The sequence below is a fragment of the Pseudomonas sp. S07E 245 genome, from assembly GCF_019599025.1.
GTDB classification, from domain to species: domain Bacteria; phylum Pseudomonadota; class Gammaproteobacteria; order Pseudomonadales; family Pseudomonadaceae; genus Aquipseudomonas; species Aquipseudomonas shirazensis.
The window spans coordinates 4,966,051-5,077,849 of record NZ_CP080625.1; the positions used below are offsets into that span (position 1 = coordinate 4,966,051).

General features: G+C 61.0%; 104 protein-coding genes, 8 tRNA genes, 3 rRNA genes and 2 pseudogenes (2 of these 117 running past the window's edge). 56 read left to right on the plus strand and 61 right to left on the minus strand.

The annotated features are described in order from the left end of the window. The 7 genes in view from K3F44_RS22760 to K3F44_RS22790 are tightly spaced (at most 49 nt apart) and all read left to right on the plus strand, a layout consistent with a single transcriptional unit that may run on beyond the window. A protein-coding gene (locus K3F44_RS22760; protein WP_101316114.1) for a type II and III secretion system protein family protein crosses the window boundary here: on the plus strand, positions 1 to 1,070 show its 3' portion. The gene continues 163 nt to the left of window position 1, outside the view; only the last 1,070 of its 1,233 coding nucleotides appear in the window; its start codon lies off the left edge, out of view; its stop codon occupies positions 1,068 to 1,070. After that, positions 1,067 to 2,257, plus strand: a complete 1,191-nt coding sequence (locus tag K3F44_RS22765; protein WP_101316116.1) for a pilus assembly protein — start codon at positions 1,067 to 1,069, stop codon at positions 2,255 to 2,257. The genes K3F44_RS22760 and K3F44_RS22765 overlap by 4 nt, the downstream gene beginning before the upstream one ends. Then, entirely contained in the window at positions 2,254 to 3,510 is a 1,257-nt protein-coding gene (locus tag K3F44_RS22770) for a CpaF family protein (protein ID WP_150571458.1), read from the plus strand. The genes K3F44_RS22765 and K3F44_RS22770 overlap by 4 nt, the downstream gene beginning before the upstream one ends. Continuing rightward, entirely contained in the window at positions 3,507 to 4,388 is an 882-nt protein-coding gene (locus tag K3F44_RS22775; protein WP_101316120.1) for a type II secretion system F family protein, read from the plus strand. Before K3F44_RS22770 ends, K3F44_RS22775 begins: the two co-directional genes overlap by 4 nt. Next, positions 4,385 to 5,278 carry a type II secretion system F family protein gene (locus K3F44_RS22780; RefSeq protein ID WP_188035266.1) on the plus strand — a complete coding sequence of 298 codons (894 nt, stop codon included), beginning with the start codon at positions 4,385 to 4,387 and terminating at the stop codon, positions 5,276 to 5,278. The genes K3F44_RS22775 and K3F44_RS22780 overlap by 4 nt, the downstream gene beginning before the upstream one ends. Positions 5,279 to 5,289: 11 nt before the next feature. Then, a complete protein-coding gene (locus tag K3F44_RS22785) occupies positions 5,290 to 5,961 on the plus strand; it encodes a tetratricopeptide repeat protein (RefSeq protein ID WP_220633016.1) in 672 nt (223 codons plus the stop codon). A gap of 49 nt (positions 5,962 to 6,010) precedes the next feature. Next, entirely contained in the window at positions 6,011 to 6,271 is a 261-nt protein-coding gene (locus tag K3F44_RS22790; protein ID WP_101316124.1) for a DUF3613 domain-containing protein, read from the plus strand. On the opposite strand, the gene K3F44_RS22795 is transcribed toward K3F44_RS22790, so the two are convergent. Together K3F44_RS22795 and K3F44_RS22800 are read right to left on the minus strand one after the other, a co-directional pair. Continuing rightward, entirely contained in the window at positions 6,268 to 7,065 is a 798-nt protein-coding gene (locus tag K3F44_RS22795) for a response regulator transcription factor (protein ID WP_101316126.1), read from the minus strand. The genes K3F44_RS22790 and K3F44_RS22795 overlap by 4 nt on opposite strands. A gap of 97 nt (positions 7,066 to 7,162) precedes the next feature. Continuing rightward, positions 7,163 to 7,633 carry a prepilin peptidase gene (locus K3F44_RS22800; RefSeq protein WP_150571460.1) on the minus strand — a complete coding sequence of 157 codons (471 nt, stop codon included), beginning with the start codon at positions 7,631 to 7,633 and terminating at the stop codon, positions 7,163 to 7,165. A gap of 75 nt (positions 7,634 to 7,708) precedes the next feature. On the opposite strand from K3F44_RS22800, the gene K3F44_RS22805 reads away from it, so the two are divergent. Both K3F44_RS22805 and K3F44_RS22810 read left to right on the plus strand, forming a co-directional pair. Next, positions 7,709 to 8,152: a TadE/TadG family type IV pilus assembly protein gene (locus tag K3F44_RS22805; RefSeq protein ID WP_101316130.1), complete on the plus strand. Its 444-nt coding sequence runs from the start codon at positions 7,709 to 7,711 to the stop codon at positions 8,150 to 8,152. Further along, positions 8,149 to 10,785 carry a PAS domain-containing sensor histidine kinase gene (locus tag K3F44_RS22810; RefSeq protein WP_220633017.1) on the plus strand — a complete coding sequence of 879 codons (2,637 nt, stop codon included), beginning with the start codon at positions 8,149 to 8,151 and terminating at the stop codon, positions 10,783 to 10,785. Before K3F44_RS22805 ends, K3F44_RS22810 begins: the two co-directional genes overlap by 4 nt. Here K3F44_RS22810 and K3F44_RS22815 read toward each other — a convergent pair. The 7 genes from K3F44_RS22815 to K3F44_RS22845 all read right to left on the minus strand — a co-directional run bounded on the left by K3F44_RS22815 (position 10,770) and on the right by K3F44_RS22845 (position 17,421). Next, positions 10,770 to 12,719, minus strand: coding sequence for a pilus assembly protein TadG-related protein (locus tag K3F44_RS22815; RefSeq protein WP_259407010.1), 1,950 nt, complete (start codon positions 12,717 to 12,719; stop codon positions 10,770 to 10,772). The genes K3F44_RS22810 and K3F44_RS22815 overlap by 16 nt on opposite strands. 126 nt (positions 12,720 to 12,845) lie before the next feature. After that, a complete protein-coding gene (locus K3F44_RS22820; RefSeq protein ID WP_220633018.1) occupies positions 12,846 to 13,415 on the minus strand; it encodes a DUF4136 domain-containing protein in 570 nt (189 codons plus the stop codon). 20 nt (positions 13,416 to 13,435) lie between these two features. After that, positions 13,436 to 14,068 (minus strand): DUF4136 domain-containing protein, encoded by a 633-nt coding sequence (locus K3F44_RS22825; protein ID WP_101316136.1) that lies wholly within the window; start codon positions 14,066 to 14,068, stop codon positions 13,436 to 13,438. A 22-nt stretch (positions 14,069 to 14,090) separates the two neighbouring features. After that, positions 14,091 to 14,840, minus strand: a complete 750-nt coding sequence (locus K3F44_RS22830) for a methyltransferase domain-containing protein (RefSeq protein WP_150571465.1) — start codon at positions 14,838 to 14,840, stop codon at positions 14,091 to 14,093. Then, a complete protein-coding gene (locus tag K3F44_RS22835) occupies positions 14,837 to 15,142 on the minus strand; it encodes a MazG-like family protein (RefSeq protein WP_101316140.1) in 306 nt (101 codons plus the stop codon). Before K3F44_RS22835 ends, K3F44_RS22830 begins: the two co-directional genes overlap by 4 nt. 60 nt (positions 15,143 to 15,202) lie before the next feature. Then, complete coding sequence (locus tag K3F44_RS22840) at positions 15,203 to 16,066, minus strand: MaoC/PaaZ C-terminal domain-containing protein (RefSeq protein WP_220633019.1); 864 nt, start codon at positions 16,064 to 16,066, stop codon at positions 15,203 to 15,205. Positions 16,067 to 16,068: 2 nt separating this feature from the next. After that, a complete protein-coding gene (locus tag K3F44_RS22845; protein WP_220633020.1) occupies positions 16,069 to 17,421 on the minus strand; it encodes a 3-oxoacyl-ACP reductase in 1,353 nt (450 codons plus the stop codon). A 117-nt stretch (positions 17,422 to 17,538) separates the two neighbouring features. Here K3F44_RS22845 and K3F44_RS22850 point away from each other — a divergent pair, with 117 nt between their 5' ends. Next, complete coding sequence (locus tag K3F44_RS22850; protein ID WP_220633021.1) at positions 17,539 to 18,816, plus strand: acetyl-CoA C-acetyltransferase; 1,278 nt, start codon at positions 17,539 to 17,541, stop codon at positions 18,814 to 18,816. A gap of 64 nt (positions 18,817 to 18,880) precedes the next feature. Next, complete coding sequence (locus tag K3F44_RS22855; protein ID WP_101316146.1) at positions 18,881 to 19,672, plus strand: helix-turn-helix transcriptional regulator; 792 nt, start codon at positions 18,881 to 18,883, stop codon at positions 19,670 to 19,672. 35 nt (positions 19,673 to 19,707) lie between these two features. Here K3F44_RS22855 and K3F44_RS25215 read toward each other — a convergent pair whose 3' ends face one another. The 5 genes and pseudogenes from K3F44_RS25215 to K3F44_RS22875 all read right to left on the minus strand — a co-directional run bounded on the left by K3F44_RS25215 (position 19,708) and on the right by K3F44_RS22875 (position 24,868). Then, on the minus strand, positions 19,708 to 20,475 hold the full coding sequence (locus K3F44_RS25215) for a methyl-accepting chemotaxis protein (RefSeq protein WP_371411600.1): 768 nt from the start codon (positions 20,473 to 20,475) through the stop codon (positions 19,708 to 19,710). 90 nt (positions 20,476 to 20,565) lie between these two features. Further along, a pseudogene (locus K3F44_RS25220) lies at positions 20,566 to 21,891 on the minus strand (cache domain-containing protein); the annotation flags it as partial. Continuing rightward, positions 21,830 to 22,234, minus strand: a complete 405-nt coding sequence (gene cueR / locus K3F44_RS22865; RefSeq protein ID WP_101316150.1) for a Cu(I)-responsive transcriptional regulator — start codon at positions 22,232 to 22,234, stop codon at positions 21,830 to 21,832. The pseudogene K3F44_RS25220 and the gene cueR, both read right to left, overlap by 62 nt. Next, positions 22,231 to 24,429 carry a cation-translocating P-type ATPase gene (locus K3F44_RS22870; RefSeq protein ID WP_150571470.1) on the minus strand — a complete coding sequence of 733 codons (2,199 nt, stop codon included), beginning with the start codon at positions 24,427 to 24,429 and terminating at the stop codon, positions 22,231 to 22,233. Before K3F44_RS22870 ends, cueR begins: the two co-directional genes overlap by 4 nt. 52 nt (positions 24,430 to 24,481) lie before the next feature. Further along, positions 24,482 to 24,868, minus strand: coding sequence for a hypothetical protein (locus K3F44_RS22875; protein WP_101316154.1), 387 nt, complete (start codon positions 24,866 to 24,868; stop codon positions 24,482 to 24,484). Positions 24,869 to 25,013: 145 nt separating this feature from the next. Between K3F44_RS22875 and K3F44_RS22880 the strand changes: the two genes are divergently transcribed. Beyond that, positions 25,014 to 25,211 carry a heavy-metal-associated domain-containing protein gene (locus K3F44_RS22880; protein WP_150573641.1) on the plus strand — a complete coding sequence of 66 codons (198 nt, stop codon included), beginning with the start codon at positions 25,014 to 25,016 and terminating at the stop codon, positions 25,209 to 25,211. A gap of 151 nt (positions 25,212 to 25,362) precedes the next feature. Next, positions 25,363 to 26,544 carry a multidrug effflux MFS transporter gene (locus K3F44_RS22885; RefSeq protein ID WP_220633023.1) on the plus strand — a complete coding sequence of 394 codons (1,182 nt, stop codon included), beginning with the start codon at positions 25,363 to 25,365 and terminating at the stop codon, positions 26,542 to 26,544. Here K3F44_RS22885 and K3F44_RS24910 read toward each other — a convergent pair. After that, complete coding sequence (locus tag K3F44_RS24910) at positions 26,495 to 26,692, minus strand: hypothetical protein (protein WP_101316160.1); 198 nt, start codon at positions 26,690 to 26,692, stop codon at positions 26,495 to 26,497. The genes K3F44_RS22885 and K3F44_RS24910 overlap by 50 nt on opposite strands. A 521-nt stretch (positions 26,693 to 27,213) precedes the next feature. Here K3F44_RS24910 and K3F44_RS22890 point away from each other — a divergent pair. After that, entirely contained in the window at positions 27,214 to 27,930 is a 717-nt protein-coding gene (locus K3F44_RS22890; RefSeq protein ID WP_101316162.1) for a helix-turn-helix transcriptional regulator, read from the plus strand. Between the two features lie 21 nt (positions 27,931 to 27,951). Here the strand turns inward: K3F44_RS22890 and K3F44_RS22895 are convergent, their stop codons facing one another. The 6 genes from K3F44_RS22895 to K3F44_RS22920 all read right to left on the minus strand — a co-directional run bounded on the left by K3F44_RS22895 (position 27,952) and on the right by K3F44_RS22920 (position 33,810). Continuing rightward, positions 27,952 to 28,899, minus strand: a complete 948-nt coding sequence (locus tag K3F44_RS22895; protein ID WP_103435940.1) for an adenosine deaminase — start codon at positions 28,897 to 28,899, stop codon at positions 27,952 to 27,954. Between the two features lie 80 nt (positions 28,900 to 28,979). Beyond that, positions 28,980 to 30,335 (minus strand): 8-oxoguanine deaminase, encoded by a 1,356-nt coding sequence (locus tag K3F44_RS22900; protein ID WP_101316166.1) that lies wholly within the window; start codon positions 30,333 to 30,335, stop codon positions 28,980 to 28,982. Positions 30,336 to 30,455: 120 nt separating this feature from the next. After that, entirely contained in the window at positions 30,456 to 31,142 is a 687-nt protein-coding gene (locus K3F44_RS22905) for an SDR family oxidoreductase (protein WP_220633024.1), read from the minus strand. A gap of 424 nt (positions 31,143 to 31,566) precedes the next feature. Beyond that, a complete protein-coding gene (locus K3F44_RS22910) occupies positions 31,567 to 32,148 on the minus strand; it encodes a YigZ family protein (protein ID WP_101316170.1) in 582 nt (193 codons plus the stop codon). 9 nt (positions 32,149 to 32,157) lie between these two features. After that, the gene (locus tag K3F44_RS22915; RefSeq protein ID WP_101316172.1) at positions 32,158 to 32,820 is read right to left on the minus strand and encodes a TetR/AcrR family transcriptional regulator; all 663 of its coding nucleotides are present in this window, start codon (positions 32,818 to 32,820) and stop codon (positions 32,158 to 32,160) included. 72 nt (positions 32,821 to 32,892) lie between these two features. Next, positions 32,893 to 33,810 (minus strand): LysR family transcriptional regulator, encoded by a 918-nt coding sequence (locus tag K3F44_RS22920; protein ID WP_101316174.1) that lies wholly within the window; start codon positions 33,808 to 33,810, stop codon positions 32,893 to 32,895. A gap of 119 nt (positions 33,811 to 33,929) precedes the next feature. On the opposite strand from K3F44_RS22920, the gene K3F44_RS22925 reads away from it, so the two are divergent. Together K3F44_RS22925 and K3F44_RS22930 are read left to right on the plus strand one after the other, a co-directional pair. Beyond that, positions 33,930 to 35,276 carry an aspartate aminotransferase family protein gene (locus K3F44_RS22925; RefSeq protein WP_103435945.1) on the plus strand — a complete coding sequence of 449 codons (1,347 nt, stop codon included), beginning with the start codon at positions 33,930 to 33,932 and terminating at the stop codon, positions 35,274 to 35,276. A 69-nt stretch (positions 35,277 to 35,345) separates the two neighbouring features. Further along, positions 35,346 to 36,839, plus strand: a complete 1,494-nt coding sequence (locus tag K3F44_RS22930) for a CoA-acylating methylmalonate-semialdehyde dehydrogenase (protein ID WP_101316178.1) — start codon at positions 35,346 to 35,348, stop codon at positions 36,837 to 36,839. Positions 36,840 to 37,019: 180 nt separating this feature from the next. On the opposite strand, the gene K3F44_RS22935 is transcribed toward K3F44_RS22930, so the two are convergent. Then, positions 37,020 to 37,376, minus strand: a complete 357-nt coding sequence (locus tag K3F44_RS22935; protein WP_220633025.1) for a hypothetical protein — start codon at positions 37,374 to 37,376, stop codon at positions 37,020 to 37,022. Between the two features lie 50 nt (positions 37,377 to 37,426). Between K3F44_RS22935 and K3F44_RS22940 the strand changes: the two genes are divergently transcribed. The 8 genes from K3F44_RS22940 to K3F44_RS22975 all read left to right on the plus strand — a co-directional run bounded on the left by K3F44_RS22940 (position 37,427) and on the right by K3F44_RS22975 (position 46,400). After that, positions 37,427 to 38,963, plus strand: a 16S ribosomal RNA gene (locus K3F44_RS22940). An 87-nt stretch (positions 38,964 to 39,050) separates the two neighbouring features. Beyond that, positions 39,051 to 39,127 (plus strand) — tRNA-Ile (locus K3F44_RS22945). Positions 39,128 to 39,139: 12 nt separating this feature from the next. Further along, positions 39,140 to 39,215: transfer RNA gene (locus K3F44_RS22950), tRNA-Ala, on the plus strand. Positions 39,216 to 39,455: 240 nt separating this feature from the next. Further along, positions 39,456 to 42,348 (plus strand): 23S ribosomal RNA (locus K3F44_RS22955). Positions 42,349 to 42,474: 126 nt separating this feature from the next. Then, positions 42,475 to 42,590, plus strand: a 5S ribosomal RNA gene (gene rrf, locus K3F44_RS22960). The 16S, 23S and 5S rRNA genes sit together here with 2 tRNA genes alongside, the layout of an rRNA operon. Positions 42,591 to 42,837: 247 nt before the next feature. Beyond that, on the plus strand, positions 42,838 to 43,497 hold the full coding sequence (locus K3F44_RS22965; RefSeq protein ID WP_103435947.1) for a paraquat-inducible protein A: 660 nt from the start codon (positions 42,838 to 42,840) through the stop codon (positions 43,495 to 43,497). Then, positions 43,484 to 44,107 carry a paraquat-inducible protein A gene (locus K3F44_RS22970; protein WP_220633026.1) on the plus strand — a complete coding sequence of 208 codons (624 nt, stop codon included), beginning with the start codon at positions 43,484 to 43,486 and terminating at the stop codon, positions 44,105 to 44,107. The genes K3F44_RS22965 and K3F44_RS22970 overlap by 14 nt, the downstream gene beginning before the upstream one ends. Continuing rightward, positions 44,100 to 46,400: a PqiB family protein gene (locus tag K3F44_RS22975; RefSeq protein WP_101316186.1), complete on the plus strand. Its 2,301-nt coding sequence runs from the start codon at positions 44,100 to 44,102 to the stop codon at positions 46,398 to 46,400. The genes K3F44_RS22970 and K3F44_RS22975 overlap by 8 nt, the downstream gene beginning before the upstream one ends. 217 nt (positions 46,401 to 46,617) lie before the next feature. Here the strand turns inward: K3F44_RS22975 and rpsT are convergent, their stop codons facing one another. Then, positions 46,618 to 46,896 carry a 30S ribosomal protein S20 gene (gene rpsT / locus K3F44_RS22980; protein ID WP_101316189.1) on the minus strand — a complete coding sequence of 93 codons (279 nt, stop codon included), beginning with the start codon at positions 46,894 to 46,896 and terminating at the stop codon, positions 46,618 to 46,620. Between the two features lie 249 nt (positions 46,897 to 47,145). Here rpsT and murJ point away from each other — a divergent pair, with 249 nt between their 5' ends. The 6 genes from murJ (at position 47,146) to ispH (ending at position 54,480) form a co-directional block, all read left to right on the plus strand. Beyond that, on the plus strand, positions 47,146 to 48,684 hold the full coding sequence (gene murJ, locus K3F44_RS22985) for a murein biosynthesis integral membrane protein MurJ (protein WP_101316193.1): 1,539 nt from the start codon (positions 47,146 to 47,148) through the stop codon (positions 48,682 to 48,684). A 117-nt stretch (positions 48,685 to 48,801) separates the two neighbouring features. Next, positions 48,802 to 49,752, plus strand: coding sequence for a bifunctional riboflavin kinase/FAD synthetase (gene ribF, locus K3F44_RS22990; RefSeq protein WP_220633027.1), 951 nt, complete (start codon positions 48,802 to 48,804; stop codon positions 49,750 to 49,752). After that, positions 49,749 to 52,580 carry an isoleucine--tRNA ligase gene (gene ileS / locus K3F44_RS22995; RefSeq protein WP_220633028.1) on the plus strand — a complete coding sequence of 944 codons (2,832 nt, stop codon included), beginning with the start codon at positions 49,749 to 49,751 and terminating at the stop codon, positions 52,578 to 52,580. Before ribF ends, ileS begins: the two co-directional genes overlap by 4 nt. Continuing rightward, complete coding sequence (gene lspA, locus K3F44_RS23000) at positions 52,573 to 53,088, plus strand: signal peptidase II (RefSeq protein WP_220633029.1); 516 nt, start codon at positions 52,573 to 52,575, stop codon at positions 53,086 to 53,088. The genes ileS and lspA overlap by 8 nt, the downstream gene beginning before the upstream one ends. Then, on the plus strand, positions 53,081 to 53,518 hold the full coding sequence (gene fkpB / locus K3F44_RS23005) for an FKBP-type peptidyl-prolyl cis-trans isomerase (RefSeq protein WP_101316202.1): 438 nt from the start codon (positions 53,081 to 53,083) through the stop codon (positions 53,516 to 53,518). Before lspA ends, fkpB begins: the two co-directional genes overlap by 8 nt. 14 nt (positions 53,519 to 53,532) lie before the next feature. After that, positions 53,533 to 54,480 carry a 4-hydroxy-3-methylbut-2-enyl diphosphate reductase gene (ispH, locus tag K3F44_RS23010; RefSeq protein ID WP_101316204.1) on the plus strand — a complete coding sequence of 316 codons (948 nt, stop codon included), beginning with the start codon at positions 53,533 to 53,535 and terminating at the stop codon, positions 54,478 to 54,480. A gap of 8 nt (positions 54,481 to 54,488) precedes the next feature. Here ispH and K3F44_RS23015 read toward each other — a convergent pair whose 3' ends face one another. After that, positions 54,489 to 54,947 carry a GspH/FimT family protein gene (locus K3F44_RS23015; RefSeq protein ID WP_259407011.1) on the minus strand — a complete coding sequence of 153 codons (459 nt, stop codon included), beginning with the start codon at positions 54,945 to 54,947 and terminating at the stop codon, positions 54,489 to 54,491. A 143-nt stretch (positions 54,948 to 55,090) separates the two neighbouring features. Here K3F44_RS23015 and K3F44_RS24915 point away from each other — a divergent pair, with 143 nt between their 5' ends. From K3F44_RS24915 to thiO, 5 genes are read left to right on the plus strand one after another with little or no spacing between them, the layout of a single operon-like run. After that, positions 55,091 to 55,441 carry a prepilin-type N-terminal cleavage/methylation domain-containing protein gene (locus K3F44_RS24915; RefSeq protein WP_259407012.1) on the plus strand — a complete coding sequence of 117 codons (351 nt, stop codon included), beginning with the start codon at positions 55,091 to 55,093 and terminating at the stop codon, positions 55,439 to 55,441. Further along, entirely contained in the window at positions 55,438 to 56,091 is a 654-nt protein-coding gene (locus K3F44_RS23025) for a PilW family protein (RefSeq protein WP_220633031.1), read from the plus strand. The genes K3F44_RS24915 and K3F44_RS23025 overlap by 4 nt, the downstream gene beginning before the upstream one ends. Continuing rightward, complete coding sequence (locus K3F44_RS23030; protein ID WP_220633032.1) at positions 56,088 to 56,570, plus strand: hypothetical protein; 483 nt, start codon at positions 56,088 to 56,090, stop codon at positions 56,568 to 56,570. Before K3F44_RS23025 ends, K3F44_RS23030 begins: the two co-directional genes overlap by 4 nt. A 1-nt stretch (position 56,571) precedes the next feature. After that, positions 56,572 to 56,967 carry a type IV pilin protein gene (locus K3F44_RS23035; RefSeq protein ID WP_101316213.1) on the plus strand — a complete coding sequence of 132 codons (396 nt, stop codon included), beginning with the start codon at positions 56,572 to 56,574 and terminating at the stop codon, positions 56,965 to 56,967. A 37-nt stretch (positions 56,968 to 57,004) separates the two neighbouring features. Then, on the plus strand, positions 57,005 to 58,102 hold the full coding sequence (thiO, locus tag K3F44_RS23040; protein WP_150572770.1) for a glycine oxidase ThiO: 1,098 nt from the start codon (positions 57,005 to 57,007) through the stop codon (positions 58,100 to 58,102). 34 nt (positions 58,103 to 58,136) lie between these two features. On the opposite strand, the gene K3F44_RS23045 is transcribed toward thiO, so the two are convergent. From K3F44_RS23045 to K3F44_RS23090, 10 genes are all read right to left on the minus strand, one after another. Continuing rightward, positions 58,137 to 59,546, minus strand: coding sequence for an amidase (locus tag K3F44_RS23045; RefSeq protein ID WP_150569973.1), 1,410 nt, complete (start codon positions 59,544 to 59,546; stop codon positions 58,137 to 58,139). A gap of 1 nt (position 59,547) precedes the next feature. Continuing rightward, a complete protein-coding gene (locus K3F44_RS23050; RefSeq protein WP_259407013.1) occupies positions 59,548 to 60,831 on the minus strand; it encodes a Zn-dependent hydrolase in 1,284 nt (427 codons plus the stop codon). Between the two features lie 12 nt (positions 60,832 to 60,843). Then, on the minus strand, positions 60,844 to 61,539 hold the full coding sequence (locus K3F44_RS23055) for an ABC transporter ATP-binding protein (protein WP_101316221.1): 696 nt from the start codon (positions 61,537 to 61,539) through the stop codon (positions 60,844 to 60,846). Further along, positions 61,539 to 62,291 carry an ABC transporter ATP-binding protein gene (locus tag K3F44_RS23060; protein ID WP_101316223.1) on the minus strand — a complete coding sequence of 251 codons (753 nt, stop codon included), beginning with the start codon at positions 62,289 to 62,291 and terminating at the stop codon, positions 61,539 to 61,541. Before K3F44_RS23060 ends, K3F44_RS23055 begins: the two co-directional genes overlap by 1 nt. After that, a complete protein-coding gene (locus K3F44_RS23065) occupies positions 62,291 to 63,298 on the minus strand; it encodes a branched-chain amino acid ABC transporter permease (protein WP_101316225.1) in 1,008 nt (335 codons plus the stop codon). Before K3F44_RS23065 ends, K3F44_RS23060 begins: the two co-directional genes overlap by 1 nt. A 2-nt stretch (positions 63,299 to 63,300) precedes the next feature. Then, entirely contained in the window at positions 63,301 to 64,161 is an 861-nt protein-coding gene (locus K3F44_RS23070) for a branched-chain amino acid ABC transporter permease (RefSeq protein WP_101316227.1), read from the minus strand. Positions 64,162 to 64,221: 60 nt separating this feature from the next. Continuing rightward, positions 64,222 to 65,424 carry an ABC transporter substrate-binding protein gene (locus K3F44_RS23075; protein ID WP_101316229.1) on the minus strand — a complete coding sequence of 401 codons (1,203 nt, stop codon included), beginning with the start codon at positions 65,422 to 65,424 and terminating at the stop codon, positions 64,222 to 64,224. 90 nt (positions 65,425 to 65,514) lie between these two features. After that, positions 65,515 to 66,279, minus strand: coding sequence for a FadR/GntR family transcriptional regulator (locus K3F44_RS23080; protein ID WP_101316231.1), 765 nt, complete (start codon positions 66,277 to 66,279; stop codon positions 65,515 to 65,517). Positions 66,280 to 66,470: 191 nt separating this feature from the next. Then, entirely contained in the window at positions 66,471 to 66,695 is a 225-nt protein-coding gene (locus K3F44_RS23085; protein WP_220633033.1) for a PP0621 family protein, read from the minus strand. Positions 66,696 to 66,941: 246 nt separating this feature from the next. Then, a complete protein-coding gene (locus K3F44_RS23090; protein WP_101316235.1) occupies positions 66,942 to 67,961 on the minus strand; it encodes an outer membrane protein assembly factor BamD in 1,020 nt (339 codons plus the stop codon). 148 nt (positions 67,962 to 68,109) lie between these two features. Between K3F44_RS23090 and rluD the strand changes: the two genes are divergently transcribed. From rluD to K3F44_RS23130, 8 genes are all read left to right on the plus strand, one after another. Then, positions 68,110 to 69,072, plus strand: coding sequence for a 23S rRNA pseudouridine(1911/1915/1917) synthase RluD (gene rluD, locus K3F44_RS23095; protein ID WP_101316237.1), 963 nt, complete (start codon positions 68,110 to 68,112; stop codon positions 69,070 to 69,072). After that, on the plus strand, positions 69,069 to 69,812 hold the full coding sequence (gene pgeF, locus K3F44_RS23100) for a peptidoglycan editing factor PgeF (RefSeq protein WP_101316239.1): 744 nt from the start codon (positions 69,069 to 69,071) through the stop codon (positions 69,810 to 69,812). Before rluD ends, pgeF begins: the two co-directional genes overlap by 4 nt. Positions 69,813 to 70,108: 296 nt before the next feature. Further along, complete coding sequence (clpB, locus tag K3F44_RS23105; protein WP_101316241.1) at positions 70,109 to 72,673, plus strand: ATP-dependent chaperone ClpB; 2,565 nt, start codon at positions 70,109 to 70,111, stop codon at positions 72,671 to 72,673. 491 nt (positions 72,674 to 73,164) lie between these two features. Then, positions 73,165 to 73,240: transfer RNA gene (locus K3F44_RS23110), tRNA-Asn, on the plus strand. 3 nt (positions 73,241 to 73,243) lie between these two features. After that, positions 73,244 to 73,320 (plus strand) — tRNA-Pro (locus K3F44_RS23115). Between the two features lie 6 nt (positions 73,321 to 73,326). Continuing rightward, positions 73,327 to 73,402, plus strand: a tRNA-Lys gene (locus tag K3F44_RS23120). Positions 73,403 to 73,474: 72 nt separating this feature from the next. Beyond that, a tRNA-Pro gene (locus K3F44_RS23125) sits at positions 73,475 to 73,551 on the plus strand. 6 nt (positions 73,552 to 73,557) lie between these two features. Beyond that, positions 73,558 to 73,633 (plus strand) — tRNA-Lys (locus tag K3F44_RS23130). A gap of 50 nt (positions 73,634 to 73,683) precedes the next feature. Here the strand turns inward: K3F44_RS23130 and K3F44_RS23135 are convergent. Then, positions 73,684 to 74,592, minus strand: coding sequence for an EamA family transporter (locus K3F44_RS23135; protein WP_220633034.1), 909 nt, complete (start codon positions 74,590 to 74,592; stop codon positions 73,684 to 73,686). A 110-nt stretch (positions 74,593 to 74,702) separates the two neighbouring features. On the opposite strand from K3F44_RS23135, the gene K3F44_RS23140 reads away from it, so the two are divergent. Continuing rightward, positions 74,703 to 75,503 (plus strand): helix-turn-helix domain-containing protein, encoded by an 801-nt coding sequence (locus K3F44_RS23140; RefSeq protein ID WP_181089066.1) that lies wholly within the window; start codon positions 74,703 to 74,705, stop codon positions 75,501 to 75,503. Positions 75,504 to 75,552: 49 nt separating this feature from the next. Here the strand turns inward: K3F44_RS23140 and K3F44_RS23145 are convergent, their stop codons facing one another. From K3F44_RS23145 to K3F44_RS23155, 3 genes are all read right to left on the minus strand, one after another. Further along, positions 75,553 to 76,848 carry an NAD(P)/FAD-dependent oxidoreductase gene (locus tag K3F44_RS23145; protein WP_101316247.1) on the minus strand — a complete coding sequence of 432 codons (1,296 nt, stop codon included), beginning with the start codon at positions 76,846 to 76,848 and terminating at the stop codon, positions 75,553 to 75,555. Positions 76,849 to 76,929: 81 nt separating this feature from the next. Next, positions 76,930 to 77,103 carry a DUF3094 family protein gene (locus tag K3F44_RS23150; RefSeq protein WP_101316250.1) on the minus strand — a complete coding sequence of 58 codons (174 nt, stop codon included), beginning with the start codon at positions 77,101 to 77,103 and terminating at the stop codon, positions 76,930 to 76,932. A gap of 132 nt (positions 77,104 to 77,235) precedes the next feature. Further along, entirely contained in the window at positions 77,236 to 77,865 is a 630-nt protein-coding gene (locus K3F44_RS23155) for a DUF1780 domain-containing protein (RefSeq protein ID WP_101316252.1), read from the minus strand. Positions 77,866 to 78,116: 251 nt separating this feature from the next. On the opposite strand from K3F44_RS23155, the gene K3F44_RS23160 reads away from it, so the two are divergent. Further along, positions 78,117 to 78,797, plus strand: a complete 681-nt coding sequence (locus K3F44_RS23160; protein WP_220633035.1) for an energy-coupling factor ABC transporter permease — start codon at positions 78,117 to 78,119, stop codon at positions 78,795 to 78,797. Positions 78,798 to 78,819: 22 nt separating this feature from the next. Here the strand turns inward: K3F44_RS23160 and yacG are convergent, their stop codons facing one another. From yacG to K3F44_RS23180, 4 genes are read right to left on the minus strand one after another with little or no spacing between them, the layout of a single operon-like run. Continuing rightward, positions 78,820 to 79,020: a DNA gyrase inhibitor YacG gene (yacG, locus tag K3F44_RS23165; RefSeq protein WP_101316256.1), complete on the minus strand. Its 201-nt coding sequence runs from the start codon at positions 79,018 to 79,020 to the stop codon at positions 78,820 to 78,822. Continuing rightward, entirely contained in the window at positions 79,017 to 79,640 is a 624-nt protein-coding gene (gene coaE, locus K3F44_RS23170) for a dephospho-CoA kinase (protein ID WP_101316258.1), read from the minus strand. The genes yacG and coaE overlap by 4 nt, the downstream gene beginning before the upstream one ends. Continuing rightward, on the minus strand, positions 79,640 to 80,506 hold the full coding sequence (locus K3F44_RS23175; RefSeq protein ID WP_101316260.1) for an A24 family peptidase: 867 nt from the start codon (positions 80,504 to 80,506) through the stop codon (positions 79,640 to 79,642). The genes coaE and K3F44_RS23175 overlap by 1 nt, the downstream gene beginning before the upstream one ends. 2 nt (positions 80,507 to 80,508) lie before the next feature. Further along, entirely contained in the window at positions 80,509 to 81,717 is a 1,209-nt protein-coding gene (locus tag K3F44_RS23180; protein WP_101316262.1) for a type II secretion system F family protein, read from the minus strand. A gap of 215 nt (positions 81,718 to 81,932) precedes the next feature. On the opposite strand from K3F44_RS23180, the gene K3F44_RS23185 reads away from it, so the two are divergent. Both K3F44_RS23185 and K3F44_RS23190 read left to right on the plus strand, forming a co-directional pair. Continuing rightward, positions 81,933 to 82,343, plus strand: a complete 411-nt coding sequence (locus K3F44_RS23185) for a pilin (RefSeq protein WP_188035292.1) — start codon at positions 81,933 to 81,935, stop codon at positions 82,341 to 82,343. Positions 82,344 to 82,463: 120 nt separating this feature from the next. After that, positions 82,464 to 82,539: transfer RNA gene (locus K3F44_RS23190), tRNA-Thr, on the plus strand. Between the two features lie 321 nt (positions 82,540 to 82,860). On the opposite strand, the gene K3F44_RS23195 is transcribed toward K3F44_RS23190, so the two are convergent. Further along, positions 82,861 to 83,619, minus strand: a complete 759-nt coding sequence (locus tag K3F44_RS23195) for a TSUP family transporter (protein WP_220633036.1) — start codon at positions 83,617 to 83,619, stop codon at positions 82,861 to 82,863. A 142-nt stretch (positions 83,620 to 83,761) separates the two neighbouring features. On the opposite strand from K3F44_RS23195, the gene K3F44_RS23200 reads away from it, so the two are divergent. Next, the gene (locus tag K3F44_RS23200; RefSeq protein ID WP_220633037.1) at positions 83,762 to 84,694 is read left to right on the plus strand and encodes a LysR family transcriptional regulator; all 933 of its coding nucleotides are present in this window, start codon (positions 83,762 to 83,764) and stop codon (positions 84,692 to 84,694) included. A 1,254-nt stretch (positions 84,695 to 85,948) separates the two neighbouring features. Beyond that, positions 85,949 to 86,467, plus strand: coding sequence for a hypothetical protein (locus K3F44_RS23205; RefSeq protein WP_220633038.1), 519 nt, complete (start codon positions 85,949 to 85,951; stop codon positions 86,465 to 86,467). Between the two features lie 648 nt (positions 86,468 to 87,115). Here the strand turns inward: K3F44_RS23205 and K3F44_RS23210 are convergent. The 6 genes and pseudogenes from K3F44_RS23210 to K3F44_RS23230 form a co-directional block, all read right to left on the minus strand. Next, positions 87,116 to 87,784 carry a hypothetical protein gene (locus tag K3F44_RS23210; RefSeq protein WP_220633039.1) on the minus strand — a complete coding sequence of 223 codons (669 nt, stop codon included), beginning with the start codon at positions 87,782 to 87,784 and terminating at the stop codon, positions 87,116 to 87,118. A gap of 354 nt (positions 87,785 to 88,138) precedes the next feature. Beyond that, a pseudogene (locus K3F44_RS24920) lies at positions 88,139 to 88,323 on the minus strand (integrase); the annotation flags it as partial. Between the two features lie 41 nt (positions 88,324 to 88,364). Beyond that, positions 88,365 to 88,724 (minus strand): hypothetical protein, encoded by a 360-nt coding sequence (locus K3F44_RS23215; protein ID WP_220633040.1) that lies wholly within the window; start codon positions 88,722 to 88,724, stop codon positions 88,365 to 88,367. A 133-nt stretch (positions 88,725 to 88,857) separates the two neighbouring features. Continuing rightward, positions 88,858 to 90,654, minus strand: a complete 1,797-nt coding sequence (locus tag K3F44_RS23220) for an ATP-binding protein (protein WP_220633041.1) — start codon at positions 90,652 to 90,654, stop codon at positions 88,858 to 88,860. Beyond that, the gene (locus tag K3F44_RS23225) at positions 90,651 to 91,850 is read right to left on the minus strand and encodes an SIR2 family protein (RefSeq protein WP_259407014.1); all 1,200 of its coding nucleotides are present in this window, start codon (positions 91,848 to 91,850) and stop codon (positions 90,651 to 90,653) included. Before K3F44_RS23225 ends, K3F44_RS23220 begins: the two co-directional genes overlap by 4 nt. 398 nt (positions 91,851 to 92,248) lie before the next feature. After that, positions 92,249 to 93,634: a hypothetical protein gene (locus K3F44_RS23230; protein WP_220633042.1), complete on the minus strand. Its 1,386-nt coding sequence runs from the start codon at positions 93,632 to 93,634 to the stop codon at positions 92,249 to 92,251. Between the two features lie 1,130 nt (positions 93,635 to 94,764). Between K3F44_RS23230 and K3F44_RS23235 the strand changes: the two genes are divergently transcribed. From K3F44_RS23235 to K3F44_RS23245, 3 genes are all read left to right on the plus strand, one after another. Beyond that, on the plus strand, positions 94,765 to 94,992 hold the full coding sequence (locus K3F44_RS23235; RefSeq protein ID WP_220633043.1) for a hypothetical protein: 228 nt from the start codon (positions 94,765 to 94,767) through the stop codon (positions 94,990 to 94,992). A gap of 315 nt (positions 94,993 to 95,307) precedes the next feature. Beyond that, a complete protein-coding gene (locus K3F44_RS23240; protein WP_220634214.1) occupies positions 95,308 to 96,663 on the plus strand; it encodes a type II toxin-antitoxin system HipA family toxin in 1,356 nt (451 codons plus the stop codon). Continuing rightward, the gene (locus K3F44_RS23245) at positions 96,660 to 97,151 is read left to right on the plus strand and encodes a helix-turn-helix domain-containing protein (RefSeq protein ID WP_220633044.1); all 492 of its coding nucleotides are present in this window, start codon (positions 96,660 to 96,662) and stop codon (positions 97,149 to 97,151) included. The genes K3F44_RS23240 and K3F44_RS23245 overlap by 4 nt, the downstream gene beginning before the upstream one ends. Before the next feature lie 390 nt (positions 97,152 to 97,541). Here the strand turns inward: K3F44_RS23245 and K3F44_RS23250 are convergent, their stop codons facing one another. The 6 genes from K3F44_RS23250 to K3F44_RS23275 all read right to left on the minus strand — a co-directional run bounded on the left by K3F44_RS23250 (position 97,542) and on the right by K3F44_RS23275 (position 102,849). Beyond that, complete coding sequence (locus K3F44_RS23250) at positions 97,542 to 98,315, minus strand: amino acid ABC transporter ATP-binding protein (RefSeq protein ID WP_220633045.1); 774 nt, start codon at positions 98,313 to 98,315, stop codon at positions 97,542 to 97,544. Positions 98,316 to 98,392: 77 nt separating this feature from the next. Then, entirely contained in the window at positions 98,393 to 99,133 is a 741-nt protein-coding gene (locus K3F44_RS23255; RefSeq protein ID WP_150572790.1) for an amino acid ABC transporter ATP-binding protein, read from the minus strand. Further along, complete coding sequence (gene argH / locus K3F44_RS23260) at positions 99,130 to 100,632, minus strand: argininosuccinate lyase (RefSeq protein WP_220633046.1); 1,503 nt, start codon at positions 100,630 to 100,632, stop codon at positions 99,130 to 99,132. The genes K3F44_RS23255 and argH overlap by 4 nt, the downstream gene beginning before the upstream one ends. Then, positions 100,602 to 101,321, minus strand: a complete 720-nt coding sequence (locus tag K3F44_RS23265; RefSeq protein ID WP_150569989.1) for an amino acid ABC transporter permease — start codon at positions 101,319 to 101,321, stop codon at positions 100,602 to 100,604. Before K3F44_RS23265 ends, argH begins: the two co-directional genes overlap by 31 nt. Positions 101,322 to 101,328: 7 nt before the next feature. Further along, entirely contained in the window at positions 101,329 to 101,991 is a 663-nt protein-coding gene (locus tag K3F44_RS23270) for an amino acid ABC transporter permease (RefSeq protein WP_101316298.1), read from the minus strand. A 12-nt stretch (positions 101,992 to 102,003) separates the two neighbouring features. Beyond that, positions 102,004 to 102,849: a transporter substrate-binding domain-containing protein gene (locus tag K3F44_RS23275; protein WP_220633047.1), complete on the minus strand. Its 846-nt coding sequence runs from the start codon at positions 102,847 to 102,849 to the stop codon at positions 102,004 to 102,006. A 229-nt stretch (positions 102,850 to 103,078) separates the two neighbouring features. Here K3F44_RS23275 and K3F44_RS23280 point away from each other — a divergent pair, with 229 nt between their 5' ends. The 3 genes from K3F44_RS23280 to K3F44_RS23290 all read left to right on the plus strand — a co-directional run bounded on the left by K3F44_RS23280 (position 103,079) and on the right by K3F44_RS23290 (position 105,390). Beyond that, positions 103,079 to 103,996, plus strand: a complete 918-nt coding sequence (locus tag K3F44_RS23280) for a LysR substrate-binding domain-containing protein (RefSeq protein ID WP_310794598.1) — start codon at positions 103,079 to 103,081, stop codon at positions 103,994 to 103,996. A 107-nt stretch (positions 103,997 to 104,103) separates the two neighbouring features. Beyond that, a complete protein-coding gene (locus K3F44_RS23285; protein WP_150569990.1) occupies positions 104,104 to 104,661 on the plus strand; it encodes a hypothetical protein in 558 nt (185 codons plus the stop codon). Between the two features lie 93 nt (positions 104,662 to 104,754). Then, positions 104,755 to 105,390: a hypothetical protein gene (locus K3F44_RS23290; RefSeq protein ID WP_220633048.1), complete on the plus strand. Its 636-nt coding sequence runs from the start codon at positions 104,755 to 104,757 to the stop codon at positions 105,388 to 105,390. Positions 105,391 to 105,565: 175 nt separating this feature from the next. Here the strand turns inward: K3F44_RS23290 and K3F44_RS23295 are convergent, their stop codons facing one another. The 5 genes from K3F44_RS23295 to K3F44_RS23315 form a co-directional block, all read right to left on the minus strand. Further along, a complete protein-coding gene (locus K3F44_RS23295; protein ID WP_150572793.1) occupies positions 105,566 to 105,853 on the minus strand; it encodes a hypothetical protein in 288 nt (95 codons plus the stop codon). 35 nt (positions 105,854 to 105,888) lie between these two features. After that, on the minus strand, positions 105,889 to 106,491 hold the full coding sequence (locus K3F44_RS23300) for a hypothetical protein (RefSeq protein ID WP_220633049.1): 603 nt from the start codon (positions 106,489 to 106,491) through the stop codon (positions 105,889 to 105,891). A gap of 195 nt (positions 106,492 to 106,686) precedes the next feature. Then, positions 106,687 to 107,349: a hypothetical protein gene (locus K3F44_RS23305; protein ID WP_101316310.1), complete on the minus strand. Its 663-nt coding sequence runs from the start codon at positions 107,347 to 107,349 to the stop codon at positions 106,687 to 106,689. Between the two features lie 243 nt (positions 107,350 to 107,592). Next, on the minus strand, positions 107,593 to 108,894 hold the full coding sequence (gene dctA, locus K3F44_RS23310) for a C4-dicarboxylate transporter DctA (protein ID WP_150569994.1): 1,302 nt from the start codon (positions 108,892 to 108,894) through the stop codon (positions 107,593 to 107,595). Positions 108,895 to 108,960: 66 nt separating this feature from the next. Then, positions 108,961 to 110,316: an adenylosuccinate lyase family protein gene (locus K3F44_RS23315; protein ID WP_101316314.1), complete on the minus strand. Its 1,356-nt coding sequence runs from the start codon at positions 110,314 to 110,316 to the stop codon at positions 108,961 to 108,963. Between the two features lie 116 nt (positions 110,317 to 110,432). Here K3F44_RS23315 and K3F44_RS23320 point away from each other — a divergent pair, with 116 nt between their 5' ends. Next, entirely contained in the window at positions 110,433 to 111,161 is a 729-nt protein-coding gene (locus K3F44_RS23320; protein ID WP_150569996.1) for a GntR family transcriptional regulator, read from the plus strand. A 173-nt stretch (positions 111,162 to 111,334) separates the two neighbouring features. Here K3F44_RS23320 and arsH read toward each other — a convergent pair whose 3' ends face one another. Next, a protein-coding gene (gene arsH / locus K3F44_RS23325; protein ID WP_409077680.1) for an arsenical resistance protein ArsH crosses the window boundary here: on the minus strand, positions 111,335 to 111,799 show its 3' portion. It continues 279 nt past the right edge of the window; 465 of the gene's 744 nt are visible here — the last part of the coding sequence; the start codon falls outside the window, past its right edge; the stop codon is at positions 111,335 to 111,337.

Below are 111,799 nucleotides of genomic sequence, written 5' to 3' on the forward strand. Positions count from 1 at the left end.
TGGCCATCAGCCGGGTGGCCGTCGGCGAACCCAAGGTGGCCGACGTGCAGGCCAGCGGCCCGCGCGCGGTATTGCTGACGGCGCTGGCGCCTGGCAGCACCAGCCTGATGCTGTGGACTGCCTGCGCGGCGACGCCGCACCGGGCGATGTTGTTCGTCAAAGGCAGTGCCTCGGTGGACATGGCGCTGCCCTCGCAGGATGAGCAACTGCCGATCCAGGTACAGGCCGACATCCGCTTTGTCGAAGTGCATCGCAGCAAATACAAGGAAGCCGGCGCGCGGTTGTTCTTCAGTGGATCGAACAACAGCCTGATCGGCTCGCCAGGCAGTGTGCCAGGCGTCAATGTCTCGCCGGGCAACGTGCCGGTGGCGCGGCCGCTGATCCCGCTCAACGACAATGTCTTCAACATCGTCTGGGGTGGCGGCAGCAGCCGCTTTCTGGCAGCCATCAGCGCGCTGGAAAACAGCGGGTTCGCCTACACCCTGGCCCGTCCCAGCCTGACCGTGCTCAGCGGCCTGACCGCAAGTTTTCTCGCCGGTGGTGAAATCCCCATCCCGGTGCCGAGCGCCGGCAGCGACAACGTGTCGATCGAGTACAAGGAGTTCGGCGTGCGTCTGGCGCTGACGCCTACGGTGATCAGCCGCGATCGCATCACCCTCAAGGTGGCACCCGAGGTCAGCGAGCTGGACTACAACAATGCCGTGAATATCGCCGGTACCTTGGTGCCCGGGCTGAGTGTGCGGCGTACCGACACCAGCATTTCGCTGGCCGATGGCGAGAGCTTCATCATCAGCGGGCTGGTCAGCAGCAATACCCGCTCCTCTGTAGACAAGCTGCCAGGACTCGGCAACCTGCCTGTGCTAGGTGCGTTCTTTCGTCAGTCGGCACTGGTGCGTGAAGAGACCGAACTGCTGATGATCGTCACCCCCCATCTGGTCCAGCCCCTGGCCGCCAACGCCCGACTGCCGGAGCTGCCCGGCGAAAGTCTGCGCAGTTACGACCCCAGCTGGGGCCGCTTGTTTTTCATGGAAAACGGCAACTTCGACGGCCGTAGCGGGTTATCACGATGACTGACAGCCTCAACCAGACCTACCTGGCGATCACCCGCAATGAAGAAGACCTGCACTGGTTGCAGGGCGCCTTGGCACCGCTCGGCCAGGTCATCGGCGCCAGCGGCGGCAGCCTCGATGAACTGCTGGCACTGGTCGACGTGACCTTCAGCAACCTGGTGTTCATCGGCCTGGACCGTGAGCAGTTGGTCAACCAGTGCGCGCTGATCGAAGGCGTACTCGAGGCCAAGCCGATGCTGGCCATCGTTGCCCTTGGCGACGGCATGGACAACCAGCTGGTGTTGCACGCCATGCGCGCCGGAGCGCGTGACTTCGTTGCCTACGGCTCGCGCTCGAGTGAAGTTGCCGGGCTGGTGCGGCGCCTCGGCAAACGTCTGCCGGCGGTGTCCAGCAACCCCAGCCTGGGCGGCCTCACTGTGCTCTATGGTGCTCAGCGCGGCGCTGATGGGGCCTTGCTCACCACCCATCTGGCGCGGGTAGTCCAAGACAGCGGCCAGCAGACCCTGCTGCTCGACCTGGGCCTGCCGCGTGGCGACAGCCTGGCGCTGCTCGGGCTGGAAGCCTCGTTCTTTTTTGGCGACGCCTTGCGCCACCTGCGGCGCCTCGACACCTCATTGATCGACAGCGCCTTCAGCCGTGACAACAGCGGTCTGCGCATTCTGGCCTACGCCGACACCGACGAGCCCTTGCGTAATACCAGCGCAGCCGAGCTGTACATGCTGCTCAGCGCCCTGCGCCAGCACTTTCAGCATATCGTCGTCAACCTGACCGGGCAGGCCGACAGCGAAGCCCTGCGCACCATCATCAGCCACTGCGACAAGCTGATCGTGTATACCGACCAGAACATCCTCGACTGCCGGCGCAACCTGGATGTGCTCGATCAATGGCGCGACCGCGGCATCAAGCTGGAGCACGCCAGCCTGCTGGTCGACTGCTACCTGCGTAACCTGGCGCCGGATGCCGATGCCCTGGCCAAGCGCTATGGCTTACCGCTGCTCAAGGCACTGCCGTACAGCCCGGAGCTGCGCCTGAATGCCAAGAATCAGGGCTTGAGCCTGTTCGAGCTGGCCCCGCGCGAGGCCCTCACGCAAGCCTTGCACAGCCTTGGCGAGCGCCTGGCGCATCGCTCCGAGAGCCTTGAGCGACCGACCCTGACCTGGCTGCGCCGCCTGTGGTGGAGCAAATGAGCGGCGACGAACTGTTCGGCGGGCCACGCCATGCTGCAGCTGAACCGCAGGCGCTCAAGCGCGCCCTGCACCGGCATGTGATCGACAGCATCGAAGACAGCGGCCGTAGCCTGCTCGAAGGCGCCCGGCCGGCGCTGACCCAGTTCGTCTACGAGCAGGTCGGCGACTATGTCGCGCGCCTGCGCCTGGCCCTTTCGCGTTATGAAATGGAGCGCATGGCCGAGGAACTGGTCGATGAGCTGACCGGATATGGCCCGCTGGAGGTGCTGCTGCGCGACCCCAGCGTGACCGAAATTCTGGTCAACGGGCCGCACCGGGTATTTGTCGAACGCGCCGGTTTGCTGCAATTGACCGACCTGCGCTTCATCGATGCGCAGCATGTCGAGCGGGTCATGCAGCGTATTCTTGCGCCACTCGGGCGGCGCCTGGATGAATCATCGCCAATGGTTGATGCGCGCCTGCCGGATGGCAGCCGGGTCAACGCGATCATCCCGCCGGTGGCGCTGGATGGGCCGTGCCTGTCGATTCGCAAGTTTCGCAGCGACATGCTCAAGGGCGCCGACCTGCTCGCCACTCGGGCCATCGACCAGGCCATCTTCGACTTCCTCGAACGGGCGGTGGGCCGGCGCTGCAATATCCTCGTCAGCGGCGGTACCGGTACCGGCAAGACCACCCTGCTGAATATCCTCAGCCAGATGATCGCACCGCAGGAGCGTCTGGTGACCATCGAGGATGTGGCCGAACTGCAATTGCATCACCCCCATGTGGTGCGCCTGGAGACGCGCCCGCCGAATGTCGAAGGGCATGGCGAGATCAAGTCCAGCGAGCTGATCCGCAACGCCCTGCGCATGCGCCCGGACCGCATTCTGCTTGGCGAGATCAGGGGCGGCGAAGTGCTCGACGTGCTGACCGCGATGAACACCGGGCATGACGGCTCGATGAGCACGGTGCACGCCAACACCGCCCAGGACGCCTTGCTGCGGCTGGAGACGCTGGTCGGCCTGAGTGGTCGGCAGATTGCCGAGAAGACCCTGCGCCAGATGATCTGCGCCGCGCTCGACGTGGTCATCCAGCTGACCCGCCTGGCCGATGGCCGGCGCTGTGTCAGCGAGGTGCTGGAAGTGGTCGGGGTGCGCGACGACGTCTACGTCACCAACACCCTGTTCCGCCTCGACCGGCGCGGCGGCGATGTGTTCTTGCGCGATGCGCCGAACCCCGCCGGGGCCAAGCTGCGCAACGACGGTGTGCTGTGAGCGGGGCGCTGCTGCTGGCCCTGTCGCCCCTGCTGCTGGGGGTGGCACTGCTGCTGTTGCGCCAGGGCCTGTACAAGCGCGGCGAAGAGCGCACCTTGCTGCGCCTGGGCCGCGCCTTTCGCGCCGTGCACAGCAGCAAGGCCCGCCGTGACTGGTTTGATCCACTGCTGCAACGCGCAGGTTTCGACACCGCGCAGTTCAACCCCAAGCCGTGGCTGCTGGGCTGGCTGGCCGGGGTGATCGTCGCGCAACTGGCAGCGGGCTGGACGGCGGCACTGATGCTTGCGCTGAGTGTGCCTGTGCTGGGTCGGCTGTACCTGAGCTGGCGTTATCGGCGCCGGGTGCGTTTGATCATCGAGCAACTGCCCGGCCTGCTCGACTACAGCGTGCGCAGCCTCAAGGCCGGCCGCACGCTCAATGACGCTGTGCTCGGCGGTATCGATGGTACGCGCGAGCCGTTGCAGTCGGCCATGCAGCGGGTGCGCCGCAATGTGCGCCTGGGGGTGAGCCTGGACGTTGCCGTGAGCGAGCTGGCCGAGCTGTATGACCAGGCCGAGCTGCGCCTGTTTGCCATGGGCCTGCGCATCAATCAGCAGTACGGCGGCAATGCCAGCGAGCTGATGGAAAACCTGATCAAGTTGATCCGCGAGCGTGAGCAGGGCGCACGCCAGCTCAAGGCAATGACCGGCGAAACCCGCGTGACGGCATGCATTCTCGGCGCGCTGCCGCTGACCATGGTCGGCTATTTCTTGCTCGGTAATCCCAGTTACCTGCTGGGCATGTGGCGCGACAGTCAGGGCCAGATGCTGTTGTTGCTGGCATTTGCCCTGCAGTTGCTCGGCTGCCTGGTGTTGTGGCGCATGATGAGGAGCCTGTGAGCGCGGCCTGGCTGCTGTGCGCGCTGTGCCTGTTGGCCGGCTGCGGGCTGCTGGCTGCGCAGTTGCTGCGCCGGCTGCGCACGCGCTTGCTGATTGCCCGGCGCTTGCAGGGCCAGTTGGCGCGGCAAGAACGTTTTGGTGACTGGCTGCAATGGCTGGGTAGCAGTGGCCTGGGCCGGCGCCTGCAAAAGCTCGATGGCGAAACCCAGACCTTGCTCGATCGCCTGGGCTGGCGCCGCAGCCGCCAGCGCGCACTGTTTGCGGCGGTGCAACTGGGTCTGCCGCTGCTGGCGGTGGTGCTGGCGCTGCTGCTGCAGCATGGCGTGGACGGGGTTTGGGCTGGTCATTGGCTGGTGCTGCCGCTGTGCGCGTTGGGCCTGGGTTATCTGCTGCCCAAGCGATTTCTGGCGGTGGCCGCCGCGCGTCGTCAGCAGCGGATCGCCCACGAAATCAGCTTGCTGATCCCGTTGCTACGCATCCTCTTCGAGACCGGGCTGACCGTCGAGCAGGCGCTACGGGTGTTGAGCCAGGAAGGCCGCACGCTGGTGCCGCAGATCAGCGAAGAGTTGCGCCTGATTCTGCAGCGGGTCGACTCCGGCCTGACCCTGGCTGGCGAGCTGGAGAAAACCGCTAACCTGCTGGCCGTCGACGAGTTCAGCGACACCTGCGTGATTCTCCGCCAGCTGCTGGTACAGGGCAGCGGTGCGTTGAAGTCACTACTGGCACTGAAAACCCTGCTCGATGACCGGCGCCTGACACGCCTGCAAGAGCGTGTATCGAAGATGTCGGCAAAGATGTCGGCAGTGATGATGGTGTTTCTGTTCCCGGCCTTGCTGATCGTGCTGGCGGGGCCGGGTTTGACTGCGTTGGCACGGGCATTGGGCTCGTGAGGGGAGGGCTGATGAAGCGATTGATGGTACTGCTGGGCGTGTTCGCCCTGAGTGGTTGCGCCGGACAGGCGCCTGGCGGCCTGGCACAGATGCTCGGCAGCGGCGGTTGCGCCAAGCCGGACGCTGACCAGCAACTGGCGCTGAACCTTGCCGATGAAATGCTCAATGAAGGCCGCCCGCACGCGAGCCTGGCGCACCTGCAGGAGCTGCCTGACAGCCTTGCCCAGGTGCGCCTGCGCAAGGCCAAGGTGTCGCGCCTGCTTGGTCGCAGCGAAGCCGAGCCGTTGTACCGCAGCCTGCTCGGCGGCTGCCTGGCGGCCGAGGGCGAGCATGGTCTGGGCCAGTTGGCCTCGGCCCGCGGTGATGATGTGCAGGCGCTGCAGAACCTGCAGCGTGCCGTGCGCCTGGCACCGACCGATGAAAAGGTGCGCAATGACCTGGGCGTGGTGCTGATGAATCTGGGCCGGCATGAACAGGCCCGCTTCGAGTTTCTCACGGCGCTGGAGCTCAAGGACGACAACCAGTTGCCGGCAGTCAACCTAGTGACCTTGTCGCTCCTGCAGGACAACTGGCAGCAGGCGGCTGATCTGGTCGCTCGATTGCGCCTCAAGCCGCAGCAGTTCGCCGAGGCCCAGGCGCGGGCCAAGCAATTGCAGGCCATTGCGCGGGCGCCAGTCAGCTGATCGCCAACGCCAGCGGCGCTGGCAACCGGCCTATATGGAGACAGTCGTCATGCTCAAATCGTTGATCCTGCTTGCCTGCATCGCCTTCCCAATTGACGCGTTGGCGGCTGAAACAACCTATCCGCCGCCGGCCGAGACTGCCACCGAAGCACTGCTGCGGGTGCAGTCGAGCAATCAGCAGGCGTCGAGCAGGCCCCAGCAGCAGACTGCTCGCGAACGCGACCAGTCCATGCAGCGCTGGCTGGACAGCTACAAGTATCAGATCCCGGACTTCTTCCGCTGGGAGAAGGTCAGCTCCGAGAAAAACTAGTGGGTCGTGAAGCGCTGGTGCAGTGGTGACATACGCGGCGTCAGGGCCAGCGCCAGCTGGGTGCGGTTGTGCATGTGGGTCAGGCGCAGCACCTGCGAGACGTACAGCTTTACCGTGTTCTCGGTGATGCCCAGCTCGCAGGCAATCTGGTAGTTGGTCTTGCCCTTGCTCACCAGCTTGGCCACTTCCATCTGCCGTGGCGACAGCTTATCGAACACTGCCGGCAGCTCGCCCTCGCTTTCCGGCGCATCGCCAGCGCGGCGGTGCACACCCTGGCCACGGGCCTTTTCCAGGTCCTGATAGAGGTCATCGATCGAGTCGGCCAGATACTGCAGACGCTCATTCAACGTGCCCAGCTCGCGGAAGTTGCGCCGCCGCTCCAGCAGGGTCTGCTCCAGCCGGCGTACCCCCGTCAGCAACTCGTTCAGGTCCATTGGTTTCTGGTAGTAGTCAGCAAAGCCTTCGCGCAGGGCGCGGATGACGTCCTGCTTGTCGGCGCGGCCGGTCAGCATGATCGCCTCGAACATGCGCTGGCGCCCGGCCTGCTCCTTGAGTGCGCGCATCAGTTCGATACCATCTCGTTCTGGCATGTGCAGGTCACTAAGGATCAGGCCGATGCCATCGTCGGCCTGGAAACGCTCCAGCGCCTCAGCCGTCGAGTGAGCGGCAAAACAGACATAGCCTTGCTCCTCGAGAAACTCACATAACTCTTCGACGATTATCGGCTGGTCGTCGACTACAAGTATTTTTACCTCGCTTACCGATTTGCTCACGATCAACTCCCTGTTCAACATGTGCCGCTCCAATGCCAGACCTGCTCGTCCTATAGAAAGTAGGCTGACCTCGTGATTATGTACAAAGGCTGTACAACTTATGCGACAGCAGGTCGCGCTATTGGATCCATACAGATGCCAGGAGGAAGCCGACCAGCACGTAAGGGGCAAATGGCTGCTTGTCGCCAACCTGTTCGGCGAGGATCTGCAAGCGTTTTTTCACTTTGGGATTGAGCAGGCTCCACAACCGCCGACGCGTCAGCAGCCAGAGCAACACAGCCACGCCGGCGCCGATGAAGGTGCCGAGTACGTAGTAATGACTGGTGGCCAGAGCCAGGGCGCCCATCAGCTTGACGTCGCCCGCGCCGAAGCGCCCGAGCATATAGCCGGGCAAGGTCAACAGCATGACGATGGCCAGGGCCCAGCCGGCTTCACTGGCATCGGCGCCGATCCAGCTCTTGCCGGTGGCGAACAGCCAGGCCAGGGCGCAGGCAGCCACGCCCAGGGTGAGCGTGTTGGAAATCTGCCGTTCACGGACATCCTGTTCAGTACACAAGGCCAGCCACATCAAGACAACTATGCTGTGCATTGGCAAATCGCCATCCCTATTCGTTGAACACTTCTATGCTCAGAGGCAGGTTTCATAGTCAGGGTAGACGCGAACATGCAAGCAGGCCCGGCGGGACGGCAAAAAGGCGCAGCAGCCATCGAATTTGTCGCTGTATTCATGGTGTTTTTTGCAGTGTTCTACGGGCTGGTCAGCTATGCGCTACCGATGCTCATGCTGCAATCGTTCAATCAGGCCAGCAGCGAGGCGGTACGCCGCTGTGTGGCCCTCGACCCCACCAGTGCCTCGTATGCCACTGATGTGCAAAACGTTGCCCGGCAGGCCATCGACCAGCAACTGGCGTGGATGCCGGCGGCGCTGGGCTTTCGCTCGGCCACCGATGCCCAGGTCAGCCTGGCGGCGAACAAGCTGCTGACGGTGACCATCGACTATCCCCGTGAGCGCCTCACCGCGTTGGTGCCGGTGCTGCGCTTGCCCTTGATCGGCGAGGTGCCACGCCTGCCGACGCGGCTCAAGGCCGAAGCGAGCCTGCAATTATGAGCGGCCTGTTCGATCGTTGGCGCACGGCGGCCGAGCCGGCCGCAGACTATCACCCACCGCTGCCGATCGGCCTGCAGGTCTGGCTGGACGATCAAGCGCGGGTATTGCGCCTGGGCGGCCCGCTGCGCAGCGTGCTCGCTTTGCCCGCGCCGGGCGCTGGGCGACTGCACGATTACCTGCAGCGGCGCAGTTGGCTGGTGATCGAAGGGGCGCCGGCCGATTGGCAAGGGCAGCCACTGGACCTGGATTTTCATGGCGTGCTTGGCCAGCCATTGCACACCCGCGGCTGGCTGCTGCGCCAGAGCGAGGGCTGGATGCTGCAGCTGTTCGATATCGGTGACCTGCTGCACGAACACGCCAGCACGCAGCAACAACAGGTCGAGCAGCAGCTTGCAGCCGATATCAGCCGTGCCCTGCGCGACTGCAGTGAAGCGCATCTGCAGCAAACCGTCAGCGAACAACTGCAGCGCCTGGCCGAGCACTGGCAAGCGGCCTCGCTGCAGTTGTTACTCTGCGACGATCAACGGTGGCGCAGCTACGCCCGCAGTGACGCAACCTGGCCCTGGCCTGACCCCAGCCGTTTGCAGCCGTGGTTGGCGCAGTTGCCCGCGCAGGGCTTGCACGATGGCCCTGCGTCTGCCGAGTTGCAGGCGCTGTGTGCCGACCCCGGCCTATGCCTGCTGCCTTATCGGCAAGGGCCGCAGGTGCAAGCCTGGCTGCTGTGCGCCGGTGTCGCCACGCCGCTGCAGGGCGAGCCAGCACAGGCCCTGATGCAGGCGCTGCTGCAACCGCTGCTGGGCCACCTGCACCACGCCCGCAGCGTGCATCAGGCGCGGCATCTGCAGCAGCTGCAGCAGCAGTTGGGCGCGGGTTGGTGGGAGTGGTCGCTGAATGGCCCGCTGCAGCTCGACCCATGCCTTGCCGCCAGCCTTGAGCTGCCTGCGCAAGTGAGCCTGGAGCAATGGTTGGCGCGGCTGCATCCGGCCGACCGCGAACCGCTGCAGTTGGCGCTTGAGCAAGCCTGGGCGGGCCGCGAGCTGAGTGTGAGCCTGCGCCTGCCGGGCACTGACGCACCGCGTTGGTTGCATTGGGCAGGTCAACTGCAGGGCCGCCAGTTGCGCGGCTTCATCCTCGACGTCAGTGCGCTCAAGGCCCAGGAGCTGCAAACCAGCGCCGCGCGGGCCCGGCTGGAAAACCTGATCGCCAGCTCGCCGGCAGTGATCTATGTGCAGCGCTGCAGCGACGGCGCGCTGCACAGCGAATTCTTCAGCGCCAGCTTGCAGCCCATGCTTGGCTGGGCGGCCGACAGCGAGCAGGCGCGCCAGCCTGGCCTGGCCGTGCACCCGGATGATCATGCGCTGTGGCTGCAACGCACCCGCGACCTGCTGCGCGAGGGCCAGGCCCGCTGCCGCGTGCGCCTGCGCGACAGCCGCGGCGGTTATCACTGGATTCTTGATGAAGCGCGCTTGCTGCGTGATGACCTCGGCCAGCCGCTGGAAGTGGTCGGCCTGTGGCTGGATGTCAGCGAGGCCACCGAAGCGGCTGAGCGCGTGCGCCAGAGCGAAGAGCGCTATCGGGTGCTGGTAGAAGACTCGCCCGCGATGATCTGCCGCTACCGGCCTGACCTGAGCCTGATGTTCGGCAACCGGCCACTGGCCGATTACCTGCAATGCACGCCGGAGCAACTGGTAGGGATGGATCTGGGGCAGTGGTTGTCGCCGGCGCAGCGCGCAGCGTTTGTCGAGCGGCTGCGGCAGCTGACCCCGGAGCAGCCGCTGAGCAGCAGCGAAATCTGTCTGCAGCTGCCCGGCCGCGAGCACGCCTGGTGGATCTGGGCCGACCGCGGCCTGTTCGACGAGCACGGCCAACTGCTGGAAATCCAGGCTGTCGGGCGCGACAACACCGAAGTGCGGCGCAGCCAGCAGCAACTGCTGCAAGGGGCCAAGATGGCGACCTTGGGTGAACTGGCGACCGGCCTGCTGCACGAGATCAATCAGCCGCTGAATGTCATCCGGATGGCCACCGTCAACACCATCAAGCGAGTGGAAAGCGGCCTGGCCGAAACCGACTACCTGTTGGAGAAGCTGCGCCGGATCGAAGCGCAGACCGATCGCGTGGCGCGGCTGGTTGACCATATGCGCGTGTTCGGCCGGCGCTCGGAGGTAGAGCGCGAGTGGTTCCCGGCCTGGACCGCAGTGACTGCTGCGGTGGCGTTGCTCGATGAAGGCCTGCGCGGCAAAGGCGTTAGCGTGGAGACCAGCGTGCCAGATGAACAGCCGCAAGTGCTTGGCCATCAGGATCAGCTCGAACAGGTGGTGATCAACCTGCTGGTCAACGCCCGCGATGCATTGCTTGGGCTGGGGCGGCGCGACGCGGCGATCAGCCTGCACCAGAGCCTTGAGCCGGGCAGCGTGGTGCTGTGGGTGCAGGATAACGGCGGCGGCATCGATCCCCAGCTACATGAGCGCATCTTCGAACCGTTCTTCACCACCAAGCCTGCCGGCGTCGGTACCGGCCTTGGCCTGTCGGTCAGTCATGGCATCGTCAGCGCCATGGGCGGCAGTCTGCAGGTGAGCAATCAGGGCGACGGTGCCTGTTTCTGTATTCGCCTGCCATGTCACAGCATCAGCTGAGCGCGGCCCCCGGCGCAGGTCAGGTTGGCGCCCACGGCCGCGTTGTTGAGGTCGATCCCGAGTACCTTCAGCAGGGCGTTGACCAATGGATCGAGGAGGGGGCTGAGCAGGCTTTTGATCACTGGCTCCAGCAGTAGCTTGACGCCGTCGAGCAGGCCGGCGGTCAGCACCAGAATGTCGCCCAGGGCGCTGTTGCTGGTGGGCTTGTAGGCCTCCAGATGAATCCCCATGAGGGTGTCGCTGAGGCTGGCGACCACCAGGGTGTCCGCCAACGGCAGATACGCCGGCGCCAGGCCGATGTTCGGCGGTTCGCTGCTGGCTTTGAACAACAACGGCAGGTCCAGCGGGCCGCTGCCGAGGACCTTGCTGTTGACCCGCACACCGATGCCGCCACCGGCATACGGCACCCGGGTGCCGCACGAGGGCGGCAGGATCAGCAGGCGGCTGCAATAGTTGGTACCGATGTCGATCAGCGGCAGCGCCTTGACTGCTGTGGTGCCTTGGGTGAAGAAAGTCTCAGGGGTATCGAATTTGCCAACCGCGATTTTTACCGCTGATTTGCGCGACGCTGTTTTCAGGCTCTTGGGTGAGCAACTGAACGCATCCGCCGCAGTGGGCGTGAGCATCGCGCTGGCCTCGGCCACTTCCAGGCCGATGTCGATGTGCAGCTTGTCTTCGAGCAGTTTGATGTCGCTGACCTTGCACGGTATCCCGAGCGCGCAGCCTACCGATTGCAGCGTGCCGGACAGATTGAGGCTGAGCAGATTGTTGAGGATATTGGTCAACGGCGCGGCCAGGTCGAGCACTGCATTGAGCAGCCCGGCGATGCCACCCAGCAGCGGCAGGTCAAGGGAGATCAGGGCCCGGATCTGCGCAGTGTGAACAGCCAGTTGATCCTTGCTCGGGTCGCCGATTGCCGAGATCTGCTGCGGCTCGATCACCTTGATGCGCACGCGGCCGTTGAGCAGCCCTAGCACGCTGAGCGGCAGATCGGCGGTTACCGCGCTGTCCCTGGCGGCCAGCTGGATCACCCCCTGCACCATTTGCAGCAGCTGGATGTTCGCATCCAGGCCGGCTTGGGCGGTGCCGTTCTGAATGTTCAGCAGTTCGCCCAGATTGAGCAGGGTACCGTTGGCGCTGCCGGCCGCCAGATTGCCCAGATTGGTCACTACATCCACTGCAGCGCCGCCTTGCTGCAAGACCTTGGCGGCGGCGTTGAGTAACTGACTCAGGGTGGCGTCGGCGTTGAGCAGTTGCTGGTAGTCGCCGGCCTTGACCTTGAGGTCGATGGCCAACTGATCGAGGTATTTGAGCAGGTTGATGTCTGTGTCGGCGATACCCTGCCAGCCGGCGAGGCTGAGTTGTGCAGTACTGCCAAGCGCACTCAACAGGCCGTTGAGCAAGCTCGACTGACGCGAATCCAGGTTAACCAGGGTAGTGCGAATGCGCAGCATGGCCTGGGCGGGGAGGGGCTTGGCCGCCACGGCGCTGGCGCGCAAGGTCGAGGTGGCTGGCAGCTGCCCGTTGCGCACCAGCGCGAACACGCCGCCGGCAATGCTGGTAGTGACCGTATGGCTGACATCAACCTTGATCACTTCGGCACGGGCATTGTTGCTGGTAAAGGCGCGCACGCTGTTGGCGCCGGTCTGCAGGTAGCCACAAAGCGCCTGCAGCGGATCCTCCGGCAAGTGGCCGTTGCGGGTCGCCGCAGCGCGGGCAATGGCGCTGGCTTGTGGGCCGCTGCCCGTGCACACGGCGGATTGGCCGGCGGCTTCCAGCGCCGCCATGTCGGCAATCCGCTGCAACTTGCGTTGCTCAAGATAGAGTCTGCCGCTGTCGACTACCAACAACAGAAACAGCAACGCCAGGCCGAGCGTCATCGCCGCCATCAGGCCGATTGCGCCGCGTTGGCGCAGGGCAGAACGCGTACCCACAGGCACTCCTTTGCCGACCTTCAGCCATGCAGCGTGGCGGCGGTGTCAGGAGTGTAGTCAAAGTGATGGCGAGTTGCCTTGATGGCAGCGCGTGATGCGCCACAGGCGAACCTGTGGCGCTCAGGGCTATTTGGCGCGGCCTGGTGGATACTGGCTGAGGACCTGGTCGACGGTCTTCTGAATCGCCTGGTTACGCTCTTCCGGGCTTGGCGGGTAGCGGTTCATGATCTGCTCGGCGCTGCCGCGCCAGACCAGCTTGTCATCGCGGCCGTCGAACATGTCGACCTGAATGGTCGCGACCTTGTAGTCGACGTTGCGCGTTTCGTTGTACATCGGCCCGCCCCAATAGCCACCCCAGTAACCGCCCCAGCCGCCGCCATAGTTGGTGGTGATCTGCTGCTGGCGCTGCTCGACGATCAGGTAGGCGCGCAGTTTGAGGTCTGCGCGAGCGTTAGCCTGGGCCAGGCGCAAGCCGCGTTGATCGAGCTGCTGCTCGACCGCCTGGCGAATCCGCTGTTCAGTGAGGTCGCTCTTGATCCGTGGATCGTCCGGGCGGTATTGCAAGGCCGGCTCCTGCCAGGCCCAGGTGCGATAGCCGGCAAAATCGCGACTGGCGTCGAAATCCTGCTGGACGTTATTGCTCGAACAGGCGCCGAGCAGCAACGCCAGGGACAACACAACGAGACTGCGCAGCATGGTGGTTTCTCCGTTAAGCGTTAACTGGGAGGATAGCCGTTGAGTGCCTTGTGCACGGATTCGCGCAGAGCGCTCTCGCGGTCGCGTGGTGAGTCGTTGTCGGCGCCGCTTTCGGCGCTGGCGCTCCACACCGGCTGACCATCACGGGCATCGAAAAAGGCGATGTGAACCACCATCACCTCAACCTGGTAGGTGCGCACGATCGGCACGCTGCCGTACGCGCCGTAGCCGTTGCGGTAGCCGCCATAACCGATGCCGCCATACGGTGCGCCACCGTAGTAAGGATCGTAGTCGTAATCGCGGACCTGGCGCAGGCGTCGCTCCAGGCGCAGGTCGGCGCTGACCAACAGATCCGCCTGGCCATTGTGCGCCGGGCGCAGCCCGTGCTGATCGAGCGCGCCGCTGACGGCATCGGCCAGTTGCGCGGGGTCGGCGTTGGCTGTGCCGCTGGGCAACTGACCATTGCGCCAGCCCCAGCTGCGATAGCGGCCGTAGTCGCGTGGCGCGCTTGGGTAGGCGCTGCGATCAAAGGTGGTCGCGGCACTGGCCGGGGCGGGCGGGATCGGCTTGCCGCTGGCCACATACGGGTTGGTGCCCTGGCACGCGGCCAGGGCGAAGGGCAGCAGGGCCAGGCAGACAAGACGGTTGAGCATGGTTCCTCCTGGCGCGGTGCAGTCAGAGCGGGCGGCAGACCCAATGCAGGTAGCGGCCCAGGCCGGCGAAGCTTGGGTGGCGGCGGTGAGCCAGCTCCATCTCGAGCAGGTCGAGCAGCTCGGCCTTGTCCTGGAAGTCCTTGGGCATGTAGTCGTGGAACACGCGAACGCCACTTTCAGTTTCGACCGCCCACAGGCCTTCAAGTTGCGCGCGCAGTTCGCGCGGATCAAGTGGTTTCTGCGGGGTCAGGCTCTGCTTCTCCCCGGCCAGGTGATTGCTGCGCAGCTTGCGGAAATGGCCCTTGAGCAGGTTGCGGTAAACCAGTGCATCGCGGTTGTAGAATGCCAGCGATAGCCAGCCACCCGGCGCCGTCAGTTGATGCAGCACCGGCAGAATGGTCTCGGGTTCGGCCAGCCACTCGAGCACGGCATGGCACAGCACCAGGTCATAAGGCTCGGTTAACTGGCCAAGCAGATCTTGCCAGGGGGCCTGGATGAAAGTCGCGGTCTGCCCGGCTTCGGCAAAGCGGGCCCTGGCGCCATCGAGCATCGGTGCCGCCGGCTCGGCGAGGGTCACCTGATGCCCGCGCTCGGCCAGCCACAGCGCCATGTGGCCAAGGCCGGCGCCGATGTCGAGAATACGCAGCGGGCGATCGGGCAAGGCTTCAGCGAGGTCGGCTTGGAGCACAGCCAAGCGGATGGCACCTTTGGCACCGCCGTAGATTTTTTCTGCGAAGCGCGTGGCCAGGTGATCGAAATGACGGTCGTTCATCGCGCGAAGCGCCTTTCGCTGTCGGCCAGCTTGGCCCGCACCACCTGGTCCATGTCCAGCCCCAGCTCGCTGCACAGCAACAGCAGATAGAGGACCACGTCGCCGACCTCCTGGCCGGCATGGGCGAGTTGCTCGGGGGCGAGCTGGCGCGACTGGTCTTCGGTCAGCCACTGGAAGATCTCTACCAGCTCGGCCATTTCCACGCTGGCGGCCATGGCCAGGTTTTTCGGACTGTGAAAGCCGCGCCAGTCGTTGTTGTCGCGGATCTGGTGCAGGCGTGTGGTCAGTTCTTGCAAGTTCATCGGGGCTCTCCTAATGGCGCATAGCTTCCGGCCAGCCCCGACGTAAAGCAAGTTTGCCGATCAGTTCGGCGCAATCGGCTGCCAGCGGCCCAGCATGTGCAGCAGGTCAGCGTGGCCATCCAGGCGCAGCTCGCCTTGCGCGCCGGCAGCACTGGCGCTGAGCACTACCTCCGACGGCAAACGTACCGGTTTGAGAAAATCCACTTCGAACACATAGCCGGCCGCCGGCAGGTGCCCGGCCAGCGCAGCCATGGCCATGGCCTTGCTCCACATGCCATGGGCGATCGCCTTGGGGAAGCCGAACAGCTTGGCGGTTGGCGCACTCAGGTGGATCGGGTTGTAGTCGCCACAGACCTTGGCATAGCGCCGGCCGATATCGCTGTCGGCGTACCAGCGGGTGACCTCGGCCAGCTCACTGGCGAGCTCGGCCTCGACCGGCTCACTGGCCGCTGCTTCAAGCTTGAGGCCGCGCACCAGCATGCGGCTGGTTTCGCGCCAGAGCAGGCCGAGGCCGTCTTCGGCTTCGGTGATCAGTTCGAAGGTGCCGCCCTTGGGGTGGGGCTGCAGGTTGTCGGCATACACCGCGAAGTGCAGCCCGTCGATGGCGCCGAGCGGTCGCAGTACCTGAATGCTGTTGTGCAGGTGAACCAGCCCCAGCAACGGGAAGGGGAAGTCTGCCGCAGTCAGCAGTTGCAGTTGCAGGGTGAAGGCCATTACATGCGGATAGGTGGCCGGCAAGCGACCGTTGTCGGTGAAGTGACACAGCCGGCGATAGGCCGCGAGATTGTCAGGCTGCACCCGCAACCAGCAACGCAAGCCGCTGGTGGGTAACTGGTCACCGCTGATCTTGCGTTTGCTCAAGGCCCGCAAGTACAGACTGGCGCTGGAATCGGGGCTGTGCAGGTCTTGCCATTGGCGCGTCATGCTCATGCTCCCATCAAGGCCTGGCCACATACCCGCAGGGCCTGGCCGGTGACTGCGCCGGAGCCGGGCTGGCTGAGCCAGGCAACCGCTTCGGCAACGTCTTCCGGGCGCCCGCCCTGGCCCAGCGAACTCAGACGCCGGCCAGCCTCGCGCAGGCCCATCGGCATCGATGCGGTCATGTGCGTTTCAATAAACCCAGGTGCTACGGCATTGATGCTGGCGCCGCGGCTGGCCAGGATAGGTGCCCAGGCCTGGGCCAGACCGATCAAGCCGGCCTTGCTGGCGGCGTAGTTGGACTGGCCGCGGTTGCCGGCGATGCCGCTGACCGACGCGAGCAGGATGATCCGCGCGTTGTCGCCGAGCGCGCCGGCGTCCAGCAGCGCCTGGGTCAGCACCTGCGGCGCCTTGAGGTTGACTGCCATGACTGCGTCCCAGTAATCCGGGGTCATGTTGGCCAGGGTCTTGTCGCGGGTGATGCCAGCGTTGTGCACGACGATGTCGATACCTTCGGGCAAGCCTGCCAGCAGCTGCTCGGCGGCATCACTGGCGCAGATATCCAGCGCCAGGGCGCGGCCACCCAGGCGTGCCGCGAGTGCTTCGAGGTCCTGGCGGGCCTGCGGCACGTCGAGCAGGATCACCTCGGCGCCATCTCGAGCGAGGGTTTGCGCAATGGCCGCGCCGATGCCACGGGCAGCGCCGGTAATCAAGGCGCGACGCCCGGCCAGCGGGCGGGTCCAGTCCTGTACCTGGCTGGCGCAGCCTTGCAGGCGCAACACCTGGCCAGAAATAAAGGCGCTCTTGGGCGACAGGAAGAAGCGTAATGCGCCTTCCAGCTGCTCGTCGGCCTCTTCGCTGACATACAGCAACTGCGCGGTGGCGCCGTTGCGCAGCTCTTTGCCCAGCGAGCGGCTGAAGCCTTCCAGCGCGCGTTGGGCGACGCTGGCCAGCGGATCGCCGAGGCTCTCCGGAGCGCGCCCAAGGATGACGACATGGGCACTTGGCGCCAAGCTGCGTAGCAGCGGCTGGAAAAACTCGCGCAACTGGCAGAGCTGATCGCTGTCGGACAAATGGCTGGCGTCGAACACCACAGCCTTGAGCTTGGGCCCTAGGCCCGCTACCCAAGGCTGCGCTTGCAGCCCATCGCCGGCAAAGCTGTAGAGTTCGTCGGTGAGCCGAGCGGCAATGGCTTCGACCCGATTGGCCAGCGGCCCGCCGCCCAACACCAGCGCGCCCTCGACCGGGCGCAGGCGGCCAGCCTGCCAGCGCTCCAGCGGTGCTGGTTGCGGCAGGCCGAGGGCGTCGACCAGGCGACGGCCCAGGTTGGAGTTGGCGAAGCCGAGGTAGCGGTCAGTCATTGCGGGTCTCCCGTAAGGCAAGCATGCAAGTGTGGACCAAGTTTATGTAACGGTCGTTCGACCGGGTTAAAAACACCTAGTCTGTACGGATCAAATTGTTTCAGGAGGAATAACCGCATGCGTTCATCTCGCCGGGTCGCAATTCTGGGCGGCAATCGAATCCCGTTCGCCCGCTCCAATGGCGCCTACGCCAAGGCCAGCAACCAGGCGATGCTAACCGCTGCCCTCGAAGGCCTGCTTGAGCGCTACCGTCTGCACGGGCTGCGCCTGGGTGAAGTGGTCGCCGGGGCGGTGCTCAAGCATTCACGCGACATGAACCTGACCCGCGAATGTGTGCTCGGCTCACGCTTGTCGGCGCAAACCCCGGCCTACGATATTCAGCAGGCCTGTGGTACCGGCCTCGAGGCTGCTTTGCTGGTGGCCAACAAGATTGCCCTTGGGCAGATCGACAGTGGCATTGCCGGTGGCGTCGACACCACCTCGGATGCGCCGATCGCGGTCAGTGAAGGCTTGCGGCGGATTCTCCTGCAGGCCGGTCGTGGCAAAAACCTGGCCGAGCGCCTGAAACCGTTTCTGCAATTGCGCCCGGCCGACCTCAAGCCGGCCTTGCCGAGCATCGGCGAGCCGCGTACAGGGCTATCGATGGGTGAGCATTGCGAGCGCATGGCGCAGACCTGGCAAATCAGTCGCGAGGCCCAGGACGAATTGGCCCTGCACAGCCACCAGAGGCTGGCTGCAGCTTACGCCGAGGGTTGGCACGATGACTTGCTCACGCCTTACCTGGGCTTAAGCCGCGACAACAACCTGCGCCCGGAGCTGAGCCAGCAGCAGTTGGCCAAATTGAAGCCGGCGTTCGATCGCAGCGGCCTCGGCACCCTCACTGCCGGCAACTCGACGCCGTTGACCGACGGTGCCTCGCTGGTGCTGCTGGGCAGCGAGCAATGGGCAGCCGAGCAAGGCCTGTCGGTGCTGGCCTATGTGGTCGATGGCGAGAGCGCGGCGGTGGACTTCGTCAAAGGTCAGGAAGGCCTGCTGATGGCGCCGGTGTATGCCGTGCCGCGTCTGCTGGCGCGCAATGGCCTGAGCTTGCAGGACTTTGACTACTACGAAATCCACGAGGCGTTTGCCGCCCAGGTGCTGTGCACGCTCAAAGCCTGGGAAGATGACGAGTATTGCCGCACGCGGTTGGGGCTGGACGCGGCGCTGGGGCCAATCGACCGCAGCAAGTTGAACGTCAAAGGCAGTTCGCTGGCAGCGGGACATCCGTTTGCCGCAACCGGCGGTCGGGTGCTGGCGAACATGGCCAAGCTTCTGGCAACGGCCGGCAAGGGTCGCGGTTTGATTTCGATCTGCGCGGCGGGCGGCCAGGGCGTGACCATGATCGTCGAGCGTTGAGCCTGGGCTGGCTGCTCGGGCAAACCTGTTAGGCTTGTCTGATCAGAACAACTAGATTGACACCATGCCGAGCAACGGACAACTGACCGCCCCGCGCCCCATCCCTACGCTGGAGCGCCTGCCACGCCCCGTCTATGCCCGCGCCGAGAGCCTCGGCGCCGGCTCATGGACCACTCGCCATCGGCATGACTGGGTGCAGTTTTCCTACGCCATCAGTGGAGTCTTGAGCGTCTACACCAGCGACGGCAGCTACTTCGCCCCGCCGCAGTGGGGCGTGTGGATCCCGGCTGACCTCGAGCACGATGTCGCCACCTCGATGCAAGCCGAGATGCGCAGCCTGTATGTGCGCCGCGATGCCTGTCCGTGGGCCAGCGCGCAATGCCGGGTACTTGAAGTCACGCCACTGGCACGCGAGCTGATCAAGCAGTTCTGCCTGCTGCCTGCGCATTATCCAGAGGAAGATAGCGCAGAGGCGCGCTTGGTCGCGGTGCTGCTCGATCAGTTACGCGGGCTGCCGGAAGTCGGCTTCAGTTTGCCGCTGCCGCGTCATCCTGGCCTGCTGCGCTTGTGCAACCAGCTGATTGCCGCGCCGGATCAGACGCAGACCCTGCAAGACTGGGCGCTGCAGTTGGGCTGTTCGGAGAAGACCGTGATGCGCCTGTTGCAGCGCGAGACCGGCCTGAGTTTTCGGGTCTGGCGTCAGCGCATGCGGCTGCTGTCATCCCTGGCGTTGCTGGAAGCCGGGGAGAGTGTCACCGAAGCGGCGCTGGGCTGTGGCTATGACTCAACCTCAGCTTACATCGCCGCGTTCAAGCAGATGTTCGGCGTGACCCCAGGCGAGCTGCGCCTGCTCTGACGGCGGTTGGCCAAGAGCAGGCGCGGGCCGGCTGATCAGGTACGGAAGCGGCGGACCAGGCTGTCCAGCTCGTTCGAAAGGCCAGCCAGGCTCTCCGAGTCCTGCCGCGCGGCCTGGGCCAGTTCTGCCACCAACTGCGCATCACCGTGGATCTGGCTGATGTGCCGGTTGATGTCTTCCGCGACCTGATGCTGCTCTTCGGCGGCGGTGGCGATCTGCGTGTTCATGTCGCGGATCACGTCGACCGACTCACGGATCTGGCCAAAGCTGTCGCGGGCCAGGCCAATCCGGCTGACCGACTGCTGCGAGACATCCAGGCTGGCGTGCATCTGCTGGGCAACTTCAGCGGTGCGACTGGCGAGGTTGCCGAGCAGGCCGTCGATTTCGGCGGTGGAGTCGGCCGTGCGCTTGGCCAGCGCGCGGACTTCGTCGGCTACCACAGCAAAGCCGCGGCCTTGTTCGCCGGCCCGGGCGGCTTCGATGGCGGCGTTGAGGGCGAGCAGGTTGGTCTGCTCGGCAATCGAGCGGATGGTGCCCAGAATCGACTGGATCGCGTTGCTGTCACGCTCCAGTTGCTGGATCGACTGCGCTGATTGCTCGATCTCCTGGCTCAGGCGGTCAACGCTCTGCACCGCGGCATCGATCTGCTGCTGACCTTCACGCGCCTGCTGCTGGCCGCTGTCGGCCGACTGCGCCGCCTGGCTGCAGGAACGGGCGACTTCGTTGGCGGTGGCGACCATTTCGTGGAAGGCGGTAGACACCATGTCCACTGCTTCGCGCTGACGCCCGGCCGCTTCGGCCATGTCGTTGGAGACGCGCGTCGAGCTGCTGGAGGTGCTGAGAATCTTGCCGGCGGCAGCGCCGATATGCTGGATCAGGCTACGAATCGCGCCGAGGAACTGGTTGAACCAGCCGGCCAGTTGCGCGGTTTCGTCGCGGCCGCGGACTTCCAGGCTGCGGGTCAGGTCGCCTTCGCCTTGGGCGATGTCTTCCAGGCCGCTGCTGACGCTGTTGATCGGGCGCACGATGAGCTTGGCGAACGCGGCACCGACGATTGCGAACAACGCGGCCAGGACCAGCGCAATGGTGCCGATCAGCCAGGTCAGGCGGGTGGTGGTCTGCATCACCTCGCCTTCCTGGATCAGGCCAATGAAGGTCCAACCGAGGGTTTCATCCGGGTAGATGTTGGCCATGTAGCGCTCGCCATTGATCTCGACTTGCACCAGGCCCTTGCCGGCCTTGGCCAGATCGGCGTAACCGCCGCCAAAGCTGCTCAGTTGCTTGAAGTTGTGGCTGGCGTCGCGTGGGTCGACCATCACGTTGCCGTTGTTTTCCATGAGGATCAGGTAGCCGCTGTCGCCCAGCTTGATCTTCTTGACGATTTCGGTGAGGCCGTTCAGCGAGACGTCGATGTTGACCACGCCGCCGGGGCTGCCCAGCTGGTTGGTTACCGTGCGCACGGTGCTGACCAGCACGGCATCATCGGCGGCCCAGTAGTAGGCGCCGGTGCGGATGGTCTTGCCGGGGTTGGCCATCGCCAGTTGGTACCAAGGGCGCTGGCGCGGGTCGTAATTGACGAACTTCTGCCCGGCCGGCCAGCCGACGTAGCCGCCGTCGGCGACCCCGTAGGACAGGTAGGCGTAAGCCGGGTGGGCGTCGGCCAGGCGGGTGAAGAAGTCGAGCACCTTGGCGTCTTGCTCGCCCAGGGTGTAGGACGGGTTGGCGCTGGTGTACTTGTTCAGCTCGCTGCCGGTGGCGGCAACCATTGGCTGCGCGGCCATGTAGTTGACGTTCTGGTCGATGCCCTGGAAGAAGATGTTCATCGCATTGCTGACCTGGCGAATCTCTCGGCTGCTGTTGTCGAGAAAATCATCGCGGGCCTCGCCGCGCAGGTTGACCACTACCAGGGTAGCCACGAGGACGATGGGCAAGCCGGCAATCACGGCAAACGCCCAAGTCAGTTTTTGTTTGATGTTCATCCACGCTCCCGGAGTATTTTTTTTATCGACGCATGAAACAGGCACTTCAGGGCATCGGCAGCGTGGGCGATTTATAGAGGTCAAATCCCTGTATTTATTGGCCGACGTCGCGTTTGGCGACGATTCGGTCGTGATTGGGCTAATACGGCATACCAAAACTGGGCAGGGCAGTGTGGTCTTAGCTACAGCAGGCTTTGCCGCTGGCCAGATCCTTGAGGATCGGGCAGTCGGGGCGGTCATCGCCGTGGCAATCGGCAACCAGTTGGCTGAGAGTGTCACGCAGGCTGACCAGCTCTTCGATGCGTGTGTTCAGCGCAGCGATGTGCTCGTTGGCCAGGGCTTTGACATCGGCGCTGGCGCGTTCACGGTCTTGCCACAGAGTCAGCAGCCTGGCGACTTCCTCCAGAGAAAAGCCAAGATCGCGTGAGCGCTTGATGAAGGCCAGGCTGTGCAGGTCCTGCTGTTGGTAGAGGCGATAGCCGCTGTCGCTGCGTTGCGCCGGTTTGAGCAGGCCGATCGACTCGTAATAACGGATCATCTTGCTGCTCAGCCCGCTGAGGCGGGCAGCCTGGCCGATATTCATGGTGCCTCCTGCTGGTCGTTGTCGGGTTTCCAGGTTTTCAGCCACAGCGCATTGCTCACCACGCTGACGCTCGACAGGGCCATGGCGGCGCCCGCCAGCACCGGGTTGAGCAGGCCAAACGCGGCCAACGGGATGCCGACCAGGTTGTAGATGAAGGCCCAGAACAGGTTCTGGCGGATCTTGGCGTAGGTCTTGCGGCTGATTTCCAGGGCTGCCGGCACTAGCCGCGGGTCACCGCGCATCAGGGTAATGCCGGCGGCCTGCATGGCGACATCGGTGCCACCGCCCATGGCGATACCGATGTCGGCGGCGGCCAGGGCCGGGGCGTCATTGATACCGTCACCGACCATAGCCACCACGCCGTCGCGCTTGAGCACGGTCACGGTCGCGGCTTTGTCGGCCGGCAGTACTTCGGCGTAGACATCCTCGATGCCCAGCGCGTCGGCGACCACCTTGGCACTGCCGCGGTTGTCGCCGGTCAGCAGGTGGCTGCTGACGCCTCGCGCGCGCAGACTGCGCACGGCCTCTGCGGCACCGGGCTTGAGGCTGTCACCAAAGGCCAGCAGGCCGAGCACCTGCGGCTGCGGTGCCTGTTCGATCAGCCACGACAGGGTGCGGCCTTCGGCTTCCCAGGTCTGTGCTTTGCCTGCAAGCTCGCCGGGTTGCAGCTGGCTGTCTTCGAGCAAACGCCGGTTGCCGAGGGCCAACTGGCGTTGCTCGACCACGCCGGCGATGCCGCGCCCGGTCAGTGACTGGCTGTCGCTGACGGGCGGCACGTCCAGGCCATGTTCGCTGCAGGCGCCGAGCACCGCTTTGGCCAGCGGGTGCTCACTGCCCTGTTGCAGTGCCCCGGCCAGACGCAACAAGTGCGCTTCATCGGCAACGGCGGCCAGGCTGTGGACAATGCGCGGGCTGCCTGAGGTCAGCGTACCGGTCTTGTCGAACACCACGCGGTTGACGGCGTGGGCGCGCTCCAGCGCTTCGGCATCCTTGATCAGGATGCCGTGGCGGGCGGCCACGCCAGTGCCGGCCATGATCGCTGCAGGCGTCGCCAGGCCAAGCGCACATGGGCAGGCAATTACCAGCACGGCGACAGCGTTGATCAAGGCGGTTTCCAGCGGTGCGCCATACCACCACCAGCCGAGCAGGGTAATCAAAGCGATCACCAGCACCGCCGGGACGAACACCTGGCTGACCCGGTCGACCAGTTTCTGAATCGGCGCCTTGGCCGCCTGGGCATCCTCGACCAGGCGAATGATCCTCGCGAGTACCGTTTCGGTGCCGAGTGCCAGGGTGCGTACCAGCAATTGGCCTTCGCCATTGATGGCGCCGCCGGTGACCGGGTCGCCGGGGTGCTTGGGTACCGGCAGGCTCTCGCCGCTGATCAGCGCCTCGTCGGCGTGGCTGCTGCCTTCGATGACTTCGCCGTCGACCGGGAAGCGCTCGCCGGGTTTGACTCGGACCAGATCGTGCAGGCGCAGTTGGCTGATCGGCACATCCTCCTCACGCCCATCGAGCACGCGCAGGGCGCGCTCCGGGCGCAGCGCCTCGAGGGCGCGGATGGCGCTGGCGGTCTGGCGTTTGGCGCGACTTTCGAGGTATTTGCCGAGCAGCACCAGGGCGATGACCACTGCCGAGGCCTCGAAGTACAGGTGCGGCTCTACCCCTAGCGGAGCATTGGCCCATTGATAAAGGCTCAGGCCGTAACCGGCACTGGTGCCGAGCGCAACCAGCAGGTCCATGTTGCCGGCGGCTGCGCGCACGGCTTTCCAGGCCGCTCTGTAAAAACGTGCGCCGAGGATGAACTGCACCGGCGTAGCCAAGGCAAACTGCGCCCAGGCCGGCAGCATCCAGTGCACGCCGAACGGCTGCAGGAGCATCGGCAACACCAGTGGCAGCGCCAGCAGCACCGCAGCGGCCACGGCCAGGCGCTCATTGCGCAAATGGCGCTGGGCATCATCAGGGTCGGGCGCAGCGGCATCCGGCATGGATGCTTCGTAGCCGGCCTGACGTACAGCCTCGACCAACGCAGGCAGGGTTTGCGCTGGAGCTTCGACACGGGCGGTCTCGGTCGCCAGGTTGACGCTAACCTGCGCCGCGCCGGGCACCTTGCGCAGGGCGCGCTCGACACGCCCGGCGCAGCTGGCGCAGGTCATGCCGCTGATGGGCAGGTCAAAAACAGTGGATGCAGACATGGCTGGCCTCCTTGGACAGGCCTGCAGCATCAACCCTGCCACAGGGTCAAGGTCAATAGTCCAGGCTGGCTCGGGTCAGGTGCAGGCCGCTGTGGTCCATGGCGATGCGATACTTGTTGATCTGTCCGGCCTGCAGGGTCAGGCGCTGATTGTGCTGGTTCTCCAGGCCAGGGTTGCAACCGGGGGCTTGCCCCGGCAACAGGCGCAAGCGGATATCCACCGGGCCGGGCGGCAGGTTGAACGAGGTCGATTGTTCCTGGAACAGGCGACCGGACAGTTGGTCATTGAGGTACACGCCGATCTCGCAGGTGGTCGCCACCTCAAGCCGCTCGCGCGAAATAATCAGCACGCTGTAGTCCGAGTTGCCAGCGGCGCTGGCCGCAGGCACCACGGTCAAAGCGGCGAGCAAGCCGACAAGGCTCAGTGCTGGCCTGATCATGAACAATCTCCTGCTTCATAAACTGTCAAAGGCGCAGCTTGGCTGAGCCAGGCGCGGATTGCCAGTCCGGCCGAGGACGGCATAACTTGACCTTGACCCGATGGCAAGCTTGAAACTGTGGCAAACCCACGAAGGAGACTGACCAATGCAAGTTTTCAATGTACAAGGCATGACCTGTGGCCACTGTGTAAAAGCAGTGACTGCGGCGGTACAGGGGCAGGATGCTGCGGCCAAGGTAGAGGTGGATCTGGCTGCCAAGCAAGTGACCGTCGACAGCCAGTTGGCCAGCGAACAGATTCTTGCCGCCATTCGTGAGGAAGGCTACGAGGCGCAATCGGCCTGACGACGCTGGAGTGTAGCGGTGCCGGTGATCGAGCATGCTGCTGAATGTCATCGGTGCCGCTTCTGGGCAGGGAATTGTCACAAAGGTTTTCGCCAGAATCCGCCTTTGCAGTTAGACTTGGCAGCTTGCTTAGCCTGCTAATGGATTCCTGATGAACCTGCGTTACGTGCTGATTCTCGGCGCCTTGAGTGCGTTCGGGCCGCTGGCGATCGACTTTTACCTGCCAGCATTCCCGGCCATGGCTCAGGCCTTTCTGACCGACGAGAAACACATCCAGACTACCCTGGCCGCGTACTTCCTTGGCCTGTCGCTGGGCCAGTTGGCCTACGGCCCGGTAGCCGATCGCTTTGGTCGGCGCATCCCGCTGCTGTTCGGAGTGACCTTGTTCACCCTGGCCTCACTGGCCTGCGCTTATGCGCCCAATCTGGATACGTTGATTGTCGCGCGCTTCGTCCAGGCCTTGGGTGGCTGCGCGGGGATGGTGCTGTCACGGGCGATTGTCAGCGACAAGTGCGACCCGGTTGCCTCGGCCAAGGTCTTCTCGCAATTGATGCTGGTGATGGGCCTGGCGCCGATTCTTGCGCCAATGCTTGGCGGCGTATTGGTCAACCTGGCTGGCTGGCAGTCGATCTTCCTGGCCTTGAGCCTGTTCAGCGCAGGCTGCCTGCTGGCGATCAGCTTCGGCTTGCCCGAGAGCATGCCGGCGGATATGCCGCGCCAGCCGCTGTCAGGGGCGTTTCGCCAATACCTGCGGCTGTTTGCTGACCGAGTGTTTATCGGCCACGCGTTGACCGGCGGCACCGCCATTGCCGGCATGTTTGCCTACATCGCCGGCTCGCCGTTCGTGTTCATCAAGCTATATGGGGTACCGGCCGAGCATTATGGTTGGCTGTTCGGTGCCAACGCAGCGGGTTTCATTCTGATTGCACAGGTCAATGCCCGGTTGTTGGCCAAGCGCGGCCCGGCAGTATTGCTGGGGCGAGCAGTGTGGTTGTACCTGGCGGCGGCGCTGATCCTGCTCGGCGTGGCGGCGTTGCGGCCGACGCAATTGTGGCCCCTGTTGTTGCCGTTGTTCGTGTGCATCGCCAGCCTGGGCTGCATCATCCCCAACGCCTCGGCGTTGGCCATGAGCGGTCAGGGCAACCGCGCAGGCAGCGCGTCGGCATTGATGGGCTGCCTGCAGTTCAGCGTTGCCGCTGGCTCGGCGGCGCTGGTCAGCTTGCTGCATGATGGCAGTGCGGTACCAATGGCCATGGTGATCAGCCTGTGCGGGGCTCTGGTGGTCAGTGTCGCGACGCTGACTCGGCGCTTGCAGGCCAGGCGTCAAGGCTGAACGAGTGAGGGGCCTGCAGGCGCTTCTGCAATGTTGCGACAAAGGCCCGCGCTTCACGCTCACTGCGAAAGCTCACCACGTGCTGGTCGAGCCGAACCTGCCAGGGGCAGTTGGGGTGACGTTCAGATGTACTGACGACGATCTTCATCGCATACCTCCACAGAACAGGTGCCAATTCAGTCTAGCGCTGCTGCCCCCAAGTGCCACCAATCCTTGAGTCGCTTCGGACTGACGGTCGCCTGTGGACCTTTCCCACAAGCCCTGTCTAGTTGTGCTGAGGCGCAACCACAGTGGATCCTTCGCTTTTGTTTGCCATATTTGCGGAAAGGCGCTGTCGGCAGCGTCTGAGGATATTTCTCTTTTCAGCTCGCGTTAAGGGCGCTTGTGGCTTTGGCTAGAAAGGCTTGCGCCTGCTGGGTGGTTCTGGCCGGCCAGGTCTGCCCTGCTGGTGAATGCGTCGAGGGTCGCCCCACCCACCGCTTTGTCCGGTCTGTAGAGGAACCGGGAAGCGCTATCGCGGGACTTTGCCCGGCTTATACTGGCCCCAGCAGCCAGCGCCAGCGAGAGGGACTTCCCTGCCAGGGAATGCTATGCCAAGACCGTAAGCAGGTCAGCGCGCTGGCGTGTTTGGCCAATGGACCCAGACATGATTCAGCAGGGAGTTACCTTATGAAAGCAGTCAGCAGTATCAGCCAGATCGCCAGCCTGATGGCCGACCCCAAGCGCAGCGCCATGTTGTGGGCGTTGATCGATGGCACGCCCCGCCCCGCCGACGAGCTGGCGGTGATGACCGGCGTGAGTTCGTCTTCAGCGTGTGCGCATTTGTCCCTGCTCTCCTCGGCAGGCTTGCTGCGGCTGGAAGCCCGTGGCCGCAAACGCTATTTCCGTCTGGCGACGCCTGCTGTGGGGGCGGCGGTCGAGGCGTTGGCCAGCCTGCATCTGAATGATTTGCGCCCGCGGGTAACCCAGGTCAAACCGCTGCAGGTGCCACTGTCGATGCGCCGTGCGCGCCTGTGCAATGGGCATATGGGCGGTGAGCTGGCGGCTGAATTGCTGCAACGAATGGTCACTGCCGGCTGGCTGGAGGGGTACGACGGTGAGCTGCGGGTGAGTTTTGCAGGTCGCACGCAGTTGGCCAATGTCGGCGTGTACATCGAGGCCTTGGCACAGCGGCCACTGAGCAACTGTGTGATCTGTCACTGCAATGAGTGGAGCGATCAGGGGCCGCATCTGGGCGGAAGCCTGGGGCAGGCCTTGCTGACGTTGTTCCTGCAGTCGGGCTGGCTGCAGGAACAGGACGGTGCGCGCGGGCTGCAGATATCACCGCTGGGTATCCAGCAGATCAATCGTATCGCTCGCGCAGAGCCGTCCTTGCTGGTGGGTTGAGCTGCCGGCAACCGTTGCCGGTCAGGCCAGGCGAGCGTCCAGGCTGTTCTGCGCCAGGCGCCGAGCTTGATCCTCGGTCATGCCCAAATGGGTGTGTAGCGCGTGGAAGTTCTCGGTGACATAACCGCCGAAGTAGGCCGGGTCGTCGGAGTTGACCGTGACTTTGACGCCACGCTCAAGCATCTCGAGGATGTTGTGCTGGCCCATGTGTTCGAATACGCAGAGTTTGGTATTGGATAGCGGGCACACCGTCAGCGGGATCTGCTCATCAATGATGCGCTGCATCAGCCGCTCATCTTCGATGGCGCGTACGCCGTGGTCGATGCGCTTGATCTTGAGCAGGTCGAGGGCTTCCCATATGTACTCGGGCGGGCCTTCTTCGCCGGCGTGGGCTACTGCGTCAAAGCCTTCGCTGCGGGCGCGCTCGAATACGCGCTGGAACTTGCTCGGCGGATGGCCTTTCTCCGAGCTGTCCAGACCGACGGCAATGAACGCATCGCGGAACGGCAGCGCCTGGTCGAGGGTTTTTTGCGCTTCTTCTTCACTGAGGTGGCGCAGGAAGCTGAGGATCAGCCCGCTGCTGATGCCCAGTTGCTCACGGCCATCCTTCAGTGCTTTGCTCAGGCCGGCCATGACCACTTCGAAGGGGATGCCCCGGTCAGTGTGGGTCTGCGGGTCGAAGAACGGTTCGGTGTGAATAACGTTCTGCGCCTTGCAGCGTTGCAGGTAGGCCCAGGTCAGGTCGTAGAAGTCCTGCTCGGTACGCAGGACATCGGCGCCCTGGTAATAGAGGTCGAGAAACTCCTGCAGGTTGTTGAAGGCATAGGCGCCGCGCAGGGTTTCTACATCCGCCCAGGGCAGGGCGATCTTGTTGCGTTCGGCCAGGGCGAACAGCAGCTCGGGCTCGAGCGAGCCTTCCAGGTGCATGTGCAGTTCCGCCTTGGGCAAGGCGTTCAGCCAGTCGTACATGTGTGTGATCTCGATCAGGAACGGTTGTCGCCATTCTACAGGGCCAGGCCGGGCAATGCGCCCGGCCTGGCCTGCGCATATCAACCGGCGATCAGTTGCGCTGCGGCCTGGCGGTGGTCGGCGATCAGGCCTTTGACGTCAAGGCCTTCGATCTGGCCGTCAATCACGCGCCATTTGCCGCCTATCATGACCCGGTCGGCACGGTCGGCGCCGCACAGCAGCAGTGCCGACAGCGGATCATGGCTGCCCGAGAAGCGCAGCTCATCGAGCTTGAACAGGGCCAGGTCAGCCTGTTTGCCAACCGCCAGCTGGCCAATATCGCTGCGCCCCAGCAAGTGCGCCGAGCCACGGGTGGCCCAGCCCAGGGCGCGTTCCGGGGTGATCTGTTCGGCGCCATAGCGCAGCCGTTGCAGATACAGCGCCTGACGCGCTTCGAGGATCATGTTCGAGGCATCGTTGGAGGCCGAGCCATCGACGCCGAGGCCAACCGTGGCGCCGGCAGCTTCCAGATCCACCGTGGGTGCAATCCCCGAAGCAAGACGCATGTTCGAGCTTGGGCAATGGCAGATGCCGGTACCGGCAGCGCCGAGGCGGGCGATTTCGTCGGGGTTGAAGTGGATGCCGTGGGCCAGCCAGGTGCGCGGGCCCAGCCAGCCGACGCTGTCCAGGTAATCCACTGTACGCAGGCCAAAGCGCTGCAGGCAGAACTCCTCTTCATCAAGGGTTTCGGCCAGGTGGGTGTGCAGGCGCACGTCCAGCTCTGCGGCCAATTCGGCACTGGCGCGCATGATTTCCGGGGTTACCGAGAAGGGTGAGCAGGGCGCCAGGGCGATCTGGATCTGCGCGCCTTCGCCACGCTCGTGGTAGCTGTGGATAAGTCGCTGGCTGTCGGCCAGGATCACCTCGCCCTGTTGCACGGTCTGCTGCGGCGGCAGGCCGCCGTCGTCTTCGCCCAGGCTCATCGAGCCGCGGGTCAGCATGGCGCGCATGCCCAGCCCGCGGACTGCTTCGACCTGTACATCAATGGCGTTGTCCAGGCCCTGCGGGAACAGGTAGTGGTGGTCGGCGGCGGTGGTGCAGCCCGACAGCAACAGCTCGGCCAAGGCCACTTTACTGGCCAGCTCGAGCTTGGCCGGAGTCAGGCGTGCCCAGACCGGATATAAAGTCTTCAGCCAGGGGAACAGCGGCTGATTGACCACCGGCGCCCAGGCGCGGGTCAGGGTTTGATAGAAGTGATGATGGGTGTTGATCAGACCAGGCAGTATCACGTGCTCGCGGGCGTCGAACACCTGTGAGCAGGGGATGCTAGGGCTTTCGCCCAGGGCCAGCAATTGCACGATTTTGCCGTCTTCGATAACCAGCCCGCCGCGCGCGTCGCTGTCGTTGGCGGTGAAGATGGCAAGGGGGGATTTCAACCAGGTACGGGTCGCAGGCATGGTGCCGGCTCCTCTGAAAGTGGGTTCAGGTAAGCCAGCTCAGTTTTGCCCTGTCTGCTGATCCAGGTTCGCCGCGGGGGCGAGGCGTCGAGTCTACTGCCTCGCCCTGCAGCTTTCAATTCACCAGACCAATGGTTCGCCCTTGTAATTGATGAAGCGCAGGCCGCCATTGCCGCTGTGCGCCTTGATCTGCTTGAGCATGCCGCTGGTACTGGTGAACACGTCGATTTCAGCGTTTTCTCCGCCCATTGCAGTTTTCACCCAGCCCGGGTGCATGGCCAGCACGGCGAGGTCGGGGCGCTGCAGTTCGCCGACGTAGCTGTTGATCATCGAGTTCAAGGCGGCCTTGCTGGCCTTGTACAACGGAATCTCGCCGCCATCAGGGATGCTCACGCTACCCAGTACCGAACTCATGAAAGCCAGCACGCCGCTGCCTTCGCGCAGTTGCCCGGCCAGGCGGCGGGCGATGCGGATCGGCGCCACGGCATTGGTCATGAACAAGGCGCCGATCTGCTCTTCGCTGACCGCTTCCAGATCCTGCGGCAGCGGCCCCATGACGCCAGCGTTGACGAACAGCAGATCTAGCGTCTCGCCGTGCAGGCGCTGCTTGAGGCTGTCGATTTGAGCGGTGTTGTTGATCTCGAGGGTTTCGATGTGCACGCCGACAATGCTGCCCAGGTCGCCCGGGTTGGCCTTGTCGCGAACGGTGGCGATTACCTTCCAGCCATCTTCGTGCAGGCGCTGCACCAGGCCAAGGCCCAGGCCTCGTGAGGCGCCAATGATCAGGGCGGTCTTGGTTGCGGTCATTTCTGTACTCCTTCAGAGGTAGCGCATGCCGGGTAGCCATCACCAGAGCTGCCAGCGTAGTCGCTGCAGTTTGCCAGCGTGTGGCAGCCGATGCACGGTTGTGCAAAAAATGATCAGCAGGCTACGGGCCTTGCGCCGTCTGGGCCGGAGCCAGTGGCTAACGGTTTATCCACAGGCTGCTCCACAGTATTTGTGCGCAAGCGGGCGGGCCAGGTTTTGCCTGCCGGCGGCTGAATTGTCATTGCAGGCTGGGGATAACTTACTGTAATGCGGAGCTTTTCAGCGCTGTCACGAAACTGTGATCAAAATATGATCAATGCTCTGCGCGCCTTGTAATTCGGGGCCTGGGTCGGACTGCCCCAAGCTTATCCACAGGCAGGCTCACAGTAGTTGTGAGTAATGTTTCAGCGGTTTTATCCATTACTTACGCGCTGAGGACAATTCTGCCGCGGCTCAGGTCGGCAAGTTGCTGCTGCAGTGCCGGCAGATGGCTGGGCCCGATAGCCAGCCGCAGATCTACACCATTGGCAGTGAACTGTTCATCCAGAACCAGCCCGTCAACGTCAGCCAGACGCAGTTTGACCAAGGCCAATTCGCTGAAACTGCAGCTGCAGGTGTATTCGCTGCGCTGCACCAACAGACGCTTGGGCGCCTGTTGCAGGCATTTGTTGGCGCCGCCGCCATAGGCCCGGGCGAGGCCGCCGGTGCCTAACTGGATACCGCCGTACCAGCGGATCACCAGTACCACCACCTGATCGCAGTCCTGCGCCTCGATCGCGGCGAGGATCGGCCGGCCGGCGGTGCCGCCGGGTTCGCCGTCGTCATTGCTGCGGTATTGCCCGCCGATTTTCCAGGCCCAGCAGTTGTGGGTGGCGGCGAGGTCGCTGTGGCGCTCGATGAAACTCTGCGCTTCGGCAGGGCTGTTGATCGGGCCGGCGAGGGTGATGAAGCGGCTCTTGCGAATCTCTTCGCGAAACTCGCAGAGGTCGAGCAGGGTAGATGGCATAAGTCCGGGTCAGGCGGGCAGTTGGATGCCGCAACCTTTGAGAATGATGTGGATAAGATTGTTGCTGGCGTCTTCCATGTCCTGCTTGGTCAGGCGGCTGCGGCCGGTAACCTGGCAGATCTGAGTGGAAAAGTCGGCGTAGTGCTGGGTGCTGCCCCAGAGCAGGAAGATCAAGTGCACCGGGTCGACCGGGTCCATCTTGCCGGCGTCGATCCAGGCCTGGAACACAGCGGCACGGCCGCGGAACCACTCACGGTAATCGGCGCTGAAGTATTCGGTCAGACACTGACCACCGCTGATCACTTCCATGGCGAAGATCCGTGAGGCCTGCGGGTTGCGCCGCGAGAACTCCATCTTGGTGCGCAGGTACTGGCTCAGCGCCTGGCCTGGGTCATCATCAACGCTCAGGGCGTTGAAGGTGCTGTCCCACAGCTCGATGATGTTGCTCAGCACGGCGATATACAGGCCGAGCTTGTTGGTGAAGTAGTAGTGCAGGTTGGCCTTGGGCAGGCCGGCCTTGAGGGCGATGGTATTCATGCTGGTGCCCTTGAAACCGTGGCGGGCAAACTCGTCTTCGGCGGCCTGGATGATCGCCTGTTCGTTCTTTTGGCGAATGCGGCCGGCGGGCTTGCCCGAGGCGGAGAGGCGATGCGCTGGGACTTCTAGGGTCATGGACGGTTCCGAACGGGCTGAGGCAACGGGATTGTCCGACAGATTACCTGCCTGTGCCGAAGTGACAAGCCTTTAGCGTGTGGCAGCAAGGCTTTCAAGGAAGCTTTCCAGTACCAGGTTTGGCCGCCGGCCTTTGCGTGTCACCCAGTTCAGGCTCAGGTCGTAATGGCGCTGCGCAGGTTTCAGGGCCCGCAGGCGGCCTTGTTGCACCCAGGTGCTGGCGTAATGATCGGGCAGGTAGCCGATGTAACGCCCGGTCAGGATCAAGAACGCCATGCCCTCGCGGTCGGACGCGCTCGCCGTGCAGTGCAGCGCCTGATAGTGCGCCTGGATTTCACCGGGCAGGCGGAAGGTCGGCGCGATCGCATCCTGGCTGTTGAGCCGCTCGTCGTCGATCTTGTGGTCGTCGGCATAGAACAGCGGGTGGCCAACGGCGCAGTAGAGCAGCGACCGCTCGCTGTACAGCGGCTGGTACTCCAGGCCCGACAGCGGGCTGGCCTGCGGCACCACGCCAACATGCAGGCTGCCATCGAGCACGCCTTGCTCGACTTGACTGGGGGCGATCATGCGGATCTGGATGTGCACGTCCGGGCCGCGGTCCTTGAGCTCGGCCAGGGCATGGGTGATGCGCATGTGCGGCAGTGTCACCAGGTTGTCGGTCAGGCCGATATTAAGCTCGCCGCGCAGGTGTTGGTGCAAGCCGTTGACCTCGGTGCGAAAGGTCTCGATGGCGCTCAGCAGTTGCAGGGCCGAGTGGTACACGTCGCGGCCTTCTTCGGTCAGCGAAAAACCGGCGCGGCCGCGTTGGCACAGGCGCAGGCCGAGGCGCTGCTCAAGGTCGCTCATTTGCTGGCTGATCGCCGAGCGGCCGATACCCAACACGTTCTCCGCTGCCGAAAAACCGCCGCACTCGACCACACTGCGGTAAATCTTGAGCAGGCGGATGTCGAAGTCGCTGACTTGCGCAAGTGGATCGGGGCGTCGGCTCATTAGTTTAGTCCACTGCTAACTGAAGATTTGAAAAGTAGGCTTTTCCAGACTTTATCGCCGTGCCAATTTAGCTGCAACAACATCCATCGTTGCCTATTCGTTTGCCGAGGAACCGTCCGATGAACATGCCCGAAACCGCGCCTTCCGGTATCGCTAGCCAGCTCAAGCTGGACGCGCACTGGATGCCGTACACCGCCAACCGTAATTTCCAGCGCGATCCGCGCCTGATCGTTGCCGCCGATGGCAACTATCTGGTCGACGACAAGGGCCGGCGCATCTTCGATGCCCTGTCTGGGCTGTGGACTTGCGGTGCCGGGCATACCCGCAAGGAAATCAGCGAAGCAGTCGCGCGCCAGGTTGGCGTGCTCGACTATTCGCCGGCATTCCAGTACGGCCATCCGCTGTCGTTCCAGCTGGCTGAAAAGATTACCCAGTTGACTCCGGGTGATCTGAATCACGTGTTCTTCACCAACTCCGGTTCCGAGTGCGCCGATACCGCGCTGAAAATGGTACGTGCCTACTGGCGCCTGAAAGGCCAGGCGACCAAGACCAAGATGATCGGTCGCGCCCGTGGCTATCATGGGGTGAACATCGCCGGTACCAGCCTGGGCGGCGTCAACGGCAACCGCAAGATGTTCGGCCAGCTGCTCGATGTCGACCACTTGCCGCACACCGTGCTGCCGGTCAACGCCTTCACCAAGGGCTTGCCGGAAGAGGGCGGGATCGCCCTGGCCGACGAGATGCTCAAGTTGATCGAGCTGCACGATGCCTCCAATATCGCTGCGGTGATCGTCGAGCCGCTGGCTGGCTCGGCGGGTGTATTGCCGCCGCCGAAGGGTTACCTCAAGCGCCTGCGTGAAATCTGCACCCAGCACAATATTCTGCTGATCTTCGACGAAGTGATCACCGGTTTCGGCCGCATGGGCGCCATGACCGGTGCCGAAGCGTTCGGCGTCACCCCGGACTTGATGTGCATCGCCAAGCAGGTCACCAACGGCGCCATCCCTCTCGGCGCAGTGGTTGCCAGCAGCGAGATCTACCACACCTTCATGAATCAGCCGACGCCTGAGTACGCTGTGGAATTCCCTCACGGCTACACCTACTCGGCGCACCCGGTGGCGTGCGCTGCCGGCATCGCGGCGCTGGACCTGCTGCAGAAAGAGAACCTGGTGCAGTCAGCCGCCGAGCTGGCGCCGCACTTCGAGAACCTGCTGCATGGCGTCAAAGGCACCAAGAATATCGTCGACATCCGTAACTACGGCCTGGCCGGCGCGATCCAGATCGCGGCACGTGACGGCGATGCCATTGTGCGTCCTTACGAAGTGGCGATGAAGCTGTGGCAAAAAGGCTTCTACGTGCGCTACGGCGGCGACACCCTGCAGTTCGGCCCGACCTTCAACACCCAGCCGCAGGAGCTCGACCGCCTGTTCGACGCGGTGGGCGAGACCCTCAACCAGATCGATTGATCTGTCTGATTTTGACGGCAGGCGTGCACCGGCGCGCCTGATCCTTCCTTCCTGTTTCTGGAGTTATGCATGAGCATTGTTCAGCACCTGATCAACGGCGAACTGGTTTCCAAGGGCGAACGCACCGCCGATGTCTTCAACCCGTCTACCGGTCAGGCCGTACGCAAGGTCGAACTGGCCAGCCGTGCCACCGTGCAAGAGGCGATTGATTCGGCCAAGGCGGCCTTCCCGGCCTGGCGCAACACCCCGCCGGCCAAGCGCGCCCAGGTGATGTTCCGCTTCAAGCAGTTGCTTGAGCAGAACGAAGCGAAGATCTCGCAGATGATCAGCGAAGAGCATGGCAAGACCCTGGAAGACGCTGCCGGCGAACTCAAGCGTGGTATCGAGAACGTCGAGTTCGCTTGTGCCGCCCCGGAAGTGCTCAAAGGCGAGTACAGCCGCAACGTCGGCCCGAACATCGATGCCTGGTCGGACTTCCAGCCATTGGGCGTGGTTGCCGGTATCACTCCGTTCAACTTCCCGGCCATGGTCCCGCTGTGGATGTACCCGCTGGCGATCGCCTGTGGCAACGCGTTCATCCTCAAGCCGTCCGAGCGTGATCCAAGCTCGACGCTGTATATCGCCCAGCTGCTGCTCGAAGCTGGCCTGCCCAAGGGCATCCTCAACGTGGTGCATGGTGACAAGGAAGCGGTCGATGCGCTGATCGAAGCGCCAGAGGTGAAAGCCCTGAGTTTTGTTGGCTCGACGCCAATTGCCGAATACATCTATGCCGAAGGCACCAAGCGCGGCAAACGTGTACAGGCTCTGGGCGGCGCCAAGAACCACGCGGTGGTGATGCCGGATGCCGACCTGGATAACGCGGTCAGCGCGCTGATGGGTGCGGCGTATGGTTCTTGCGGCGAGCGCTGCATGGCCATTTCCGTCGCAGTATGCGTGGGTGACCAGGCAGCCGATGCGCTGATCGCCAAGCTTGAACCGCAGATCCGCGCGCTGAAGATCGGCGCTGGCACTTCCTGTGGTCTGGACATGGGGCCGCTGGTAACTGCTGCGGCGCGCGACAAGGTACTTGGCTATATAGATGACGGCGTTGCCTCGGGTGCCAAGCTGGTGGTCGATGGTCGTGACCTGCGTGTTGCAGGCTGCGAGGATGGCTACTTTGTCGGCGGCACGCTGTTCGACAACGTCTCGCCAGAAATGCGCATCTATAAAGAAGAGATCTTCGGCCCGGTGCTGTGTGTGGTGCGCGTCGACAGCCTGGAGCAGGCCATGCAGTTGATCAACGATCACGAGTATGGCAACGGTACCTGCATCTTTACCCGTGACGGCGAAGCGGCTCGGCTGTTCTGCGACGAGATCGAAGTGGGCATGGTCGGTGTCAACGTGCCGCTGCCGGTACCTGTTGCATATCACAGCTTCGGCGGCTGGAAGCGTTCGCTGTTTGGCGACCTGCATGCCTATGGCCCCGACGGCGTGCGCTTCTATACCCGTCGTAAAGCCATTACTCAGCGCTGGCCGCAGCGCAAGAGCCATGAAGCATCGCAGTTTGCCTTCCCTAGCTTGTAACTGGGGCAGGGTATGAGCGGGGAGGCCTTTGGGCCTCCCCGTTTTGTTTGTGCTTTGTGAGCCCGAAGGGCCGCTTTTGCTTAATGTTATGCAATTATGAAATAACGGTTGACGGGTTTCTGTAAGCGCTTATAATGCGCCCCACTTCCAGCGTAGTTGGAGCGGAAAACTCCTTGAGTTTCAAAGAGTTAGAAGTTTCAGAAGTGCTGCAAGGGCTTCGATCGAAAGATCGTCAGCGGTGAAAAAGGCAGTTGACAGCAGGTTGTAACGCTGTAGAATTCGCCTCCCGCTACGAGAGATCGCAAGCGAGTCAAGTGTTTGAAGTTGAACGAGTTTCTCGCAAAATACTTCGAAATAAACGCTTGACAGACACAGAGGAAAGCGTAGAATGCGCGCCTCGGTTGAGACGAAACGCTCAGCCAACCGCTCTTTAACAAATTGAATCAAGCAATTCGTGTGGGTGCTTGTGAGTACGGTTTGATAGTCGCCAAGATTATCAGCATCACAAGTGGCCACATGAGAAATCATAGTAGTCATTTGAGATTGCTGAGCCAAGTTTAGGGTTTCTTAAAAACCCAAGCAGTATTGAACTGAAGAGTTTGATCATGGCTCAGATTGAACGCTGGCGGCAGGCCTAACACATGCAAGTCGAGCGGATGAGAAGAGCTTGCTCTTCGATTCAGCGGCGGACGGGTGAGTAATGCCTAGGAATCTGCCTGGTAGTGGGGGACAACGTTTCGAAAGGAACGCTAATACCGCATACGTCCTACGGGAGAAAGCAGGGGACCTTCGGGCCTTGCGCTATCAGATGAGCCTAGGTCGGATTAGCTAGTTGGTGGGGTAATGGCTCACCAAGGCGACGATCCGTAACTGGTCTGAGAGGATGATCAGTCACACTGGAACTGAGACACGGTCCAGACTCCTACGGGAGGCAGCAGTGGGGAATATTGGACAATGGGCGAAAGCCTGATCCAGCCATGCCGCGTGTGTGAAGAAGGTCTTCGGATTGTAAAGCACTTTAAGTTGGGAGGAAGGGCAGTAAGCGAATACCTTGCTGTTTTGACGTTACCGACAGAATAAGCACCGGCTAACTCTGTGCCAGCAGCCGCGGTAATACAGAGGGTGCAAGCGTTAATCGGAATTACTGGGCGTAAAGCGCGCGTAGGTGGTTTGTTAAGTTGGATGTGAAAGCCCCGGGCTCAACCTGGGAACTGCATCCAAAACTGGCAAGCTAGAGTACAGTAGAGGGTGGTGGAATTTCCTGTGTAGCGGTGAAATGCGTAGATATAGGAAGGAACACCAGTGGCGAAGGCGACCACCTGGACTGATACTGACACTGAGGTGCGAAAGCGTGGGGAGCAAACAGGATTAGATACCCTGGTAGTCCACGCCGTAAACGATGTCAACTAGCCGTTGGAATCCTTGAGATTTTAGTGGCGCAGCTAACGCATTAAGTTGACCGCCTGGGGAGTACGGCCGCAAGGTTAAAACTCAAATGAATTGACGGGGGCCCGCACAAGCGGTGGAGCATGTGGTTTAATTCGAAGCAACGCGAAGAACCTTACCAGGCCTTGACATGCAGAGAACTTTCCAGAGATGGATTGGTGCCTTCGGGAACTCTGACACAGGTGCTGCATGGCTGTCGTCAGCTCGTGTCGTGAGATGTTGGGTTAAGTCCCGTAACGAGCGCAACCCTTGTCCTTAGTTACCAGCACGTTATGGTGGGCACTCTAAGGAGACTGCCGGTGACAAACCGGAGGAAGGTGGGGATGACGTCAAGTCATCATGGCCCTTACGGCCTGGGCTACACACGTGCTACAATGGTCGGTACAGAGGGTCGCCAAGCCGCGAGGTGGAGCTAATCTCACAAAACCGATCGTAGTCCGGATCGCAGTCTGCAACTCGACTGCGTGAAGTCGGAATCGCTAGTAATCGCGAATCAGAATGTCGCGGTGAATACGTTCCCGGGCCTTGTACACACCGCCCGTCACACCATGGGAGTGGGTTGCACCAGAAGTAGCTAGTCTAACCCTCGGGAGGACGGTTACCACGGTGTGATTCATGACTGGGGTGAAGTCGTAACAAGGTAGCCGTAGGGGAACCTGCGGCTGGATCACCTCCTTAATCGAAGACATCAGCCTGCTGATGAGCTCCCACACGAATTGCTTGATTCACTTGTATAAAGACGATGCTGTAACGTGACCCTGTTATAGGTCTGTAGCTCAGTTGGTTAGAGCGCACCCCTGATAAGGGTGAGGTCGGCAGTTCAAATCTGCCCAGACCTACCATTGCAGATACACGGGGCCATAGCTCAGCTGGGAGAGCGCCTGCCTTGCACGCAGGAGGTCAGCGGTTCGATCCCGCTTGGCTCCACCATTTTGCTTCACGCTGTACAGCTTGTCAGAACTTAGAAATGAACATTCGTTGATGAATGTTGATTTCTGACTTTTGTCAGATCGTTCTTTAAAAATTCGGATATGTGATAGAAATAGACTGACACGCACTTTCACTGGTGTGTGATCAGGCTAAGGTAAAATTTGTGAATGCTCGAAAGGGCAGTACGAATTTTCGGCGAATGTCGTCTTCACAGTATAACCAGATTGCTTGGGGTTATATGGTCAAGTGAAGAAGCGCATACGGTGGATGCCTTGGCAGTCAGAGGCGATGAAAGACGTGGTAGCCTGCGATAAGCTTTGGGGAGTCGGCAAACAGACTGTGATCCAGAGATCTCTGAATGGGGGAACCCACTCAGCATAAGCTGAGTATCTTGTACTGAATACATAGGTGCAAGAGGCGAACCAGGGGAACTGAAACATCTAAGTACCCTGAGGAAAAGAAATCAACCGAGATTCCCTTAGTAGTGGCGAGCGAACGGGGACCAGCCCTTAAGTTGGTTTGAGATTAGTGGAACGCTCTGGAAAGTGCGGCCGTAGTGGGTGATAGCCCCGTACACGAAAATCTCTTATCAATGAAATCGAGTAGGACGGAGCACGAGAAACTTTGTCTGAACATGGGGGGACCATCCTCCAAGGCTAAATACTACTGACTGACCGATAGTGAACCAGTACCGTGAGGGAAAGGCGAAAAGAACCCCGGAGAGGGGAGTGAAATAGATCCTGAAACCGTATGCGTACAAGCAGTGGGAGCCTACTTTGTTAGGTGACTGCGTACCTTTTGTATAATGGGTCAGCGACTTATATTCAGTGGCGAGCTTAACCGAATAGGGGAGGCGTAGCGAAAGCGAGTCTTAATAGGGCGTTTAGTCGCTGGGTATAGACCCGAAACCGGGCGATCTATCCATGGGCAGGTTGAAGGTTGGGTAACACTAACTGGAGGACCGAACCGACTACCGTTGAAAAGTTAGCGGATGACCTGTGGATCGGAGTGAAAGGCTAATCAAGCTCGGAGATAGCTGGTTCTCCTCGAAAGCTATTTAGGTAGCGCCTCATGTATCACTGTAGGGGGTAGAGCACTGTTTCGGCTAGGGGGTCATCCCGACTTACCAAACCGATGCAAACTCCGAATACCTACAAGTGCCGAGCATGGGAGACACACGGCGGGTGCTAACGTCCGTCGTGAAAAGGGAAACAACCCAGACCGTCAGCTAAGGTCCCAAAGTCATGGTTAAGTGGGAAACGATGTGGGAAGGCTTAGACAGCTAGGAGGTTGGCTTAGAAGCAGCCACCCTTTAAAGAAAGCGTAATAGCTCACTAGTCGAGTCGGCCTGCGCGGAAGATGTAACGGGGCTCAAACCATGCACCGAAGCTACGGGTATCACCTTTTGGTGATGCGGTAGAGGAGCGTTCTGTAAGCCTGTGAAGGTGAGTTGAGAAGCTTGCTGGAGGTATCAGAAGTGCGAATGCTGACATGAGTAACGACAATGCGAGTGAAAAACTTGCACGCCGAAAGACCAAGGTTTCCTGCGCAACGTTAATCGACGCAGGGTTAGTCGGTCCCTAAGGCGAGGCTGAAAAGCGTAGTCGATGGAAAACAGGTTAATATTCCTGTACTTCCGATTGTTGCGATGGAGGGACGGAGAAGGCTAGGCCAGCTTGGCGTTGGTAGTCCAAGTTTAAGGTGGTAGGCTGAGATCTTAGGCAAATCCGGGATCTCAAGGCCGAGAGCTGATGACGAGTTGCCTTTAGGCGACGAAGTGGTTGATGCCATGCTTCCAAGAAAAGCTCCTAAGCTTCAGACAATCGGGAACCGTACCCCAAACCGACACAGGTGGTTAGGTAGAGAATACCAAGGCGCTTGAGAGAACTCGGGTGAAGGAACTAGGCAAAATGGCACCGTAACTTCGGGAGAAGGTGCGCCGGCGAAGGTGAAGGGTTTACCCCGTAAGCTTTTGCCGGTCGAAGATACCAGGCCGCTGCGACTGTTTATTAAAAACACAGCACTCTGCAAACACGAAAGTGGACGTATAGGGTGTGACGCCTGCCCGGTGCCGGAAGGTTAATTGATGGGGTTAGCGCAAGCGAAGCTCTTGATCGAAGCCCCGGTAAACGGCGGCCGTAACTATAACGGTCCTAAGGTAGCGAAATTCCTTGTCGGGTAAGTTCCGACCTGCACGAATGGCGTAACGATGGCGGCGCTGTCTCCACCCGAGACTCAGTGAAATTGAAATCGCTGTGAAGATGCAGTGTATCCGCGGCTAGACGGAAAGACCCCGTGAACCTTTACTATAGCTTTGCACTGGACTTTGAATTTGCTTGTGTAGGATAGGTGGGAGGCTTTGAAGTGGGGACGCCAGTTCTCATGGAGCCATCCTTGAAATACCACCCTGGCAACTTTGAGGTTCTAACTCAGGTCCGTTATCCGGATCGAGGACAGTGTATGGTGGGTAGTTTGACTGGGGCGGTCTCCTCCCAAAGAGTAACGGAGGAGTACGAAGGTGCGCTCAGACCGGTCGGAAATCGGTCGTAGAGTATAAAGGCAAAAGCGCGCTTGACTGCGAGACCCACACGTCGAGCAGGTACGAAAGTAGGTCTTAGTGATCCGGTGGTTCTGTATGGAAGGGCCATCGCTCAACGGATAAAAGGTACTCCGGGGATAACAGGCTGATACCGCCCAAGAGTTCATATCGACGGCGGTGTTTGGCACCTCGATGTCGGCTCATCACATCCTGGGGCTGAAGCCGGTCCCAAGGGTATGGCTGTTCGCCATTTAAAGTGGTACGCGAGCTGGGTTTAGAACGTCGTGAGACAGTTCGGTCCCTATCTGCCGTGGACGTTTGAGATTTGAGAGGGGCTGCTCCTAGTACGAGAGGACCGGAGTGGACGAACCTCTGGTGTTCCGGTTGTCACGCCAGTGGCATTGCCGGGTAGCTATGTTCGGAAGAGATAACCGCTGAAAGCATCTAAGCGGGAAACTTGCCTCAAGATGAGATCTCACTGGGATCTAGAATCCCCTGAAGGGCCGTCGAAGACTACGACGTTGATAGGTTGGGTGTGTAAGCGCTGTGAGGCGTTGAGCTAACCAATACTAATTGCCCGTGAGGCTTGACCATATAACACCCAAGCAATTTGCTCATGCAGATTGCGGTGGTGAAGACGAAACGCTGAAGATTCGTACACAAACATCACATATCCGAATTTGCTGGGCCGTTCATCTGGACGTTCTGGCTACAGAATTTCTTGACGACAATAGAGCATTGGAACCACCTGATCCCATCCCGAACTCAGTAGTGAAACGATGCATCGCCGATGGTAGTGTGGGGTCTCCCCATGTGAGAGTAGGTCATCGTCAAGATTCATTTCGCAAAACCCCTATCTGCGCGAGCAGGTAGGGGTTTTGTCTTTTCCGGGATCCATAAAATCCAGAGCTGCTGCGCAGCCTAAAATTGTCGCTCCAGCTACCTTCCCGGCACTTTTTACCCCATCCAGCGCTCATAACGAAGTGCCAGTATGCTTATGTCTCGCATCAGGGCGGCCACGCGTCTCCCACAATGCGAGCCAGAACACTAGAATAGAGCCCACGCTTTCACTCAGACGCCCATATGCCCAACCCTGCCGACCCCGAAGTGCTGGCCAATCTGCCGCTGGACGACCTCATCGCCTGCCATGAGTGTGACCTGCTGCTGCGCAAGCCGCCCCTGCAGCACAATGAGAAGGCGCTGTGCCCACGTTGCGGCTACGAGCTGTACGCTCACCGCCATAACGTGGTCAATCGCAGCCTGGCGCTGGTGCTGGCTGCGCTGCTGCTTTACATACCCGCCAACTTCTTGCCGATCATGCAGCTGCACCTGCTCGGGCAGACCTCCGACGATACCGTCTGGAGCGGTGTGCTTGGCTTGTACAACTCACAAATGCACCTGATCGCCGTGGTGGTGTTTCTCTGCAGCATGGCCATCCCCTTGCTCAAGCTGCTGTGTCAACTGGCAGTGCTGCTGAGCATCCGTCTCGACATCGGGCGCAGCTACGGCTTGCTGATCTACCGGGTGTATCACCACCTGCGCGAGTGGGGCATGCTCGAGGTGTACTTCATGGGCGTGCTGGTGGCCATGGTCAAGCTGCTCGACCTTGCCCAACTGAATATCGGTATTGGCCTGGTCTGCTTCATCAGCCTGCTGCTGGTGCAAGTCTGGTTGGAAGTGGTGATGTCGCCGCATCAGATCTGGGTGGCGTTGTCCGGGGAGGATCTGCATGCGGGCGATTGATGCCGGGATTCTGGTGTGCAATGAATGCCACGAGCTGAACCGTCAGGAAGGCGATGACGCCGGGCAGACCTGTATGCGCTGCGGTGCCATCGTCCACCCTCGACGGCCTAACAGCATCGTGCGCACCTGGGCACTGCTGATCACTGCGTTCATCCTGTATATCCCAGCGAACCTGTTGCCGATCATGACGGTCAGCTCGCTGGGCAAGGGCAGCCCCGACACGATCATGTCCGGGGTCATCACGCTGATGCACCACGGCATGCTGCCTATCGCAGCCGTGGTGTTCATTGCCAGTATCCTGGTGCCGACCTTCAAGTTGGTCGGCATCGGCCTGCTGCTGTACTCGGTGCAAAGACATCAGCCGCTGTCGGCCCGGCAGCGCATCTGGATGTACCGCTTTATCGAATTCATCGGGCGCTGGTCGATGCTCGACATCTTTGTCATTGCCATTTTGGTGGCGGTGGTCAATTTTGGCCGGATCGCCAGCGTCGAAGCTAATCTTGGCGCCATCGCTTTCGCCTGCGTGGTGATCCTGACGATGTTTGCTGCCTTAACTTTCGATCCCCGACTGATCTGGGATAACACGGAGTCGGATGACGACCATGAGTGACGTGCCTACGGCAAAAACCCGCCCTGCCTCGAACTGGTCGGCCATCTGGATCCTGCCCCTGATCGCGTTGATCATCGGCGGCTGGCTGGGCGTTCAGGCCTACCGTTCTGCCGGTGTGGAGATCCAGGTGCGTTTCAAGACTGGTGAAGGGATCGTCGCCAACAAGACCGAGGTGATCTACAAGGGTATGCCAGTCGGCAAGGTTACCGAACTGGAGCTGGATGACACCGGCAGCAACACCGGGGTGATCGCCACCATCGAGATGAACAAGGCGGCAGACACCCAGCTGACCACCGGCACGCGCTTCTGGCTGGTCAAGCCGAGCGTTACCCTGGCGGGCATCTCCGGCCTGGAGACACTGGTATCGGGTAACTATATTGCCGTCGACCCGGGCAAAGGCGAGCCGACCAAAAGCTTCAAGGCGCTGGCCTCGGCGCCGCCGCTGTCTGACTCCGAGCCCGGCCTGCACCTGACCCTCAAGGCCGATCGACTTGGCTCGCTCAATCGCGACAGCCCGGTGTTCTACAAGCAGATCCAGGTCGGTCGGGTGAAGAGTTATAAGCTGTCCGAGGATCAGGGCACCGTTGAGGTCAAGGTGTTCATCCAGCCCGCCTACGCCAGCCTGGTGCGCAAACATACGCGCTTCTGGAATGCCAGCGGCATCAGCATCGATGCTGACCTGTCCGGGGTCAAGGTGCGCAGTGAGTCGCTCAGCAGCATCGTTGCCGGTGGTATTGCCTTTGCTACCCCTGAGCACCGCAAGGACAGCCCGCCGACTGATCCAAGCCTGCCATTCCGCCTCTATGAAGACTTTGACGCTGCCCAGGCGGGTATCCGCATCAAGGTCAAACTGACTGATTTTGAAGGCCTGCAGGCAGGGCGTACGCCAGTATTGTACAAAGGCATTCAGATCGGCTCGCTGAAGACCCTGAAGATCGAAGACGACCTGGCCAGTGCCTCAGCCGAACTGACCCTTGATCCTCTGGCCGAGGATTATCTGGTCGAGGGCACGCAATTCTGGGTGGTCAAGCCGTCCATCTCCCTGGCGGGCATCACTGGCCTGGAGGCGCTGGTGAAGGGCAACTACATTGCCATCCGTCCAGGTGACAAGGGCGCACGGCCGCAGCGCGAGTTCGAAGCACGGGCCAAGGCGCCGCCGCTCGATCTGAAGTCGCCAGGGCTGCATATGGTGCTGTTTGCCGACAGCCTCGGCTCGCTCGAGGTCGGCAGCCCGGTGATGTATCGCCAGGTCAAGGTCGGCAACGTGCAGAGCTATCAGTTTGCCCGCAACAGCAAACGCATCCTGATCGGCGTGCACATCGAAAAGGAGTACGCCAATCTGGTCAATGGCTCAACGCGCTTCTGGAATGCCAGTGGTATCACCCTGACCGGCGGCCTGTCCGGGATCAAGGTCAAGAGCGAGTCATTGCAGACCCTGATGGCGGGCGGCATTGCCTTCGATACGCCGAAGCCGGATGTGCCGCTCAAGCGTCATATCCCGCGCTTCCGTCTGCATGAGAGCGAAGAGGCAGCCAATCGCGCCGGTACCCTGATCACCATCCGTGTCGAGCGCGCTGATGGCCTCAAGCCGGGCACGCCGATCCGCTTCCGCGGCCTGGAGGTGGGCAGTATCGAGAGTACCGACCTGACCGACGATCTGCAGGCGGTACTACTGCGTGCGCGCATCAACGAAGCTGCCGACCGCATCACCCGTGTCGGTACGCAGTTCTGGGTGGTCAAGCCAGCATTGGGGCTGGTCAAGACCGAGAACCTCGATACGCTGATCGGTGGGCAGTACATCGAGGTGCAGCCAGCCGCCAGGAGCCAAGGCTCACAGCGTGACTTCATCGCTCTGGCGGAGGCGCCAGAGGTGAAAGGTCAGGAGATCGGCTTGCCGATTACCCTGAGTGCTCCGCGACGTGGCTCGATCAAGCCGGGCGTGCCGGTCACCTACCGCGAGGTGGCGGTGGGCAAGGTCACTGGCTTTGAATTGGGGCAGAACGCTGATCGAGTGCTGATCCACATCCTCATCGAACCGCGCTATGCCGGGCTGGTGCGCGGTGGCAGCCGGTTCTGGAACAGCAGCGGCTTTGGCTTCGACTGGGGCTTGTTCAAGGGGGCAACGGTGCGTACCGAGTCGCTGGAGACGCTGATCGACGGCGGCATTGCCTTTGCCACGCCAGAGGGCGAGCAGATGGGTAACCCGGCACGACCGAAGCAGACCTTTGCCTTGTTCGACAAGCCTGATGACGTGTGGCTGCAGTGGGCGCCGAAGATCCAGCTGGGCAAGTAAGCAATATGGCTGCGCTGCAGATCTTGTAGCAGCGGCCTTGTGTCGCGAAAGGGGTGCGCAGCGCCCCCAGCAGTTCTGCGGCGTTGCCTAAATCGCGGGGCCGCTGGGCGCCCCTTTCGCGACACAAGGCCGCTCCTACAGGGGTCGCATCCAGGCGGGGATAAATCGCAGGCAATAAAAAACCGACCCTAGGGTCGGTTTTTAACAAGCGCGTCGCTTAGGCAGCTGCAGTTTCTTTCAGCGCCTTGATGTGGCCATTCAGACGGCCTTTATGGCGAGCAGCCTTGTTCTTGTGGATGATACCTTTGTCGGCCATACGGTCGAGGACAGGCACAGCCAGGGTGTAAGCGGCTTGCGCTTTTTCGGCGTCTTTTGCGTCAATGGCTTTAACTACATTCTTGATGTAGGTACGAACCATGGAACGCAGGCTGGCGTTGTGGCTGCGACGCTTCTCAGCCTGTTTTGCGCGTTTCTTGGCGGAAGGTGAGTTGGCCACCGTCGAGCTCCTTGAAAGACTTTAGGGAAATAGCAAACAAAATAGGCCGCGAATCATGCCGATGCGTACGACAGATGTCAAGGCCACCTGCAAGGTTCCGCCGAGTGGTGGGTCCGCGAGAGGGAAATATTCCTTTCTGCGCCGCGACCTGTAAACTCGGGAATTTTGGCTCCCCTGCGAAGGCGCGGGAGTATCGCACATCTTGGCGGCTTTAGTAGCGTCCTCCGTCCCCAGCGTGAAAATTTTTCGATGAACCTGCTCAAATCCCTGGCTGCAGTCAGCTCCATCACCATGATTTCACGGGTGCTGGGCTTTGTCCGCGACACCATCCTGGCGCGCGTATTCGGTGCCGGCGCGGCAACCGATGCGTTCTTCATCGCCTTCAAACTGCCCAACCTGCTGCGGCGTATCTTCGCTGAGGGCGCATTCTCGCAGGCCTTCGTGCCGATCCTGGCCGAGTACAAGACCCAACAGGGCGAAGAGGCGACGCGCACCTTTATTGCCTACGTCAGTGGCTTGTTGACTCTGGTACTGGCCGTTGTTACTGCGCTGGGCATCTTCGCCGCGCCGTGGATCGTGTGGGTCACGGCGCCGGGCTTTGCCGCCGACGCCGAGCGCTTCGCCCTGACCACCGACCTGCTGCGGGTGACCTTCCCTTATATATTGCTGATCTCGCTGTCATCGCTGGCAGGGGCGATCCTCAATACCTGGAATCGCTTTGCGGTACCGGCGTTCACCCCGACCCTGCTCAACGTGGCGATGATCGCCTTCGCCCTGCTGCTGACGCCGTACTTCGAGCAGCCGATCATGGCCCTGGCCTGGGGTGTGTTGGCGGGCGGCCTGGCGCAGTTGCTGTATCAGCTGCCGGCATTGAAGAAGATCGGCATGCTCGTGCTGCCGCGCCTGAACCTGCGCGACAGCGGTGTATGGCGGGTGCTCAAGCAGATGCTGCCGGCGATTCTCGGCGTGTCGGTCAGCCAGATATCGCTGATCATCAACACCATCTTCGCTTCCTTTCTGGTGGCCGGATCGGTGTCGTGGATGTACTACGCCGACCGCCTGATGGAGCTGCCTTCAGGCGTGCTCGGGGTAGCGCTCGGCACTATCCTGTTGCCGACCCTGGCCAAGACCTACGCCAATCGCGACCGCCACGAGTACTCGCGGATTCTCGACTGGGGCCTGCGCCTGTGCTTCCTGCTGGTACTGCCGTGTACCCTGGCCCTGGCAATTCTGGCCGAGCCGTTGACCGTGTCGCTGTTCCAGTACGGCAAGTTCAGCGCATTCGACGCGGCCATGACCCAGCGCGCCTTGATCGCCTACTCGGTCGGCCTGCTGGCGATCATCCTGATCAAGGTGCTTGCGCCGGGCTTCTATGCCCAGCAGAACATCCGCACGCCGGTAAAGATCGCGATCTTCACCCTGATCTCGACCCAGCTGCTCAACCTGGTGCTGGTCGGCCCGCTGGCCCATGCCGGACTGGCCCTGGCCATCAGCATAGGCGCCTGCCTCAACGCTGGCTTGCTGTACTGGCGCCTGCGCCGCCAGGACCTGTTCCAGCCGCAACCAGGCTGGGCGCGATTCCTGCTCAAGCTGATCCTCGCGGTCAGCCTGATGTCGGCCGTGTTGCTGCTGGGCATGCATTACATGCCAGCCTGGGAAGAGGGCGGCATGCTCGAGCGCTTCCTGCGCCTGGGTGCCCTGATCGGTGCCGGCGTCGTGACCTATTTCGGTTGCCTGTTCGCCTGCGGCTTGCGTCCTCGGCAGTTTGCCCGCAATGCCTTGCATTAAGCTGCCAGGCGGCCAGGCGTCGGTTTTACACATTAGTCGCCACCCCAGGGCGCTGCTGCCTGTCACCAGCGCCCGGGTGTGGTTATAATCGACCACTTTATGAGCAAGAAGCGCGTTATGCAGCTGGTTCGAGGTCTTCACAACCTGCGCCCCGAGCACCGGGGGTGTGTCGCCACCATTGGCAACTTCGACGGGGTTCACCGTGGCCACCAGGCAATCCTGGCGCGCCTGCGCGACCGCGCCCGGGAGTTAGGCCTGCCCACCTGCGTGGTGATCTTCGAGCCACAGCCGCGCGAGTACTTTGCCCCCGAGACTGCGCCGGCACGCCTGGCGCGGCTGCGCGACAAGGTGCAACTGCTGGCCGCCGAAGGCATCGACCTGGTCCTGTGCCTGGCCTTCAACCAGCGCCTGAGCCAGCTCAGCGCCGATGAATTCGTCAAGACGATCGTGGTCGATGGCCTCGGCGTGCGCCACCTGGAGGTCGGTGACGACTTCCGCTTTGGCTGCGACCGTGCCGGCGACTTTGATTTTCTGGTCGAGGCCGGCAAAAGGTACGGCTTTACCGTCGAGGCCGCCAACACGGTCGTGCAGGACGGCTTGAGGGTCAGCAGCACCAAGGTGCGTACCGCCCTGGCCAATGCTGACTTTGCCCTGGCCGCACACCTGCTGGGCCGCCCGTACACCATTACCGGGCGCGTCCTGCACGGCCAGAAGCTGGCTCGTCAGCTCGGCACGCCGACCGCCAACATCCAGCTCAAGCGCCGCCGCATCCCACTCAGCGGGGTCTACCTGACCAGCGCCGAGATCGACGGCAAGCGCTGGCCGGGTGTTGCCAATATCGGGGTACGACCCACCGTTGCTGGTGATGGTCGTCCTCACCTGGAGATTCATCTTCTTGATTTTGCCGGCGACCTGTATGGCCGGCGTCTGACGGTGGAGTTCCACCAAAAGCTGCGCGAAGAGCAGCGATTCGCCTCCCTGGAGGCGCTGAAGTCGGCGATCGACGCGGACATCGCCGCCGCACGTGCCCACTGGCACGCTCAACCGCTAACCAAGAGCCTGAAATGACCGACTACAAAGCCACGCTTAATCTTCCGGACACCGCCTTCCCGATGAAGGCCGGCCTGCCCCAGCGCGAACCGCAGATCCTGCAGCGCTGGGACAGCATTGGCCTGTACCAGAAGCTTCGCGAAATTGGCAAGGATCGTCCCAAGTTCGTCTTGCACGATGGCCCGCCCTACGCCAACGGCAAGATCCACATCGGTCATGCGCTGAACAAGATTCTCAAGGACATGATTGTCCGCTCCAAGACCCTCTCCGGTTTCGACGCGCCGTACGTCCCGGGTTGGGACTGCCACGGCCTGCCGATCGAGCACAAGGTCGAGGTCACCCATGGCAAGCACCTGAGCCCGGACCAGACCCGTGAGCTGTGCCGTGCCTATGCCGCCGAGCAGATCGAAGGGCAGAAGACCGAGTTCATCCGCCTGGGTGTGCTGGGTGACTGGGACAACCCCTACAAGACCATGAACTTCGCCAACGAAGCGGGCGAAATCCGCGCGCTGGCCGAAATCGTCAAGCAAGGCTTCGTGTTCAAGGGCCTCAAGCCTGTGAACTGGTGCTTCGACTGCGGCTCGGCCCTGGCTGAAGCCGAAGTCGAATACGCCGACAAGAAGTCCTCGACCATCGACGTCGCCTTCCCTATCGCCGATGCCGACAAGCTGGCCAGCGCCTTTGGCCTGGCCGCGCTGGCCAAGCCTGCCGCCATCGTCATCTGGACCACCACGCCGTGGACCATTCCCGCCAACCAGGCGCTGAACGTCCACCCGGAGTTCACCTACGCCCTGGTCGACACCGGCGAGCGTCTGCTGGTACTGGCCGAAGAGCTGGTCGAAGCCTGCCTCAAGCGCTGGGACCTGCAAGGCTCGGTCATCGCCACCGCGCCAGGTTCGGCGCTGGAACTGATCAACTTCCGTCACCCGTTCTACGAGCGTATGTCGCCTGTCTACCTGGCTGAATACGTCGAGCTGGGCGCCGGTACCGGTGTTGTCCACTCGGCACCTGCCTACGGCGAAGACGACTTCGTGACCTGCAAGCGCTATGGCATGGTCAACGACGAAATCCTCACCCCGGTGCAGAGCAACGGCGTCTACGTGCCATCGCTCGAGCTGTTTGGCGGCCAGTTCATCTGGAAGGCCAACCCAGCCATCGTCGACAAGCTGCAGGAAGTCGGTGCGCTGCTGCACACCGAAACCATCAGCCACAGCTACATGCACTGCTGGCGCCACAAGAGCCCGCTGATCTACCGCGCCACCGCGCAGTGGTTCATCGGTATGGACCGCGAACCGGCCAGCGGCGGCACCCTGCGTGAGCGTGCGCTCAAAGCCATCGAAGAAACCAAGTTCGTGCCGGCCTGGGGCCAGGCGCGCCTGCACTCGATGATCGCCAACCGCCCTGACTGGTGCATCTCGCGTCAGCGCAACTGGGGTGTGCCGATTCCGTTCTTCCTCGACAAGCAGAGCGGCGAGCTGCACCCGCGCACCGTCGAGCTGATGGAAGAGGTCGCCAAGCGCGTTGAACAAGAGGGCATCGAAGCCTGGTTCAAGCTCGACGCCGCCGAACTGCTCGGTGACGAAGCCGGCCAGTACGACAAGATCACCGACACCCTCGATGTCTGGTTCGACTCCGGTACTACCCACTGGCACGTACTGCGTGGCTCGCATGACATCGGTCACGCCACCGGCCCGCGCGCCGACCTGTACCTGGAAGGCTCCGACCAGCACCGCGGCTGGTTCCACTCGTCGCTGCTGACCGGCTGCGCGATCGACAACCATGCGCCGTACCGCGAGCTGCTCACCCACGGCTTCACCGTCGATGAGAACGGCCGCAAGATGTCCAAGTCGCTGGGTAACACCATCGAGCCGCAGAAGGTCAACGACACCCTCGGCGCCGACATCATGCGCCTGTGGGTTTCGGCCACCGACTATTCCGGTGAAATGGCCGTCTCCGACCAGATCCTCCAGCGTAGCGCCGACGCCTACCGGCGCATCCGCAATACCGCGCGCTTCCTGCTGTCGAACCTGTCCGGCTTCGATCCGGCCCGCGACCTGCTGCCGGCCGAAGACATGCTTGCGCTGGACCGCTGGGCCGTCGACCGCGCGCTGCTGCTGCAACGCGAGCTGGAAGAGCACTACAGCGAGTACCGGTTCTGGAACGTCTACTCCAAGGTGCACAACTTCTGTGTGCAGGAGCTGGGTGGGTTCTACCTCGACATCATCAAGGACCGCCAGTACACCACCGGCGCCAACAGTGTTGCCCGGCGTTCGTGCCAGACCGCGCTGTACCACATCAGCGAAGCGCTGGTGCGCTGGATCGCGCCGATCCTGGCGTTCACCGCCGACGAGCTGTGGCAGTACCTGCCAGGCGAGCGCAACGAGTCGGTGATGCTCAACACCTGGTACCAAGGCCTGACCGAACTGCCAGAAGGCTTCGAGCTGGACCGCGCCTACTGGGAGCGGGTCATGGCGGTCAAGGCAGCGGTCAACAAGGAACTGGAAAACCAGCGTGCGGCCAAGGCCATCGGTGGCAACCTGCAAGCCGAAGTGACCCTGTTTGCCGAAGAAAGCCTGAGCGCCGACCTAGCCAAGCTTGGCGACGAACTGCGCTTCGTGCTGATCACCTCGGCCGCGAGCGTGGTGCCGTTCGTGCAGGCGCCGGCCGATGCCGTGGCCACCGAAGTCGAAGGCCTCAAGCTGAAAGTGGTCAAGTCCGGTCACGCCAAGTGTGGCCGTTGCTGGCACTTCCGCGCCGATGTCGGTGCCAATCCCGAGCATCCGGAAATCTGCGCACGCTGCGTCGACAACCTGAGCGGTGCGGGCGAGGTGCGTCACTATGCCTAATCCTGCAGTGGGGCGCTTCGGGCGCCTCGCCTGGCTGTGGTTGAGCCTGCTGATCGTGGTGGTCGACCAGGTGACCAAGCTGTACTTCAACAGCAACCTGAGCATGTACCAGCAGATCGTAGTCATCCCTGACTACTTCAGCTGGACCCTGGCCTACAACACCGGCGCTGCGTTCAGCTTCCTGGCCGACGGCGCTGGCTGGCAGCGCTGGCTGTTTGCCCTGATCGCGATCGTGGTCAGCGCGGTGCTGGTAGTCTGGCTCAAGCGCCTTGGTCGCAGCGAAACCTGGCTGGCAGTTGCCCTGGCGCTGGTACTCGGCGGCGCGCTGGGCAACCTGTACGACCGTGTCTTGCTCGGTCATGTGGTCGATTTCATCCTGGTCCACTGGAAGAATACGCATTACTTCCCGGCATTCAACGTTGCCGACAGTGCCATTACCGTTGGCGCGATCATGCTGGCGCTGGATATGTTCAAGAGCAAGAAGTCCGAGGAGCCCGCGCATGACTGAGACCCGTATCGGCCAGAACAGCGAAGTCACTCTGCACTTCGCCCTGCACCTGGAAAACGGCGACACCGTCGACAGCACCTTCGACAAGGCTCCGGCCGTGTTCAAGGTTGGCGATGGCAACCTGCTGCCGGGTTTTGAAGCCGCGTTGTTCGGCTTCAAGGCCGGCGACAAGCGCACCGTCAGCGTGCCCCCGGAAAACGCCTTCGGCCAGCCGAACCCGCAGAACGTGCAGATCATGCCGCGTTCGCAGTTCGCTGACATGGAGCTGTCCGAAGGGTTGCTGGTGATCTTCAATGATGCAGCCAACGCCGAGCTGCCTGGAGTGGTCAAAGCCTTTGACGAGCACCAGGTGACGATCGACTTCAACCACCCATTGGCTGGCAAGACCCTGAGCTTCGAGGTGGAGATCCTCGCGGTGAAGGTCTTGTAAGCCTGGAGCCGAGCATGCAAATCAAACTCGCCAACCCTCGCGGCTTTTGTGCGGGGGTCGACCGGGCGATCGAGATCGTCAACCGTGCCCTGGAAGTGTTCGGCCCGCCGATCTACGTGCGTCACGAAGTGGTGCACAACAAGTTCGTGGTCGAAGACCTGCGCAACCGCGGGGCGATCTTCGTTGAAGAACTCGACCAGGTGCCTGACGACGTCATCGTCATCTTCAGCGCCCACGGCGTCTCCCAGGCTGTCCGCCAGGAGGCCGCAGGCCGTGGCCTGAAGGTGTTCGACGCCACCTGCCCGCTGGTGACCAAGGTCCACATCGAGGTGGCCAAGTACAGCCGCGATGGCCGTGAGTGCATCCTGATCGGCCACGCCGGCCACCCGGAAGTCGAAGGCACCATGGGTCAGTACGACGCCAGCAACGGTGGCTCCATCTATCTCGTCGAAGACGAGAAAGATGTGGCCAATCTGCAGGTGCGCGATCCTGATCACCTGGCCTTCGTTACCCAGACCACCTTGTCGATGGACGACACCAGCCGGGTTATCGACGCCCTGCGCGCGCGCTTCCCCAACATCGGCGGGCCGCGCAAGGACGATATCTGCTACGCCACTCAGAACCGCCAGGACGCGGTCAAGCAATTGGCTGATGAGTGCGATGTGGTGCTGGTGGTCGGCAGCCCGAACAGCTCCAACTCCAACCGCCTGCGCGAGCTGGCCGAGCGTATGGGCACTCCGGCGTACCTGATCGACGGCGCCGAGGACCTGCAGCAAAGCTGGTTCGACGGCATTGGCCGGGTGGGTGTCACTGCCGGTGCTTCAGCACCTGAAGTGCTGGTGCGCGGCGTGCTTGAGCAGCTCACGGCCTGGGGCGCAACCGGTGCCGAAGAGCTCGACGGGCGCCCGGAGAACGTGACCTTCTCGATGCCCAAGGAACTGCGGGTGCGCTCGCTGCTCTGAGCCAGCCCTCAGGGGCCTGCGCACAATGGCTCAACGGCCATGTCCGTGCGCAGGCGCACCCTGCCGCTGGGCGCCAGGACGATCTGGCGTGGTTGCCCGCCTTCTGCGTGTGGGCATATCTGCAAACGCCCGCCGTGAAACCCGCCGCTACCGCGCAACGGCACGCCCTGTGCGCTGAAGCGCACACCTTCAGCCAAGTTGCCAACGATCCGTACCCGCTGCGGTAAACGTTGCTCAGCCAGTAACAGCCCGCTATCCGCGTCCACCACGCGCCAACCCACTCCCCAGCCTGCCTCCAATGGCTCGACCCGCACGGCCTGCTGCTGCAACAAGGCCTGGCTACGTGCCGAGCGAAAGGCCTGGAGCAGCTGTTGCGCCGCTGCCGCCCGTTGCAAGTCCTGGCTGAGCGCGGTGTAGGACGGCGTCGCCAGCTGCGCCAGAACCGCGACCAGCGCGAGCGCCAACATCATTTGTATCAGTGTTGCCCCGTGTTGCCACACCGTGCATTCCTCCCTGGAAGTGCTTCGCTGTAGCTTCAGACACGGCGGACATGAGGTCCAGTCGGCCACTTGGCTGGCACATTGCGGGAAATTTCCCAAGGAGCGCATGGATGCGCAAAGGACAGCAGGGCATCACGCTGCTCGAGGTCGTGCTGGGCATGCTGGTGCTGGCACTTGGCCTGTTTGCGGCAGCGGCTTTACAGGTCAAGGCATTGCAGGCTACCGCCAGCGTTCGGCAGCACAGCCAGGCGACCTATCTCGCCCAGAGCCTGCTGGAGCAGGCGAGGGCGGGCGGGTCAGTGGAGGATTTAGGACAATGGCAGGCGCAGGTAAGGCTGGCCCTTGGCGCGCAGGCCGAGGGCTGGGTACGAAGTTCAGGGTCATCGCTGAAGGTCATCGTCGACTGGCCCGATGCGCGTGACCCGGAGCATCAGGGCGTAAGCCTGCAGGGCTGGCCATGAACGGCAGTCAGGCGGGTTTCAGCCTGCTCGAAGGGCTGCTCGCGCTGGCCTTGGGCTTGATGCTGCTGGCCGCAGCGAGCCAAGTGTTTGTCGCTACGGTGCAAGCCTGGCGCTTGCAGGGCGCGCTGGCGCAGCAGCAAGAGGATGCCCGCCTGGCGCTGCAACGGATCGCCCAGGATATCCGCATGACCGGTATGTTCGGCTGTTTGCGCTTGCACGCCAGCGACTTCGACTCACCCAGCGCAGCGGCCGCCTTTGCCAGGCCTGTGCAAATCAGCCAGGGCGGCGCACAACTGAGTCTGTTGGTGGGGCAGTTGCCCGGCAGCGGTAGCCGGGCCGACTGGACGGTGTTGAGTGATTGCCGCAGTTGGGCTCAGGTCACGGCCGACGTCCACGAGGGTGACGAGCAGACCCTGGCCTTGCCGGTCAGCCGCATCACCTACGAGCTGCGCGATGGCAGCCTGCGGGTGGTGCGCCGAGGCTCGCCGCAGGCTTTGATCGACAATGTGCGCAGCCTGCACGCTAACTTGGTAACGAACGCGCAGGGCCAGCGGGTCGACCTGCAACTAAGCCTGTTCGACCAGCGGCACGATCTCGAACAGCAGTACGCCATCAGCGTAGCTCTACGCAATCGGCTGCCAGAACAATGAAGCGCCAACGCGGCATGGTGCTGCTGACCGCTCTCATATTGAGCCTGCTGCTCGGTCTGCTCGCTGCCGCCGCCCTGCGCGAAGCAGTGCTGCAGACACGCATGGCCGGGCTTTTGCTGGCCAGCAGCCAAGCGCTGGAGCAGGCCGAGGCAGTCTTGCTGGAGGGCGCAGCGCGGCTCGCCGTGGCGCCACCCAACGAGTGCCAGCTCTGCTCGCCGCCAGCCGACTCCCATGACGTAAACGCCGCTGGTGGCGACTGGCAGGCAGCCGGGCAGGGCTGGTTCAACCTGCAGAACCTTGGCCAAAGCGACCGGCCCGCGCACCTGCCCGTGGGCACCCAGGCCACCCTCTACCGAGTGACCGCAGTCAGTCAGCAAACCCGCGCGCGGCGTGTGCTCGAAGCCGTATACGCGCAGCCCGTAGACCCGTCGCAGGCACTGCAAAGAATCCTTTGGCGGCAAAGAGTGCAGGAGCCATGACATGCAGCAAGGCCTGAGCCTGATCGAGTTGTTGATTGTCGTCGCCGTCAGCGGCATTCTGGCAGCCATTGCCTATCCCGCTTACAACGAACAATTGCGCCGCGCCGCTCGCAGTGAAGTGGTCGGCCTGCTGCACGACGCTGCGTTGCGCCTGGAGCGCCACCATGCGCGCAGCGGCCAGTACAGCGACACTGACCAGCATCAATTGAGCTTGCCCGCCGACAGCCGCTATTACCGCCTGCAGTTGCAACGCGATGACGCCAGCTTCCGCCTGCAGGCGCAGCGCTTGCCGACCGGTTTGATGGCGCAGGACCAGTGCGCTGACTATCAGCTCGATCAGGCGGGTGTGCGTAGCAACCCGGGCAGCCAGGACGCTGCGGGTTGCTGGAGCGGTTGACGGGGTAGCTCGGTTTTTTCAGGTATTGGATCGACAGATGAACAAGCAAGTAGTGGTTGTCGGCGGTGGCGTGATCGGCCTGCTGACTGCGCTCAACCTGGCAGCAAAGGTCGAGCGGGTGGTGGTGTGTGATCAAGGCGAAGTCGGCCGCGAGTCGTCGTGGGCCGGTGGCGGCATCGTCTCGCCGCTGTATCCGTGGCGCTACAGCCCGGCAGTCACGGCGTTGGCGCATTGGTCACAGGCGTTTTATCCACAGCTGGGCGAGCGCCTGTTCGCCAGCACCGGCGTCGACCCCGAGGTGCACGTCACCGGCCTGTACTGGCTGGACCTTGAGGACGAAGCCGAGGCGCTGGCGTGGGCGGTGCGTGAGCAGCGGCCGTTGACGGCTGTGGATATCTCGGCGGCATATGACGCCGTGCCGGGCCTCGGCGCCGGCTTCACACGGGCGATCTTCATGGCTGGGGTGGCCAATGTGCGCAATCCACGGCTGGTTAAGTCGTTGAAAGCAGCGCTGGCGGCTCTGCCCAATGTCACTCTGCGCGAGCACTGCCAGATCACCGGCTTTGCCCAGCAAGACGGGCGTATCAGCGGTGTGCACACGGCCGATGGGCTGCTCGAAGCCGATGACGTGGTGCTCAGCGCGGGCGCCTGGAGTGGTGACCTGTTGGCCACGCTGGGCCTGACCTTGCCGGTCGAACCGGTCAAGGGCCAGATGATCCTCTACAAGTGCGCCGAAGACTTTTTGCCGAGCATGGTTCTGGCCAAGGGCCGCTACGCGATCCCGCGGCGCGACGGGCATATCCTCATCGGCAGTACGCTGGAGCATGCCGGCTACGACAAGACCCCGACCGAGCAGGCACTGGAGAGTCTCAAGGCCTCCGCCGTTGAGCTGTTGCCCGGGCTTGCTGACGCCACGCCGGTGGCGCACTGGGCCGGTCTGCGTCCAGGCTCACCCGAGGGTGTGCCGTATATCGGCCCGGTGCCGGGGCATGCCGGGCTGTGGCTGAACTGCGGGCATTACCGCAACGGCCTGGTGCTGGCGCCGGCTTCGTGCCAGCTGTTTGTAGATTTGCTGACGGGCGTGGAGCCGATCATTGATCCCACCCCATATGCCCCGGCCGGGCGGCTGGCTTGAGATTTTGGGGCTGCAAAGTAGCCCCCGGCGCCCCTCAGCCGATAACCGGTGCCTGCAGATGGCGAGTCGGGTAATGCTGCTCGTACGCCTTGCACACCCGCAGCACCTGCTCATCGGCAAAGCGCCCGGCCACCACCTGCAGGCCCACCGGCAGCCCTTCGCGGGTGAAGCCACACGGCACCGAGGCTGCCGGTTGTTGGGTCAGGTTGAACGGGTAGCTGAACGGCGTCCACTCCATCCACTGCTCCAATCCCGACCCTGGCGGCACGTTGTGCCCGGCGGCAAACGCCACCAGCGGCATCATTGGCGACACCAGCACGTCGTAGCGCTGATGGAAGGCGTTCATCCGCGCCACCAGCTCAGCCCGTGCTTCCAGCGCTGCGGTGTACTGCTCGAGACTGATGGCCGCGCCTTGCTCGGCAATCCAGCGCAGGCCCGGATCGAGCAGCTCGCGCTGGGCTGACGTCAACTGGCTGGCCAGCCGCGCCGCGCCGGCGAACCACAGGGTATTGAAGGTTGCCAGCGGGTCGGCAAAACCTGGGTCGACTTCTTCGACCTGCGCCCCTAATCGCGCCAGGCGCTGCACTGCCTGAGCGGTCAGAGCCTGAATCTGCGGGTCGACGCTGACGTAACCGAAGTCGGCGCTGTAGCCGATGCGCAGCCCGCTCAAGTCCTGCTCTGCGGCCAGCCAGGGTCGCTGGCGCGGTGCTCCGGCGAGACCGTCGCGCGGATCGGGGCGAGCCACACAGTCGAGCATCAGCACAGCATCGTCGACCGTGCGCGTCATCGGCCCCAGGTGCGAGAGGATGGTCATGGCACTGGCCGGCCACTGCGGCACATAACCAAAGGTCGGTTTGATGCCGAAGGTGCCAGTGAACGCGCAGGGGATGCGGATCGAGCCGCCGGCATCGCTGCCCTGGTGCAACACGCCGAGATTGAGCGCCGCTGCCGCCGCCGCACCGCCCGATGAGCCGCCGGCAGTCAGGCGCGTATCCCACGGGTTGCGCGTGATGCCATACAGCGGGTTGTCGGTGACGCCCTTCCAGCCGAACTCAGGCGTGGTGGTCTTGCCCAGCAGCACCGCGCCGGCTTCGCGCATGAACCCGCTGAACGGTGCGTCGACGTCCCACGGCCCAGCTGCCGAAGACGTCAGCGAGCCCTTGCGGGTGGGCATGCCACGGGTCAGGGTCAGGTCCTTGATCGAGGTCGGCAGCCCATCCAGGCGGCCACAGGGCTCGCCGCGCTGCCAGCGCTGCTCGCTGGCGCGGGCGGCGGCGCGGGCGCCTTCGGCATCGACATGGCAGTAGGCGTTGACGGCCGGGTTGTGCTGGTCGATGCGGGTCAGCACGTCATCGATCACCTCGAGCGGAGACAGCTGGCGCCGTTGATACAGGTCGAGCAGCTCGACGGCGGTGAACTCGCCTATAGCGGTTTTGCCGGTCATCTCAATGGGCTCCCTGATTGGCGGCCTGGACCATTGCCCGCAGCAGTACATCACAGCCATCGGCCAGGTCCTGCGGCGCGGCGTTTTCGATTTCGTTGTGGCTGATGCCGCCTTCGCACGGCACGAAGATCATCCCCGCCGGGCCCAGCTCGGCGACGAAGATCGCATCGTGGCCAGCGCCGCTGACGATATCCAGATGGCTCAGGCCCAGCGCGACTGCGCCCTGGCGCACAGCGTCGACACACTGCTCGGCAAAATACAGCGGCGGGAAGTCAGCGGTTGGCGTCAGCTCGAAGCTCAGGCCATGCTTGGCCGTGGTGGCTTCGATCACCGCGCGCACCTCGGCGACCATCGCATCGAGCTGCTGCGGGTCGAGGTGACGCAGGTCGATGGTCATGTGCACCTGGCCGGGGATCACGTTGCGCGAGCCAGGATGCAGGCTCAGGCAGCCGACCGTGCCGCAGGCATGCGGTTGATGGGCATGGGCGATGCGGTTGACCGCGCTGACTACATCGGCGGCGCCGACCAGTGCATCCTTGCGCAGGTGCATCGGCGTAGGCCCGGCGTGGGCTTCGACGCCGGTCAACACCAGGTCGAACCACTTCTGCCCGAGGCAACCCTGCACCACGCCAATGGTGGTGCGCTGGTCTTCCAGCACCGGGCCTTGTTCGATATGCGCCTCGAAGTAGGCGCCGACCGCATGGCCGGTGGGCACACGCGGGCCGGCGTAGCCGATGCGCGTAAGCTCGGCGCCGACTGACAGGCCTTGCTCGTCGCGCTTGGCCAGGGTCTCGTCGAGGTCGAACTTGCCGGCAAATACTCCGGAACCCATCATGCATGGCGGGAAGCGCGACCCTTCTTCGTTGGTCCACACCACCACTTCCAGCGGTGCTTCGGTTTGCAGGCCGAGGTCGTTGAGGGTGCGGATCACCTCCAGCCCGGCCATCACCCCGTAGCAACCGTCGAACTTGCCGCCGGTGGGCTGGGTGTCGATATGGCTGCCGGTCATCACTGGCGCCAGGTCCGGGTTGCGCCCCGGACGGCGGGCGAAGATATTGCCGATGGCATCGACACTGACGCTGCAGCCCGCCTCGGTGCACCATTGCACGAACAGGTCGCGCGCCTGGCGGTCGAGGTCGGTCAGGGCCAGCCGGCACACGCCGCCCTTGGCGGTGGCACCGAGGCGGGCGAGGTCCATCAGCGACTGCCAGAGGCGCTCGCGGCTGATCAAGGCGCCCTGGCCGAGTGTTGCTTGCGTTGGATCGATAGGGTTTTGGCTGTTCATGGTCGATCTCCTTCAGGCGCTCAAGGCCAGGTAGCGGTTCTTGATGCTCGGGTCGGCGCGGAACTGCTCGGCGCTGCCCTGATAGGCCACGCGGCCTTGTTCCAGCACGTAGTGACGGTCGGCGAGGGCGTCGCAGACCTTGAGGTTCTGCTCGACCAGCAGGATCGACAGGCCTTCGTCCTTGATCCGCCGCAGGATCTTCACCAGTTCGTCGACGATCACCGGGGCCAGGCCTTCAGTCGGCTCGTCGAGGATCAGCAGCTTGGGCCCATTGAGCAGCGCGCGGGCAATCGCCAGCATCTGCTGCTCGCCACCGGACAGGGCAAAGCCGCTGTTGCGGCGACGTTCCTTGAGCCGCGGGAACATCGCGTAAACGTCCTCCAGCTGCCAGCGGCTGTGCTTGCGCGCGGCGATCTTGAGGTTCTCTTCGACGTCCAGCTGGCGGAAGATGCCGCGGTGCTCCGGCACCAGCGCGATGCCTTGGCGGGCGATGTCAAAGATCTCGCGACCGACCAGCGGCTGGCCATTGAAGTGAATCTGGCCCTGGCGCGGGCGGACGATGCCGAGAATGCTGCGCAGGGTGGTGGTTTTGCCGGCGCCGTTACGCCCGAGCAGGGTCACCAGCTCGCCGGCCTCGACCTTGAGCGAAACGCCCTCGAGCACATGGCTCTTGTCGTAGTAGGAATGGATCGATTCGACGCTGAGCATCAGGCGGCCTCTCCAAGGTAGGCGGTACGCACGCGTTCGTCGTTGCGCACCTGATCCGGGGTGCCTTCGACCAGGATCTGGCCGTGGCTCATGACGGTAATGCGTTGGCTGATCGACATGACGATGCTCATGTTGTGTTCGATCAGCAGCACGGTGTGGTCGCGGCCCAGGTCGCAGATCAGGTCGGTCATCACCGGGATGTCATCGATGCCCATGCCCGAGGTGGGCTCGTCGAGCATCAGCAAGGTGGGCTTGGCGCAGATCGACATGCCGACTTCCAGCACCCGCTGCTGGCCGTGCGACAGCTCGCCAGCGAGGGTCTCGGCGCGGCCGTTGAGCTTGAGCCGTTCGAGCACCTGGTCAGCGGTGTCCCAATGGCTGCGCTTGTGCTCGACGCTGCGCCAGAAGTTGAGCGCGCCAAGGCCATCGCGGCCCTGCGCGGCCAGGCGCAGGTTCTCGCGCACGCTTAGGTTCTGGAACAGGCTGGTGAGCTGGAACGAGCGCGCCATGCCCAGAGCGACGCGGCCGTGAGACGGTTTGCGGACGATGTCCTGGCCGTTGAGGAGGATCTTGCCGGCGGTGGCCTGGCGCTCACCGGTGAGGCAGTGGAACAAGCTGGTCTTGCCGGCGCCGTTGGGCCCGATCACGGTGTGGATGGTGCCGGCACGGACTTTCAGGTCGACGCCATCGACGGCATGGAACGGCCCGTAGGCCAGTTGCAGGTTGTGTGTTTCGAGGAGGAATTCGCTCATTACAGCTGCTCCTTGGTTTTGCCATCGACGGCAGGCGAAGGGCGCAGGCGCTTGGCCAGATCAGCCAGGCCACCCCACAGCCCACCGCGCATGAACACCACCACCAGAATCAGGATCACCCCCAGCAGCATCAGCCAGCGCGGCCACAGCTCCGACAGCACGTCCCCGAGCAGCACGATCGCGCCGGCGCCGAGCAACGAGCCGAACAGCGAGCCGGTGCCGCCGACGATGGTCATGATCAGGATGTTTTCACTCATCATCAGGTCGATGTTCGACAGCGGGGCAAAGTGCAGCAGCATCGCGTACAACGCCCCGGCGATACCGGTGATGGCGCCAGACAACATGAACACCAGGATCTTGAAGTGGCGAATGTCATAGCCGATGGCCGCAGCGCGGGTTTCGTTTTCGCGGATCGCCAGCAAGGTGCTGCCGAACGGTGAGCGGATCACCCGCAGGGCGCCGGCAAAGATCAGCAGGAACAGCACCGCGACAAACGCGTAGAAGTGGCGCGGGTCGGCAAGGTCGAGCAACACATGCCCGGCAACCGTGATGTTCGGCCGTGGCACGTCGAGCAGGCCGTTGTCGCCGCCGGTCCAGCCGCTCAGGGTGTAGGCCAGAAAGTACGCCATCTGGCTGAAGGCCAGGGTCAGCATGACGAAGTAGATGCCCTTGCGCCGAATCGCCAGCGCACCGACCAGCAAGGCCAGCAGCGCGCCGAACAGCGCCGCGCCAACCAGCGCGCCGAGCATGCCCCATTGCAGGTGGATCATCAGCAGCGCCGCGCCGTAGGCACCGGCACCAAAGAAGATGCCCTGGCCGAACGAGAGCAGGCCGGTGTAGCCCAGCAGCAGGTTGCAGGCCAGCGCGGCCAGGCCAAAGATCAGGATCTCGGTGGCGAGGGTGGTCGACGGCAGGATCAGCGGCAGGCCGATCAGGGTCACAAGCAGCAACAGCAGCAGCGCCGGGCCATGCCCTTTGGCCACGGCCAGTGGATTTTTCTCAGTCATGTTCATGCTCTCCCGAACAGGCCGTAGGGACGAACCAGGATCACCGCCGCCATCGCGCCGTAGATCATCAGGCTGGCGCCTTGCGGCCAGAGGCTGCTCATCATGCTTTGCACCACCCCGACCAGCAGGCCGCCAACCAGCGCACCGCCAAACGAGCCCATACCGCCGATCACCACCACGACGAAGGCGATGCCGAGAATCTCCGGGCCAACGAACGGCTGCGCCCCGCGCAGTGGCGCAAACAGCACCCCGGCCACGCCCGCCAGGCCAACGCCAAGGGCAAAGGTCAGCGAGAACAGGCGGAAGATGTTGGTGCCCAGCAGCGACACCGTCTCGGTGCTTTCACTGCCGGCTCGCACCAGGGCGCCGAAGCGGGTGCGCTCCAGCAGCAGCCACAGACCAAGGCCGATCAAGGCGGCGAAGCCGATCAGGAACAGGCGGTAATAGGGGTAGATGAAGTCGCCGATGATCAGCACCCCGCGCAGCTCTGGCGGCACCGCGATGTGCTTGCCGACCGGGCCCCAGATCAGCACCGAGGCTTCCTGGATGATCAGCGCGATACCAAGGGTGACGAGAATCTGGAAGGTGTGCGGCAAGTGGTAGATGCGCTTGATCAGCACCCGCTCAACCACCCAGGCCAGCGCGGCTACCGCCAGCGGCGCGATCAGCAGCGCCAGCCAGAAGTTGCCGGTCAGCGCCACGGCGGTGTAGCACAGGTAGGCACCCAGCAGAAAAAACGCACCGTGGGCGAAGTTGACGAAGTTGAGCAAGCCGAAAATGATTGTCAGGCCCACGGCAATGAGGAAGTAGATCATCCCCAGGCCAAGGCCGTTGAGCAGCTGGAACAGGTACAAATCGAGCATGAACGTGCCCTCTGCAGCGCGCCGCGCGCCTGCAATTTTGTCGAGTGGGAAGGCGTGGCGTCAGGCCAGGGCGCAACCGGTTTGAGAGACCTCGATGAACGAACGGCCGGCGTGCAGCACTTCGGCCAGGTCATCGTCATCACGCATCTGCGCTTGAGGTTTGCCGCGCAGCAGGTAGTAGTCCTTGAGCACCTGATGGTCACCCGGGCGGATCAGCTCGTCGCCGGTCGGGCCCTGGAAACTCATGCCCTGCAGGGCTTTGGACACTGCGGCGCCGTCGAGGCTGTTGGCCTTGATGATGGCTTCGAGCATGACCCGGGTGCCGATGTAGTCGGCCGCCAGCGGGTAATTGGGGTTGATGCCGTAGGCCTTGCGCGTGGCCGCGACCAGCTCGCGGTTGAGCGGGGTGTCGACCTGATGCCAATACTGCGCGCCGAGGTACACGCCTTCCAGTACATCGCTGCCCAGCTCCTGGAATTGATCGAGCCCGGCCGACCACACCAGCAGCACTTTCATCCGATCCTTGATGCCGAAGTTGACCGCCTGGCGCAGGGCATTGGATGACTGGCTGCCGAAGTTGAGCAGCACCAGTACGTCCGGCTTGGCGGCAATGGCGTTGGTCAGGTAGCCGGAGAACTCCTGCTCCTGCAGCGAGTGGTAGCTGTTGCCGATGTGTTCGATGCCGTGTTCGCTGAAGACCTTGCGTGCGTTGTCCAGCAGGGCATCGCCAAACACGTACTGCGGGGTGATGGTGTACCAGCGCTTGGCCTCGGGCAGCAGCTTGATCAGCGGCACCAGGGTTTCGCGAATGGCGCCGTAGGTCGGCACCGACCAGCGAAAGGTAGAGCTGTTGCAGTCCTTGCCGGTGATCTCGTCGGCTCCGACCGGGGTCATGAACACGCCGCCGGCCTTGTTGATTTCCTTCGACACCGCCAGCGCCGAGGACGACAGCGTGCAGCCTTGAAAGAACCGCGCTCCGTCCTGGCCGATGGCTTCCTGGACCTTGCGTACCGCCTTGCCGGCGTTGCCCTCGGTATCGATGACCTTGTACTTGAGCGGCTGGCCGAGCAGCTGCGGGTGCTCGGCAATCGCCAGGCGCGAGCCCATGTCGGCGTATTTGCCGTAACTGGCAAACGGCCCGGACATCGACTTGAGGCCATAGAATGTCAACGGTTGCTCGGCGAACACCCGCGACGCTCCCAACGGGAGGCTGCCGAGGGCGCCGAGGGCAAGGCCTGCTTTGAGCAGGGTACGTCTTTGCATGAGTAACTCCTTGTTTGTGGTTATTAGGCAGGAGTGGCAATGACAAAGCGGGTACGGCCGGGCCTGTGTGCAGGCCTCTGTCCAGGCGAATCAGTGGTTGTGGCTGAACTCCAGGAGGAAATTGCGGGCGACTTCGCCTTCCAGCGCAGTCATGTGGTGTTCGGCGTCGCACATGTGCTCGTGCATCAAGCGGCGCACGGCGGCTTCATCGTTGGCGCGCAGGGCGTCGAGCAGCTGCTTGTGGTAGTCGATGTTGGCCGCGGCGAACTGCTGGCGCTTGGGCAGGTAGGCTTTTTTCAGCACCACCAGGTCGCGCAGCAGGTCGTTGAGAAACACCGCCATGAAGCTCAGCAGCGGGTTGGCGCAGCGCCCGGCCAGCAGGGTATGAAACTCAAGCTCGGCCAAACGCTGCTCGCGCTGGCCTTCTTCGCTGTCTTCCGGGGTGCTGCAGAAATCGATGTTGGCTTGCAGCGCGGCGTAGTCGGCCTCGCTGAGGCGGCCCATCACTGAAACCGCCAGCTCGACCTCGATGACTTTGCGCAGTTGGTACACCTGCTCGCCATCCAGGTGCTGAAAATGCAGGTAGTTGCGCAGCGCACGGCTGGCCGGTTCGGTGCCGACTTCATTGAGGTAGGCGCCGCCGCTCGGGCCGGTGCGGGTGCTGACCAGGCCCTCGACCTCGAGCGCCTTGAGCGCCTCGCGGGCGGTGCCCTTGGAACATTCGAAGTGCTCCATCAACTCGCGCTCGGTCGGCAGCCGATCACCGGGGTGCAGCGCCTCGGTGACGATCGAGCGCTTGACCGACTCGACGATCATGTCCGACAGCTTCTGACGTTTGCGCTTGGGTTTGAGCATGCGGGCTATTTTTCATATTTATGCGGATAAATAGGATTTAGCGAATTTGCGGCCGAGGGGTCAAGAGTTGAGGCGGGGAGGGGGTCGTAAATGGAGCGGATGGGTCGGCTACGGGTATGTGTGTTCAGCGGGCGGGCATGAAAAAGCCGCTGTAACTGGGTTACAGCGGCTTCGCCGGAGCAGACCGTTGATCAGTCTTTCGGGCCTTGCTGCAGATGGGCTGGGCTGCAGTACCACTGATTGCCACGGTGCAGCGCCCGGTCATTGGGCAGGTGCACGCCGCAGTGCGCGCAGCGCACCATGGTCAGCGGGTCATCCAGGCGCTGCGCGGGGCGCGCCTGCTGGCTGAGCTTGAATTTGCGCCACAGCCAGAACGCGGCGGCGATCAGGGCGATCCAGAAAAGTAGGCGAACCATGGTGTCCAGCTTGGTCGAGGAGAAGAGCCGACAGTCTAGGACGCGGGCAAAAAAAAAGGGAGGCCTTGGGCTTCCCTTTCTTTTTTGTTTTTCCGACATCGTGCTTGCTGTGTGTAGGAGCGGCCTTGTGTCGCGAAAGGCCTGCGCAGCGGGCCCAGCAATTCTGCGGCGCTGCGTAGATCGTGGGGCCGCTGCGCAGCCCTTTCGCGACACAAGGCCGCTCCTACAAGGGCAGCCTGTATCAAATCAATCAAACAGACCGAAGGTCGCGTAGCTGAACCACGAACGGCTCTCTTCGGCTTCTTTCGGACCGGCCGGCAGAATCGGATCACCGTCTTCATCTTTAGGCAGCAAGTCTTGCGGAATCTCCGAACGGGCATCCTTGAACTGGCGAACCACGTCCTGATTGGCGCGGGTCTCACCTGGCGGCAGCGGCGTGTCGGTCTCGATCAGGCCCAGGGTCGCCTTGGACAGCCACGAACGCTGATCACCATCAGCTTGCTTGGGCTCGAAGCTGCCGTCGACCAGGCTTGGGTGATCTGGGTAGTTGAGCTTGAGGGTTTCCAGGCTGGTATTGGCCAGCTCGTCCAGGTGCAGATGCTGGTAAGCCTCGACCATCACCGCCAGGCCGTCACCGACCGATGGGGTTTCCTGGAAGTTCTCGACCACGTAACGGCCACGGTTGGCCGCAGCGACATAGGCCTGGCGGCTCATGTAGTAGTCGGCAACGTGGATTTCATAGGCGGCCAGCAGGTTGCGCAGGTAGATCATGCGCTGCTTGGCGTCAGGCGCGTAGCGGCTGTTGGGGAAGCGGCTGGTCAGCTGGGCGAACTCGTTATAGGAGTCGCGGGCAGCGCCCGGGTCACGCTTGGTCATGTCCAACGGCAGGAAGCGCGCCAGCAGGCCACGGTCCTGGTCGAACGAAGTCAGGCCCTTGAGGTAATAGGCGTAGTCGACGTTCGGATGCTGCGGGTGCAGCCGGATGAAGCGCTCGGCAGCCGACTTGGCAGCCTCTGGCTCAGTGTTCTTGTAGTTGGCGTAGATCAGCTCGAGCTGGGCCTGGTCGGCGTAACGGCCGAACGGATAGCGCGATTCCAGGGCCTTGAGCTTGTTGACGGCACTGGTGTAGCTCTTGTTGTCCAGGTCGGCCTGCGCCTGCTGGTACAACTCGGCTTCGCTGAGGTTCTCGTCAATCACTTCCTTGTTCGAGGAACAGGCAGCGGTAAGCCCGAGGAGGGCGATCAGCAGCAGGTGTTTCACTTGCATGGCGGCTTGCGTCCTTTGACGGCCGCTGTCTTGGGCGGTGCCGTCCTGTTATGATGAGCGCCCCCGGGTTGACCCCAGGGCAAAAGAAGCCGTATTTAACCACAAGCGCGCAGTTGAAACCAAAGGCTGTGCGCCAGCCGAATCGAGCATGTCCGAGATCATCCAACTTAGCGAAGAGGTCCCGTCCGAAATGGGCGGCCAGCGCCTCGACCAGATCGCCGCCCAACTGTTCGGCGAGTACTCGCGTTCGCGCCTGACCACCTGGATCAAGGACGGCCGTCTGACGGTCGACGGTCAAGTCGTGCGTCCACGCGATCCGGTCTATGGCGGTGCCAAGCTGGTCCTTGAGGCCGAGCAGGAAGCCCAGGGCGAGTGGATCGCCCAGGACATCCCGTTGAACATCGTCTACGAAGACGAGCAGATCCTGGTGATCAACAAGCCTGCCGGGCTGGTTGTCCACCCGGCTGCCGGGCATGCCGATGGCACCCTGCTCAATGCCTTGCTGCACCACGTGCCAGACATCGTCAACGTGCCGCGTGCGGGCATTGTCCACCGCCTGGACAAAGACACTACCGGCCTGATGGTGGTGGCCAAGACCCTGCAGGCGCAGACCAAGCTGGTCGAGCAGATGCAGAGCCGCAGTGTCAGCCGCATCTACGAGTGCATCGTGATTGGCGTGGTCACCTCCGGTGCCACCATCAACGCCCCGATCGGCCGCCACGGTGGCTCGCGTCAGCGCATGGCGGTGACCGAGACCGGCAAGCCTGCCGTCAGTCACTACCGCGTGCTCACCCGCTTCCGTTCGCACACCCATGTGCGGGTCAAGCTGGAGACCGGCCGTACGCACCAGATCCGCGTGCACATGGCCCACGTCGGCTATCCGCTGATTGGTGATCAGACCTACGGCGGTCGCTTCCGCATCCCGCCTGCGGCCGAGCCGGAAATGGTCACTGCGCTGAAGACCTTCCCGCGTCAGGCCCTGCACGCACGCTTCCTCGCCCTCGATCACCCGCTCACGGGTGAGCGGATGCAATGGAAGTCGGCCCTGCCGGAAGACTTCGTCGGCTTGCTGGAGCTGCTCCAGGAAGACCGCGACAGCTTTATCGGATGAACGGTCTGACGCAGTTGCTGCGCCCTGATTGGCCAGCCCCGGCCACGGTGCGCGCCTGCGTCACCACCCGTGCGGGTGGCATCAGCCTGCCGCCGTACGACAGCTTCAACCTCGGCGATCATGTCGGCGACGACCCGGCTGCCGTCAGTGAAAACCGCCGACGCCTCAGTGAGCAATTCGACATTCATCCCGCCTGGCTCAAGCAAGTCCACGGCGTGGTGGTGGCTGACGCTGACCCGGCGCAGGTGATGGAAGCCGATGCGAGCTGGACCGACCAGGCGCACATTGCCTGTACGGTGATGACCGCCGACTGCCTGCCAGTGTTGTTCTGCGATCGCGCCGGTACCCGCGTTGCCGCAGCCCATGCCGGCTGGCGCGGGCTGGCGGGCGGCGTGCTCGAGGCTACCCTTGAGCGCCTGGCAGTGCCGGCCGATCAGGTGCTGGTCTGGCTCGGCCCGGCCATTGGCCCGAGCGCATTCGAAGTAGGCGAAGAAGTCCGTGACGCCTTCACTGCCGAGCACCCGCAAGCCGCCGAGGCATTCGTGCCGGGTGAGCGTCCGGGCAAACTGCTGGCCGACATCTACCAGCTGGCACGCATCCGCCTCGCGGCGCGCGGCGTCACAGCTGTTTACGGTGGTGGCCTGTGCACGGTCAGCGACCCACGCTTCTATTCCTATCGGCGCACCCCGCAGGGTGGGCGCTTCGCTTCGCTGGTTTGGCTCGATCCGCTCTGCGTCTGATTTGAGAGCGCCGGGGCTGCGTTGCAGCCCTTTCGCGACACAAGGCCGCCCCTACAGGGGACCGCGTTCTACCTGTAGGAGCGGCCTGGTGTCGCGAAAGGGGCGCAAAGCGCCCCAGCATTGCCAGCTCCTCATGCAGTCATCGTTCTTGTAGGACATTCCCGTAACTGATCTCGATCAACCCCGCTAAGCTTGAAACTCCCAGAATAAGCCTTATCTATTAGTCATCTCTGGCAGGTTTTCTTCATCAGGTGTGTCCATCGCTCCGGCCTGCCCTTATTTAGGAAGGTATCCCCATGCGAATAGACCGATTAACCAGCAAACTGCAATTAGCGTTATCTGACTCGCAATCCCTGGCGGTGGGCATGGACCACCCGGCCATCGAGCCGCTGCACCTGCTGCAAGCACTGATCGACCAGCAAGGTGGTTCGATCAAGCCGCTGTTGATGCAGGTCGGCTTTGACGTCAACAGCCTGCGCAAGGCGTTGAGCAAAGAGCTCGACCAGCTGCCGAAAATCCAGAACCCGACCGGCGACGTCAACATGTCGCAGGACCTGGCGCGCATGCTCAACCAGGCCGACCGTCTGGCCCAGCAGAAGGGTGACCAGTTCATCTCCAGCGAACTGGTGCTGCTGGCGGCCATGGACGAGAACAGCAAGGTCGGCAAGCTGCTGCTCGGCCAGGGCGTGAGCAAGAAGGCCCTGGAAAACGCCATCAATAACCTGCGTGGCGGTGCGGCCGTCAACGACGCCAACGTCGAAGAGTCGCGTCAGGCCTTGGACAAGTACACCGTCGACCTGACCAAGCGTGCCGAAGAAGGCAAGCTTGACCCGGTGATCGGCCGTGACGACGAAATCCGCCGCACCGTGCAGGTATTGCAACGCCGGACCAAGAACAACCCGGTGCTGATCGGCGAGCCTGGCGTGGGTAAAACCGCCATCGCCGAAGGCCTGGCCCAGCGCATCATCAATGGCGAAGTGCCGGACGGCCTTAAAGGCAAGCGCCTGCTCGCCCTGGATATGGGTGCGCTGATCGCTGGCGCCAAGTACCGCGGCGAATTCGAAGAGCGCCTCAAAGGCCTGCTCAACGAGCTGTCCAAGCAGGAAGGGCAGATCATTCTGTTCATCGACGAGCTGCACACCATGGTTGGCGCCGGTAAAGGCGAGGGCGCCATGGACGCCGGTAACATGCTTAAACCGGCACTGGCCCGTGGCGAGCTGCACTGTGTTGGCGCCACTACGCTCAACGAGTACCGCCAGTTCATCGAGAAGGACGCGGCGCTCGAGCGACGCTTCCAGAAGGTGCTGGTCGAGGAGCCAAGCGAGGAAGACACCATCGCCATCCTGCGCGGCCTGAAAGAGCGCTATGAAGTGCACCACAAGGTGGCCATCACCGACGGTGCGATCATTGCCGCGGCCAAGCTCAGCCACCGCTACATCACCGATCGCCAGCTGCCGGACAAGGCCATCGACCTGATCGACGAAGCGGCCAGCCGCATCCGTATGGAGATCGACTCCAAGCCTGAAGTGCTCGACCGTCTCGACCGTCGTCTGATTCAGCTCAAGGTCGAATCCCAGGCGCTGAAAAAAGAAGAAGACGAGGCGGCGAAAAAACGCCTCGAGAAGCTTCACGAAGAAATCCAGCGGCTGGAGCGCGAGTACTCCGACCTGGAAGAGATCTGGCAGTCGGAAAAAGCCGAAGTACAGGGCTCGGCGCAGATCCAGCAAAAGATCGAGCAAGCCCGTCAGGAGCTTGAAGCTGCCCGCCGCAAAGGCGACCTGAGCCGTATGGCCGAGCTGCAGTACGGGGTGATCCCGGACCTGGAGCGCAGCTTGCAGATGGTCGACCAGCACGGCAAGAGCGAGAACCAGCTGCTGCGCAACAAGGTCACCGAGGAAGAGATCGCCGAAGTGGTCTCGAAGTGGACCGGCATCCCGGTGTCGAAGATGCTCGAAGGCGAGCGCGACAAGTTGCTGAAAATGGAAGCGCTGCTGCACCAGCGCGTGATTGGCCAGCACGAGGCCGTGACCGCCGTGGCCAACGCGGTGCGCCGTTCGCGGGCCGGGCTGTCTGACCCGAACCGGCCAAGTGGTTCGTTCATGTTCCTTGGCCCGACTGGCGTGGGTAAGACCGAGCTGTGCAAGGCCTTGGCCGAGTTCCTGTTCGACACCGAAGAGGCCATGGTGCGTATCGATATGTCCGAGTTCATGGAGAAACATTCCGTGGCTCGCCTGATCGGTGCTCCACCAGGCTATGTAGGTTACGAAGAGGGCGGGTACCTGACCGAAGCCGTGCGCCGCAAGCCGTACACAGTGTTGCTGCTGGACGAGGTCGAGAAGGCCCACCCGGATGTATTCAACGTGCTGCTGCAAGTGCTTGAAGACGGTCGCCTGACCGACAGCCATGGCCGTACGGTGGACTTCCGCAACACGGTCATCGTGATGACCTCCAACCTCGGCTCGGCACAGATCCAGGAGTTGGTCGGCGACCGTGAGGCGCAGCGTGCGGCGGTAATGGACGCGGTGGGTAACCACTTCCGGCCGGAGTTCATCAACCGGATCGACGAGGTGGTGGTGTTCGAGCCGCTGGGCCGTGAGCAGATCGCCGGTATCACCGAGATCCAGCTGGGCCGTCTGCGCAGCCGTCTGGCCGAGCGCGAGCTGTCGCTGGAGCTGAGCCCGGAGGCGATCGACAAGCTGATCGCGATTGGCTACGACCCGGTGTATGGCGCACGTCCACTGAAGCGCGCGATCCAGCGCTGGATCGAAAACCCGCTGGCGCAGTTGATCCTGGCAGGGCAGTTCATGCCGGGGACGACGATTACCGCCAAGGTCGAAGGCGAAGAAATAGTCTTCGAATAAAAAATAATCTTGAGCCCCGCACGTGCGGGGCTTTTTTTTGAAAATTTTCTGGGTTTTTTTACCCAAAAACAGCTTTGACCCTGAGAACAACGCCTGCCACGACGATTATTCTGCCCATCCCGAAGCGAGATTCAGCAGCGTTTTCTGCCCTCCAGTTGGCTCGTAGGGCGCTCGTAAGCTACTGATAATCCCGGCAAAACCCCCAATTTACGGGGGCTCGCGGCAAGCCCGTAAAATTATTGAAATTTATGCTTGCATCTAAAATCGAGTGCTCCTAATATACGCCCCGCTGTCAGCCACTAAGCAGATCGCCAGCGGTAACGACGATCTGAAAACAGTTTGCAAATCAGTAAGTTGAATGCAAATTGGGGGTTGACAAGCAAAACGAAGGATGTAGAATAGCCGGCCTCAGAGACGCAAACGCAGAAATGCAGAGTGTTGAAGGGATCGAAGCTTAAACAGCCTTCGAGATCGGAAGATCGAAGTTTAGTTCCGCGATAGCTCAGTCGGTAGAGCAAATGACTGTTAATCATTGGGTCCCTGGTTCGAGTCCAGGTCGCGGAGCCATTTCGGGGTGTAGCGCAGTCCGGTAGCGCGCCTGCTTTGGGAGCAGGATGTCAGGAGTTCGAATCCCCTCACCCCGACCATTTTCCGGGTCGTTAGCTCAGTTGGTAGAGCAGTTGGCTTTTAACCAATTGGTCGTAGGTTCGAATCCTACACGACCCACCAGTAAGATAAGGGTACCTCGACTGAGGTGCCCTTTTTCTTCGTCTAGTGTTTGCTTTTGTACAGTTTCACTTTCGGGGTGTAGCGCAGTCCGGTAGCGCGCCTGCTTTGGGAGCAGGATGTCAGGAGTTCGAATCCCCTCACCCCGACCATATTCCGGGTCGTTAGCTCAGTTGGTAGAGCAGTTGGCTTTTAACCAATTGGTCGTAGGTTCGAATCCTACACGACCCACCATGCAAGAGAAGGGCACCTCGACTGAGGTGCCCTTTTTCTTTGTCTGAATTTTATCTCTGCAGGTTTTCCCGCCTGCCCCCGCCACCTTGCCGACCTGCCTGCACAGCCTTTCCAGGGCGTGCTCCGACGGCGAGCGCCAGCAAGATCAGCAGCATCGACGCCAACCCCAATGTACTTGGCCATTGCCCCAGTATCAGCATCGAACTGACGATGCCGAACAGCGGGATCAGCAGCGACAGCGGTGCTACCTGTGATACAGGGTATTCGCGTAGCAGCAGGTTCCAGCCCCAGTAGCAAAACAGCGTCGCGCCGTATACCTGAAACGCCAGCGAAAACAAGGTAAACCCGTGCAACTGGGCCGGCAGCGCGGTGAATGGTGCTGAGCCGTGTGCAAGCCAGGTCAGCACTAATAGCGGGATTGGCGGGAACAGGCTGGCCCAGACCACAAAAGCAAAGATTTCCTGCACCTTCGACTTTTTGATCAGTACATTGCCGATGCTCCAGGCCAGGGCGCTGGCGATTACCAGCGCTAAACCGACAGTGCTGACGGTGCCTGAGCCATCCACCAGCACGCCGAACAGGCCAAGAGCCGCCAGGCATATGCCGATCAGTTGTGGTCGATTCAGGCTTTCGCCAAACCACAATACGCCCCAGCCCAGGGTGAAAAACGCACTCAGCTGAATCAGCAGCGAGGCACTGCCAGGTGGTACGCCCAAGGCGATGCCCTTGTTGATAAGCGCCCACATGGCCACGCCGAAGATCAAGCCGTAGCCGGCCAGCCAGCGAAACCTTACCTGCGGCCGCTTGACCACGAATACCCAAGGCAGGGCGGCAAGGCTGAAGCGCAGCGCGGTCAGCAGCAGCGGATCGATCTCGGCCAGGCCGAGCTTGGTGATGGGGAAGTTCAACCCCCAGATGGCCGTGACCATGACGGCCAGGCACAGGTGCTTTTTCTGCATTGTCAGACTTTCCCCGGAACAACGAGCGCACAGGCGCGAGAGCGGGAAATATGCGAGAAATGGCGCTGGCCTGCTTTCAGCTTGAGGCCAACTATCATTAAAATCAGGCCATGAAAGAATCTCTCGGTCTTGATCCTTACCAGAACGTCCCGCGTGATGCGGTGGTGACGGTGCGTGATTACGCCGACGGCCAGGTATTTGCCGCGCACAGCCATCAGCGCGGGCAGTTTGCCTACGCCTCATGTGGCGTCATCACCGTGTTTACCGACAGGGGTAATTGGGTGGTGCCGCCCCAGCGGGCTATCTGGGTGCCGGCGCGGCTGGGTCATGCCATGCACATGCGTGGCCCGGTCACCATGCTCAACACCTATATCCGCGAGCCTGCTGCACTGGCTTTGGGCTTGCCGGAGGAGTGCCAGGTGTACGGTGTATCTGCACTGCTACGGCAGTTGCTGGACAAGGCGATTGAGGTCCCTGCGCTGTATGCCGCAGAGGGGCGTGATGGCCACCTGATGGGCCTGTTGTTGCATGAGATCGCCGCCATGCCGGCGCTGTCGCTGAATGCGCCACTGCCGCAAGAGCCGCGGCTGGCGCAGGCCTGCCGCGAGTTTCTCGAGCAGCCTTCACTGGAGGTCGGCATTGATGCCATGGCCCAGCGCACGGCCATGAGCCGGCGCACGTTCACCCGCCTGTTCAGGGCGCAGACCGGCATCAGCTTCATCGAATGGCGGCAACAGGCTTGCCTGCACGCGGCGGTGATCAGGTTGGGCAACGGCGAGCCAGTCACGCAGGTGGCAATAGCGCTTGGCTACAGCAGCTCAAGTGCCTTTGCGACTGTTTTCAAGCGGGTGTTGGGCGAGGTGCCGAGCCGTTATATGGCGGAGTCAGCAAGCGGCAGGAGAGGCGGTTAGCGAGGCGTAGCCACCGGGGCCGCATGGCTGCGGCCCGGCAGTTTTTACATCAGTGCAGCTTGAGTCGCGGTTCGGTGCCGCGGCCGATCTTGCTGCCAATCATCAGCATCGCCGTACGGAACGCGCCATACAGCGCCATCTGGTGCATGCGGTACAGCGACACATAGAACATCCGCGCCAGCCAGCCTTCCAGCATCACGCTGCCGGTCAGGTTACCCATCAGATTGCCCACTGCCGAGAAGCGCGACAGCGAGACCAGCGAGCCGTAATCCTTGTAGGCATAGGTTGGCAGCGGCTTGTTGTCGAGGCGGGCTTTCAGGCTCTTGGCCAGCATCGAGGCCTGCTGGTGCGCAGCCTGCGCGCGAGGCGGCACATTGCGGTCGCTGCCCGGTTGTGGGCATGCAGCGCAGTCGCCAAAGGCGAAGATATCGTCATCCAGTGTGGTCTGCAGGGTAGGGCGCACCACCAGCTGGTTGATCCGGTTGCTTTCCAGGCCGTCGATATCCTTGAGGAAGCCCGGCGCGCGAATACCTGCCGCCCACACTTTGAGGCTGGCCTGGATGACTTCGCCGGAGGCGGTTTTCAGGCCATCTTCGGTCACTTCACTGACCGAGGCGTTGGTCAGCACCGTTACCCCGAGTTTCTCCAGGGTCTTGTGCACTGGCACGCTGATGCGCTCAGGCAATGCCGGCAACACCCGCGGGCCGGCTTCGATCAGTGTGATGTGCATGTCTTGCGGCTGAATCTTGTCCAGGCCGTAGGCGGCCAGCTCGTGCGCGGCGTTGTGCAGCTCAGCGGCCAGCTCGACGCCCGTGGCGCCGGCACCGACAATGGCCACGCTGATTTTTTCGCCCGCTGCATTACCGGCATGGGCGCGCAGGTAGTGATTGAGCAGCTGCTGATGGAAGCGCTCGGCCTGCTTGCGGCTGTCGAGGAACAAGCAGTGCTGCGCCGCGCCCAAGGTACCGAAATCATTGGTATTGCTACCAACTGCAATTACCAGGGTGTCGTAGCCCAGGGTGCGCGCTGGCAGCAGCTCGCGGCCGTCTTCATCGAGGGTGGCCGCCAGCTGGATCTGCTTGCTCTCACGCTCCAGGCCACTCATGCGGCCGAGCTGGAAGTTGAAGTGGTTCCATTTGGCCTGGGCGACGTAGTTGAGCTCGTCTTCCGAAGAGTTCAGCGAGCCGGCCGCCACTTCGTGCAGCAGCGGTTTCCAGATGTGGGTCAGGTTGGCGTCGACCAGGGTGATTTCGGCCCTTTTGCTCTTGCCCAGGCTTTTACCCAGGCGGGTCGCCAGTTCCAGGCCGCCGGCGCCGCCGCCGACAATCACGATGCGATGTGTCATGGAGATATCTCATAAGGTTAAACGAATGCTTGGCCCTGAGGGCCGGCGTCGTGGCCGAGGGGAGGGCGAGCGCAACGCAGCTCATAGCACCAGTCCACTCAACAAACGACTCAAGAGGCCCAGACCGATGGTCACTGCCACCACCAGCGCCAGGAGCAGCCATGGCCGAAAAGGTCTGCGCTCGACTTGGTGCTGAGGGGCTTTGAGATACTCATCGACGCGACGCTGATCTTCAGGATTCAGGCGGCTGGTCATGGTGGGCCTCGTCAGATAGACGCTTGAGACTGCACGAACGCTACAGGGTTCGTGCACCAGGCAGCAACGAATGATAATACTTTCTGTGTATGCCGCCGAGTTTACGCCGCTGCAAAGACTCTCGGCACTGGATCAAAGACTGATCCCGACATCGAAAACGATACTGCGTCCCAGGTTACCGCGCAGAAAATCCGGCGCGTCCGGGTGGGCGAACAGCACTCGGGCAAAGGTTGGTCCGACCAGCGACAACGACCGCCAGCCCTGGCGCAGGTATTCGGTCGGCGGCGGGAAATGGCTGTTCAGGTCGAGCACTTCACGCTTGAGGCTGGCAAAAGCGATGATATCCAGCTCGTTCAGCTCCAGGCCGCGCTCGCGGTAATTGTGGGCTTTCTTGCGCAAGGTTGGTGCCAGGCGCAGCAGCAATTCCTGCGCGCTGATGCGTCTGGGCCGGGCTTCGCGGCGTACCAGCTGGCTCAGCGAGAAAGCACTGCGCCGCCGTTGCAGCTCTTCGCGCCACTCGTCATTCAGCCGCCGACCCTCATCTAGCACGAAAAATACCTCGAATGCCGCGTCGCGAAACAGCACGTCCGGCGGTTCCTGCCCGGCGGGGGTGAAGTCTTCGTTGCGGTAGGGAATGTTCAGCCCCTGCAGCAGGCGCTGGCAGACCCAACGCTCGCGTTCCCATTTGCGGGCATTGGACAGAAAGGCATTGGCCTGTTCGGCCTGGATAGTAAGCAGGCGCAGGTAATCTGAGTCATCCATGGCTCAAGCTTAGCCGCTAATCTGTGAAGGTAAGATGTTGTTTACCGATGTAAATCAGCCCACCTCCAGGTCAACGCGGTCCCGTAGGAACGGCCTTGTGTCGCGAAAGGCCAGCGAAGCTGGCCCGGCGATATCAGCGGCGAAGCTGAAAATGTGGGGCCGCTGCGCAGCCCTTTCGCGACACAAGGCCGCTCCTACGCCGAGCGCGCCAGGTTTGGAAGAATGGATAGTCAACACAGGAGACATCAAACGTGATCAGTGCACAGGTCCTGTCCACCACCAGCCTCACCCTCGGCTGGCTGGCCTACCTGCCACTGCTGCTCTGGGCCATATGGCGCAGCAGCTGGATCGAACTGTGCAGCGATCGTCGCCGCCAACACCTGCTGTTCGGCGCGATATTCGCCTTGTTTGCGTTATGGCTGGTTCGTCGCGACTTCGACACCGGCGTCTCCTACCACTTCATCGGCATGACTGCCGTAACCCTGCTGCTCGACTGGCCGTTGGCGATCATCGCCGGCTTCATCGCTCAACTCGGGCTGTTGTCGCTCGGCCGGCAGGATTGGGCCGCGCTCGGCATCAACGGCCTGCTGATCGTCGGCCTGCCGGTGCTGGTTACCGAAACCTGCGCGATCCTGGTCGAGCGGGCGCAGCCGCGTAACCTGTTCATCTATATATTTTCAGGCTTTTTCGCCGCTGCGCTGTCAGCCCTGCTGTGCCTGACGGCTGCGCTGGGCCTGCTCTGGGTCGATGGCCTGTTCGCCATGCCCGAGTGGCTGACGGACTTTGTCGGTTACCTGTGGCTGATGATGTTTCCCGAAGCCTTTATCAACGGCATGGTCATCAGTGCACTGGTGGTGTTCTGCCCGGAATGGCTGGAGACCTTCAACCGCACCCGCTACCTGCAGGCGCCGTGGAAGGATGACGAGCGCTGAGGCCCATCACCCAGGCATGGACTCAGTGACGTGGCTCCAGATCAGCCGAATACAACTCATCTTCCGATTCCGGCGCGCCGGCAATCTTGTGTTCCTCAGCCGCCCAGGCGCCAAGGTCGATCAATTTACAGCGGTCGGAGCAAAACGGCCGGTTGACGCTGGCCTCGGTCCATTCCACAGGTGCGCCACAGGTTGGGCAATCAACGGACAACGGCTGGCTCATGGCTGGCCTCCTCGTAAAGTCAGGTAAAAGTGGTGCAACTGGTCGATCTGCTCGTGCAGCCAAGGCACATCGCGATCATTCACCAGCACATCGTCGGCATGCCGCAAACGTTCCTCGCGGGTCGCCTGAGCCGCCAGAATCGCCTGCACCTGCTCAGGGCTGGTGCCGTCGCGCTGCAATGTACGCTGCACTTGTAGCGCCTGCGGCACATCGATCACCAGCACGCGCTGGGTCTTGCGATACTGCCCCGACTCGATCAACAGCGGCGAAACATACACCGCATAGGGCGACTCGGCCTTGGCCAGGTAGCTGAAGATCTCCTGCCCGATCAACGGGTGCAGCAACGCTTCAAGCCAGCGCCGCTGTTCAGGGTCGGCAAAAATCAGCTGGCGCAGTGCCGCTCGATCGAGCTGGCCATCGCCTTGCAGCACGCCCGCGCCAAAGCGCTCGACGATACTGGCCAACGCTGGCCGCCCAGGCTCGACCACCCAGCGCGCAGCCTGATCAGCGTCGACCAGGTGCACACCCAGCTCGACAAAACGCTCGGCCGCAGCGCTCTTGCCACTGCCGATGCCGCCGGTCAGGCCCAGGATCCAAGGGGAAAACGCCGCAGTGGTCATCAGATTCCAAGCAGTTGCAGGTAAGAGGCGTACATTTCATCACCCCAGAGCACAGCAATCCACCCCGCAATTGCCAGATACGGACCAAACGGCATCGCCGTGCACAGCGAAGCGTTACGCCAACGCAGCAAACACAGGCCGATCAACGCCCCCACCAGCGATGACAACAGCAGCGTCAACGGCAGCACCTGCCAGCCACCCCAGGCGCCGAACAACGCCAGCAGCTTGAAGTCGCCATAGCCCATGCCGTCCTTGCCGGTCACCAGCTTGAATAGCCAGAACACCGTCCACAGGCTCAGGTAGCCCATCACCGCGCCCCACAGCGCGTCCGGCAATGGCACGAACATACCCGTGGCATTGAGCATCAAACCGATCCACAGCATCGGCAGCACCAGCACATCGGGCAGCAACTGATGCTGGCTGTCGATCAAGCTCAATGCCAGCAGGCACCAGGTCAGTAACAGCGCAGACAGCGCCTGCAGCCCAGGCCCGTAGTGCCATGCCACCACCAGCGACAGCCCGGCGCAGGCCAGCTCCACCAGCGGGTAACGCCTGCTGATCGCGCCCTTGCAGCCCGCGCATTGTCCACGCAGCAGCAGGTAACTGAGCACAGGAATATTCTCCCAAGCCCGGATCCGATGCCCACAGTGCGGGCAATGCGAAGCCGGCAGCGCCAGATCAAACCGCCCATGTTCGGCGACCGGCAACTCCAGCACCTCCTGCGCTTCACGCTGCCACTGCCGTTCCAGCATGATCGGCAAACGGTGCACCAACACATTGATGAAGCTGCCCACCAGCAAGCCCAGCAGTGTCGCCAAACAGGTGAAATAAACCGGCTGTGCGGTCAAAAGCGTCCACAGATTCATATTCAGACCAAACTACCCAACTGGAAAATCGGTAGATACATCGCCACCACCAAACCACCGACCAGTACCCCGAGGATCAGCACGATGGCCGGCTCGAGCAGGCCGGTCAACTGATCCAGCGCCTGGCTCACCTGCTCTTCATAATGACTGGCGGCCTTGCCCAGCATCTGGTCCAGCGTGCCACTGGATTCGCCGATGGCCGCAAGCTGCACCAACAACGGCGGAAACAACCGATCCGCACTCATCGCCTGATGCAACCCCAGCCCATTTGCCATGCCCTGGCGCAAACGCAAGATCGCCTGCTCATGCACCACGCCACCACTGACCGACGCCACTGTCGCCAACGCATCCAGCAATGGCACCCCCGCTGTGTACGCTGTGCCCAAACTGCGGGCAAAACGCGCCAGTGCCGCCTGCGCCAGCAACCGCCCCAGCACCGGCACCTCAAGCACCCGCAAAGATATCCACAAGCGCGCCACAGCGTTGTGCCGATACAGCCAACGCAGCGCCACTGTGGATAACACCATCAATGCCCCCAGCCAAGGCGCATGCCGCGCCAGCCCTGTGGACAAGTCCAGCACCCACTGGGTGAACGCCGGCAAGCTCTTGTCAAAACCGGCAAACAACCCCTGAAAGCGCGGCACCACCTCCAGCAGCAGCAGCGCCGAAACCCCCAGCCCCGTCAGTAACAACAGCAACGGATAAATCATCGCCTTGCGCACCCGCCGCTGCAGCGCCTGACGCTGCTCAAGCATGTTCGCCAGCTCCTCCAGCTGCCCATCCAGCTTGCCCGACTGCTCACCCACCCGCACCAGGTTGCAGTACAGCCGATCAAACCAAAGCGGCTGGCGCTGCAACGCATCCGCCAATCCTAACCCCGCTGCCACATCCTGCTGCAATTTCACCAGCAACCGCCCCAGGCCCTCGTCGCCACCACTGCGCCCCATCACCTCAAACGCCTGCAACAACGGCACCCCCGCCTTCAGCAGCGTCGCCAACTGCCGACTGAAGCCCGCCGCATCCGGCTTACCCCGCCGCTGCGGCCAACTCAGCTGCCAGCCACCAACCGGACGCAGCCGCGCAATGCTGATGCCCTGCCGCACCAGCCCAGCCCGCACCCACGCCGGGCTACGCCCCTCGCACTGGCCGCTGACCCGCGCACCGCTGCGGTCGGTGCCCTCCCAGGTGTAAATACGCGATGTGGTACTCATGCACAGCTCCTTGCGGCTGATGCGACAAGCCCGGTAACAGCTTGCCGCGCCCATCCATGGGCGGGTTGTGAAGATGCTCACTAGAGTAGTTCAGCGAACATGACGTCCAGCCGAGCAGGGGTGACAAAAGGTGTCTGTTGAGGCCTACTGCGCGCCTGAAAGGCTGACGTCCACAGTGGATGAAGGCTCAGCCGAATCAACAAGGAAACGCGTTCATGAAAGCCCAACAAGGCATCACCCTGATCGAACTGATGATCGTCGTCGCAATCATCGGCATCCTCGCCACCATCGCCGTGCCGATGTACACGAATCACCAGGCTCGTACCAAGGCCGCGGCCGGGTTGCTGGAGATATCTGCGCTGAAGACAGCGATGGACTTGCGTTTGAATGAAGGCAAAGACGTGCCCGATGTGGCCTCGCTGGGCGGGCAGGCGACCACCGCGCATTGTGCGATTGCGGCCAGTGGCGTTGCGGCCAGTGGGGTGGGGAGTATTGCCTGCACGCTGGTGGAAGCGCCGGGGAATGTGGTGGGCAAGGTGATTACCCTGAGCCGGTCGGCAGCGGGGTGGGTTTGTAGTACCGGTATTGAAGAGGATTTGGCGCCTTCGGGGTGTAAGGCTGGCTGAGGCTGTGCTTTGGTCTGTTGCCCTCCGCGCGGGCGATCTTGAGCTGTGAATCGCGCCTGCGGGATTGAGGAGAAGTAGGGGTTTGCCTAAGCGTTGCGGCTAGTGGTACGTTCGCAACACGCCGGTGTAGCTCAGTCGGTAGAGCAGCGCACTCGTAACGCGAAGGTCGCAGGTTCGATTCCTGTCTCCGGCACCATGACATCAGATTACAGAAGTCTGAAACTCTCCAAGCAATACCCAAGAGCCCGCCTACTGCGGGCTTTGCTGTTTCTGATGTCCTCGTTTAGAAGTCTATTCACGGAGCCGCCGGCCTGCGCAGGCCAGCAAGTTGAAGTGCTGGCGTCTGTCCACACCCACCGGCCAGGAGTCCGTTTTATGCCTACAGATCTGGACGCGTTGCCTTCAAGTAGTCACGACTGCAAAAGTTACCAAGCGAGGAGGCAGCATCCGGTCGCTACTTTTTCAAAGCCTGTCAGCCAGGGGTATGACTGCAAGTCGTTGCGGAAAGACCAGAGATCTAGAGGAACACGTCGTAAGACAGTTTGCTGATCAGGATCAGTAATAACACCAGGAATAGCGCTCGGACAAAAGGCACGCCTTTGTGAACCGCCAGCCAGGTGCCAGTGAGCGCTCCGAGAATGTTGAACGCAGCCATGGGGATCGCGATCAGGTAGAGCACGTTACCCGTCGGAATGAAGAACATCAGTGCCGCGATATTGGTCGCTATGTTCACGAGCTTGGCCGATGCCGAGGCGTGCAGAAAGTCGAAGGCGAAGCAGCGAATAAACAGGAAGATCAGGAAACTGCCAGTGCCGGGCCCGAACAGGCCATCGTAAAAACCGATGGCGCCGCCGATGACGATCGCCAGCAGCTTTTCCTTGGTACCGATGCGCATAGGTTTATGCAGGGCGCCGAAGTCTTTTTTCCAGAAGGTATAGATCGCCATCAGCACAATCAGCACCAGCACTGCCGGCCGCATCACTGACTGCGGTACGAAAGATACCGTGGCGGCGCCTAAGAACGCCATGACAAAGGCCGCACAGGCCGCAGGGATCACAAGCCCCCAGTCGATCACCACCTTGCGTATGAAGGACCGGGCCGCGAATGCTGTACCGCAGGCGGCCGCGACCTTGTTGGTACCCAGCAGCGCTGCCGGTTGAGCGCTGGGTAGTACGTTGAACAGCGCGGGTATCTGGATCAGTCCGCCGCCACCCACCGCCGCATCGATCAGGCCGGCAGCGAAAGCGAACACGCAAAGGATGACAATATCGACCATGAACTAAGGCTCTGACTATCTAGGTGGGTGGCGCATATCGCTGCAATCAGAGGACATGCTGATCTGGGCTGACGGGAAGGTTAACGGAAGGGCTTTTTCTGTGTTGCAATGCCGCATTGTGAAAAGTGCAATGAGGTGGAGCGTGGCATTGAACATGTTGGCGGAACTTGAAGCCTTTGCGGCCGTAGCTCGCAAGCGCAGCTTCGTCGCCGCGGCACGGGCCTTGGGGCGTTCCCCTAGTGCACTGACCCGCGCCATTCAAGCCCTGGAGGAAAGTGTCGGGCTCAAGTTGTTCAATCGCTCGTCCAATACCGTGAGCCTGACTGAGGCGGGTGAGTGCTTGTTACCCCACGCCTACAAAATGCTCGAACTGCAACGCGAGGTGGATGAAGACCTGGCCGGTCTCAGCGGCCTGGCCTCCGGCTGGATCCGTTTTTCCGCCCCCGAGGTACTTGGACATGGGGTATTGCCTAGGTTGATCGCGGAGTACTGCGAGCGTTATCCGGACGTCAACATCGATGTGATTTTCACCGATGAGATCATCGACCCGGCCAAGAGCAAACTGGACTTCTCGATCCGCGGGGCATTTCCACAATCCAGCGACTTGATCGGTTTCCCGCTCTGGAGTTACTCACGCCATCTGTATGCCGCCCCCGGGTACCTGGAGCGCAAAGGCGTGCCCGACTCTATCGAGGCGCTGGAGTCGCATTCGCTGATCCTGCATACGGCGCCGCGGATTCTCAAAGAGTGGAATTTTCGCAGCGAGGGGCAAGCCATCAGCTTTCGGGTTCATCCGAAATTTCGTTTCAGTTCCGGTCTGGCGGTATTCCAGGCAGCCATGGCGGGCGTCGGGATCGCCCGCTTGGCCGATTGGATGGCAGAGCCCGAAGTGGAGGCGGGGCGCTTGGTGCGGGTTTGCCCTGACTACAAACTCACCTCCAGCAGCGGCGAGAGCCCACAGATGCATGCGGTTTACCCGGCCGGAAATCTGCCGCTGCGGGTGAGGGCCTTGCTGGAAATGGTTCGTGGCGTGGGTGAGAGCCCGAAATATAGCTGCGGCACAACACAGATATGAGATTACAGGGCGTTCAGCCCGGCGGTACGTCTGACGTCAATACGCGCATTGTCAAACATGGCCATATCTTGTGATCTGTGTGCTTGAGGCCATACCCTGAGTGCCGGAACCCGTCGTGGTGCTCTCACAGGGGCAGGTATCGATACCTGCAAAGCTACGAAGCAAAAGTCGAGGTCATGGCCGGCGATCCGGTGCGGATCGTCGCGCGATATGCCGGGACGACGCGCTCACCCATGCTCCGCCGCCAACATTGATCTGAACTGAGAAATGCTCTCTGCAGATAGCCTGGCACCTTCAAATCAAACGGGTGCGGTGCCCGAGGAATGCAGGGTTCTGCGTGAGTGGCACACGCGCATGCAGGAACGCCCCAGCGTGCAGGAATGGCGAGCAATGGTGCAGCGTGTAGCGCCGCAAAAATGAAGTGGTCTGCACAAGCCCCCATTTCGCAGGAGCTCTAGCGCTGCTGCATGTCCCCGGCAGAAATCTCAAGTTTCGTCTCGCCCCAGTATTAGGCCGCACCGCTTCACCTTCAGCATGTCAGTGAGTCACATCTGGGCTGCCCGTCAATGATCCCCTCGAAACCTAGCGCCACCATCGACATGTATTCGTGCCAACTAATGGCGCCACTGCCGCACCAGTGAAAGGCCGTTAGGATTCATCTTCATATCCTGTGGCACCCTGATATTTCCCTGGCGCACCTCGCGGCCTCTCAAGAAATCGTAACGGCATCCTCAAATCTCACTGGGGGAATTCAGCATTTCTTCTAAAGCGCAATGACATACCCTCAGATGGGGGTAACTTCGGCTTCAAATGAGGCTGGAGGTCGGTATGAAGCAGTTTTGGGTCACAGTTGTGTGTGCCTGCGCGGGTTTCTGGCTAGGGGCTCACCGTTTGGTTCCCCTGTGGTTGATCGTCGTTCTGGCAGTGCTAGGCGCGGGGTTGTGGGGAGTGGCCAAGTTGATTGAGCGTCAAGAAACGAATGGTGAGCGCAAACCATGATGCGAGCGGATCTGCAGGAGCATCTGGTGCTCTCTGCGATGTTTCCTTCCTGGTCGTGGAGGCAGATGGCAGCGCGTCGGGTCATTGTGGCCACGGAGGGCTCCGTCATCCGCCTGTACTGGATGCCGGCGCTTTTATGTCTGGACGAATTTCGCTGCCAACTGTTTGTGCAGCAACTCAATGCTGTAGGCGTATGCCGTAGCTTTGGCGAGAGCTAAATGGAAGAATGGCACATTGTCATCAGGGGCGTGCTGGGTGAAGCAATGGAAATTGGCGTTACTGGCTATGGTATCTGTGTCTGTAGCTGGATGTTGGCAGGGCGATTATGCGTTCGAGGGAAAGTATTTCGCCGCAGAGGGTGAAGACTGCACGACTCCGTCCAGCGCCACGGATAGGGAGCAATACTTTTTGGAGATAACCAAGCAGGTACACAACGGCACTGCACTTTACTCGGCTAAGTTTCCAATCGCGGCGCGGGCAGGAGCCCCGATTGTCGCCGCTCAAAGCGTCCCGGCAACAGACGATGATGAGCTTACCTTCAACTTCACAAAGCCAGAGGTGTCGGGGACGTTTTCAGGAAGCCCGGCGGTGGATATCGTCATCACTGTCATCCCCAATAACAGTAAAGAGGGTCACCTTTGGCTCAAAAAGGCAGAGATCACAAGCGTTCGGAATGGAAAGGTCAGCGAAGCTGATCTACTTGCGAACCTGAGAAGAGCCACAACTATTGGAGATACAGGCGCCTGCTTGAGAAAAGCTAGCAATGCACACTGAGGATGGGTGCTACTTTGGGGGCGCAAGATCAAGCATGTAACAGAAGCGAGACGTTGTAAAAAGGGCCGTCGCACTCTTTCAAGGATTGCCGGTGTCTGCCGAAGAAGGATAAAGAAGTGCTAGACTCCTTGCGAGGTCTAGCACCCTGGCCTTGCACCACCACAGCCCTGACCAGTCAAGACTCGACCCTCAGCTGGTCCAGGGCTTTCATTTTGAGGGCATCGAGGTGGGTGGATTAGCACTCGATGCCCGTGACTCTTCTCCTAGCTATCCACATACGGCCTCCCCTAGCAGGTCTTCACTCTAGCGTTGCACCACCACAGCCCTAGCCGGTCAAGACTCGACCCTCAGCCAGTCCAGGGCTTTCATTTTTGGGGCGCCGAGGTGGGTGGATTAGCACTCGACGCCCATGACTCTTCTCCTAGCTATCCGCATACGGCCTCCCCTAGCAGGTCTTCACTCTAGCGTTGCACCACCACAGCCCTGGCCGGTCAAGACTCGACCCTCAGCTGGTCCAGGGCTTTCATTTTGAGGGCATCGAGGTGGGTGATTAGCACTCGATGCCCATGACTCTTCTCCTAGCTATCCGCACACGGCCTCCCTTCATAGGTTTTCACTCTAGCGTTGCACCCGATTCCTCAGACTCACCTAGGCGTTAGCCTTAGTTTTCCGGGGCCGTTTGGTCGTGGTGGATGTAGTAGGTGGCGGTGGGGGAGCCGAATTCTGCTTAGCGGTTTTTGCGGCAGCAGTCGCAGCCGCTTTTTCTGCCTTTTTGAGCGCTTCCCAATAGGCGTGGAGTGCCTCGATATCGCCATAGGCACCGATTTCTGGCAGTCGCTCAATGAAGCGGCCATACAGGCCATCCTGAACCTTCCCATGATTACGCATCCATTCCACCGCAGCGTTTGGGTTGGTGAGCATCACATAGTGAAATTCGCCGGATGCGCCTGGCTTGGTCATGATGAAGTTCAGCTCCCGGAGCTTCTTCATCCGGCGACGCCAGGTGTCCACAGCCCGCTCCCCGAGAAATCCCGCTTCAGCAGCAAACGTGCTAGGGTTCTCGATCATGATGACCGGATGATCGGGCATCCGTGCCCATAGGCAAAACAAAACGTGCCCGGCAGGCTGCCCTTTCGAATCGGCGTCAATAATCTGCATTGCAATGGGCAGGGTTCGAGGAATCGTGCTGAAACCATCGTGGGTTTTTCGCGTCCATTTCAGTGCATCGGGAATGTTGGGGAAGTGGACCTCCATCAGTTGCTGAGCACGCTCCGCCATTGTTAAGCGGCGTTTTGCTGACTGTTTTGCGTTGGCCATTGTGCAGCCCTTATTCGATTTCTGTTGGGGCCAGTTTCCCGTCATTCGTTGATGATGGCAAACCGTCATTTCACGCTCATATCGCGCATTTCGATGCACGCGAATGAACTATACGGCTAGCTTAAATGCTTGATATGAGCATAGTTCAAGTATTTGTATTGCGCGATTTCGCGCATGGAATGTCTGTAACTTGTTGTTTTTGATGGATTTATTTTTTAATTTCGGTGCTCGCTGTGCTGAATGTACTCGGCGTGCTCGGTGTGCTCGGTGTGCTGACGGGTGTAGGGTGTGGGAAGAGGGGCGTAGCGAGACGGGCTTGCGCTCATTTTTTTGCTGTTGAGGACCTCTCAGGGCTCAGTTGCGAACCTTGAAAGTCGGAGAGTCTTCTGGGCGCTGTTGTCGGAGGTTGTAGATGCGGGTTGGCATTGTCTAGCCAAGCCTGAACCTTGTGAGTCGGCCTCATGCTCTAGAGGACTGGTTGCTGCGGTCGCCCGCAAGCCATGTAAGCCGGCAACCTCAATGCCGCCGCGTTTGGCATAAAACTGCTAACTCCTGGTCAGCAGTGGGGGCAGGGTAGGGGTCAGCCACGAATGCAATTGAGGTACTGCGCCCGGGTCACCGACAGCGGACCATGTGCCTCGATGCGCAGGTACTGGTAACCGGGTTTGGTGGTGTGTTCAGCCGAGTGGGTGACCTGCAACGCCGCGTGGTCGGCATGGATTCGACAGACTAGGTAATCTCCAAGGCGCACGTTCTGGGCGGGCACTCGCTCGACGGTATAGCGCTGGCCTTGGGCGGTACCCATTGTGATGAACACCGATTGCCGGCAGTTGCGACAGGTCCAGGTGCGGTGGTCGAGGTCGGTGAGGTGGTCAGGAGTGAGGTGACCAGTTGGGCAGGCGTAGATCAGATCGTGAACAACTTCGACGCGAAACGTCATGTGGGCCGTCCGAGGGTGTTAGGGTGATAATGTATTCTATCAGCAGCTAAATAGTGGTTAGGTTCTCCTAGCCCTTCGGTCGATGTTGCCTGCCGCCAGCGATGAAATGCTCTGTGAGACTCGTCGGCGACGATTAACCTTCCCCTACGGGTGCATCGCTCCAAAGCTTGTCTAGATCGACATCCTCGCTGGCAGGCTGTTTGCTGCTCGGAAGTCGGTCTACCTGGATTATCATCGGTAGCTCAAACGCGGTTCCAGTTACAACGCAACATCCTTGTGAGAGCCCTGGGATAAGGCCGCGTGACAGCGCATCTAGCGTAGAGATTGTGTTATCGACCAAGTAAAGGTCGCGGTCATTTACCAGTCGGTGAATGAAGAAATTGTGTAGTTGCGAGACGATTGTGGGCGATATGTCTGCAGGGCGCTGGCTGGCGATGGTAATGAACATCCCGAATTTTCGGCCCTCCTTGATGATTTCCTCGAACTGCTCGAGCCGATAATCCTTCCAGGTTTCGCTTTCTCTAGCGGACTGGTCGGACAGGATGTTGTGCGCTTCGTCGACGATGAGATGGATGGTGCGATTAGGCGGATTAGCGACCGTAACTTTGTGGCTGTTGTAGTAGTGCTTGGCGAAAAGCAACGGCAGAACCTTTTTGACTTCATTGTTGCAGCGACGCATAGAGATAACTGTGAGTAGGCGCTCATCTGGTGGCACATCTGAAATCGACAACACCTTACGCAAGCTGGCGAGCGAGGACTCGACGCGCTTCAGAAGTGGCTGGATATGCTCAAACTGAACGTACCCGGCGTTCAAATCAGACATCAACTGTAAATTGACGCGAATTACAAGCTGATCGAACTCATCGAGACCTTCCACCTCCAGCGTTTCTACGGTTGGCTCGATAAGCGCCGCGTATCGAGCGGCATCAGTTCCAATGAACGCTCCTTGGTACGTAAAGCGGCCGCCAGTTCGGTGCCAACTGACATTCGTCAGCATGTCCTCCAGTCGCTCGTTACCCATGCGTCGCGCGACGGTTCGCATTAAATCCAGAGTCGCAGGTTTGACCTCTCCAGCGCAGAACGATTTTTGGAACATCCGTTTAGCATAGGTCGCAAGTGATCCAGGGTTGGCTCCATAGCGTTCCCAACCTGTGATTACTCGGTTAAGGAAAGGTCTTTGCGTGTTAGGCGTTGCCTGAAATAGCAAGGACATAGTTTCGAGCTGCCAAAATTCCTGCAACGCAAGTGGGAAGCGGGAAGCGGCGTTTGTAAGGTCTGGGTTGGTCATCGTGGACAGCTGGTAAACGGTCTTATGCCCTTCTGCCGCGAGCTGTTCGCCACCGTACTCACCATTGAAATCCAATATTATAAAGCGGCTCTTACCTACAATTAGAGGCAGCTTCTGCTCGAAAAGAACGGTGTATAGTTTTGCCAGAGTATTTGATTTGCCGCTCCCGGTATTGCCGAAGATGCCAATGTGGCTGTTGAAAAGCCGTTTCCACGGTAGCCCGACCGCGATCTCTTCTTTCAGCATGGAGCCGATTCTGAAATCGCTGTTTGCTTTGCGGTCGAATATGGATCTAATTTTCTCTTCAGGGAGTAGGTATGCCGCGTCCTGGATCATTGGCAGGTATTTGATGCCCTGAGTGAAGCCGGAGTTGTCGAAAAATCCAATCGGCCTAGCCTCCACCTTCCGAACAAATGTTTGGCGTCCGTCATGCATCTCAGAGCGGCTCTCGTCCAGGAACTCGCCCTCAACCATGCAAATGATGTCGCGAAAGCCACGTTGGATTGACAGGTATTCTCGGATTGAGACTCCCCTATATTTCTGGCCCTCATAGAACAGGGTTTCCTTGCTCGACTGTTCGTCGATCTTCAACACTAATTTGGTGCCATGGACGACGATGACCTCGCCAACGCGGATACTCATATCAAATCCTCGAACTCATCGGCTGCACGCGGAGTTTCTAGGGCCGCAGGCAGGACTGCTAGAGCTGTGGGCACCTCAAGCTTAAGAGTTGAAGCCTCAGGCCAAACCAGTACCTGCTCATTGAATGCCGTGAAGTTCATCTCTCCATTCTGCAGCATCAGGCACTTAACGTTACGGTGTCCCCTGAACTTGTCTTCCATCGCGATGTGGCCGGGTTTGCTGTAGCAGCAGACAAACACCTGCAGACCTGGGTTAGAAAGGGAGCGCATTACAAGGTTGAGGATGTGCTCGTCCGCGAATGAGAACCCGAAGGTGACGAGCACGGCGTTGGGTTTTTCCAGCTCATAGCTGAGCAGCCGCAGCATCTGGTAGTAGTGCTCTTCGTAGACAGTCTCATGGAATTTCCATTTGGTCGGGTTGACAATGGGCATCTGCTCATACTGCCTCCAGAACGTCTCCAACGCTGCATCGGAGAAATCTGTGTCGGGCACGTCGGCAAGCGTGGATGCTGGGTTGTTAAGAGCCTCCGAAAAGGGTTGCAGCAACGCCATCGCATCGTCATTTAGTAGGCCCTCACGGTCAGACAGGTCGTAACCAACTTGAATGACGGCATCCGACTTGCTCCAGTAGACCGACCCGTGCAAATGGATAAGATTAACTTGAGGGATACTGCTCTGGTAGCGACCGAAGACGCCGGACTGGCAGAGATAAGAGCCATAATTCCGTGCTTGCAGGATGCGCTGCGTGAACCCCCGAGCGCCATCATTCAGCACGAAGTCAATGTGGCCTTCCTTGATAAGCTCGTCAGCCACAAGCGGGAAGCAGCCGTCGTAATTTGTCGTAAAAATATTGCAGCGACGGTCCAGCGCTTTCCGGCGCTTCACCATCTCAAGCGCTGTAGACAGGAACGTGCGGTAATTCTTGATAACCGTGGCACCTGGCTCTTCGGTTACGGCATGCTTCAAGCTGAGCTGCTCGGCGGGACGAATGCAGCTGGCGTAGTAATGCATGAATAGGGGGATCAGACGGCGGTCTTTCTCTCGCTCGAACTTGGTTGCCAAGTCTTCCAGTGTATAGCGAGAGTCACCCTCACCGGTCTGCACCTGCAACTGAAGGGTCGGGAGCAGGCCGAATGATGCCCCCGAGCCGAAGAGGAAGTTGATGTCTTGGTTGTAAATGTCACCGATTGAGATCACTGGCTGCCCCCTTGGCTGCATAGCGAAAAGCTTGATGATGCAAGAAGACAATACATGTCACTGAGGGCAAAGTGCCACTGCTAGGTGCTATGAGTAATGCGCTGTGGCTTTTCCCCATAGGCGACTGTAGCTGTCCCCCGCCATGGACGCTTGGTGATTACCTTGCCGGTAACCAGTGAACCGATGTGCCTGGGTGTATGGTTAAGCCATACTGGTGAGTACTCTTATGAGTGCCTTTTCCAAATCGTGAACTCGATGAGTCACTGAGTTTCGTGGTTTGTATGGTCCTGGTTGTGTTCCTGTCTCCGGCACCACATCCCGGCACCACTGCATTCCGATGAGTGTTTTGGATATCCTCGAAAACCGGCCTTCTGGCCGGTTTTTGCTTCCACATCCCTCTAGTTTTTGGTCGTGGATTTTGGGACCTTGTTTCTTTTGGTTCCCGGATAGTTAGGATATTTACTTTCGATATAACCTTTTCCAAAAATTACTATGCAGTCTGCTAGAATTGATTGGCAAGGGACCGCAATGTATTTTTCTGCTTGAGCATCCTTGATCCAGGGAAAAATGTTTTTAAGGTTGAAGCTGGTAATTAGTAAGTCGGCAGCTTCATGATGCCCGATCAAATAGTGGAAGCGAAGTAGTCTTTCAATGAGGTTGCGGCGTAGAAGAATTTTTCGAAGCTCACGTGTTAGCTCTGATCGTGAGTGCAGTTGTCTTTCATAATGGTTAAAGAGGTATGGATATGCCTCTGGGTAATTTTGGCTGCTCGCTTCAAAGAGGGCTAGTAGGTCGGCTATTTTTTTGCGGTCAAGGTTGTCAAGGAGCTTTGAGAACTCATCGTTGTGGACTCTGAAATTTTCCTCGCTCCTGAGTAGTCTTTCAAAGTCTTGATTGCTACTTCCTGTATTTGTTTCTTGGTCGTCTTTTTCTTTGTTTATTTTTTGCCATAGGTATAGTATGCGCTCTATGTCGTTATGCTCTAGGTGAATTAGTTTTGGGGATGGTATTCCTGAGCGATTTGTTCTGAAGGTTTTAGAAATGATTCCGATCGCGTCATTGAAACCAGCGCTTCCTATACCATATTCTTTCTTTATTTCTTCTTTAAGTTTTTTGAATTCTGTATTTCCCCAAGTGGACTTTGGAGGGAGCTTCGTTGCGATAGCTAAAATATCTGCTCTTGAAAGGCGCGAAGTGTGAGTTTTCCAAGCGCACTCTGTTTCAAGTTCATCTATGTAAGCCTCCAGTGAATCAAGGATAGACTCTATGAATTTAAATCTTTCTGATAAGATGCTAATGTTTATGGAGCTAAGAGTAGTTAAGTGCTTTGATTTGTCTGTGCTGTAGGGGTATCGGAAAGTTTGTCCTGTAGGGTCAATTTCTGCGAAGTCATCAATTGTGTCGCCGAGAAGTCGGGTGTATAACTCGATTCTGTTGTCTAGGCTAACTGCATTAAGCTTGAAGTATTGCCAGATTTTTCCGATGTCATGGGAGCCCTCTAAGCTGAAAGAGGGTAAGTTTTTTCTATGGCCGTAGATGTTGGTTAACTTTTCAATAGCTCCTTTTAGGCGCAACTCTATGGAGTGGCGCATATTAAAGCAGATTGGATATACGAAGGTGTCTACCGGGTAAGTAGATTCTGGCTTTAGAGTCTGCTCTATTAGCAGGTTCGCGGCCGAAGAGTAGCCTTTGGCGTAATGGTAGTAATTTGGAGAACCATTGTTGCCAACGCACGCATTGGAGAAAAATGGTTCTCCATCCCGAAAAGTTGCATTCTCTCTCAATGTGGTTTTTCCTATTGTTGAGCTGTTTAGAATAGTTTTGTGTTTGTTTTTTGGAGGCGTGAAGCAAATTAATCCAGTTTCATGCTAAAGATTTTTCTTAAGTCCTAGATCTACTTTTCACCAGAAAATTTGCTTAAAGTCTCGATCTTAGGTTCACGCTTATGCATAGAATAGTTCTCTCCCTTCATGGGAGGGGTCAGATTGCCATTATTTCTGTGTTTTGTGAAGAGAGCCCAATGCCGATTACTGTTGCTATCGATCTGTAACCGATTGAAGAGTGCTTTGTACGGAGTGAATGGCGCTACTCAAGTCTAAAAATCTTTGGAACCGGCCGCGTCATTCCTGGTGGGAGGAACTCCCATGTGAGCAGAGCATCCATGGCAGAGTGGTAGAGAGCATATGTGCATAAAAGTGGCTGTTGATAGGCTTGGCGAGTCCGAAGTTGTTACGTGCCGCATGTAAATTAGTAAGACTATGCAACGCAATTATAAGCCTTGATAAGCTTTGCGATTGCAAAAGGATCGCTTAAATATCACTAAGTGTTTTACTTGGTCTCGTACACACCAGCTGAGCAACAGTCAGGAATTTCCGATTCGACTCCAGTCAAAGCCATGACAAGCTGATTTGTTTATAGCTAAGTAATGAGGTACGCCTAAAAGTCCACGATCTCGTCGGCCTGCCATCATCCGCCATGGACGATTGAGAAATTTCCCACAGCTCTGAAACTTGCACCCGTTGGTGTGGGCAGCTAGATTAGCAACGTCGCGGCCAATTCCGCGACCGGGTTTGGCGACTCGACCGAAAAGGCGCAATGGCGCCCCTACCACGATTGCTGGCGCTTTTTTTGTGTCTGCAGTTTCGTGTAATGGCGGCTGTGCGTGGGAGACCTTCGGGTCTGCCGGGTTCCTTTTCCTCGGTTCGCCAACCCGCGTACAGCTGCCACCTAACCGTTTGGCGACGGCTGGTGTGGTGCATTAACAGAAAAGGACTCCATGCATGATCACAACCACTCCGTTGCGGATCCCCGCATCCGTTCCCCGCCATGACACTGTTCTGGTGTTTTGCACTCAGCCGTTGTGCTGCGTTTCCACGTTGGGTCTGTCCGGCTCAAGGTTGAAGCAGGTTGTCGCATGACTAACCAAGACCGCCTCTCCACAATCCAAAGCTACGCCTGGACCCTCGAGCTTCTCGGTGAGGCGCTCGTTCAGCACGACGATGTTCTGGAGTGCGAACACAACCCGCAACTGTCCTTCCGCAATACAGCGGGGATCCATCAAGCGATGCGCATCATCAGCCGTCTTGCGGCCGAGCAGTGCGGCAAATTGCTAGAGGACAAACGCGCGGCAGCGGTCGAGTAGGACTGAGTTCGGGCTGATGGAAGGGAATTAGGGCCGCTTGCGTGAGACCGGGCTGTCCACTTCGTCACATGATCTTATCAAGCCGTTGACCTTTCGAGGGCAAGACGTGATTACGGATTCCAGCCGATATGCCTTCAGCTCATCGCGATGTGTTCAATCAGCCGCTCAGTTGCACCAGCTGTAGCGCGGCGAGTACTACGCCGCTTGCTTTATGAAGCTCAATTGCTGTGAACACTAAATCGGCATCACAGTGCCGGTTTTTCTCCCCTAAGGCTGTTAATCAGCAGAGTATTGCCGGTTTATGCCCTGTGCAATATGATAATCAGCATTCAGATGCTGATTAATGGTGTGAACATGCCGCTCAGACTCACGATCCAGGCCTTCTCCGATGGTGCATGGAGCGATGCAGCGACGCTCACCGTTGACAACCCCGAGCGTGTTGCCGATGGAGGGTGTCTGGTCGCATACGACAACGACTACATCATCAACCACGTTGATCGCATGGAAGATCGTTGCGAACTGGCCCTGAGCGTTAACCTTCCATTGAACTGGGACCACCACGTCGTCAAAGGGTATCCAGCATTCCTCTACGACATCATTCCCTCTGGTGCTGCAAGGGACTCTCTTGAATCCCGCTACGGGCGTCTCAAGCCCGAAGACATGGAAATGGGGCTGTACCTTCTAAAAAGCTTCACGCCGGCCCCTATTGGGCATTTGCGCATCAAGGAGTCGGTGGAAGGCCTTCAGCCGGATCGGAGCGAGGCTTTCGCCCATGCTGAGGTCGTGGACAGGACGAACGAGTTTCTTGAGTACGCCTACGAAACCGGCGCTGCATTGGGCGGCGCTACCGGCGCCAACGGTCAAGCGCCCAAGCTGGTCATGACCCAAGCCCACGACGGTGCTCTGTACGCTGATGCGATGCTCCCTGATGACCAGGCGTGCCGTCACTGGCTGATCAAGTTCGCACGTAATCGAGGCGGCGAGCTCGACAAAGACATCCTGCGAACAGAGTTTCACTACTACAAGGCGGTTGCTGCACTCGGCCTTGATACAGTTCCCACCGATGGTTTAGCGCTTGAAGAGGCGGTGAAGCCAAGCCTCTGGATGCCACGATTTGATCGCCGCGTAGTGGATGGCATGGTGGAGCGGATACCGCTGGAGTCGGTGTACTCGATCTGCGGCATTACCGGCTACGGGCATCCGATGGCACACGCCGAAGTGGTTGAGCGACTGGTGGGGCTATGGAGCGATAACGGCCAGCAGGATGAGGTGGACGACCTGGTGTTCGAGTACGTGCGGCGCGATTTGCTGAATCGAATTTTAGGGAACACCGACAACCACGGCCGCAACACCTCCATCATCCGTGAGGGTGGGAGGTTTCGCTTGGCTCCAATCTATGACCTCGCGCCAATGATCCTGGATGAAGAAGGTATCTCGCGGACGACGAAGTGGGCGGCGGAGCGCAAGGGCTCTTCCAGGTGGAGCGACAACTGCGCTGAGCTTGCCGGTTACACTGATCCCGATGTTCTGCTGCAACGGTTGATGATTGCGGCTGAGGAATTCAGGGCGCTGCCCGATCTGCTGATCGATGCGCCTGAATCGATGCGCAATGCAGCCCCTCTACCTGTGAATAACCTGGATAAGCGACTCGTGGAGTGGGGACTGCGATGAAAAAACTACAGCCTGAAGAGCGCGCTCAGCTCGTCGAGGACATCGTCCAGCGCAACGCGGCTGGGCTCGATCCAATTGGGACATCTATCCGCCGGCTGCGGCTCGAAGTCACCGGGCTTGATCAAGCGACCTTCGCGACCATGTGCAAGATGTCCACGAAAAGCCTGTACGAACTGGAGAGCGGCAAGTCGAATCCGAAGCTCAGCACGTTGGAGGCCGTGCTGCGTCTATTTGGCGTGCGGATGGGGATGGTGATGACTGCCAGAGATAAGCCCACTGCAACGGTCGTGGACAACCATTCCGGCCAGTTGAAGGCTAACCGCCCAAACGTTATGTCTGCGCGGCCGCTGGCCCATCATTCGCCTCTGGCCAGCGCTGACGTGGTGGCCGGACCGAAACGAGGGAAAAGCCCTGCGGCAGCCAGAGCGAAGAAGGCAGTGTCAAGGCCGGCCTCGCCACGGGCACGGGAAAGCAGTCAGCAAAAGTGAGATTGATGTGGGATGCACATAAGGATCGATCCCTCGCCCTAGACGATAGAGAAATTTCTCACAGCCCTGAAATTTCCACCCATTGTTCCGGGCAGCTAGATTAGCCAAGTCGCGGCAAATTCCGCGATCGGGTTTGGCGACTCGGACAACTTGCCGCAATAGCGCCCCACACGCTTTGCAGGCGCTTTTTTTACGTCCGCAGCTTCGTGCTCTGGCGGCTGTGCGTGGGAGACCTTCGGGTCTGCCGGGTTCCAAGTTCCCGGTTCGCCAACCTGCGTACAGCTGCCACCCATTCGTTTGGCGACGGTGTGTGTCAGCTCCATCAAACTTGGAGTCTCATGCATGCAAACGCGCATCCGCCCCAACTCAGACGCTGCGCGCCACCCCTACTCAATGCAGCACCTGACTCAAGAACAATCGACTGCGCTCATTCTGTGGATTCTCGAAGAACTCCCTGGGCGTAGCCTCCTCAACAATTTCCCCCTGATCCATGAACACCACCCGATGCGCCACGGTCCGGGCAAAGCCCATCTCATGCGTCACGCACACCATGGTCATGCCGTCTTCGGCCAGGTCGACCATGGTCTGCAGCACTTCCTTGACCATCTCCGGGTCCAGCGCCGAGGTGGGTTCGTCAAACAGCATGATCTTTGGCTTCATGCACAACGCCCGGGCAATCGCGACGCGCTGTTGCTGGCCGCCTGAAAGCTGGCCGGGGTATTTATGCGCCTGTTCGGGAATGCGCACCCGTTGCAGGTAATGCATCGCCACCGCCTCCGCCTCCTTGCGCGGCATCTTGCGCGCCCACATCGGGGCGAGGGTGCAGTTCTGCAGGATGGTCAGGTGCGGGAACAGGTTGAAGTGCTGGAACACCATGCCGACTTCGCGGCGGATGGTTTCGATCTGTTTGGCATCATTGGTCAGCTCGGTGCCGTCGACGACGATGCGGCCTTGCTGGTGTTCTTCGAGGCGGTTCAGGCAGCGAATGGTCGTCGATTTTCCCGAGCCAGATGGGCCGCACAGCACGATGCGTTCACCCTGGCGTACGCTGAGGTTGATGTTCTTCAGTACCTGGAACTCGCCATACCATTTGTTGACGTTTTCCATCTGGATCATGGTCTGTGCGCCCAGTGGATCCAGGGCTTTGCCGGTCGCTTGACTCATTTGAAACTCCTTGCCGGAGCACAGGCGCGCCGTCCCGGTGGAGGCGGGCACGCCGGGTGTGGAAGAGGATGTTGAAGTCAGTGCAGGACGCTTTCCAGGAACTGCCGGGTGCGAGGCTCCTTCGGTGCGCTGAAGATTTCCGCCGGCGGGCCCATTTCGATGATCTTGCCGCCGTCGAAGAACACCACGCGGTCGGCCACCTCCCGGGCGAAGCCCATTTCGTGAGTGACGACGATCATGGTCATGCCCTCGGCCGCGAGGCCTTTCATCACGTTCAGCACGTCACCTACGGTCTCCGGATCGAGCGCGGAGGTGGGCTCGTCGAACAGCATCAGCTTGGGTTTCATCGCCAGGGCCCGCACGATCGCCACCCGCTGTTGCTGGCCGCCGGACAGCTCCGCCGGGTAATGCTCGGCCTTGTGCCGCAGGCCGACGCGGTCGAGCAGGGCGAGGGCGTGAGCCTGGGCTTCTTGCTTGCTCGAGCGCTTGAGCTTGACCGGGGCGAGCATCATGTTCGCCAGCACGCTCATGTGCGGGAACAGGGTGTAGTCCTGAAACACCATGCCCACCTCTTCGCGCAGCCTGGCCAAAGCCTTGCGGTCACCGGCATTGGCCGAGTCGCCATTGGCGATTACCACGGTACCGAGGGTCGGCTCTTCCAGGCTGTTCAGGCAGCGGATGAAGGTCGACTTGCCCGAGCCGCTGGGGCCGATGATGACCACAACTTCACCTTGGCGAACGTCCATGTCCACGCCCTTGACCACCTCGTGCGCGCCGAAGCTTTTGTGCAGGTCGCGAACCGTCAGGATCGTGCTCATACGCCCGCCTGTGCCCGGGTCAGGGTTTGCAGGTTGAGGTCGGCCGCGCTGAGTCGCTCGCGGCGCTGCTGGTTGGCAATGCGCTCGGCGCTCAGGCGCTCGCTGGCACGTGCCAGGCTTGGCTTGAGTGAGCCGAGCGAGGGGCCGCCTGCGGAGCTGCGACCTTGCACGTTGCTGACCGGGTCGAGGCAATCACGGACTTTCTGCTCGGGCAGGTTGAGGGCGTGGCCGAGTTGTTCGAGGGCGCAGGCATCGACCATCTGCGTGGTGATCTGGTTGGCCGGCAGGCCCTGGTCCATGGCCATGCGCACCACGCCGCCGACCACATGGTGGGCTTCGCGGAACGACAGGTCGACTTCGCGCACCATCAGGTCGGCGAGGCCGGTGGCGGTGGAGAAGTCTTCACCGGCGCGGCGTACCGCCAGGTCGATGTTGGGCGTTGCGGTGCGCAGCACCAGGTCGAGCAGTTTCAGGCAGCGTAGGGTTTCTTCGGCGGCTTCCCAGAAGCCGCGGGTGCCTTCGCGGTTGCCGTCGCCGGTGTGGGAAAAGTTGGTGCCCTTGATGCTCACGCTGGCGCCCATCAGCAGGCCGACGATGTGCCCGCTGCGGCCCTTGAGGTACTCGAGCACGGTGGGGTTTTTCTTTTGCGGCATGATGCTGGAGGTGGCGGCGACGCTGTCGGGGAAGTCGATGAGGTTGAACTCATGGGTGCTCCAGACAAAGTAGTCCTGCGCGACGCGGCTCCAGAACACCGCCAGGTGGCTCAGGTGCGACAGGCTTTCGAGCAGGAAGTCGCGTGAGCCGATGGCGTCCAGCGCGTTGTCCAGGTAGCCGTCGAAGCCGAGCAGCTCGGCGGTGCGTGCGCGGTCGATGTCGAACGGCGTGCCGGCGAAAGCGGCTGCGCCGAGTGGACACTGGTTCATCGACTCCAGAGTCTGGATCAGGCGTTTGCTGTCGCGCTCCAGCGCCTGTTCCACCGCGCTCAGATAGTAGCCGTAGGTGATCGGTTGCGCCGGCTGCAGGTGGGTGTAGCCGGGCATCACCACTTCGGCGTACATCGCGGCGCAGCGCAGGGCCGTGGCGCGCACGGTCACCAGTTCATCGATCAGGTCCATCAACAACTCGCGGCAGCGCAGGCGGTCGAGTGTGGCGAGGATGTCGTTGCGGCTGCGACCGGTGTGCAGGCGCCCGCCGATGTCGGCGCCGATCTGCTCGATCAGGTGCGCTTCGTAGTTGAAGTAGGCGTCTTCGCGGGACGGATCCAGCTCGACCGCATCCGCCCCGGCCTGCTCCATGTCCAGCACACCCTTGGCCAGCGCACTGGCATGTTCGCCGCGAATCAGCCCCTGTTCGGCAAGCATCAGGATGTGTGCCTTGTTGACGTTGCCCAGGTTGGCGAAACCGCTGGCGAAGCCTTCCAGGCGCGGGCGATAGATGTACTCGTTGACTTCCGGCGCGGTGCTTTCTTTCAGACGCCGACTGACTTTGGATTCTTGCATGTTGGAACCTCTCCAATAGAAGTGCGTACCGCCGGGCGACCCAGACGACGTTCGAGATAACGGCTAAGCCAGGTCAGTGCCGAGCAGATGACGAAGTACACCAGCAACACCACGGCGTAGACCGAGAAGGCCGGGCTGACGCCGGTCATGACGGTTTCCCGTTCGATGATGATCTGGCCGACCTTGAGGAATTCGCCTACGCCGACCAGGGCGCCCAGCGACGTCGCTTGCACGAGGATCGTCAGCAGCCCGGTATAGGCCGGCAGAATGGCTTTCATCGACTGCGGCACGATCACGTGCAGGTAGATCTGCCATGGGCGCAGGCCCAGGGCCCAGGCGCTTTTCCACTGGTGTCGGGACACCGACTCCAACCCGCCCCGCACGATCTCGATACCGTTGGCGCTGCCCCACAAGGTCAGGCCGACGGTGACCGCGGCGAACGGGCTTAGATCGACGCCGAACATCGGCGCGCCGAAGAAGATGAAGAACACGTTGACGATCAGCGGAATGGAGCGGAACAGCTCCACATAGGCGTGAATCGTCCACCACAGCACGCGGTTCTTGACCGTGGCGAGTACGCCGAGCACGGCCGAAATCAGCGTGGTGAACAACAGCACCACCAGCGCCAGTTGCAAGGTCATCAACAACCCTTTTAAAACGAAGCTCCAGTTTTCGAAGATGAAGTTCATGCTCGCCTCACTGCCGGAAAGGGCGTTGTAAGTGGGCGGAAAGGCGCGCAGTCAGCAGCGCGAGCACGCCGACCAGCACCAGGTACATGACGCAGATGGCCGTGAACATCTCGATGGCGCGAAAGTCCGTGGCGATGCGGTCCACCGCGACGAAGGTCAATTCGGCCAAGCCGATGGCCTGCAGGTACGAAGAGTTCTTCAGCAGCGAGATCGCGGTGTTGAGCATCGCCGGCAGGCTGGTGCGAAACGCGATCGGCAGGGCGATCAGGGCAAAGTACTGCGCCGGCTTGAGGCTGAGTGCCAGGCTCGCCTCGCGCATGCCGCGTTCCACGGTGGCCAGGCCGCCGCGGATGTTCTCGATCTGATAAGCCCCAGCCCACAGTGACAGGCACACCACCCCCGACCAGAACAGCGACAACCCTAAGCCAATGGCCGGCAGACCGTAGAAGATGAAGAACAACTGCACCAGGATCGGCGTATTGCGGATCAACTCCACGTACAGCACCACCGCCTGCGACAGCACCGGCACTTTCATCACCCGCACCGCGCCGCCCAGCACACCGATCAGCATTGAAAAGAAGATGGCCAGCGCGGTGATCTTCAGCGTCATCAACACGCCGTCGAGCAGCGCAGGCCACTGCGCTATCAAGTAATGGATGTCGAAATCCATGATCGCGGCCGATCAGAGCGATTCGGCAGGTTTGGCCTGCTCGAACACACTGATGTAATAGCCCTGGATATTCTTCGGTACGAACTGCTCTACCCAGCCGCGGTACAGGTGCTCTTCACGCATGCGCAGCACCGCCGCGCTGAGGAAGTCGCGCCACTGCTCTTCGTTCTTGCGCACACCGATGGCCGCGTCGGAGATCTGGAACGGTTCGCCGATCAGGCGCGCGTCCTTGTCGTTGTCGGCCACCACCACCAGCGTTGCGGCGTCGTGAGTGTAGGCATCGGCGCGGCCTTGGCGGAAGGCTTGCAGGGCATCGGCGGCGCTGTTCATGCGCAGGGTTTTCACGTCGGGCATGTGGTCTTCGAACCACTTGGCCTGCACCGAGCCTTTGAGCGTGGCGAGGGTCTTGCCCTTGAGGTCGGCGATCTTCTGTGCCGGGCTGTCCTTCTTCACCACCACGTCACTCGCCCCCCAGCGGTAGGGCGTGGTGAAGTCGATCACGCGCTGACGCTCCGGGGTCACGCCGAGGGTGGCGATGAGGAAGTCGACCTTGCGCCCCAGCAGTTGCGGCACTCGGTTTTCGGCAGTCACGCAGGTAAAGCTGACCTTGTCCTTGGAGCCCAGGGCCCACAGTGACACCTGCTTTGCCATCTCTACTTCGACGCCGGCAAAGTCGCCCTTGTTGTCTTGATAGCCATAAGGCGGCTGGTCGCAACGCACGCCAGCTCGCAGCTGGCCTGCCTCTTTGATAGCTGCAGGAACGGCCGGCAAGTCGACGGCCTGTGCCGTGGACACCGCCGCCATGGACACGCACGAAAGGGCCAGTGCAGCGCTTAGTTTTTTATACGAGAACGACATGATGCCTCCTGATTACCGGGCTGCATCGCCCCACTGGCGTGCGGCGAAACGATGAGTACAAGGGCAGAGCTGAAATGAAGCTTGAGCACCGGTTTTGTTTTTGTTGTTGCGGGTATGCGCTCGGTTGGCATCGCGCTGCATCGGGGCAGACGTCGATGTGGATCTAGTTATAAAATCTTCGGGTCATGCAATCAAATGACAATCCATCAACCAGTCATGCAGAAATGATATGGCCATTAACTTCAAGCAGATCGAAACCTTCCGCGCGGTGATGGTCAGCGGCTCCATGACGGCGGCGGCGCAGGCGTTGCACACCTCGCAGCCGAACGTCAGCCGCCTGATCGCGCAGCTCGAACGGGCCAACGGCTTCAAATTGTTTGAGCGGGTGGGCGCGCGATTGGTGCCAACCGATGAAGGCGCGCAGTTCTTCGCCGACGTCGAGCGTGCCTTCATCGGCCTGCACAGCCTGGAAAACTCCGCCCAGCACCTCAAGCGCGGCGGCACCGGGCGCTTGCGCATCGGCGCTGTGCCGTCGCTGACCCACGGCCTGCTGCCGGCGATCATCCAGCGCTTTCGCCAGCAGAACCCCCACGTGCATATATCGATCCACACCAATGACTCGCCCAACGTCGCGCACTGGGCGGCGACCCGTTTCTGCGATGTCTGCCTGGTGTCCTACGTGGCCGAAGACATGGCCGGTGTGCAGTCGGAAATCATCTGTGATGTGCCTGGCGTGTGCATTTTCCCCAAAGGGCATCGGCTTGGTGCCTTGGAGGTAGTGACACCGGCAGATTTGAAGGGCGAGGAATTCATCTCGCTGTCGCACACCGACGGCTCGCGCACGCGGCTCGACCGACTGTTTGCCGAAGAAGAACCGCGCGTGCTGAACATGGATGCGACCCATGCTGCCACTGTCTGCTCACTGGTCGGGCTTGGGCTGGGCGTCAGCGTGGTCAGCCCGCTGGTGGCCAACGAGTACCTGCATACCGATATCGACATCCGGCCGTTTGCGCCTGAGTTGCGGTTTTATACGTATTTGCTGCTGTCGTCCGACCGGCCTGAGAACGTGCTGACGCAGAGGTTTCGGGTGTTGGCGGGGGAGATGTTGAGGGAGGCGGCGCGGGGGAGTTTGGAGAGGGAGCGGTAGGCAACGTGGCTTCCTGGCCCGCTAGATAAAGCAAGGATTCAGCGTTGCCTTGAGCTATTGTTAGCTGCGCAAAAAAATTGCCTGATGCACTTTTTTCAAGGATTGAAATGAAAGCCCTATTGCTTGTGCTATCGACCTTGCTCCTGCTTTCCGGCTGCTCCACGCCGCTCACCGCTACCAAGGCCAGCCCCTCGATCGCCGAAACCAAATCGGTGCAGTTCGGTGGGAAGACGTTTGTCCTCAAGTTCCAGAAGCAGGGCCTGTGGGAATATTTCCCTGAAGATGAAAGCATGGATGCCTGGACCGAGATGGTCGACTTTACTGTCGTGCCTCGCGAGCTGAACCGCTTCAAGCCCCTCGACCTGGCCAAACGTGCCATCCAGCTGCATCAGCAGGAAAACCCGAACATGCCGGCAGTCCTGCTGACAAAAAATAGAACCGGGATCGACTACGCGATGATGTACTACCCCGATTCAGTCCGTAAGGACGGGCAGTTTTCGGAGATTAGTTACTTCAAGTACTACACCGATGGCACCACTGGCCAGACCATAATTTTTCACTTCGCCCGGACCATTCCAAAACCGAACGATCCCACCGAGAGCGCAACAGCGATGGGGCAGGAGATCCCGCCGCTGATGGAAGCATTCCCGCTGTACCGGCCATGACACCCTCAGTGTTAGGCCAGGCGGTGAAAGGGCGCTAATTAAAATTTCATCCCTTTCAAGCAAAATTAATTAAAATCTCTGTTTAGGTTAGCCATGAAAAATCTACTGATTGCTTGCATCCTGTTGGGTTCGGCGGTGTCTGTTAAGGTTTTAGCGAACACGCTAGAGGTCGAGCATCAGCGGATTGAGCAACGCTGGTATTCGTTCAGCGAGGTAGTAGAGAAAAGAAAGAAATATGACCGGGTGGATATTTCTCGAGGGTATCTCGAATACTACTTCGAGGGTGAAAACCATGCCTCCAACGCTCCGGAGGAACGCCTGTCGCCGCGTGCAAAATTCTACGCCAATCATGCAACCGTTGGCACTTATGCCGTTGCTGATTACGCGACCGCGCTGGACAAGGCGTGTGTAGATGTGGTCTCTGAGTCGCTGGGATCGTTCAGAGGCAGCTATGAAAACGCTAAGAGACCTGACAGGCAACAATATAAGAGAACGGTCGTTGGTATCAGGTCATTAAGCTACAAAGGTCCTGAGTTTAACTTCAAGAGTCCTGCCTCTTGGTCGTCCATAGAGTTGCCGAAGGACAAGAGAAGCCTTCTGTGTGAGATTTATGAAGTCAAGGATGAGGCCAATGACGTGAAATACATCGTTTACGCTGCATCGGTGACAACCGCTATGTTCGACGAAATTCATTCGGCACCGCTGCCCGCTAACAAACCGAATAATTAGTTTCTTTGCGACAATGCTGCGGCACCTAACGCTGTGGCATCAAGCAGATCAGCTTTGAGCCTTGGCACGCTCAGTAATTGTCTGCCAATCGACAAATTTTGCTGTGGGCCAAAGCCACGGGTTCGCCTGGCTCCGATCCATGTGGAAGCTGTCTGACAGCCGCCGTACAGTTAGATCACGACCAGCGGATACGGGCAATTTCTGCGTCGCTCATCTGGCGCCAATCATCCTTGCTGATCCCGTAATCCTGCTCGGCGGATTCCAGAGCCTGCTCCAGCGTAATCATCAAATGATCGCCTTCAATCTGCTGGCGGGCGTAGTCCACGAAGCGAATCTCCATGTATACCGGCGGCTCGTGCTCCCCCGCGACCTCAAGACCAAACAACACGATCGTCGAGACGCTGGGGCGGTATGCGCAAGGTACTTTCACATCGGCAACCAAGTGCAACGGTTGTGGCTTCATCTGGATACCTGGGGCGCTGGGCATGTGTGTAGCCGCTATCTGACGTCTGTGCTGGGGTACAGCTCGGGTGGTGGCTGGTAGTCAGGGTTTTCGAATTGACTGTTGGTGTGGAAGGTCTCGGCGGTTGGCCCGGCATTCTTGTAGGTCACATTTTCGTTACGGACCAGATGCCAGCCCGTACCTTCTTTGTCACGCTCGATCAGAGTTGGGGACAGCGTGCACTTCCCACTGGAACCTGAGGTGAGGGAGAACTGATAGTAGCGCCCGGCTTCAGGTGTGAATTGGGTTGTGACAAAGCAGGTCCTGGTACGCGAGCCCTCCCATGTCATATACACAGTCGTTTCCAGGCCCGGCCGAATCGTTGATTCGTAGTAGTCCCAGGTCAGGTTTTGACCCGCTTTGGGCATGCCAATGTCTTGGGTATGGGTAAAGGGGAGAGGCCCGGTACGCACCACACCGCCGGTCCTCACACCGTTGTCGGTCTGGTAGATTGCCGCATGCTGGGTGAAATTGACCACACGAATCCAGGCCGGATTCGGCTCATTCGCGGGTGCGACAAAGTAATCGGTGTGGGGGAGATACTTACAACCTGCGAACATTGGCAACAGCACTAAACAGAATCTCAAGCGTGTCGTCATTGATCCATTTCTCTGCAGAATTTTCGCTATGACCGCGTCTGCAGGGGTTTATTCGTCACCCGCACTGATTTCCTCGGGGTGGATGGCTATTGGTCTGCGTGCCTGATCACGAGCTTCTGGAACGAGCCAGGCAACTTCCCCTGACCCCAAATGCGCCCCGCTATCGCGGGGCTCAACACAGAGGGAGGCTCGTAGTCAGAACGACTCGACTGGCTTCTGGGCTTGTTGAACAAGCTTGTTTCCATCCAGTTTCGGGAAGGAAAAATTAATGATGATACTGGACTCGTCATCCACTCCAGAGATGACTAAATCAGCACCCCTGACATTGGCAGGTGCTGACTTCATCAGGCTCTGAAGGTTGGTGGCCGCTTTGTCGAGGGTGAGCCCTTCAACGAAAGAGTAGGTCAAATCGTTGGCGGCCAACGCAACACTCTCGTAGTTCGTGAGTTTGGCTGTGTAGTCATCCTTGTTTTTTGTTTTGCGCGCGGTATCAACCAGATCCAGCACGGATTTCCCGTCAGTGAGCGCCACCAAGGTAAATGTCTTTGCAAGCGCTCCAATGACGCGAGCGTACAGGTCACGATCATAGGGTGCAAACAGCGAAACCGACGCCAGTTTGTCACTGCTGAAAACCAGGGCTACCGTGAACTTCTGATCCAGAAAGTCCACATCGTCCACACAGCGTGCAGGAGCTCCAATATCAGCTGTACAGTCGTAGTAGCCTGCTACCCCGGTGTATTTCGCGATCGGCGCGTCGTAAGCATATGTTTTGAACAGGTTGTCTGCCGCTACCGCATTCTGCATGCCGGTCAACATCGCCGTGGCGGCCAGCGCTGCAGAAATAGCTTTCTTTGACATGGATTCCCTTCCTGAATGAGCATCGAGATGAATAGCCAGATGCTATCAGTCAGGTATGCACTGCTCAACACCGGCAATCCATTCGGTGACGACGCAGGCCATCTCTCGGTCTCTTGAAAGACAGTTGGGTCTGCCGGGCGCCGTTTCTTCGATTCGCCAACCCAGGGCAGCGACGACACCGATAACAGCTTGCATGCTGTGATCAATCCTGTCGCTACCGCAGTCAGTTCACCACGTGACCGTTTAAAGAGCCGCTTCCGGACTACGCCCGAGTACCCGGTTGTACTCCAACTTCGCAGTCTTCTCGGTGAACTCCCCAGACCACTTCGATACCACTACTGTCGCCACACTGTTGCCAATGGTATTGCACGTCGCAATCGCCATCGACATGAAGCGGTACACGCCAAACAGCAGCGCCAAACCTTCTACCGGCAGGTTGCCAATGGCGGTCACGGTCGCGGCGAACACCACGAAGCTGCCGCCCGACACCGCTGCCGCACCCTTGGAGGTGACCAGCATGACGGCGAGGATACCCAGCTGTTGTTCCCAGCTCAGGGGCACGCCATAGGCGTTGGCAATAAACAGTACGCACAACGACATATAGATGGAGGTGCCGTCGAGGTTGAACGCATAGCCAGTCGGCAACACCAGGCCAACGCTCTGCTTGGAGCAACCGAACTTCTCCAGTTTCTGCAGCAGGCGCGGCAGCGCGCTTTCCGACGAGGCGGTGCCCAGTACGATGAAGATTTCATCCTTGATGTACTTGAGGAAGCGCCACAGGCTGAAGCCCGATACACGACACACCACGCCCAGTACGACGAAGATGAAGAACGCGATGCAGACGTAGAACATCAGCACCAGGTTGGCCAGCGACATTAGCACCGCAGTGCCATTGCTGCCCACGGCATAAGCGACCGAGCCGAATGCACCCAGCGGGGCGAACTTCATGATCAGGTTGATGAACTCGAAGAAACACTCCGAGACGCGGTTCAAGCCGTCTTCGATGACTTCGCGACGCTCAGGCTTGAGCGCCAGCAAGGCGAAGCCGAACAGCACCGAGATCACTAGTACTTGCAAGAGCTGGCCGCCGGAGAAGGCGCCGACGAAGTTGTCCGGGAAGATCGCGTAGATGAAGTCCAGGGTCGAGGCCGGCGCGTGGCCTTTGGCAACTGCTGCAGCCGAGGCCGCAGTGGCTGCGCTGCTTGGGTGGGCGTCGTGCATGCCTGAGCCGATTTGCAACAGGTTGCCCCACAGCAGGCCGATGGCCAGGGCGATCGTGGACACCACTTCGAAGTAGATCAACGCACGTACACCAACCTTGCCTACGCGCTTGATGTCGCCGGCGGAGGCAATGCCATGCACCACGGTGAAGAACACCAGCGGCGCGACAGCGGTCTTGATCAGTTTGAGGAAGATATCCCCGAGGATCTTGAACTTGGCGGCCAGCTCCGGCGCGATAAAACCAAAGGCAATGCCCAGCAGCATGGCGGCAACGACCTGAAAGGTCAGGTCCTTGTAGAACGGTTTTTTAGCGGTAGCATTCATGACTGCGATCTCGTTGTTTTTATTCGTAATCGATAGGCAGCGAGGTGCGGCGCACCCCGGGAACATTCAGCGTTTGACCTTGCCCTCGCGGGCCAGGGCGATGTCGACCATCTGCGGCGCCAGGCCGATGTAGTTGGTCGGGTCGGTCAGGCGCTTGAGTTCTTCGATGTCCAGCTGTGCCGTGGCTTCGCCTTGCGCCAGCAGCGCGTCAAGCAGGCTGGTGCCTTGGTCGTTGGCCATGCGGCAGGCGGCATAGACCACATCGTGGGCTACCTGGCGACCCAGCGCCGGGGCCAGGCCCATCATTACGGCTTCGGCAACGATCAGGCCTTGGGTCATGTCGAGGTTCTTGAGCATGCGCTCGGTGCGCACTTCCAGGCCGGCCAGCATGAATTTCGCCTGGCCCAGCGACGCAGCGCTCAGGGCGAAGGCTTCTGGAATGGCGATCCATTCTGCCTGCCATGGGCCGGTGGAGCGTTCGAAGTCCTGGATCATCGCGTCGAGCATCAGCCCGGCTTGCTGGCGCACACCTTTGGCGGCGGCGTACATCAGCTCGCAGGAAATCGGGTTACGTTTCTGAGGCATGGTGCTGCTGGCGCCACGGCCTTTGACGAAGGGTTCGTACACTTCGCCCAGCTCGCTGGTCATCATCATCATCACGTCGAGGGCGACCTTGCCCAGCGAGCCGGTGACCAGGCCAAGGAAGTTCAGGGTCTCGGCCAAGCCGTCGCGGGCGACGTGCCACGTGGCTTGCGGTACGCCCAGGCCGAGTTCGGCCATCATCGCTTGTTGTACTTCCAGGCCCTTGTCACCCAACGAGGCCAGGGTCCCGGCAGCGCCAGCAAACTGGCCAACTTCGACCCGTGGGCGCAACTCGACCAGGCGCTCGGCGTGACGGTCGAACATGCTCAACCAGACCGCGCATTTGTAGCCGAAGGTGATCGGCAGCGCGTGCTGCAGGTGGGTACGGCCTGCCATCGGCGTGTCACGGTATTTTTTCGCCAGATCTGCGAGCAGGCCACGCACGGCCTGGATATCACGCTCGACGATCGCCAGTGCCGCACGCACCTGTAGCACTACGGCGGTGTCCATGATGTCCTGGGTGGTAGCGCCCCAGTGCACGTAGCGGCCGGCTTCACCGCACGTCTTCGACAGTTGTTCCACCAGCGGCAGGATCGGGTAGCCGACGATTTCTGTCTCGTGCTGCATCAGCGCCAGGTCGAGGGAGTCGTAGGTCGACAGCTTGGCGATCTGCTCGGCAGCTTCGGCCGGGATCACGCCGCAGCGGGCTTCGGCACGGGCCAGAGCGACTTCCACTTCGATGTAGCGCTCGATCAGGGCTTTGTCGGAGAACACGTTGCGCATTTCGGCGGTGCCGAACATGTCGCGGAACAGGGCGGAGTCGAAGACGGTGCTGGACATGGAGTAATCCCGATATGTTTGTTATTGGTCGGACATATTGTTAATGTCCGTACATAATTCTTACGTCCTCGCTGGTACACTGTCAACTCGCTTAAACCAGTGGGCTGATTGAAGGTATGAACCAGACGCGTTATGCGCTCGTTGCCAAGGACTTGATGGAAGGGATTGCCAGTGGCCGATTCCCTCTAGGCAGCCTGTTGCCGACCGAATTCGAGCTATGTGAGCTGTACGCGGTCAGCCGCCATACCATTCGCGCTGCGATTACCCAGTTGCAGAACCAAGGGCTGGTTTCGCGGCGCAAGCGCGTGGGTACGCGGGTCGAGTCGGTGTCGCCCAAGGGCGGGTACTCGCAGTCGCTGGCCTCGGTGACCGACCTGGTGCATCTGGCCGAAACGCAGATGCGCAGCATCCAGCACGTCAGCCATTTTGTGGCTGACATCGCCCAGGCGCGGCGCTTGGGAATGGAGCCGGGCGGGCATTACTTCTGCGTATCGAGCATCCGCGTAGATGCCGACAACCGCCGTGCGCCGCTGTGCTGGACCGATGTGTATGCGCAGGAGTCATACGCCGAGGTGATTGCCTTGGCCGAGGAGCATCCGGACGAGTTGATTGCTGCGCTGATCGAGCGCCATTTTGGTCGCCATATCGACGTGGTCGATCAGCAGGTGCGCGCGGTGCTGTTGACCCCGGAGGTTGCCAAAAACCTCAATGCCGAGCCGGGTTCGCCGGGTTTGAACATCATTCGTCAGTACCGTGATGGCGACGGCGCGCTGATGGTGGTTTCGGAAACCGTGCATCCGGAGGATCGGTTTACGCTGGTGTCGCAGATGAAGCGGGAGCGGTAGAGCCTGTACCGCATTGGCCCGCTGTAGGAGCGGCCTTGTGTCGCGAAAGGGGGGCGAAGCGCCCCCAAAAATTTCAGCTCCGCCGCTGACATCGCCGGGCCCGCTGCGCGCGCCTTTCGCGACACAAGGCCGCTCCTACAGTTGACCACGTATGGCGCAGTCGGCAGCTTCAGTTATCCAGCTCGGCAACTTTGACCGCCGCCGGTTGAAACCACACCGGCCACGAGCTGCGATGCCGCGCTTTCTTTTCGCTCCGAGTAGCGATCCACCAGGTAGCTCTCACGACCGCGAACCAGCAGAGTGAATTTCACCAGTTCCTCCATCACATCGACTACTCGGTCGTAGTACGGTGAAGGCTTCATTCGATCTGCCTCGTCGAACTCCAGATACGCCTTGGGCACAGACGACTGATTCGGGATGGTCAGCATGCGCATCCACCGACCCAGAACCCGCATCTGGTTCACTGCATTGAAGGACTGCGAGCCGCCGCACACCTGCATCACCGCGAGAGTCTTACCCTGTGTGGGGCGTACGGCACCCATGGTCAGAGGAATCCAGTCAATCTGCGCTTTGAACACCGCAGACATCGCTCCGTGTCGTTCCGGGGAGCACCACACCTGACCGTCTGACCACAGCAC

Bases quoted from the DNA above. Each gene is read 5' to 3' on its own strand.
- K3F44_RS22765 (WP_101316116.1), top strand. From the start codon at position 1,067: ATGACTGACAGCCTCAACCAGACCTACCTGGCGATCACCCGCAATGAA.
- K3F44_RS22770 (WP_150571458.1), top strand. From the start codon at position 2,254: ATGAGCGGCGACGAACTGTTCGGCGGGCCACGCCATGCTGCAGCTGAA.
- K3F44_RS22785 (WP_220633016.1), top strand. From the start codon at position 5,290: ATGAAGCGATTGATGGTACTGCTGGGCGTGTTCGCCCTGAGTGGTTGC.
- K3F44_RS22790 (WP_101316124.1), top strand. From the start codon at position 6,011: ATGCTCAAATCGTTGATCCTGCTTGCCTGCATCGCCTTCCCAATTGAC.
- K3F44_RS22795 (WP_101316126.1), bottom strand. From the start codon at position 7,065: ATGTTGAACAGGGAGTTGATCGTGAGCAAATCGGTAAGCGAGGTAAAA.
- K3F44_RS22800 (WP_150571460.1), bottom strand. From the start codon at position 7,633: ATGCACAGCATAGTTGTCTTGATGTGGCTGGCCTTGTGTACTGAACAG.
- K3F44_RS22805 (WP_101316130.1), top strand. From the start codon at position 7,709: ATGCAAGCAGGCCCGGCGGGACGGCAAAAAGGCGCAGCAGCCATCGAA.
- K3F44_RS22810 (WP_220633017.1), top strand. From the start codon at position 8,149: ATGAGCGGCCTGTTCGATCGTTGGCGCACGGCGGCCGAGCCGGCCGCA.
- K3F44_RS22820 (WP_220633018.1), bottom strand. From the start codon at position 13,415: ATGCTGCGCAGTCTCGTTGTGTTGTCCCTGGCGTTGCTGCTCGGCGCC.
- K3F44_RS22825 (WP_101316136.1), bottom strand. From the start codon at position 14,068: ATGCTCAACCGTCTTGTCTGCCTGGCCCTGCTGCCCTTCGCCCTGGCC.
- K3F44_RS22830 (WP_150571465.1), bottom strand. From the start codon at position 14,840: ATGAACGACCGTCATTTCGATCACCTGGCCACGCGCTTCGCAGAAAAA.
- K3F44_RS22835 (WP_101316140.1), bottom strand. From the start codon at position 15,142: ATGAACTTGCAAGAACTGACCACACGCCTGCACCAGATCCGCGACAAC.
- K3F44_RS22840 (WP_220633019.1), bottom strand. From the start codon at position 16,066: ATGACGCGCCAATGGCAAGACCTGCACAGCCCCGATTCCAGCGCCAGT.
- K3F44_RS22845 (WP_220633020.1), bottom strand. From the start codon at position 17,421: ATGACTGACCGCTACCTCGGCTTCGCCAACTCCAACCTGGGCCGTCGC.
- K3F44_RS22850 (WP_220633021.1), top strand. From the start codon at position 17,539: ATGCGTTCATCTCGCCGGGTCGCAATTCTGGGCGGCAATCGAATCCCG.
- K3F44_RS22855 (WP_101316146.1), top strand. From the start codon at position 18,881: ATGCCGAGCAACGGACAACTGACCGCCCCGCGCCCCATCCCTACGCTG.
- K3F44_RS25215 (WP_371411600.1), bottom strand. From the start codon at position 20,475: ATGGCCGAAGCGGCCGGGCGTCAGCGCGAAGCAGTGGACATGGTGTCT.
- cueR (WP_101316150.1), bottom strand. From the start codon at position 22,234: ATGAATATCGGCCAGGCTGCCCGCCTCAGCGGGCTGAGCAGCAAGATG.
- K3F44_RS22870 (WP_150571470.1), bottom strand. From the start codon at position 24,429: ATGTCTGCATCCACTGTTTTTGACCTGCCCATCAGCGGCATGACCTGC.
- K3F44_RS22875 (WP_101316154.1), bottom strand. From the start codon at position 24,868: ATGATCAGGCCAGCACTGAGCCTTGTCGGCTTGCTCGCCGCTTTGACC.
- K3F44_RS22880 (WP_150573641.1), top strand. From the start codon at position 25,014: ATGCAAGTTTTCAATGTACAAGGCATGACCTGTGGCCACTGTGTAAAA.
- K3F44_RS22885 (WP_220633023.1), top strand. From the start codon at position 25,363: ATGAACCTGCGTTACGTGCTGATTCTCGGCGCCTTGAGTGCGTTCGGG.
- K3F44_RS24910 (WP_101316160.1), bottom strand. From the start codon at position 26,692: ATGAAGATCGTCGTCAGTACATCTGAACGTCACCCCAACTGCCCCTGG.
- K3F44_RS22890 (WP_101316162.1), top strand. From the start codon at position 27,214: ATGAAAGCAGTCAGCAGTATCAGCCAGATCGCCAGCCTGATGGCCGAC.
- K3F44_RS22895 (WP_103435940.1), bottom strand. From the start codon at position 28,899: ATGTACGACTGGCTGAACGCCTTGCCCAAGGCGGAACTGCACATGCAC.
- K3F44_RS22900 (WP_101316166.1), bottom strand. From the start codon at position 30,335: ATGCCTGCGACCCGTACCTGGTTGAAATCCCCCCTTGCCATCTTCACC.
- K3F44_RS22905 (WP_220633024.1), bottom strand. From the start codon at position 31,142: ATGACCGCAACCAAGACCGCCCTGATCATTGGCGCCTCACGAGGCCTG.
- K3F44_RS22910 (WP_101316170.1), bottom strand. From the start codon at position 32,148: ATGCCATCTACCCTGCTCGACCTCTGCGAGTTTCGCGAAGAGATTCGC.
- K3F44_RS22915 (WP_101316172.1), bottom strand. From the start codon at position 32,820: ATGACCCTAGAAGTCCCAGCGCATCGCCTCTCCGCCTCGGGCAAGCCC.
- K3F44_RS22920 (WP_101316174.1), bottom strand. From the start codon at position 33,810: ATGAGCCGACGCCCCGATCCACTTGCGCAAGTCAGCGACTTCGACATC.
- K3F44_RS22925 (WP_103435945.1), top strand. From the start codon at position 33,930: ATGAACATGCCCGAAACCGCGCCTTCCGGTATCGCTAGCCAGCTCAAG.
- K3F44_RS22930 (WP_101316178.1), top strand. From the start codon at position 35,346: ATGAGCATTGTTCAGCACCTGATCAACGGCGAACTGGTTTCCAAGGGC.
- K3F44_RS22935 (WP_220633025.1), bottom strand. From the start codon at position 37,376: ATGACTACTATGATTTCTCATGTGGCCACTTGTGATGCTGATAATCTT.
- K3F44_RS22965 (WP_103435947.1), top strand. From the start codon at position 42,838: ATGCCCAACCCTGCCGACCCCGAAGTGCTGGCCAATCTGCCGCTGGAC.
- K3F44_RS22970 (WP_220633026.1), top strand. From the start codon at position 43,484: ATGCGGGCGATTGATGCCGGGATTCTGGTGTGCAATGAATGCCACGAG.
- K3F44_RS22975 (WP_101316186.1), top strand. From the start codon at position 44,100: ATGAGTGACGTGCCTACGGCAAAAACCCGCCCTGCCTCGAACTGGTCG.
- murJ (WP_101316193.1), top strand. From the start codon at position 47,146: ATGAACCTGCTCAAATCCCTGGCTGCAGTCAGCTCCATCACCATGATT.
- ribF (WP_220633027.1), top strand. From the start codon at position 48,802: ATGCAGCTGGTTCGAGGTCTTCACAACCTGCGCCCCGAGCACCGGGGG.
- ileS (WP_220633028.1), top strand. From the start codon at position 49,749: ATGACCGACTACAAAGCCACGCTTAATCTTCCGGACACCGCCTTCCCG.
- lspA (WP_220633029.1), top strand. From the start codon at position 52,573: ATGCCTAATCCTGCAGTGGGGCGCTTCGGGCGCCTCGCCTGGCTGTGG.
- fkpB (WP_101316202.1), top strand. From the start codon at position 53,081: ATGACTGAGACCCGTATCGGCCAGAACAGCGAAGTCACTCTGCACTTC.
- ispH (WP_101316204.1), top strand. From the start codon at position 53,533: ATGCAAATCAAACTCGCCAACCCTCGCGGCTTTTGTGCGGGGGTCGAC.
- K3F44_RS23015 (WP_259407011.1), bottom strand. From the start codon at position 54,947: ATGTTGGCGCTCGCGCTGGTCGCGGTTCTGGCGCAGCTGGCGACGCCG.
- K3F44_RS24915 (WP_259407012.1), top strand. From the start codon at position 55,091: ATGCGCAAAGGACAGCAGGGCATCACGCTGCTCGAGGTCGTGCTGGGC.
- K3F44_RS23025 (WP_220633031.1), top strand. From the start codon at position 55,438: ATGAACGGCAGTCAGGCGGGTTTCAGCCTGCTCGAAGGGCTGCTCGCG.
- K3F44_RS23030 (WP_220633032.1), top strand. From the start codon at position 56,088: ATGAAGCGCCAACGCGGCATGGTGCTGCTGACCGCTCTCATATTGAGC.
- K3F44_RS23035 (WP_101316213.1), top strand. From the start codon at position 56,572: ATGCAGCAAGGCCTGAGCCTGATCGAGTTGTTGATTGTCGTCGCCGTC.
- thiO (WP_150572770.1), top strand. From the start codon at position 57,005: ATGAACAAGCAAGTAGTGGTTGTCGGCGGTGGCGTGATCGGCCTGCTG.
- K3F44_RS23045 (WP_150569973.1), bottom strand. From the start codon at position 59,546: ATGACCGGCAAAACCGCTATAGGCGAGTTCACCGCCGTCGAGCTGCTC.
- K3F44_RS23050 (WP_259407013.1), bottom strand. From the start codon at position 60,831: ATGAACAGCCAAAACCCTATCGATCCAACGCAAGCAACACTCGGCCAG.
- K3F44_RS23055 (WP_101316221.1), bottom strand. From the start codon at position 61,539: ATGCTCAGCGTCGAATCGATCCATTCCTACTACGACAAGAGCCATGTG.
- K3F44_RS23060 (WP_101316223.1), bottom strand. From the start codon at position 62,291: ATGAGCGAATTCCTCCTCGAAACACACAACCTGCAACTGGCCTACGGG.
- K3F44_RS23065 (WP_101316225.1), bottom strand. From the start codon at position 63,298: ATGACTGAGAAAAATCCACTGGCCGTGGCCAAAGGGCATGGCCCGGCG.
- K3F44_RS23070 (WP_101316227.1), bottom strand. From the start codon at position 64,161: ATGCTCGATTTGTACCTGTTCCAGCTGCTCAACGGCCTTGGCCTGGGG.
- K3F44_RS23075 (WP_101316229.1), bottom strand. From the start codon at position 65,424: ATGCAAAGACGTACCCTGCTCAAAGCAGGCCTTGCCCTCGGCGCCCTC.
- K3F44_RS23080 (WP_101316231.1), bottom strand. From the start codon at position 66,279: ATGCTCAAACCCAAGCGCAAACGTCAGAAGCTGTCGGACATGATCGTC.
- K3F44_RS23085 (WP_220633033.1), bottom strand. From the start codon at position 66,695: ATGGTTCGCCTACTTTTCTGGATCGCCCTGATCGCCGCCGCGTTCTGG.
- K3F44_RS23090 (WP_101316235.1), bottom strand. From the start codon at position 67,961: ATGCAAGTGAAACACCTGCTGCTGATCGCCCTCCTCGGGCTTACCGCT.
- rluD (WP_101316237.1), top strand. From the start codon at position 68,110: ATGTCCGAGATCATCCAACTTAGCGAAGAGGTCCCGTCCGAAATGGGC.
- pgeF (WP_101316239.1), top strand. From the start codon at position 69,069: ATGAACGGTCTGACGCAGTTGCTGCGCCCTGATTGGCCAGCCCCGGCC.
- clpB (WP_101316241.1), top strand. From the start codon at position 70,109: ATGCGAATAGACCGATTAACCAGCAAACTGCAATTAGCGTTATCTGAC.
- K3F44_RS23135 (WP_220633034.1), bottom strand. From the start codon at position 74,592: ATGCAGAAAAAGCACCTGTGCCTGGCCGTCATGGTCACGGCCATCTGG.
- K3F44_RS23140 (WP_181089066.1), top strand. From the start codon at position 74,703: ATGAAAGAATCTCTCGGTCTTGATCCTTACCAGAACGTCCCGCGTGAT.
- K3F44_RS23145 (WP_101316247.1), bottom strand. From the start codon at position 76,848: ATGACACATCGCATCGTGATTGTCGGCGGCGGCGCCGGCGGCCTGGAA.
- K3F44_RS23150 (WP_101316250.1), bottom strand. From the start codon at position 77,103: ATGACCAGCCGCCTGAATCCTGAAGATCAGCGTCGCGTCGATGAGTAT.
- K3F44_RS23155 (WP_101316252.1), bottom strand. From the start codon at position 77,865: ATGGATGACTCAGATTACCTGCGCCTGCTTACTATCCAGGCCGAACAG.
- yacG (WP_101316256.1), bottom strand. From the start codon at position 79,020: ATGAGCCAGCCGTTGTCCGTTGATTGCCCAACCTGTGGCGCACCTGTG.
- coaE (WP_101316258.1), bottom strand. From the start codon at position 79,640: ATGACCACTGCGGCGTTTTCCCCTTGGATCCTGGGCCTGACCGGCGGC.
- K3F44_RS23175 (WP_101316260.1), bottom strand. From the start codon at position 80,506: ATGAATCTGTGGACGCTTTTGACCGCACAGCCGGTTTATTTCACCTGT.
- K3F44_RS23180 (WP_101316262.1), bottom strand. From the start codon at position 81,717: ATGAGTACCACATCGCGTATTTACACCTGGGAGGGCACCGACCGCAGC.
- K3F44_RS23185 (WP_188035292.1), top strand. From the start codon at position 81,933: ATGAAAGCCCAACAAGGCATCACCCTGATCGAACTGATGATCGTCGTC.
- K3F44_RS23195 (WP_220633036.1), bottom strand. From the start codon at position 83,619: ATGGTCGATATTGTCATCCTTTGCGTGTTCGCTTTCGCTGCCGGCCTG.
- K3F44_RS23210 (WP_220633039.1), bottom strand. From the start codon at position 87,784: ATGGCCAACGCAAAACAGTCAGCAAAACGCCGCTTAACAATGGCGGAG.
- K3F44_RS23215 (WP_220633040.1), bottom strand. From the start codon at position 88,724: ATGACGTTTCGCGTCGAAGTTGTTCACGATCTGATCTACGCCTGCCCA.
- K3F44_RS23220 (WP_220633041.1), bottom strand. From the start codon at position 90,654: ATGAGTATCCGCGTTGGCGAGGTCATCGTCGTCCATGGCACCAAATTA.
- K3F44_RS23235 (WP_220633043.1), top strand. From the start codon at position 94,765: ATGACTAACCAAGACCGCCTCTCCACAATCCAAAGCTACGCCTGGACC.
- K3F44_RS23240 (WP_220634214.1), top strand. From the start codon at position 95,308: ATGATAATCAGCATTCAGATGCTGATTAATGGTGTGAACATGCCGCTC.
- K3F44_RS23245 (WP_220633044.1), top strand. From the start codon at position 96,660: ATGAAAAAACTACAGCCTGAAGAGCGCGCTCAGCTCGTCGAGGACATC.
- K3F44_RS23250 (WP_220633045.1), bottom strand. From the start codon at position 98,315: ATGAGTCAAGCGACCGGCAAAGCCCTGGATCCACTGGGCGCACAGACC.
- K3F44_RS23255 (WP_150572790.1), bottom strand. From the start codon at position 99,133: ATGAGCACGATCCTGACGGTTCGCGACCTGCACAAAAGCTTCGGCGCG.
- argH (WP_220633046.1), bottom strand. From the start codon at position 100,632: ATGCAAGAATCCAAAGTCAGTCGGCGTCTGAAAGAAAGCACCGCGCCG.
- K3F44_RS23265 (WP_150569989.1), bottom strand. From the start codon at position 101,321: ATGAACTTCATCTTCGAAAACTGGAGCTTCGTTTTAAAAGGGTTGTTG.
- K3F44_RS23270 (WP_101316298.1), bottom strand. From the start codon at position 101,991: ATGGATTTCGACATCCATTACTTGATAGCGCAGTGGCCTGCGCTGCTC.
- K3F44_RS23275 (WP_220633047.1), bottom strand. From the start codon at position 102,849: ATGTCGTTCTCGTATAAAAAACTAAGCGCTGCACTGGCCCTTTCGTGC.
- K3F44_RS23280 (WP_310794598.1), top strand. From the start codon at position 103,079: ATGGCCATTAACTTCAAGCAGATCGAAACCTTCCGCGCGGTGATGGTC.
- K3F44_RS23285 (WP_150569990.1), top strand. From the start codon at position 104,104: ATGAAAGCCCTATTGCTTGTGCTATCGACCTTGCTCCTGCTTTCCGGC.
- K3F44_RS23290 (WP_220633048.1), top strand. From the start codon at position 104,755: ATGAAAAATCTACTGATTGCTTGCATCCTGTTGGGTTCGGCGGTGTCT.
- K3F44_RS23295 (WP_150572793.1), bottom strand. From the start codon at position 105,853: ATGAAGCCACAACCGTTGCACTTGGTTGCCGATGTGAAAGTACCTTGC.
- K3F44_RS23300 (WP_220633049.1), bottom strand. From the start codon at position 106,491: ATGACGACACGCTTGAGATTCTGTTTAGTGCTGTTGCCAATGTTCGCA.
- K3F44_RS23305 (WP_101316310.1), bottom strand. From the start codon at position 107,349: ATGTCAAAGAAAGCTATTTCTGCAGCGCTGGCCGCCACGGCGATGTTG.
- dctA (WP_150569994.1), bottom strand. From the start codon at position 108,894: ATGAATGCTACCGCTAAAAAACCGTTCTACAAGGACCTGACCTTTCAG.
- K3F44_RS23315 (WP_101316314.1), bottom strand. From the start codon at position 110,316: ATGTCCAGCACCGTCTTCGACTCCGCCCTGTTCCGCGACATGTTCGGC.
- K3F44_RS23320 (WP_150569996.1), top strand. From the start codon at position 110,433: ATGAACCAGACGCGTTATGCGCTCGTTGCCAAGGACTTGATGGAAGGG.